General features: G+C 28.4%; 98 protein-coding genes, 9 tRNA genes and 3 pseudogenes (1 of these 110 running past the window's edge). 62 read left to right on the top strand and 48 right to left on the bottom strand.

The genetic code is table 11. From position 1 onward, the window contains the following. Positions 1–362 precede the first annotated feature (362 nt). Entirely contained in the window at positions 363–605 is a 243-nt protein-coding gene (locus AVBRAN12637_RS02950; protein WP_214120675.1) for a hypothetical protein, read from the top strand. Continuing rightward, positions 599–877, top strand: coding sequence for a type II toxin-antitoxin system RelE/ParE family toxin (locus tag AVBRAN12637_RS02945; RefSeq protein ID WP_250325694.1), 279 nt, complete (start codon positions 599–601; stop codon positions 875–877). The genes AVBRAN12637_RS02950 and AVBRAN12637_RS02945 overlap by 7 nt, the downstream gene beginning before the upstream one ends. A 674-nt stretch (positions 878–1,551) precedes the next feature. On the opposite strand, the gene AVBRAN12637_RS02940 is transcribed toward AVBRAN12637_RS02945, so the two are convergent. Next, a complete protein-coding gene (locus AVBRAN12637_RS02940; protein WP_336615285.1) occupies positions 1,552–5,523 on the bottom strand; it encodes an autotransporter outer membrane beta-barrel domain-containing protein in 3,972 nt (1,323 codons plus the stop codon). Between the two features lie 164 nt (positions 5,524–5,687). Between AVBRAN12637_RS02940 and AVBRAN12637_RS02935 the strand changes: the two genes are divergently transcribed. The 10 genes from AVBRAN12637_RS02935 to AVBRAN12637_RS02890 all read left to right on the top strand — a co-directional run bounded on the left by AVBRAN12637_RS02935 (position 5,688) and on the right by AVBRAN12637_RS02890 (position 14,691). Next, positions 5,688–6,167: a phosphatidylglycerophosphatase A family protein gene (locus AVBRAN12637_RS02935; protein ID WP_214119583.1), complete on the top strand. Its 480-nt coding sequence runs from the start codon at positions 5,688–5,690 to the stop codon at positions 6,165–6,167. Next, the gene (locus tag AVBRAN12637_RS02930) at positions 6,164–7,246 is read left to right on the top strand and encodes an ABC transporter substrate-binding protein (RefSeq protein WP_214149907.1); all 1,083 of its coding nucleotides are present in this window, start codon (positions 6,164–6,166) and stop codon (positions 7,244–7,246) included. Before AVBRAN12637_RS02935 ends, AVBRAN12637_RS02930 begins: the two co-directional genes overlap by 4 nt. A gap of 9 nt (positions 7,247–7,255) precedes the next feature. After that, entirely contained in the window at positions 7,256–7,975 is a 720-nt protein-coding gene (locus tag AVBRAN12637_RS02925) for a substrate-binding periplasmic protein (protein ID WP_336615284.1), read from the top strand. After that, positions 7,975–9,036: an epoxyqueuosine reductase QueH gene (locus tag AVBRAN12637_RS02920; protein WP_214116431.1), complete on the top strand. Its 1,062-nt coding sequence runs from the start codon at positions 7,975–7,977 to the stop codon at positions 9,034–9,036. Before AVBRAN12637_RS02925 ends, AVBRAN12637_RS02920 begins: the two co-directional genes overlap by 1 nt. After that, positions 9,036–10,205 carry a cation:proton antiporter gene (locus AVBRAN12637_RS02915; RefSeq protein ID WP_336615283.1) on the top strand — a complete coding sequence of 390 codons (1,170 nt, stop codon included), beginning with the start codon at positions 9,036–9,038 and terminating at the stop codon, positions 10,203–10,205. Before AVBRAN12637_RS02920 ends, AVBRAN12637_RS02915 begins: the two co-directional genes overlap by 1 nt. Positions 10,206–10,269: 64 nt before the next feature. Beyond that, entirely contained in the window at positions 10,270–11,514 is a 1,245-nt protein-coding gene (locus AVBRAN12637_RS02910) for a citrate synthase (protein ID WP_214116418.1), read from the top strand. Positions 11,515–11,682: 168 nt separating this feature from the next. Beyond that, positions 11,683–12,234 carry a DUF507 family protein gene (locus tag AVBRAN12637_RS02905; RefSeq protein ID WP_214116410.1) on the top strand — a complete coding sequence of 184 codons (552 nt, stop codon included), beginning with the start codon at positions 11,683–11,685 and terminating at the stop codon, positions 12,232–12,234. 20 nt (positions 12,235–12,254) lie between these two features. Continuing rightward, positions 12,255–12,857 (top strand): sulfite exporter TauE/SafE family protein, encoded by a 603-nt coding sequence (locus tag AVBRAN12637_RS02900; RefSeq protein ID WP_336609333.1) that lies wholly within the window; start codon positions 12,255–12,257, stop codon positions 12,855–12,857. 2 nt (positions 12,858–12,859) lie between these two features. Then, positions 12,860–14,053, top strand: a complete 1,194-nt coding sequence (locus AVBRAN12637_RS02895; RefSeq protein WP_336609332.1) for a PAS domain-containing sensor histidine kinase — start codon at positions 12,860–12,862, stop codon at positions 14,051–14,053. Continuing rightward, positions 14,047–14,691 carry a response regulator transcription factor gene (locus tag AVBRAN12637_RS02890; protein WP_336615282.1) on the top strand — a complete coding sequence of 215 codons (645 nt, stop codon included), beginning with the start codon at positions 14,047–14,049 and terminating at the stop codon, positions 14,689–14,691. Before AVBRAN12637_RS02895 ends, AVBRAN12637_RS02890 begins: the two co-directional genes overlap by 7 nt. Here the strand turns inward: AVBRAN12637_RS02890 and AVBRAN12637_RS02885 are convergent. The 4 genes from AVBRAN12637_RS02885 to AVBRAN12637_RS02870 are packed head-to-tail and all read right to left on the bottom strand — an operon-like array spanning position 14,686 to position 18,183. Further along, a complete protein-coding gene (locus AVBRAN12637_RS02885; RefSeq protein WP_336606942.1) occupies positions 14,686–15,150 on the bottom strand; it encodes a hypothetical protein in 465 nt (154 codons plus the stop codon). The genes AVBRAN12637_RS02890 and AVBRAN12637_RS02885 overlap by 6 nt on opposite strands. Positions 15,151–15,153: 3 nt before the next feature. Next, positions 15,154–15,609, bottom strand: coding sequence for a molybdopterin synthase catalytic subunit (locus tag AVBRAN12637_RS02880; RefSeq protein WP_336606943.1), 456 nt, complete (start codon positions 15,607–15,609; stop codon positions 15,154–15,156). 2 nt (positions 15,610–15,611) lie between these two features. Beyond that, positions 15,612–15,833 (bottom strand): MoaD/ThiS family protein, encoded by a 222-nt coding sequence (locus AVBRAN12637_RS02875; RefSeq protein ID WP_336615281.1) that lies wholly within the window; start codon positions 15,831–15,833, stop codon positions 15,612–15,614. Then, a complete protein-coding gene (locus tag AVBRAN12637_RS02870) occupies positions 15,820–18,183 on the bottom strand; it encodes a putative bifunctional diguanylate cyclase/phosphodiesterase (protein WP_336606945.1) in 2,364 nt (787 codons plus the stop codon). The genes AVBRAN12637_RS02875 and AVBRAN12637_RS02870 overlap by 14 nt, the downstream gene beginning before the upstream one ends. 70 nt (positions 18,184–18,253) lie before the next feature. On the opposite strand from AVBRAN12637_RS02870, the gene nspC reads away from it, so the two are divergent. From nspC to AVBRAN12637_RS02840, 6 genes and pseudogenes are all read left to right on the top strand, one after another. Next, positions 18,254–19,414: a carboxynorspermidine decarboxylase gene (nspC, locus tag AVBRAN12637_RS02865; protein WP_214149900.1), complete on the top strand. Its 1,161-nt coding sequence runs from the start codon at positions 18,254–18,256 to the stop codon at positions 19,412–19,414. Between the two features lie 117 nt (positions 19,415–19,531). Then, positions 19,532–20,350, top strand: a pseudogene (locus AVBRAN12637_RS02860) (formate dehydrogenase subunit gamma); the annotation flags it as partial. After that, positions 20,340–20,684 (top strand): winged helix-turn-helix domain-containing protein, encoded by a 345-nt coding sequence (locus tag AVBRAN12637_RS02855; RefSeq protein WP_214116391.1) that lies wholly within the window; start codon positions 20,340–20,342, stop codon positions 20,682–20,684. The pseudogene AVBRAN12637_RS02860 and the gene AVBRAN12637_RS02855, both read left to right, overlap by 11 nt. Further along, positions 20,684–21,229 (top strand): sulfurtransferase-like selenium metabolism protein YedF, encoded by a 546-nt coding sequence (gene yedF / locus AVBRAN12637_RS02850; RefSeq protein ID WP_214149899.1) that lies wholly within the window; start codon positions 20,684–20,686, stop codon positions 21,227–21,229. The genes AVBRAN12637_RS02855 and yedF overlap by 1 nt, the downstream gene beginning before the upstream one ends. Positions 21,230–21,273: 44 nt before the next feature. Further along, positions 21,274–22,245: pseudogene (gene selD, locus AVBRAN12637_RS02845) on the top strand (selenide, water dikinase SelD); the annotation flags it as partial. Positions 22,246–22,984: 739 nt separating this feature from the next. Further along, positions 22,985–23,467, top strand: coding sequence for a GNAT family N-acetyltransferase (locus AVBRAN12637_RS02840; protein WP_336615280.1), 483 nt, complete (start codon positions 22,985–22,987; stop codon positions 23,465–23,467). A 31-nt stretch (positions 23,468–23,498) separates the two neighbouring features. On the opposite strand, the gene AVBRAN12637_RS02835 is transcribed toward AVBRAN12637_RS02840, so the two are convergent. The 3 genes from AVBRAN12637_RS02835 to dcd all read right to left on the bottom strand — a co-directional run bounded on the left by AVBRAN12637_RS02835 (position 23,499) and on the right by dcd (position 27,445). Next, a complete protein-coding gene (locus AVBRAN12637_RS02835; RefSeq protein ID WP_336615279.1) occupies positions 23,499–26,087 on the bottom strand; it encodes a molybdopterin-dependent oxidoreductase in 2,589 nt (862 codons plus the stop codon). 10 nt (positions 26,088–26,097) lie between these two features. Beyond that, complete coding sequence (locus AVBRAN12637_RS02830) at positions 26,098–26,664, bottom strand: cytochrome C (protein WP_214116380.1); 567 nt, start codon at positions 26,662–26,664, stop codon at positions 26,098–26,100. Positions 26,665–26,884: 220 nt separating this feature from the next. Continuing rightward, on the bottom strand, positions 26,885–27,445 hold the full coding sequence (gene dcd / locus AVBRAN12637_RS02825) for a dCTP deaminase (protein ID WP_214116378.1): 561 nt from the start codon (positions 27,443–27,445) through the stop codon (positions 26,885–26,887). A gap of 97 nt (positions 27,446–27,542) precedes the next feature. Between dcd and AVBRAN12637_RS02820 the strand changes: the two genes are divergently transcribed. Then, positions 27,543–27,965, top strand: a complete 423-nt coding sequence (locus AVBRAN12637_RS02820) for a TOBE domain-containing protein (protein ID WP_336615278.1) — start codon at positions 27,543–27,545, stop codon at positions 27,963–27,965. Positions 27,966–27,968: 3 nt separating this feature from the next. Next, positions 27,969–28,754: a hypothetical protein gene (locus AVBRAN12637_RS02815; protein WP_336615277.1), complete on the top strand. Its 786-nt coding sequence runs from the start codon at positions 27,969–27,971 to the stop codon at positions 28,752–28,754. A 3-nt stretch (positions 28,755–28,757) separates the two neighbouring features. Here AVBRAN12637_RS02815 and rpsR read toward each other — a convergent pair whose 3' ends face one another. The 6 genes from rpsR to AVBRAN12637_RS02785 form a co-directional block, all read right to left on the bottom strand. Then, positions 28,758–29,018 (bottom strand): 30S ribosomal protein S18, encoded by a 261-nt coding sequence (rpsR, locus tag AVBRAN12637_RS02810; protein ID WP_214116366.1) that lies wholly within the window; start codon positions 29,016–29,018, stop codon positions 28,758–28,760. 10 nt (positions 29,019–29,028) lie between these two features. Further along, the gene (gene ssb, locus AVBRAN12637_RS02805; RefSeq protein ID WP_214116364.1) at positions 29,029–29,553 is read right to left on the bottom strand and encodes a single-stranded DNA-binding protein; all 525 of its coding nucleotides are present in this window, start codon (positions 29,551–29,553) and stop codon (positions 29,029–29,031) included. 10 nt (positions 29,554–29,563) lie between these two features. Then, positions 29,564–29,947 (bottom strand): 30S ribosomal protein S6, encoded by a 384-nt coding sequence (gene rpsF, locus AVBRAN12637_RS02800; RefSeq protein ID WP_214116362.1) that lies wholly within the window; start codon positions 29,945–29,947, stop codon positions 29,564–29,566. A 90-nt stretch (positions 29,948–30,037) separates the two neighbouring features. Next, positions 30,038–30,985, bottom strand: coding sequence for a hypothetical protein (locus AVBRAN12637_RS02795; RefSeq protein WP_336615276.1), 948 nt, complete (start codon positions 30,983–30,985; stop codon positions 30,038–30,040). Continuing rightward, complete coding sequence (locus AVBRAN12637_RS02790; protein WP_214119601.1) at positions 30,978–32,888, bottom strand: RNB domain-containing ribonuclease; 1,911 nt, start codon at positions 32,886–32,888, stop codon at positions 30,978–30,980. Before AVBRAN12637_RS02790 ends, AVBRAN12637_RS02795 begins: the two co-directional genes overlap by 8 nt. Further along, entirely contained in the window at positions 32,881–33,699 is an 819-nt protein-coding gene (locus AVBRAN12637_RS02785; RefSeq protein ID WP_336615275.1) for an HDOD domain-containing protein, read from the bottom strand. Before AVBRAN12637_RS02785 ends, AVBRAN12637_RS02790 begins: the two co-directional genes overlap by 8 nt. Before the next feature lie 99 nt (positions 33,700–33,798). Between AVBRAN12637_RS02785 and ilvC the strand changes: the two genes are divergently transcribed. From ilvC to AVBRAN12637_RS02725, 12 genes are read left to right on the top strand one after another with little or no spacing between them, the layout of a single operon-like run. Then, positions 33,799–34,818 (top strand): ketol-acid reductoisomerase, encoded by a 1,020-nt coding sequence (gene ilvC / locus AVBRAN12637_RS02780; protein ID WP_214150100.1) that lies wholly within the window; start codon positions 33,799–33,801, stop codon positions 34,816–34,818. Next, positions 34,818–35,861, top strand: coding sequence for a divergent polysaccharide deacetylase family protein (locus AVBRAN12637_RS02775; protein WP_336615274.1), 1,044 nt, complete (start codon positions 34,818–34,820; stop codon positions 35,859–35,861). The genes ilvC and AVBRAN12637_RS02775 overlap by 1 nt, the downstream gene beginning before the upstream one ends. Next, the gene (locus AVBRAN12637_RS02770; protein WP_336615273.1) at positions 35,836–36,615 is read left to right on the top strand and encodes a DNA-processing protein DprA; all 780 of its coding nucleotides are present in this window, start codon (positions 35,836–35,838) and stop codon (positions 36,613–36,615) included. Before AVBRAN12637_RS02775 ends, AVBRAN12637_RS02770 begins: the two co-directional genes overlap by 26 nt. Beyond that, positions 36,615–36,989 (top strand): Holliday junction resolvase RuvX, encoded by a 375-nt coding sequence (gene ruvX / locus AVBRAN12637_RS02765; RefSeq protein WP_214119608.1) that lies wholly within the window; start codon positions 36,615–36,617, stop codon positions 36,987–36,989. Before AVBRAN12637_RS02770 ends, ruvX begins: the two co-directional genes overlap by 1 nt. 1 nt (position 36,990) lies before the next feature. Further along, positions 36,991–37,497 carry a tetratricopeptide repeat protein gene (locus tag AVBRAN12637_RS02760; RefSeq protein ID WP_214116347.1) on the top strand — a complete coding sequence of 169 codons (507 nt, stop codon included), beginning with the start codon at positions 36,991–36,993 and terminating at the stop codon, positions 37,495–37,497. A 23-nt stretch (positions 37,498–37,520) separates the two neighbouring features. Next, on the top strand, positions 37,521–38,177 hold the full coding sequence (locus AVBRAN12637_RS02755; protein ID WP_336615272.1) for a tetratricopeptide repeat protein: 657 nt from the start codon (positions 37,521–37,523) through the stop codon (positions 38,175–38,177). Positions 38,178–38,193: 16 nt separating this feature from the next. Then, positions 38,194–38,961 (top strand): tetratricopeptide repeat protein, encoded by a 768-nt coding sequence (locus AVBRAN12637_RS02750; protein ID WP_336615271.1) that lies wholly within the window; start codon positions 38,194–38,196, stop codon positions 38,959–38,961. 32 nt (positions 38,962–38,993) lie between these two features. Further along, entirely contained in the window at positions 38,994–39,860 is an 867-nt protein-coding gene (locus AVBRAN12637_RS02745) for a tetratricopeptide repeat protein (protein ID WP_336615270.1), read from the top strand. Positions 39,861–39,885: 25 nt separating this feature from the next. Next, complete coding sequence (locus AVBRAN12637_RS02740; RefSeq protein WP_336615269.1) at positions 39,886–40,653, top strand: tetratricopeptide repeat protein; 768 nt, start codon at positions 39,886–39,888, stop codon at positions 40,651–40,653. A gap of 16 nt (positions 40,654–40,669) precedes the next feature. Next, on the top strand, positions 40,670–41,449 hold the full coding sequence (locus tag AVBRAN12637_RS02735) for a tetratricopeptide repeat protein (RefSeq protein WP_336615268.1): 780 nt from the start codon (positions 40,670–40,672) through the stop codon (positions 41,447–41,449). Continuing rightward, positions 41,446–41,997: a tetratricopeptide repeat protein gene (locus AVBRAN12637_RS02730; RefSeq protein ID WP_336615267.1), complete on the top strand. Its 552-nt coding sequence runs from the start codon at positions 41,446–41,448 to the stop codon at positions 41,995–41,997. The genes AVBRAN12637_RS02735 and AVBRAN12637_RS02730 overlap by 4 nt, the downstream gene beginning before the upstream one ends. Beyond that, positions 41,997–42,869: an RsmB/NOP family class I SAM-dependent RNA methyltransferase gene (locus tag AVBRAN12637_RS02725; RefSeq protein WP_336615266.1), complete on the top strand. Its 873-nt coding sequence runs from the start codon at positions 41,997–41,999 to the stop codon at positions 42,867–42,869. The genes AVBRAN12637_RS02730 and AVBRAN12637_RS02725 overlap by 1 nt, the downstream gene beginning before the upstream one ends. A gap of 298 nt (positions 42,870–43,167) precedes the next feature. On the opposite strand, the gene AVBRAN12637_RS02720 is transcribed toward AVBRAN12637_RS02725, so the two are convergent. Continuing rightward, positions 43,168–43,695, bottom strand: coding sequence for a hypothetical protein (locus AVBRAN12637_RS02720; RefSeq protein WP_214119628.1), 528 nt, complete (start codon positions 43,693–43,695; stop codon positions 43,168–43,170). 154 nt (positions 43,696–43,849) lie between these two features. Between AVBRAN12637_RS02720 and AVBRAN12637_RS02715 the strand changes: the two genes are divergently transcribed. Then, entirely contained in the window at positions 43,850–44,506 is a 657-nt protein-coding gene (locus AVBRAN12637_RS02715; protein ID WP_336615265.1) for a hypothetical protein, read from the top strand. A gap of 22 nt (positions 44,507–44,528) precedes the next feature. On the opposite strand, the gene nrfD is transcribed toward AVBRAN12637_RS02715, so the two are convergent. From nrfD to phsA, 3 genes are read right to left on the bottom strand one after another with little or no spacing between them, the layout of a single operon-like run. Beyond that, the gene (gene nrfD / locus AVBRAN12637_RS02710; RefSeq protein ID WP_336615264.1) at positions 44,529–45,491 is read right to left on the bottom strand and encodes an NrfD/PsrC family molybdoenzyme membrane anchor subunit; all 963 of its coding nucleotides are present in this window, start codon (positions 45,489–45,491) and stop codon (positions 44,529–44,531) included. Next, positions 45,484–46,050 (bottom strand): 4Fe-4S dicluster domain-containing protein, encoded by a 567-nt coding sequence (locus AVBRAN12637_RS02705; protein WP_336614057.1) that lies wholly within the window; start codon positions 46,048–46,050, stop codon positions 45,484–45,486. The genes nrfD and AVBRAN12637_RS02705 overlap by 8 nt, the downstream gene beginning before the upstream one ends. A gap of 2 nt (positions 46,051–46,052) precedes the next feature. Further along, on the bottom strand, positions 46,053–48,311 hold the full coding sequence (gene phsA, locus AVBRAN12637_RS02700; RefSeq protein ID WP_336615263.1) for a thiosulfate reductase PhsA: 2,259 nt from the start codon (positions 48,309–48,311) through the stop codon (positions 46,053–46,055). Positions 48,312–48,534: 223 nt separating this feature from the next. On the opposite strand from phsA, the gene AVBRAN12637_RS02695 reads away from it, so the two are divergent. The 6 genes from AVBRAN12637_RS02695 (at position 48,535) to AVBRAN12637_RS02670 (ending at position 51,379) form a co-directional block, all read left to right on the top strand. Further along, positions 48,535–48,610 (top strand) — tRNA-Lys (locus tag AVBRAN12637_RS02695). An 8-nt stretch (positions 48,611–48,618) separates the two neighbouring features. Further along, positions 48,619–48,694 (top strand) — tRNA-Val (locus AVBRAN12637_RS02690). Positions 48,695–48,710: 16 nt separating this feature from the next. Further along, positions 48,711–48,787, top strand: a tRNA-Asp gene (locus tag AVBRAN12637_RS02685). Between the two features lie 109 nt (positions 48,788–48,896). Then, a complete protein-coding gene (locus tag AVBRAN12637_RS02680; protein WP_336615262.1) occupies positions 48,897–50,285 on the top strand; it encodes a cation:dicarboxylate symporter family transporter in 1,389 nt (462 codons plus the stop codon). Next, positions 50,272–50,577 carry a thioredoxin family protein gene (locus tag AVBRAN12637_RS02675; protein WP_336615261.1) on the top strand — a complete coding sequence of 102 codons (306 nt, stop codon included), beginning with the start codon at positions 50,272–50,274 and terminating at the stop codon, positions 50,575–50,577. Before AVBRAN12637_RS02680 ends, AVBRAN12637_RS02675 begins: the two co-directional genes overlap by 14 nt. A gap of 1 nt (position 50,578) precedes the next feature. After that, positions 50,579–51,379 (top strand): hypothetical protein, encoded by an 801-nt coding sequence (locus AVBRAN12637_RS02670; protein ID WP_336615260.1) that lies wholly within the window; start codon positions 50,579–50,581, stop codon positions 51,377–51,379. Here the strand turns inward: AVBRAN12637_RS02670 and AVBRAN12637_RS02665 are convergent. The 8 genes from AVBRAN12637_RS02665 to AVBRAN12637_RS02630 form a co-directional block, all read right to left on the bottom strand. Continuing rightward, positions 51,374–51,970, bottom strand: a complete 597-nt coding sequence (locus tag AVBRAN12637_RS02665) for a peroxiredoxin (RefSeq protein ID WP_214116319.1) — start codon at positions 51,968–51,970, stop codon at positions 51,374–51,376. The two genes, AVBRAN12637_RS02670 and AVBRAN12637_RS02665, sit on opposite strands and share 6 nt — an antisense overlap. A gap of 430 nt (positions 51,971–52,400) precedes the next feature. Continuing rightward, entirely contained in the window at positions 52,401–53,219 is an 819-nt protein-coding gene (locus AVBRAN12637_RS02660; RefSeq protein WP_336615259.1) for a hypothetical protein, read from the bottom strand. 42 nt (positions 53,220–53,261) lie between these two features. Continuing rightward, complete coding sequence (locus tag AVBRAN12637_RS02655; RefSeq protein ID WP_336615258.1) at positions 53,262–53,732, bottom strand: hypothetical protein; 471 nt, start codon at positions 53,730–53,732, stop codon at positions 53,262–53,264. A 54-nt stretch (positions 53,733–53,786) separates the two neighbouring features. Then, positions 53,787–54,527 carry a hypothetical protein gene (locus tag AVBRAN12637_RS02650; protein ID WP_336615257.1) on the bottom strand — a complete coding sequence of 247 codons (741 nt, stop codon included), beginning with the start codon at positions 54,525–54,527 and terminating at the stop codon, positions 53,787–53,789. A gap of 158 nt (positions 54,528–54,685) precedes the next feature. Then, positions 54,686–56,389: a dihydroxy-acid dehydratase gene (ilvD, locus tag AVBRAN12637_RS02645; protein ID WP_214116313.1), complete on the bottom strand. Its 1,704-nt coding sequence runs from the start codon at positions 56,387–56,389 to the stop codon at positions 54,686–54,688. A gap of 50 nt (positions 56,390–56,439) precedes the next feature. Then, on the bottom strand, positions 56,440–59,103 hold the full coding sequence (locus tag AVBRAN12637_RS02640) for an EAL domain-containing protein (RefSeq protein WP_336615256.1): 2,664 nt from the start codon (positions 59,101–59,103) through the stop codon (positions 56,440–56,442). Further along, positions 59,100–59,963, bottom strand: a complete 864-nt coding sequence (locus tag AVBRAN12637_RS02635) for a cytochrome-c peroxidase (protein ID WP_336615255.1) — start codon at positions 59,961–59,963, stop codon at positions 59,100–59,102. The genes AVBRAN12637_RS02640 and AVBRAN12637_RS02635 overlap by 4 nt, the downstream gene beginning before the upstream one ends. Next, positions 59,956–60,312, bottom strand: a complete 357-nt coding sequence (locus tag AVBRAN12637_RS02630) for a transcriptional repressor (protein WP_214116307.1) — start codon at positions 60,310–60,312, stop codon at positions 59,956–59,958. The genes AVBRAN12637_RS02635 and AVBRAN12637_RS02630 overlap by 8 nt, the downstream gene beginning before the upstream one ends. A gap of 121 nt (positions 60,313–60,433) precedes the next feature. On the opposite strand from AVBRAN12637_RS02630, the gene AVBRAN12637_RS02625 reads away from it, so the two are divergent. Genes AVBRAN12637_RS02625 through AVBRAN12637_RS02610 form a run of 4 tightly spaced genes read left to right on the top strand, consistent with a single transcriptional unit; the run spans position 60,434 to position 64,622 of the window. Next, positions 60,434–61,867: a metal ABC transporter solute-binding protein, Zn/Mn family gene (locus tag AVBRAN12637_RS02625; protein WP_336615254.1), complete on the top strand. Its 1,434-nt coding sequence runs from the start codon at positions 60,434–60,436 to the stop codon at positions 61,865–61,867. Continuing rightward, positions 61,830–63,113: a hypothetical protein gene (locus tag AVBRAN12637_RS02620; RefSeq protein ID WP_336615253.1), complete on the top strand. Its 1,284-nt coding sequence runs from the start codon at positions 61,830–61,832 to the stop codon at positions 63,111–63,113. Before AVBRAN12637_RS02625 ends, AVBRAN12637_RS02620 begins: the two co-directional genes overlap by 38 nt. After that, on the top strand, positions 63,110–63,835 hold the full coding sequence (locus AVBRAN12637_RS02615; protein WP_214116301.1) for a metal ABC transporter ATP-binding protein: 726 nt from the start codon (positions 63,110–63,112) through the stop codon (positions 63,833–63,835). Before AVBRAN12637_RS02620 ends, AVBRAN12637_RS02615 begins: the two co-directional genes overlap by 4 nt. Beyond that, a complete protein-coding gene (locus tag AVBRAN12637_RS02610) occupies positions 63,816–64,622 on the top strand; it encodes a metal ABC transporter permease (protein WP_442862426.1) in 807 nt (268 codons plus the stop codon). The genes AVBRAN12637_RS02615 and AVBRAN12637_RS02610 overlap by 20 nt, the downstream gene beginning before the upstream one ends. A 33-nt stretch (positions 64,623–64,655) precedes the next feature. Here AVBRAN12637_RS02610 and AVBRAN12637_RS02605 read toward each other — a convergent pair whose 3' ends face one another. Beyond that, the gene (locus AVBRAN12637_RS02605; protein WP_336615252.1) at positions 64,656–65,471 is read right to left on the bottom strand and encodes a mechanosensitive ion channel family protein; all 816 of its coding nucleotides are present in this window, start codon (positions 65,469–65,471) and stop codon (positions 64,656–64,658) included. Positions 65,472–65,566: 95 nt separating this feature from the next. Between AVBRAN12637_RS02605 and AVBRAN12637_RS02600 the strand changes: the two genes are divergently transcribed. Further along, positions 65,567–66,142, top strand: a complete 576-nt coding sequence (locus AVBRAN12637_RS02600) for a DJ-1 family glyoxalase III (protein WP_214119649.1) — start codon at positions 65,567–65,569, stop codon at positions 66,140–66,142. A 126-nt stretch (positions 66,143–66,268) separates the two neighbouring features. Here AVBRAN12637_RS02600 and AVBRAN12637_RS02595 read toward each other — a convergent pair. From AVBRAN12637_RS02595 to AVBRAN12637_RS02575, 5 genes are all read right to left on the bottom strand, one after another. Then, a tRNA-Ser gene (locus AVBRAN12637_RS02595) sits at positions 66,269–66,356 on the bottom strand. A gap of 46 nt (positions 66,357–66,402) precedes the next feature. Then, positions 66,403–66,476 (bottom strand) — tRNA-Cys (locus tag AVBRAN12637_RS02590). A gap of 3 nt (positions 66,477–66,479) precedes the next feature. After that, positions 66,480–66,567, bottom strand: a tRNA-Leu gene (locus AVBRAN12637_RS02585). A 16-nt stretch (positions 66,568–66,583) separates the two neighbouring features. Further along, positions 66,584–66,658: transfer RNA gene (locus AVBRAN12637_RS02580), tRNA-Gly, on the bottom strand. 63 nt (positions 66,659–66,721) lie between these two features. Then, entirely contained in the window at positions 66,722–67,618 is an 897-nt protein-coding gene (locus tag AVBRAN12637_RS02575; protein ID WP_214116278.1) for a GGDEF domain-containing protein, read from the bottom strand. Positions 67,619–67,818: 200 nt separating this feature from the next. Here AVBRAN12637_RS02575 and fliQ point away from each other — a divergent pair, with 200 nt between their 5' ends. Together fliQ and AVBRAN12637_RS02565 are read left to right on the top strand one after the other, a co-directional pair. Continuing rightward, entirely contained in the window at positions 67,819–68,085 is a 267-nt protein-coding gene (gene fliQ / locus AVBRAN12637_RS02570) for a flagellar biosynthesis protein FliQ (protein WP_214116269.1), read from the top strand. Beyond that, complete coding sequence (locus tag AVBRAN12637_RS02565; RefSeq protein WP_214150053.1) at positions 68,082–68,504, top strand: Sua5 YciO YrdC YwlC family protein; 423 nt, start codon at positions 68,082–68,084, stop codon at positions 68,502–68,504. Before fliQ ends, AVBRAN12637_RS02565 begins: the two co-directional genes overlap by 4 nt. Position 68,505: 1 nt before the next feature. Here the strand turns inward: AVBRAN12637_RS02565 and AVBRAN12637_RS02560 are convergent, their stop codons facing one another. Genes AVBRAN12637_RS02560 through AVBRAN12637_RS02535 form a run of 6 tightly spaced genes read right to left on the bottom strand, consistent with a single transcriptional unit; the run spans position 68,506 to position 72,167 of the window. After that, a complete protein-coding gene (locus tag AVBRAN12637_RS02560) occupies positions 68,506–69,333 on the bottom strand; it encodes a GHMP family kinase ATP-binding protein (RefSeq protein WP_214116266.1) in 828 nt (275 codons plus the stop codon). Then, a complete protein-coding gene (csrA, locus tag AVBRAN12637_RS02555) occupies positions 69,333–69,575 on the bottom strand; it encodes a carbon storage regulator CsrA (RefSeq protein WP_214116264.1) in 243 nt (80 codons plus the stop codon). The genes AVBRAN12637_RS02560 and csrA overlap by 1 nt, the downstream gene beginning before the upstream one ends. Continuing rightward, positions 69,569–70,366, bottom strand: a complete 798-nt coding sequence (gene truB, locus AVBRAN12637_RS02550; protein ID WP_336615251.1) for a tRNA pseudouridine(55) synthase TruB — start codon at positions 70,364–70,366, stop codon at positions 69,569–69,571. The genes csrA and truB overlap by 7 nt, the downstream gene beginning before the upstream one ends. Further along, positions 70,366–70,764, bottom strand: a complete 399-nt coding sequence (locus AVBRAN12637_RS02545; RefSeq protein WP_336606976.1) for an META domain-containing protein — start codon at positions 70,762–70,764, stop codon at positions 70,366–70,368. The genes truB and AVBRAN12637_RS02545 overlap by 1 nt, the downstream gene beginning before the upstream one ends. Continuing rightward, positions 70,761–71,318, bottom strand: coding sequence for a TlpA family protein disulfide reductase (locus AVBRAN12637_RS02540; RefSeq protein ID WP_214119653.1), 558 nt, complete (start codon positions 71,316–71,318; stop codon positions 70,761–70,763). Before AVBRAN12637_RS02540 ends, AVBRAN12637_RS02545 begins: the two co-directional genes overlap by 4 nt. Positions 71,319–71,327: 9 nt before the next feature. Then, positions 71,328–72,167: a hypothetical protein gene (locus AVBRAN12637_RS02535; RefSeq protein ID WP_336606977.1), complete on the bottom strand. Its 840-nt coding sequence runs from the start codon at positions 72,165–72,167 to the stop codon at positions 71,328–71,330. A gap of 75 nt (positions 72,168–72,242) precedes the next feature. Here AVBRAN12637_RS02535 and AVBRAN12637_RS09785 point away from each other — a divergent pair. Then, positions 72,243–73,016 (top strand): annotated as a pseudogene (locus AVBRAN12637_RS09785) (nitrate- and nitrite sensing domain-containing protein); the annotation flags it as partial. Between the two features lie 99 nt (positions 73,017–73,115). Further along, a complete protein-coding gene (locus AVBRAN12637_RS09780; RefSeq protein WP_442862428.1) occupies positions 73,116–74,189 on the top strand; it encodes a methyl-accepting chemotaxis protein in 1,074 nt (357 codons plus the stop codon). Between the two features lie 39 nt (positions 74,190–74,228). On the opposite strand, the gene AVBRAN12637_RS02525 is transcribed toward AVBRAN12637_RS09780, so the two are convergent. After that, on the bottom strand, positions 74,229–76,418 hold the full coding sequence (locus AVBRAN12637_RS02525) for a molybdopterin-dependent oxidoreductase (protein WP_336615249.1): 2,190 nt from the start codon (positions 76,416–76,418) through the stop codon (positions 74,229–74,231). A 64-nt stretch (positions 76,419–76,482) separates the two neighbouring features. Here AVBRAN12637_RS02525 and AVBRAN12637_RS02520 point away from each other — a divergent pair, with 64 nt between their 5' ends. Further along, complete coding sequence (locus tag AVBRAN12637_RS02520) at positions 76,483–77,031, top strand: biotin transporter BioY (protein WP_336606980.1); 549 nt, start codon at positions 76,483–76,485, stop codon at positions 77,029–77,031. 148 nt (positions 77,032–77,179) lie between these two features. Beyond that, positions 77,180–77,254, top strand: a tRNA-Asn gene (locus AVBRAN12637_RS02515). A gap of 503 nt (positions 77,255–77,757) precedes the next feature. On the opposite strand, the gene AVBRAN12637_RS02510 is transcribed toward AVBRAN12637_RS02515, so the two are convergent. The 7 genes from AVBRAN12637_RS02510 to AVBRAN12637_RS02480 all read right to left on the bottom strand — a co-directional run bounded on the left by AVBRAN12637_RS02510 (position 77,758) and on the right by AVBRAN12637_RS02480 (position 85,104). After that, positions 77,758–78,519 (bottom strand): FAD:protein FMN transferase, encoded by a 762-nt coding sequence (locus AVBRAN12637_RS02510; protein ID WP_336615248.1) that lies wholly within the window; start codon positions 78,517–78,519, stop codon positions 77,758–77,760. Further along, positions 78,516–80,117, bottom strand: coding sequence for a hypothetical protein (locus AVBRAN12637_RS02505; protein WP_336615247.1), 1,602 nt, complete (start codon positions 80,115–80,117; stop codon positions 78,516–78,518). The genes AVBRAN12637_RS02510 and AVBRAN12637_RS02505 overlap by 4 nt, the downstream gene beginning before the upstream one ends. A gap of 121 nt (positions 80,118–80,238) precedes the next feature. Then, on the bottom strand, positions 80,239–81,678 hold the full coding sequence (pyk, locus tag AVBRAN12637_RS02500; RefSeq protein ID WP_214116229.1) for a pyruvate kinase: 1,440 nt from the start codon (positions 81,676–81,678) through the stop codon (positions 80,239–80,241). A 1-nt stretch (position 81,679) separates the two neighbouring features. Further along, positions 81,680–83,026, bottom strand: a complete 1,347-nt coding sequence (locus AVBRAN12637_RS02495; protein WP_214150335.1) for an FAD-dependent oxidoreductase — start codon at positions 83,024–83,026, stop codon at positions 81,680–81,682. Between the two features lie 43 nt (positions 83,027–83,069). After that, positions 83,070–83,681: a type III pantothenate kinase gene (locus AVBRAN12637_RS02490; protein WP_214116219.1), complete on the bottom strand. Its 612-nt coding sequence runs from the start codon at positions 83,679–83,681 to the stop codon at positions 83,070–83,072. Beyond that, complete coding sequence (locus tag AVBRAN12637_RS02485; protein WP_214116217.1) at positions 83,678–84,598, bottom strand: hypothetical protein; 921 nt, start codon at positions 84,596–84,598, stop codon at positions 83,678–83,680. The genes AVBRAN12637_RS02490 and AVBRAN12637_RS02485 overlap by 4 nt, the downstream gene beginning before the upstream one ends. Next, positions 84,595–85,104: a hypothetical protein gene (locus AVBRAN12637_RS02480; RefSeq protein WP_214116215.1), complete on the bottom strand. Its 510-nt coding sequence runs from the start codon at positions 85,102–85,104 to the stop codon at positions 84,595–84,597. The genes AVBRAN12637_RS02485 and AVBRAN12637_RS02480 overlap by 4 nt, the downstream gene beginning before the upstream one ends. Positions 85,105–85,236: 132 nt before the next feature. Between AVBRAN12637_RS02480 and gatC the strand changes: the two genes are divergently transcribed. Genes gatC through AVBRAN12637_RS02430 form a run of 10 tightly spaced genes read left to right on the top strand, consistent with a single transcriptional unit; the run spans position 85,237 to position 92,874 of the window. After that, the gene (gatC, locus tag AVBRAN12637_RS02475) at positions 85,237–85,515 is read left to right on the top strand and encodes an Asp-tRNA(Asn)/Glu-tRNA(Gln) amidotransferase subunit GatC (RefSeq protein ID WP_214116213.1); all 279 of its coding nucleotides are present in this window, start codon (positions 85,237–85,239) and stop codon (positions 85,513–85,515) included. Positions 85,516–85,569: 54 nt separating this feature from the next. After that, positions 85,570–86,616, top strand: coding sequence for a type IV pilus twitching motility protein PilT (locus AVBRAN12637_RS02470; RefSeq protein WP_275592004.1), 1,047 nt, complete (start codon positions 85,570–85,572; stop codon positions 86,614–86,616). Then, positions 86,613–87,170 carry a CvpA family protein gene (locus AVBRAN12637_RS02465; protein WP_214116211.1) on the top strand — a complete coding sequence of 186 codons (558 nt, stop codon included), beginning with the start codon at positions 86,613–86,615 and terminating at the stop codon, positions 87,168–87,170. Before AVBRAN12637_RS02470 ends, AVBRAN12637_RS02465 begins: the two co-directional genes overlap by 4 nt. Before the next feature lie 11 nt (positions 87,171–87,181). Further along, on the top strand, positions 87,182–87,631 hold the full coding sequence (locus AVBRAN12637_RS02460) for a Fur family transcriptional regulator (RefSeq protein WP_214116209.1): 450 nt from the start codon (positions 87,182–87,184) through the stop codon (positions 87,629–87,631). Positions 87,632–87,655: 24 nt separating this feature from the next. Then, positions 87,656–89,140 carry a lysine--tRNA ligase gene (gene lysS / locus AVBRAN12637_RS02455; RefSeq protein WP_267524735.1) on the top strand — a complete coding sequence of 495 codons (1,485 nt, stop codon included), beginning with the start codon at positions 87,656–87,658 and terminating at the stop codon, positions 89,138–89,140. A gap of 57 nt (positions 89,141–89,197) precedes the next feature. Then, positions 89,198–90,433: a serine hydroxymethyltransferase gene (glyA, locus tag AVBRAN12637_RS02450; RefSeq protein ID WP_336607011.1), complete on the top strand. Its 1,236-nt coding sequence runs from the start codon at positions 89,198–89,200 to the stop codon at positions 90,431–90,433. After that, entirely contained in the window at positions 90,427–90,972 is a 546-nt protein-coding gene (locus AVBRAN12637_RS02445) for a DUF1882 domain-containing protein (RefSeq protein ID WP_214116202.1), read from the top strand. Before glyA ends, AVBRAN12637_RS02445 begins: the two co-directional genes overlap by 7 nt. A gap of 10 nt (positions 90,973–90,982) precedes the next feature. Further along, on the top strand, positions 90,983–91,777 hold the full coding sequence (locus AVBRAN12637_RS02440; RefSeq protein ID WP_214116201.1) for an SPOR domain-containing protein: 795 nt from the start codon (positions 90,983–90,985) through the stop codon (positions 91,775–91,777). Then, positions 91,767–92,528 carry a shikimate dehydrogenase gene (locus tag AVBRAN12637_RS02435; protein ID WP_214119972.1) on the top strand — a complete coding sequence of 254 codons (762 nt, stop codon included), beginning with the start codon at positions 91,767–91,769 and terminating at the stop codon, positions 92,526–92,528. The genes AVBRAN12637_RS02440 and AVBRAN12637_RS02435 overlap by 11 nt, the downstream gene beginning before the upstream one ends. Next, positions 92,503–92,874 (top strand): YraN family protein, encoded by a 372-nt coding sequence (locus AVBRAN12637_RS02430; protein WP_336615246.1) that lies wholly within the window; start codon positions 92,503–92,505, stop codon positions 92,872–92,874. The genes AVBRAN12637_RS02435 and AVBRAN12637_RS02430 overlap by 26 nt, the downstream gene beginning before the upstream one ends. Before the next feature lie 28 nt (positions 92,875–92,902). Here AVBRAN12637_RS02430 and AVBRAN12637_RS02425 read toward each other — a convergent pair whose 3' ends face one another. Both AVBRAN12637_RS02425 and AVBRAN12637_RS02420 read right to left on the bottom strand, forming a co-directional pair. Next, positions 92,903–93,676 carry a 3'-5' exonuclease gene (locus AVBRAN12637_RS02425; RefSeq protein WP_336615288.1) on the bottom strand — a complete coding sequence of 258 codons (774 nt, stop codon included), beginning with the start codon at positions 93,674–93,676 and terminating at the stop codon, positions 92,903–92,905. 65 nt (positions 93,677–93,741) lie between these two features. Beyond that, positions 93,742–94,146 (bottom strand): acyl-CoA thioesterase, encoded by a 405-nt coding sequence (locus AVBRAN12637_RS02420; protein ID WP_214116195.1) that lies wholly within the window; start codon positions 94,144–94,146, stop codon positions 93,742–93,744. Positions 94,147–94,344: 198 nt separating this feature from the next. Here AVBRAN12637_RS02420 and AVBRAN12637_RS02415 point away from each other — a divergent pair. Together AVBRAN12637_RS02415 and AVBRAN12637_RS02410 are read left to right on the top strand one after the other, a co-directional pair. Further along, positions 94,345–94,419 (top strand) — tRNA-Glu (locus tag AVBRAN12637_RS02415). A 92-nt stretch (positions 94,420–94,511) separates the two neighbouring features. Further along, a protein-coding gene (locus AVBRAN12637_RS02410; protein ID WP_214116193.1) for a uracil-xanthine permease family protein crosses the window boundary here: on the top strand, positions 94,512–94,969 show its start. Its footprint extends 745 nt past the window's final position; the window shows 458 of its 1,203 coding nt (coding positions 1–458); the start codon lies at positions 94,512–94,514; its stop codon lies off the right edge, out of view.

The raw sequence follows: 94,969 nt of genomic DNA, 5'->3' as shown, positions 1-94,969 counted from the left end.
AATAATGAATGGAGTTTTTAAGGTGCTTGTCGCCTTAAAAACTACAAAGATTATTACAATAGTTTTAAAGATAGCTTCGGCTATCTTTAAAAACGCAATAAAGATTATTGCGTTAATGAATGGAGTTTTTAAGATAGCATTAGCTATCTTAAAAAACGACTAAGGTTATTACAATAGTTTTAAAGATTATTTGTAATAACAAAAAAGGTGCTATCCTTAGCACCTTTTTTACTTCTTTAACTTTTTAAAAAACATAATCAAAAAACATTTTAAACTTTTAAGAATTTAAAGCAAGAATTTTACTTAAAACTTTATAAATTAAACATATTTAGTATAAGATAACGATTATAAAAGGAGTAAATATGAATGTAATAGTAAAGATGAATGATAATCCGCACTTTTTAAAGGCTTTAAAAGAATTAGCAAAGGCATTTAACGAGCCGATAAAGATAAAGAAAGAAAAAAGCAAATTAGATGATTTTTATAATAGTAAAGAATTTTTAGATTCTATAAAAGAAGCAAAAGAATTAAAAGCTGCGTATTTGCGTGGGGAAGTTGAATATATGGACGCTGAAAAATTCGTAGAAGAAAGCATGAAATGGTGAAGTATCAAGTAAGGGAGACTAAAGCTTACAAAACAGCCTTTAAAAAACTAAGCAAAGCTGATAAAGAATTAACAAATAAAATTATTTTAAGATTGGCAAATGATGAAGTATTAGAACCGGTTTATAAAGACCACGCTTTGCAAGGTAAATTTAAGGGCTATAGAGATTGCCATGTGAAAAACGATTTGGTGCTAATTTACGAAAAAGATAAAAATATTCTAACGCTAACTTGCATTAATATTGCAAATCACAGCAATTCATTCAAAAAATAATCTTTTTAAAAAAATAATAGCTTAAATATAAATTTGAATTTATCATATTATTGATTTAATACTATTTAGGCTATCTCTAAATCAAAATATAAAGCTTTGGTAATAATAAAAATATTGCTTTATATTTTTTAGTTTTTATGTGTAAATTATTGTTTTAAATTCTTTATTTTTTAATACTTAAAAAAATCAATATCAGTGAGATTTCAAGTGATTTTATGAGTAAAAAATACAATTAAATGCGTAAAAGTAACATTAAAACAACTAAACTTTTAAGAAATTTATTGGTAAAAATTATAAATCTTAGCTATCTTTACCGCTTAGTAATTTGGCAAGATTTAAGAAGTAGTTTAATACAAACAATAACTTAGCAATTTAAATTTTCTTACTTTTAAAGAAAATTAAAATATTTTTATTTGAATTATTATTTTAAATTCTTTATTTTTTGTATTTAGTAATGCGAGTGAATGAATAAAGATTATTATTTAATAGTTATTTTTGCTTCTTTATATCAAAAATTAAGCTTTGCATCATAATTTGAGTATTTAGGCGATAGAATAAAAATGTATTTTGAAACTCCTTATGCTTAAACTCATTAAAAAACCCAATAAATAATATTTATTGACAAGATAAAAACATATAAAGATTTTGCACCTTTAAAATAGGTGCAAAATAAATTAAAAACTCTTTCTTAAAGTCATATTAAGCGAATAATCCACATTCAAATCACCAAAAAATGTCCTTTCAAACTCGGTCATTAGCCTTAAATTATTCGTGAAATTATAATTAAATGAAGCATTAGTTAGCATTCTTGTATCTTTTTTGCCTTCAATTTGTCTAATTACATTTAAATCTCTTATGGTTTTATCGCCGTTTTTAGCTAAATCAGCAGCAATTCCAACCCCAAATCTAAATCCAAATCTTGAATCTTCGCTACTTTGCTTACCAAAACTTAGCATTGTTTTTGTATTAAATGGAACGAATGATTTGCTTTCTAATTTTATATGCTCGGCTTTATTTTCAAGGCTAATCGCACTAACATAGCCACTAATTAACTCAACGCTAGGCTCTAAATAATAATTATTCATATAAAATCTATTGCCTAATTCTACGCTTGCTACTACGCTTTTAGAATGATTATTCGCGTTAATATAAATTGCTTTATTATTGCCATTATTTAGCGTTAGAGTGTAGTCATTTTTATAATCAACATATTTTGCAATCATATCAATATAAAAACCATTATTAAAAATAAAGCTTGAATAAAGTCCCCCGCCTATGCCTTTTACTTTACCTTCTAGCATATTTTTTGTATCTAGTTTATAAATTGAATTAGTAAAGATAATTCCCGCATAAGCATTGAAATCATCCATTTCGCTAATCTTATCAGCACCGATTTGTAATTCATAATATTTGGTCTTATTATCTTTTAGATACGAACTTGCTCCACCGAAATTCCTAATCCAAATTCCGCCATTTGCAACCTCATCTCTTAGCTCTCCCATACGCTTTTGCATATTGTTCCACTCTAAAACATAGTTAAAAAATGCTTGATTTAGCGTGTTTTTAGCTGTATTTATTGAACTTTCTTTCTCTCTTACGAAGAAGTATTCTTGATAATGGCCTTTTGTTTCTACATTGCTTGGATTGTTGCTAGGATTTGGGTCAAGCTCAACTATAACAGGCTCTTCTGGGTTATTTGGAGTGCTTGGCTCATCTGGTATTGTAGGCTCATTTGGAGTTGTTGGAGTGTCTGGCTTAGGCTCAACTGGTTTGGTATCAGGCTCGCTTGGTTTATTTGGAGTGCTAGGAATACTAGGTTCGCTTGGATTATTAACACTAGGCTCATTTGGATTAATAGGCTCACTTGGAGTTGTGTCTGTGTTAGTTGGTGGAGTTGGTTTAGTATCAGGCTCACTTGGAGTTGTTGGGGTACTTGGCTTATCTGGTGTTGGGCTTGGCTCTGGTGATGGAGTAGATGGTATTTTTTCAAGATACCATTTAGCTGTGCCGTTTTCATCATAGTATTTTACATTAGGTTTAAGGTCGGCAAATACTGAAGCTTCACCTTTAATATCAAAATAATTTTCAGCCACTAAAGTATCATTAGCCAAACTTGCTATTAGTATTTTATCATCTCCGTTTAAAAAGTCTTTTTGGATTAGCAAGGTATTTTTAGCTCCACTTGTGCTTTTGCTTATATTTAAAGCATTGTTTTTGCTTTCGTAAATATATGTTGTATTGGTTGAGTTTAGGCTACTTGCGTTTATATTTGCATTAATCATTGCACCATTAAACTCAAGGCTAGAACTATCATCAGCTGTGATTTTGCCTTTAAAATCTGTGCCATTTAAAAGGCTTAGTTTTGAATTGGTTTTCAAATCAAAATTTGAATTAATTTTGATATTTTTAGCAATGCTTTCGCCTTTTGTTACTTCTTCTTGATATTTTAGATTATTATAATAACTTTCATTAGTATCACTACCCATAGTATCATTTGCTTTTATATTTTCTCCATCAAACCTATCTATATAAGCTAAATTATCGCCAATTTTAATAGTTGAAGAAATAGAATTAATGTTTTTAATATCCACATTTGAATGTTTTAAAATATCAAGACTAGCTTTGTCTAAAGTTAGGCTAGCCATTTTATAATTTCTCTCTTCCCAATCTTCTTGGTCTAGCCTTGTAGGGGTAGTAAATATATCTTCTTTTAGCTTATCTTTTACATCTTTTGATACATAATTATGCACTATTGGATGACCTTGTAAAACTAAATTTCCATTTTTAAATTCCATATTTTGAATATCTAAACCACCATCATAAACAGCATATTTATCGGATTTATTATTGTGATTTTGAATTATATTGATATTTCCTTTAATATTTCCGTGATAAATAATATTTGTAGGTTCTGTTGTAGCAAATTTATTGATTTCCAGAGTGCTTAAGTTAGTGCTAGTATTTGTTATCACTGCATTATTATCACTTGCATAAAAATTATTAAAATATTTTAAACTAGCACCATTTAAATCAAGCTTGCCTGCATTCTCGCCAAAATATAAATAATTTGTATTTATTTGATTGGCGTTATTTATCTTTAAACTTGAATTATTAGTCATATAAATACTACCAAAAGTTGTGCCTGAAGAATTTTTAAACTCAACTTCGCCACCACCTATTCTAAGCCCTGCTTTGGGACTACTTGAATTAACTATCAATTTACCCGCACCAATTTTGTGTAAAAAATCAAATTCCGCAGTCTTTGCATAATAATTTACGACTGAATTAGCACCTATATCAAGACCGCCGTGTAAAAAGTCAAAATCACCTTTAATATCATAATTTAAATTATCTTTTATAATCAATGCGCTAGAACCTAAATCAGCATTAGCGCTAAGAGTTAAAGAACCACCATTTATATAAATATCCTTATCGTTAGCCATTAAATCTAATCTTTGCTTATAAGCATCGTAATTTTTATTTAAACTGCTTATATAACCAGAATAATGGTGTTTAAAAGATAAAGCCCCCATTGTTTGTTCTACAAGATGATTTTTATCATCTTTTAAACCATCATTATTAAGTGTTAAATTAGCAGATGTAATAACACTATGAGCCTTATTAAAAATATCTAAAGTATTATTATTTACTAAATGATAATTTGTATAAGTACAAGATGTGCTATTTTCATTACAATTTGCAACACTAGCTACTCCTATCATATACCATTTTTTATCTACATTATCCCATACATATAAAGCACTTCCACTATCGCCTTTTGCGCCTGTGCTTGAAAAATTCAATAATTTATTCTGATTAAAATTAATTGTATAGATTCCAAATTCTTGTCTGAAACTTTCATTTTTATCTATGTTGTTTATAATTCCACCTGTAAAATACTTATTTGCATCAGCCAATTTATCTGATTTTACACTAAAATAATCGTATCCGTTTTTATTTATTGTTTCTACTGTGTTAATTTTTTGAAGACCTGTTCCACTCCTTACAAAAAGTGTATATCTAGAATTATCATATAAAGCTGCCTTACCACTTTTATCTTCAAAATTTGCTAAATCATTATTAATATCTGATGAATATGTTTTAAAAGCTTCGTAATTTGTATCTTTTCCATTTTCATCATAATATTTTATCGGAGCAATATCCGCTTTTTTATTAATATTAACCTTACCCATTCTAAGAGCTAAAAAATCATCTTTTCCACAAGTTCCTTGAGTACAAGTCCATTTATCAAAATTATTTGATGCACTTACAACAGTATTTAATACTCCACCAAATTGTAAAGCTGAATATTTATGCAAAGAATTTGCTTGGTCTCCAAAAATCATATGAGCTGCACTTAAAACCCTATTGCCACCTATATTTGTAAATTCTCCCCTTAAAATACCCGTTTTATTACTAGCACTAAAATCAATCATAGGAGTATTTAATATAATATCAGTTGGCTTGTCTATAGTAAGGTTAGAATTATCTTGTGGATTAATTATTATATTTTCTAAACCTGCTTTAAATTTGCCTTTATTGGCACCAAAATCTAAATAATCTTGATAAAAATACCTACCATCTACAGCTCCAGCATTTAAACTAGAATATAAAATACTCATTAAAATTATTGATTTTTTCAACATTTTTTTGCCTTTTTTTATAAAAAATAATCGTTATTTTATAATGTTTTTCTTAAATTAAAAATCATAGAATTTAAAAACGATATTTAAATTCTTTAAATCAAATTCTAAAAACAAATTATTCCTTAACTAACTTAAGATATTTTTCTAAATTACAAAGGATTTTAATGAAAGAAAAATTAGCAAAACTATATTTAACATTTTTTTATTCAGGTCTTAGTCCGTTTGCAAGTGGCACAATGGGGACTATTGCGGCATTACCATTTGCTTATTTGTTACTAATTTACACAGATAAAAGCACTTTAATGCTATTAAGTATTGCAATTTTTATTGCAAGTATTAAAATCATTGACGATTATGAAAAAACTCACGAACACGATGCTAAAGAAATAGTAATTGATGAGGTTTGTGGGGTTTTTTTGGCGATTGGTATGAGTTTTAACAACTCTTGGTGGCATTTTGCTTTAGCTTTTATCTTATTTAGGCTTTTTGATATAACTAAGCCAAGTATTATTGGTAAAGTTGATAAAAAACTAAAAGGTGGCTTAGGCGTTATGCTTGATGATTTACTTGCAGGATTTTTTGCAGGTCTTTTATGCCTTGTAATTCAAGGAATTTATTTAAATTATTTAAAGGATTTATTATGAAAAAAAGTTTAATTTTATTAGCTTCTAGTGCGGCTTTTGCTTTAGATATTGGTGTAGTTTTACCACTTAGTGGTAGCGTTGCAGCGTATGGAAATGCGGCACTTAATGGAATAAAAGTAGCAAATGCAATGCAACCAACTTTAAAAAATGGAGAGCAAATCAATTTAAATATAGTTGATACAAAAGGCGATAAAATAGAAGCCATCACAGCAACTGAAAGAGTTTTACCAAAAGTTAGTGCAATAATTGGAGAAATGATTACTGCAAATACTATAGTGGTTATGAATACAGCTGAAGCGAAAAAAGTGCCTGTAATTGCACCAGCTGCTACAAATGATAAATTATTAAAAGGCAAAAATTACGCTGCTAGAGTGTGCTTTAATGATAGTTTTCAAGGCGAAGCTATGGCAAAATATTTATTAGCTCAAGGTAAAAAAACAGCAGTAATTGTAAAAGACCAAGCGACTGATTATTCACTAGGTTTATCAAAAGCTTACAAAAAAGAATTTATTCAAGGTGGTGGAGAAATATTAAAAGAATTAATCATTACAAGTGGAGATAAAGATTTTAACGCTATTTCAGCTCAAATTGCTAGTTTAAATCCTGATGTAGTGTATTTGCCACTTTATTATCAAGAAGCAGCACTTTTTGTAAGACAAGCAAAAATAGCAGGTGTTAAAAGTATAATCGCTAGTGCTGATGGGGTTGCTGATGAGCAATTTATCAAACTTGCAGCAGAGTATTCAAACAATCATTTATATACAGATAGCTTTGATGCAAATGTTCCACCAACAGAACTTAGTAAAAAATATTTAGCAGAATATGCAAAAGCTTATAATGGAAGTCTTCCATCAAATTTTGCTGCAATGGGTGCTGATGCTTATTTTGTATTAGTAGAAGCTGCAAATCGTTGCGAGCAAATCACTAGCGAATGTATAAATCAAGAGATTAAAAAAACTAAAGATTACGAAGGCGTTAGTGGGATTATTAGCATAGATAGCACAGGAGAGACAAAAAGGTCTTTAATTATTAAAGAAGTAGTAAATGAAAACGCAGTTTATAAAGATAGCGTAAAGTAAGGGAGCAAAATGAAAAAAATATTATTTTCTTTAGCATTATTAACAAGTATGAGTGCTGATATTTTAAGAGTAGCAACAGCACCTAATTATCCGCCTTATGAATATTTAGAAAACAACGAATTAAAAGGCTTTGATGTTGATATTATTAAAGAAATTGCTAAAAGAAATAATTTAGAATTAGAGTTTAAATATATGGATTTTGACGGATTAATCCCAAGTCTTAAGAGCAATAAAGTGGATTTAATCGGAGCAATTATGAAAAAAACTCCAGCAAGAGCTAAGGCAGTAGAATTTACAATTAATTTTAAAGATAGTTCTAATTATTTCATAAAAAGAATAGAAAATAATGAAAATCAAGAAATTAAAAATTGTAAAGATTTAGATTTTACTAATACGCTTTTTGGGGCTGAACTTGGCTCGGTGCAATATGATATAGCAAAAAAATCTAGCCAAAAAGAAGTAAAAGGCTTTGCAAATTCTAGCATTAGCATACTTTCATTACAAAGCAAAAAAATAGATGCTATAGTATTAGATAAGGTTGCTGCTGTTAATTTTTTAAATAAAAATCCTGATTTGCAAGTAGTTTGCGAGTATAAAGACGAAGATTCGCAAGGATTTGCCGTAAATAAAGGTAATACAAAATTACTTGAAATAATAAATAAAAGCCTACAAGAAATGCTAGATGATGGCACAATAAATGAAATTAGTAAAAAGTATAAAATAAATTAATGCTAGTTCATATTTGTTGTAGCGTTGATTCGCACTTTTTTTTGCAAGAATTAAGAAAATTAATGCCTGATGAAGAACTCATCGGGTATTTTTATGACCCAAATATTCATCCTTTTAGCGAATATGAATTAAGATATTTTGATGTAGCAAGGTCTTGTAAAAAGCTTGGTATTAAGCTAATTAAAGGTGAATATGATTATGCTGAATGGTTTAATTATGTAAAAGGCTATGAAAATGAGCCTGAGCGTGGGAAGAGATGTTCTAAATGTTTTGATTTTAGAATGCAAAGTTCTGTTGAAATGGCTTTAAAATTAGGGCAAAAAACATTTACAACCACACTTTTATGCTCTCCTAAAAAAGATTTAGAGCAATTAAGAGTATCTATGCAAGAAGCTTTAAAAGGGACTGATTTAGAGTTTTTTTGTGTTGATTTTAGAAAAGATGGTGGAACTCAAAGGCAATTAAAATTAGCAAAAGATGATTTATTGTATCATCAAAATTATTGTGGCTGTATTTACGGCTTAGCTCAACAAAAAAGCGAAGAGCATTTGATAAAAGAATTAAGCTCAAGTATATATAAAAATCAAATTCTACCTGGCTCAATAGAAGAAAAATTGCAATTTTTTAAAAAAGTCGTAAGATTAGAAAGCAAAAATCAACAATTTAGCATTATTAGAGAAAAGTTTTTAAATTATCGTTTGCTTTATGCAAGAATTAAAGCTAATAAAAATACTGCAAAAGCTTTTGTTTTGTTTTATTCGCATTTTAAATCACGCAAAATTAATCTAAGTCTTGACATAAGTAAAGAGCTAATAATGTGTAATAAAGATGAATTATGTGTAATATCATTTAAAAAAGCGAATGAATTTTTTAAATACGAAAATTATGAAGAATTTTTAAAAAATCCACCAAGTATTAAAAAGCAAATAAGCTTTAGAGCAAAATTATTTAATCACTATAACCTAAGTCCTATTATAATTATTGAAAATATCCCTGAAAAAATTGAAATAATTGCAAAAAGCATAATTTTTGAGGATACTAGATTTATACAAGGAAATTAATGGAACTTAGCTCAAATGATTTAAATATTTTATTATTTATATCTTTTGTTGTTTTTTCATCGCCTTATATAGCAAAGCTTACTAGCTTACCTATTTTAGCGGTTGAAATTATTTTAGGAAGTATTGCTGGTGCTATTGGAATAATCACAAAAACACCTGCTTTTACCCTAGCTTCTCATATTGGATTTTGCTATTTAATGTTTATAGCAGGGCTTGAAGTAAGCCTTAAAGAATTTATAAAATTAAATGCAAATGAGCTAAAAAAAATATCTTTATTTTATTTAATTCTTTACGCTTTAGCTATTAGTATTTCTTTGATACTAAAACTTAGCTTAGTAGTTGCAATAATAATTCCTGTTATGAGTATAGGGCTTATTAGTATTTTATATAAAGAATACGAAATTACTCCAAAATGGCTTAGTTTTACTATGGTTTTAGCAGCACTTGGCGAAGTAATAAGCATTGTTTTAATAACTCTTTTAAATAGCTTTTCAAACTCAAGTAGCACAATGCAAGTTGCCACTTCTGTATTGTCAATACTATTCTTTTTAGGGATTTTTGTTGTAATTTATTATATTTTCAATGCGATTTTTTGGTGGTTACCTTGGCTTAAAGAAATTTTAATGCCTGATTATGATAAAGCAGAGCGTAATGTAAGGCTTAGTCTTGCATTGTGGATGCTAGCAGTTGCTTTAATGCTTTATTTTGATTTTGAAATAGCTTTAGGAGCGTTTTTAGCTGGTATGTTTATATCTAGCTTTTTTGGGCATAAAAAGGATTTAGAGCATAAATTAAGCTCATTAGGACACCCTTTTTTAATACCTATATTTTTCGTATATGTTGGGCTAAGCCTTGATTTTAGCTTGGTTAATAAAGAGCTTATATTAATGTCATTTGCTATTATTCTTACTATGTTAGTTTGTAGAATAATTAGTTCTTTTGTATTTTATAAAGACTTTAAAATATCTTGCATTTTATTAGCTTTTACATCTTGTATGCCGCTTACTTTATTAATCGCAATTGCAACTTTAGGAATGAAATTAAACTTAATTGATAATTCTTTTTATTTAGCTTTGGTTTTATCATCTTTAATTGAAGCTGTCATATTTATGTGGGCTATTCCTAAAATTTCGTTACTTATTGAAACACATAAGCAAAAATCTAAGTAAGTTTTTTACAATATTTCACAAATTCCTTTTAAAATATACATAACTATTAAAAAAGGAGTTAAAAATGGAAAAAGCAAAATTAATTTACGATGGTAAAGAATTTGAATTTGATGTATTAAGTGGAACTAGAGGTGCAAAATCAATTGATTTTTCGTCTTTATATTCAAAAACAGGTGCATTTTCTTATGATGAAGGATTAACTAGCACTGCAACTTGTAAATCAAGTATTACTTATATTGATGGAGAAGCAGGAGAATTAAGGCATCGTGGTTATTCTATTGAATGGCTAGCAGAAAATAAAACTTTTTTAGATGTAGTGCATTTATTATTACATAAAGAATTACCAAGTCCTGAAAGATTAGAAGCGTTTAGATATGAGCTTAAAAAAAGAAGCTTTATTCACGAAGGTATGCATAAATTGTTTGACGCTTTCCCTGACAATGCTCATCCTATGGCAGTTATGCAAGCAGCAGTTGCAGCACTTTCAACATTTTATCCTGACCATTTAAATATGGATAAGCACGAAGATTATATGGAAATGGCAGCCAGAATCGTAGCAAAAATACCAACAATAGCCGCTAGTGCGTATCGCTATAAAAATGGCTTTCCTATGGCATATCCTAATCTTGATCGTGGATTTACCGAAAACTTTTTATATATGCTAAGAACCTATCCATACGAGCATGTAAATCTAAGACCTATTGAGGTAAAAGCACTAGATACGGTTTTAATGCTTCATGCTGATCACGAACAAAATGCAAGCACAAGTGTAGTGCGTTCAGTCGGTAGCACTCACGCTCACCCATATAGCTGTATTAGTTCAGCAATTGGTGCATTGTGGGGACACGCACACGGGGGTGCTAATGAAGGTGTGATTAGAATGCTTGAGACAATTGGCACACCTGATAGAGTTGATGAGTTTATTAAAAGAGCAAAAGATAAGAATGATCCATTTAGACTAATGGGCTTTGGGCATAGAGTTTATAAAAACTTTGACCCTAGAGCAAAAGTTCTTAAAAAACTAAGAGACCAATTAATTAGCGAAATTGGAATTGATGCAAACTTTGTAAAAGTTGCAACTAGAATTGAAGAAATCGCATTAAATGATGAGTATTTTGTAAGCCGTGGATTATATCCGAATGTTGATTTTCATAGCGGCTTAATCTTAAAAGCTCTAGGAATTCCTAATGAAATGTTTGCGGTATTATTCGTAGTAGGTAGAATTCCTGGCTGGATTTCACAACTAATTGAACAAAAAGAAAGCCCATTAAAAATAGTTCGCCCAAGACAAATTTATATAGGCGATTAAAAGAATTTGAATTCGGAAATTCCGAATTCAAATCAATGCTTCAAAACTCTTAAAAAGCTTAATATTAAGGCATTTTAAAAATTATCAAAAGTTAAAAATTAATTATTATTGTTATATTCATTTTTACTAATATATTTTATAATGAAGAAAAATAAAAAAGGATTAAAAATGCGTATTAGACAACCACATATTCCTTATGTTTCAAATAAAATTTCAATAGATTTATTAAACTCAAAATTTGTAAAATTAGTAAATGGTTTAGAGCCAGTTAAAGAAGTAGTTTCAAAAATTATTACAGCCTTAGTATTAAAAGAAAAATCACTTGATGAGAAGGTAAATGAGATTTTAGCAGAGCAAGAAAGCCAAATGGATTTAATGCAAGTTGATAGAAAAAATATGTTTTGGTTACTTAAGAAAAAACTAGCAGATGAATATAAAATCCAAATGAATTATGAAGATAGATATAATGCCTTATCTCACGCTATTTTGGACGCTTTGGTTGATGAAGATTTAATCAATTTTAATGTATCAGAAAATAGAGTAAAAAATGTGATTTATTCAAGTATGATTGAATACTTAAAAACTTACGAAGATATTGAAGACCTAGTATTTGATAAAATTAATAATTACAAAAGAAAAATCGTTCCTGGTAGCGAAGAATACGATTTAATTTACGAAAAGCTTTATGAAGAAGAGCTTAAAAAAAGGAAGATGTTATAAACAATCTTCTTAGCACTTTTGTGCTAGGACTAGGTCTTAGTCTTACTCATTGTTTTTTTATGTGTGGTGGGATAATTCTTTTATTCAACCACAAAAAGAGTAATTTTTTTGATATTTTTATATATCATTTTAGTAGAATTTGTGCTTATATTTTAATAGGTCTTATAGCTTATTTTTTAGGTTATTTTTTAAATTCTTTAAACTTACAAGTATTTTTATATTTTATCTTAGGTGCTTTTTGCGTTATTTTAGGATTTGCTTTAATTGTTAAAGGACAACTACTAGCTTTTATAGAAAATCAATTCATATATAAAAAAATAATGGTATTTTTAAACAATAAAAAAACTTCAAAATATAAAGGCTTTATATTTGGCTTTTTAAATGGATTTTTTCCTTGTGGTTTAGTATATTTTTTCGTAGCAAAATCAATGATTGCAAAAAGCGTTAATGAAGCTTGGCTTAATATGTTAATTTTTGGGCTTAGCACTCTTCCTGCTATGCTTTTAGGCTCTATATTTATAAATAAAATTAGAAAAATTAAAAATATTCAATATTTATTTTTTGCTTTAATTATTGTTTATGGATTTTATTTGTGCTTTTTAGCACTTAAATTAAGTAGGTAAAAATGTATAGATTAAATGAATATAAAAATGCAATTGAAAACACAAATATAGTTTCAAAAACAGATATAAATGGGATTATTACCTTTGTAAATGAAGAATTTTGCAATCTTTGTGGCTTTAGCGAAGATGAACTACTAGGACAAAATCACAATATTATCCGCCACCCTGATACGCCTAAGAGTGCTTTTAAAAAATTATGGGATACTATTTTAGCTGGGCGTGTTCATAAAGGAGTTGTTAAGAATAAAAAGAAAAATGGGGATTTTTTCTACGCACAAACAACGATAATTCCAATTTTTGATGAAGATGGAACAATATTTGAATTTATAGCTATTAGACACGATGTTACTAAGCTTTTTACCTTAAATGAAGAGCTTGTTGCAACTAAACAAAAGCTAATGCAATTAAATGAGAATTTAGAACAAGTCGTAGCTCAAAAGACAAATTCTTTAAAAATACTCAATGAGAATTTAGAAAAGAAAATAGAAGACGCAATAGCAATCAATAACGCTCAACAAAAAATAATATTTCAGCAAAATCGCCAAGTTATCTTAGGACAAATGCTAGAAAATATAGCTCATCAATGGAGACAACCTTTAAATGAATTATCTTTAGCTATTTATTTATTGCATAACGAAAAAAAAGATAAACATTATAAATTATGTCAAAAATTAATCCAAAATATGAGCCAAACTATTAATGATTTTAGGGACTTTATTAATCCTAATACGCCTTTAGAAAAGCATAATTTAATAAAAATAATTAAGCATAGTTTATACATAACATATCAAGCACTTAAAAAAAATAATATAAAAACTACATTTGATATTGATACTAAAAAATGCTGCTTATTTTGTAATTTTAATGAATTAGTGCAAGTTCTTGTAAATATTATAAATAATGCTAAAGATGCTTTTTTAGAACAAGAACTAGATGATAAAATACTACATTTTAAAGTATTTAAAGAAAAAAAGAATTTGATTTTGCAAATTAGCGATAATGCAGGGGCAATTCCTTCTAACATAATAGAGCATATATTTGACCCATATTTTACAACTAAACACAAAAAACAAGGCGTAGGACTTGGGCTTTACATTTGTAAGCAAATTTTAAATAAAATAAATGCAGATATAAGATGTTTTAACAAGGGCAATTGTGCATATTTTGAACTTATTTTTAAAGGAGAAGAATGTTAAGTTTATTAATTGTTGAAGATGAGAAAAATATAGCTCATCTAATGGGAGATATTTTAGCACCTTTGTTTTATGAAGTGCATTACGCTCAAGATGGCTTAAGTGGATTAAATAAATTTAAAAAACTTCGTCCTGATATTGTAATTTGTGATGTATTAATGCCGCTAAAAGATGGTTTAAGCCTTGCAAAAAGCATTAAAGACCTAAGCCCAAATACGCCTATTATAGTAATTTCAGCCCATAGTGATAAAGAAAAATTACTAAAAGCCATTGATGTTAATGTGAATAAGTATTTAATCAAACCTGTAATTCCAGAAGAATTAATCGCAAGTGTAAAAAGCCTGGTTTCAAATATGAGTAAAGTTACTAAAATAGGTGATTATACGATTGATTATATGAAATCAACTTTTAAAACATTAGAATTTGAAGTTGAACTTACAAAAAAAGAACTAGCTTTATTAAAAGCACTTAGTGAGCCAGTTGGTAGGGTTGTAAGCCTTGATGAGATAAAAGAGGTTTGCTGGGGTAAAAGTGATGTAAAAGATGGTTCGGTAAGAACATTTATAAAGCGTTTTAGAGATAAATTGGGTGTAAATATTATAAAAAATATTACTTCAACAGGTTATAAGATAGTTTTATAATATAGAATTATCATATTTAATACCCATTCTAATAAATATAGTATTAGAATTGCTTATATTAACGCTTACAGCTTCATCGCCTGGAGTGTCTTTGCCTATTAATAGCGATTTAACAGAATCATAATTTAATAAAGTAGAACATAATTTACCAGGTTTTTCTACTTTTTTAACTATTAAAAAATCCCTAAAAGTTCCAAAATGCAAACATTTTTCAGATTTGACAAAAAACCACATATCTTTATCAAGCCCTACTTTAGTCATTAGTGGAATATCTATGAAATTTTCATTATTAGAATAGTAAGTATCTACATCATTAATCAATGTAGCTAAGTTTCTGATTGATTTTGACATTTCTGCTTCATTTTTTGAATTATATATCTTAAGACCTAGTAAAATAAGTAACGCAAGTACCACAATAAATACAATAATAATTTCTATTACTAATGCTTTTTTATTCATTATTTATTTTTCCTTGTTGCTTAATATTCCCGCATTCGGTAATTTAAAACTTCTATCCTTTGCATAAATTCTTTGATTATCAATCAAATCATATTTCCAAATAGGCGCATTTTGCTTAAAATCTTCAATAAACTTAGCAAATATATCTAAGCCATTTTTCCTATGCGAACTTGCAATCCCTGCAAAATAAGAGCATTCTCCTACTAATACATCTCCTTTTGCGTGTGCAAAAAATAATCTAATATTTAAATTCCTAGTTTTTTCACACCAATCATCAAACCATTTTCTTAAAATTGGCTCATATATATCAAAACTAAGACCACTAATATTGCCTTCTGCTCTAATAATTCCACTAAAACTTAAAAATGCTCCATAGTTTAATTCTTTACAAATCCCGCAAAACTCATTATATAAAGCTTTTTCATCAAGAGCGTTATTAAATAATTGAAATTCTTTCACGCTCAACCACCACAAACAGGAGGCAGTATGCTTACTACATCGTTATCTTGTAATGAAATATCTAAACTATCTATAAAATTATCATTTATAGCAATAGCACTAATCTCTAACCACTCCTTTAAGTCTTCAAATTTCAATAATTCATTTTTTAATTCAAGAACATTTTTTACTTCTAATTCAATAGAATTTTTATTAATTGGCCCTAAAAAATTAACTTTTACCATTTTCATATACCTTTTCTAATAAAATATTTTCAGGAACAGGCCTACTAAAATAATATCCTTGATATTCATCGCAACCTAAGTGTTTTAAGAAATTTAAAATCTCAATATTTTCTACACCTTCAGCTACAGAGCGTTTATTTAAAGATTTAATAACATTTACAATAAACTCAACCAATCTTCTATTTTTTTCATTAGTGTCTATATTTTGTATAAAGCATTTATCAATCTTAACAACATCAAAATCTAAATCTTGGTCATTTAAATAAGATAAAGAACTATACCCTTTACCAAAATCGTCCATTGATAAACCTACATTAAGTTTTTTGATTTTATCAATAATAGCTTTACTTGTTGCGTTTTCTATTGAAAAGCTTTCTGTGATTTCAAATTCAATTAATCTTGGCGGTATGCCTTGAATGTTTTTTTCTATTGTATGAACTATTCCTTCGCTTAAAAGCTGCTTGGTGCTTAGATTTATACTAAGTTTTAATTCAAGACCTTTTTCTAACCATCTTCTTTGAGCTTCACAAGCCATTTTAATAATTTCATTACCTAAAGTAATAATTAAATTACTTCTTTCGCAAATTCCTATAAATTGGTCTGGAAATATTAATTTATCTCCTTTTTGCCATCTAACAAGAGCTTCTGCTCCTATAATTTTACCAGATTTTACATCTACTTTTGGCTGATAATATAATAAGAATTCTTTATTTACAATACCATTTCTTATATCTTGTTGTAATTTTAAATTAGCTTCATTTTGTTTGCCGATTTCTGCTGTATAACCAAATATCCAATTATCTCCACTAGCCTTATCATTTTCTATTGCTAAATCAGCATTTCCTATACATTCGTGTAAATTCTTGCTATCTTTTGGATATATGCTAAACCCAACTCTAGCATTAATTTTAAATGGCTCATATTCTATTAAATCATCATTTGAATTAATTTTAATACTTCTTGCAGTTAATTTTTGATGATACTTCTTAGCTATTGTAAAGCAATCTTCATTTTTATCTACTTCAATTACTAATAAAAACTCATCAGCACTAACCCTAGCAAGACATTCAAAAGTAGTTTTATTTTGTATAAATTTATATTTATCATATTTTATAAAGTCTAAGCTCTCAAAATGTTCATTATCTCCTGTTGCTATACCCTTTAATGTTGTATAAATTCTATAAGCTACGATTTTTAGAACTTCATCACCAAAACTTCTTCCATACATTGAGTTATAAATTCTAAAATTATCTATATTAAAAAATAAAAACAATAATACCTTATTATCTTTTTTTACATAATTATCAAGGCTTTCAGTAACACTTATCATATTCATAAGACCGGTAATATTGTCAATATATGCTTGTTTTTTGATATTCCCATCTTTTGCTTGAATTTGTCTTATAAATCTAAGTAAAGCATAACTTAAAGTTCTAAATTCTTTAAATGCAAAATCGCTATTTAATTGTTTATTCTTATTAAAATTAGATATATGTTTATTTAATGCTATATCAAAATGCTTTGTAGCTAGCTCTATTTGAGATCTTACTTCTTTTTTCTTTCTTATTATGTAAATTAAAATTCCTAAAAATCCAACTAATATAGAACAACCTAAAAATGCACCTTGTATTAATGCTGATTCAAATCTTTTGCTTTTTACTTCTTCTAAAGCTTCTTTTAATACATCACTTTTAACGGTAAATTCTAAAGCTAACCACCAATTTTTATCATAACAAGTATAAGCTTCGTTTTCATATACACAATACCATCTTTCATTACCTAAAAAATTAAAATTATCATCTAATCTTTTTGCGTTAAAATAAGAAAGTTGAGCATTGTGAAGATTTTTAATATTATTTAATGCTACTACCCTTTGAGTTTCTTCATATTTTTTAGGATTTAAAGTAACTCTTAATATTTTTTTATTATCTAATTCCACATACCTAGCGTAGTAATAATAAGTCGGGTCAATTCCATCAAAAACATCAATATCAATAGGATAACCCATATTTGCTTTTAAAAATTCTAAAGCTTTTTGTTTATCTTCGTGAGTGTTTAAATAATTTAATGCGAAATTATAAGCACTATCTACGAATTCTTTGGCACTATCGTCTAAATATGAAAATTCTGCATCTAAATATTTTTTAATATTTTTAAGTTCTTCTTTAATATATTTATTTGATGATAAATTGATTTGCTCGCTATATTCTTGTTCTAAATTTTTTACTTCTTCCGTATAACTTGATTTAATAACAAATATTCCAACACTAAAAATTAATGCGAAAAATATTATAGAATAAAGAGTTAAGCTCTTTATTGATTCTTCTAAAATTGACTTTCTTTCTTTCATAAAATACCTAATATATTATAAATTTAATATGATATTATAGCAAAATTATTAATACCGAAAGGAAATTGTAATGAAATATATTGAAAATAATATTAAAACACCAGCTTACATTTGCTACGAAAGCAAACTAAAAAATAACCTTGAAATCTTTAAAAAAATTCAAGAAGAAAGTGGAGTTAAAGTCTTATTAGCTTTAAAAGGATTTGCATTTAGTGCTGCTATGCCTTTAATTAAAAATTACTTAAAAGGCTGCACTTGCAGTGGGTTATGGGAAGCAAAATTTGCTAAAGAATTTGTAGATAAAGAAATCCACACTTACGCACCAGCATTTAGCAATGATGATTTAGAAGAAATATTAAACCTTAGTCATCATATAGTGATTAATTCATTGAATGAATATAAAAAAGTTATAAATCATAAAAATTATAAAAATCAATCTTTAGGAATTCGCTGTAATTTAGAGTTTTCAGTAGCTCCAAAAGAAATTTATAATCCTTGCGGCAAATTCTCAAGGCTTGGCATTAAAGCAAAGGATTTATTAGATAGCGAAATAATAGTTGATGGGCTACATTTTCACGCTTTATGCGAAGAGAGTTTTGAGAGTTTAGAAAAAGTCTTTAAAGTATTTGAAGATAATTTCTTAAAACCATATCTAGCAAAACACCCATTAAAATGGATTAATTTTGGTGGCGGTCATCATATCACAAAAAAAGGCTATAAAGTAGAAGAATTAATTCAATTCTTAAAAGCTATTAAATCAAAATATAATCTTGAAATATACCTTGAACCAGGAGAAGCTATTGGTTGGCAAACGGGGGATTTAATAGCTAGTGTTTTAGATATTGTTGAAAATGAGAAAAAAATAGCAATTTTAGATATTTGTGCTGAAGCTCATATGCCTGATACTATCATTATGCCTTACACTAGCGAAGTAAAAAATGCAAAAATCCTAGCAAGTCGTGATGAATTAGCAGAGACTAAAAGCACTAAAAATAGCTATCTTTTAACAGGTAATTCTTGCCTTGCAGGAGATATTATGGGAGAATATGAGTTTAATCAAGAACTAAATATAGGAGATAAGATAATATTTTGCGACCAAATACATTACACAATAGTAAAAAATACAACTTTTAACGGAGTAAAATTACCAAGTTTAATTTATGTTGGTGAAGATGGTAGCATTAAAAGTCAAAAAGAATTTAATTTTAATGACTATTCAAGGAGAAATTAAAAATATTTTGATATAAATTAAAGAATAAAATCATTTTAGGAAGATATTATGAAAAAGTTTTTTGTATTAGCATTTTTATTTACCTGTTTAAATGCTAGTGATTTAACAACTACAGGAAGAGTTACTAATATTACTAGCTATGAATTAGGAGAAATTTGGACAATATTAGCATCAAGTTATATTGCTTCACTTGCTTTAATTGTCTTAATTGCAGTGCTTTGTGCGTTTTCATTACATTATATGGTAATAGGACCTAAAACATTTAGTCACGAAGGCAAAAAAATATATGCCTTTTCATTATTTGAGCGTGGTTTTCATTTCATTGCTGCACTTGCTTGGATTATATTAATTCCAACAGGCTTAATCATTATGAATGGTCATTATTTTGGTGGTGGAGTATTTGTAAGACTTTGCAAAAACCTTCACGGAGTTGCTACTATTTTATTTTTTATCTCAATTATTCCTATGTTTTTTTGCTGGATTAAAAGAATGTTACCTGCTAGTTATGATATAAAATGGCTTATGATAGTAGGTGGATATTTAAGCAAGGTTAAAAGACCTGTTCCAGCGGGAAAATATAATTTCGGTCAAAAAATGTGGTATTACATAGCCGTTTTTGGTGGAGCTATTATGATAATTACTGGTGCGTTTATGTTCTTTTTAGATTTTCAAAGCGAATTTTTACAAAATATGTTAGGAATTAGCCATATTAATATTTTAAGACTTAGTGCAATAGTTCATAATATCTTAGGCATTGTTTGTGCTGCTATGTTTTTCGTGCATTTATATATGGCTGTATTTGCTATCAAAGGCTCAATTCACGCAATGATAACAGGATATAAAGAAGAAGAAGAAGTATATATTTTGCATTCTTATTGGTATAAAGAACTTACAAAAAATGGAAAAATAACACCGAGTTATAGCTATGAAAAATAAAACACCTAAAATCAAATTCTGGTTAGAAGAAGACGGCGAAATTTTTGGAAAAGGTAATTATGAGATATTAAAAGCCATAGAAAAATTTGGCTCAATTAATGAGAGCTCAAAACAACTTCATATGAGTTATAAAAAAGCTTGGACTAAGAAAACTAGCACAGAAAAATTTTTAGGCGGAGATATATTTATTAGCAAAAAAGGAGCTAGTAAAGATAGCGGAACTATTCTTAGCCCTAAGGCTTTAGAATTTATGAAAAATTATGAATTATTAGAAAAAGAATTAGAAGAATTTTTAGAAAAAAGATTTAATGAACTATTTAAAAAGGAAGAATAATGAAACTAGATTTTAGCGGCAAGGCTTGTCCGATACCTGTAATTGAAACAAAAAAAACATTAATTAATTTAGCAATTAATGATGAGTTAGAAATAATAGTTGATAATGAAGCGGCAAAAGAAAATATCCAAAGATTGCTTAAGAATTTAAATCAAGAATTTGAACTTAATGGATTTTGCTTTAAATTAAGAAAAAGCGAAATAAAAAGCTCAAAAGATGAAGCAAAACAACAAGAAGGAATATTTTTAAAATCTTTAAAAGTTGGCGAAGGCGAATTAGGAGCAATGCTTTTAATTGGATTTTTAACTGCTGTAAAAGAAAGAAAAATTCAAAAAGTTGTATTAATAAACGAAGCAGTTTTTATAGCTTGTGATGATACCCATCCAGCATTTAATGCTTTAAAAGCTTTAAGTGATGATGGAGTTGATATTTTATGTTGTGCGAATTGCTTAAATTATTTTCAAGTTAGTCCAAAAATTGGTAGAAGTTCAAACGCAGTTGAGATAATAGATACTTTATTTGAAACAAAAATGGTAAATCTATGAAACTTACTCAATTTAGCAAGCACGCAGGTTGAGGAGCTAAGCTAAGTCAGGCTGACTTACACAACGCATTAGCTAATATTAAACCTAGCGAATTTATATTAAGCTCAACTACTAGTAATGAAGATGCTTGTGTTATTGATTATCCTAAGGTAATTTCTACTAATTTAGAAGATTTTGCCTTAGTTCAAACACTTGATTTTATTACCCCAATCGTAAATAATGCTTATGATTACGCTGTAATTGCTGCAGCAAATTCATTAAGCGATATTTTTGCAATGGGTGCAAAAGTTATGAGTGCTATGAATATAGTTGCATTTAGCGAATGCTTATCTCAAGATATTTTAAAACAAATGATAGCAGGACTTAATGATACTATTAATTTAGCGGGTGGATTTTGTGCTGGCGGGCATACTTTAAATTCTAGTGAAGTATTTTTAGGGCTTAGCGTTACTGGTTATGTTAAAAAAAATAGTTTTTTAAGCAATAACAAATCCTTAGAAAATGATGTTTTAATAGCCACAAAACCACTAGGAACAAGTCTTAACGCTATGGCTATTAAAGCTAATTTAGACGATGATTTTAGCGAATGTATAAATGGTATGAAAAGCCTAAATAATAAAGCTTTAGAACTTTTAAATGGCATAAAAATCAATGCTTGCACTGATATTACAGGCTTTGGACTTATTGGGCATTTGAGCGAAATGCTAAATGATAAAATATCAATTGAAATCAATTCTGATGCGATAAAGTATTATAAAAACACTTTAAATTACGCTAATTTAGGGCTTTTTGGAGCAGCTAGTTATACAAACAAAAATAGTTTAAAAGGACTTGTAAAATCATTTATTGAAGATGATTTACTTTTGTATTCTCCAGAAACAAGTGGTGGATTAATCATTAGCATTAACGAAAAAGATACTCAAAAAGCTTTAAATATTTTACAAAATGCAAACATAAACGCCTACGCCTTTGCTAGAGTTGTAAAGAAAAACGATAATAGAATTTGTATTTTTTAATAAATCAGTTTTCTAAAAATATTTATGTGGGGGGGGGTATAATTATTATCTAATTACAAATAAGTAGATATAATGAAAAAACCCTTGCTATTTTAGTTGCATTAGTTTTTAGTGCTTGTAATGATTTTAAATTAAGTAATTTAAACCCTATAAAACTTTTATCAAACCCTGATTTAATAAGCAATCAAGCAAAATGTATAAAAGATAAAGATGCAAATTCTTGCATTAAAGTCGCTGATGAATTAGCTAAAAACTCAAATTCTAAAGAAAACTTAGACAAAATAAAACAACTATATAATCTTGCGTGTTCGTTCGGCTCAAAAGAGGGTTGTGTTAAATTAAATAATTATTAAAAAGGGGAAAATCCCCTTAACTATGCTTTCATAGGCTCATTAAATAATATGAGTTTTTAATATTCAAATTTAAATTTGTAATTATTAATTTTAAGGAATTTAAAGCGTAGTAATATAAAAAATTTATCTCATATTTATCGCAAAGACTTCTTTATAAAAAAATGCTAATCAACCCACTTGCTTAACAAAACCACTAAAAAGAATGACAAATCTTGAGTGAATTTTTTACTCTTTGATTGTTAGATTGAATACAACCATCAAGATAACAATTAAATACCAAGTGGTTAATCACTATAAAAACTTTTCAACAAGCTAATTAAAAAATTTTCATATAATTTTTATAAATTTATAAAATTAAAAATTTTAATCTAAATTAAGGGAAGATGATGGAATTAATAGAAATTTCTAGTGATGAGTTTTTTAATTTCGCAAAAGATGTGCAAAATACTTTTCAAATAAGTCTTAGAGATAAAACTGATGAAAATGTAATCACCATTGATGAGATTTTCAAATCTTTAGAAAATAAAAATGCTAAAAATTTTTATGTATATGACAATGGTGTAAAAATAGGTGGAATATGTCTTTTAATAGATGAAAATACACAACATAATAATCTTGATTTGTTTTATATACTTGAAGAATTTCATAATAAAGGCTATGGTTTTAAAACTTGGCAAATGGTAGAAAAAACCTTTCCTAAAACTAAAGTTTGGACTACAACCACACCTTATTTTGAAATAAGAAATATCCATTTTTATGTTAATAAATGTGGTTTTAAAATAGTTAAATTATCAAATTTATCCGATAAATTTAATAATATTGAAGAATTAGAATGGTTTTTTGATTTTGAAAAAATAATGAATAATTAAAATTAAATTCTAGGGGCAAATGCCCCTAATATTATGCTTTTACAGGTTCAGTGAATACTACGATTTCAGGTTTTTCGCCTTCAAATTTTTTGATATTTACTAAAGCTGTATGAGAGATATTTCCATTTGCAAGCTCACTTGTTGGAATATCTATTGTTAGCACATTCGCACATCCGTATTTGCAATCATTATTATCATCAGGGTCATACCAGCCACCTTCTTGTAACACTACTACGCCTTTTAATACATCATTGCTTACAACTGCTCCTGCAATAACTTTACCACGAGCATTGAAAACCTCAACTAAATCTCCATTTTTAATACCTTTAGCTTTAGCATCTTCGCTATTGATTAAAATAGGCTCGTGTCCATTTACAGCATAAGTTTCTCTTAAACTTGTGTGGCATAGTTGCGAATGTAAGCGGCTCGTTGGGTGTGGGCTAATCATATGAAATTCTGCGCTCTTTTCTTTCATACCAAGCCATTCAATTGGTTCAAACCACATAGGATGAGCTTTACAATCTTTATAGTTCATTTTTTCAATAGTTTCACTATAAATCTCAATTAAACCACTCGGAGTTCCTAATGGATTTAAGATAGGGTCTTCTACGAAGTCTTTAAATCTAACGAACTCATAAGCATCTTGAGAAGCTTCAAATTTCAATGCTTTATTATTTTCCCAAAACTCTTTAAATTCAGGCATTTCTACGCTTGTGCTTTTCTTAGCAGCGTTATAGTATTTTTCTATCATTTGCTCTGGAGTTTGATTTTCTGTATAAGCATTTACTAATTTTGTAGCTAACATTGCTGCATCTTTTTCACTTGCACCCTTGCTAATCGCACAAAGAGTTCCATAAACTTTAGCAAGTTCAATAAAGATTTGCATATCATCTTTACTCTCTTCAACTGGCATAACAGCAGCTTTCATAGGAACTATATGCATATTAGAATAATCCCCGCTCATAGAAATATCATTTCTTTCATATTGGCTAGTTGTAGGTAATAATATATCAGCCATTCTAGCAGTTGGAGTCCAGTAAATCTCATTTACTACAACGGTTTTTAGCTTTTGCCAAGCTTTTTTTAGAGTTTTTAAATCTTGATGATGAACAAATGGGTTACCACCTACCCAATAAACAAAATCTATATCACTATAAGTAATTTTTTTGCCATTGTGGTCTATTGTTTTACCTGGGTTTAATAGCATATCAGCAATTCTTGCCACAGGAATTTCATTATCACTTGTTTTTGATAACCACTCAGGTAGATTTTCGCCTGCACCACTATTTCCAGGTATAAATTTACCATTTTTATCAAATGTTCCTTGTTTAACGCCTTTAAACACGCCTTTATCCCAAAGACCATTCATACTAGCGTTAATTCCGCCTACTATTGGAGCATTAGTCGTAGCAACGCCACCATTTGAATAATGATAGCTTAAACCAAATCCGCCACCATCTTTACCAATATGACCTAGCATTGCACATAAAGTTACAAGCATCCAATGAGGTTGCTCTCCGTGATGAGCTCTTTGCATACCCCAACCACTCATTACTAAGCTTAGATTTTCTCTTAATTCCTTAGCTAAATTCTCAATTACACTTGCTTTAATTCCGCAAATATTTTCAGCCCATTTGCTATCTTTTTTAACGCCATCAGTTTTACCCATTAAATAATCACTAAATTTATCAAATCCTATTGTGTAATTCTCCATAAATTCAGCATCATAAAGCTTATTATCAATTAAATATGTAGCCATACCCATCATCATTGCCACATCAGTATTTGGGCGTGGAGCTAACCACTCGCCTTTACCTTCAAAGAATTTAACAGTTGAACTAGCTCTTGGGTCTATGCAAATTACTTTTATTTTGCTTTCTTTAATTTTTTCCATATATGCACGACCTTCGCCATCAGTTACAGTCCAAGCAATTTTTAAAGTATCAATAGGATTTGCACCCCAAATAACTATAACTTTTGTATTTTCTAATACTAAATCCAAGTTAGTTTGTTGCTCATAAACTTCAATAGAACCAACAACATGAGGCATAATAACTTGCGATGCACCAGTAGAATAATCTCCTAATGAGCCTACAAATCCACCCGTTAAGTTCATAAATCTATGAAGTAATATTCTTGAATTATGCACATTTCCGCTTGATTTCCAGCCATAGCTACCTGCAAAAATCCCATTAGCTCCTTTTTCATCATAAGTTCTTTTTAAACTTTCTGCAACTAATTTTAAAGCTTTATCCCAGCTTACCCTAACCCACTCATCTTTACCACGAAGTTCAGGTTTATTATCTAGTGGATTTTCTAAGAAACTTTTTCTAACATAAGGATATTTAACACGATTAGCATATACTAAATCAGGTGTGTAGTGTTGTAAATCATTTTTTAAATTCTTAGTTTGATTTGCATCAAATGGCTCACTTTTTACTACCTTACCATCTTTTATAGTAAGTTTTAAAATACCCCAATGTGCACCCGTTACAACTTCGCCATTTTTTACTAAACCACTAGCAACTGCTTTACTTTCAGCTCCTAATACATTTATAGGTGCAAAACTCATAGCACCAACTGCAGCTGAACCTTTTAAAAAACTTCTTCTATTTAGCATAATGTCTCCTTTATTTCATATCTTTTGCGTGTTTTTGTAGATATTGCACCACTAATTGTCTATCAGCTTTATCAATTCCTGTTCTTGTTTCCATTGCCTTAAATGTAGCTGGCCATTGATTTGCATTAAATTCACTAACAGGATGAAGTGGATGACAAATGCCACAATTTTCTTCAAACATAGCTTTACCTTTTTCAAAAAGTGGTTTTGCTGATTTTTCTAAATCCACTAGCTCATCTTTTTTAGCAAATACTTTAATACTAGCTAATTTAAAACCATTTTTTAATTCTTTTTCAACCTTAAAATCTACTTTAGCATTTTTACCAAATGCTGCTACTAAAATTCTATTTTTGTCATTAAAATATAAAATATTACCTTGATTAGGATTGTAATATCCTTTAATTTTAAGTTCAGCTAAATCGCCGTCTTTTACTATCTCAAAAGCATTAGTTGGAAGTAGTTTTCCTTCTGCTTTCTTCGCATCTACTGAAGTGTAAAGATTAATAATTTTACCGCTAAATTGCTCTGCAGCAAATACTGAAGCCGCTAAAGCACAGCTTAAAAAAATCTTTTTCATAAATCTCCTTAAATAAAAATTAATTTTTAAAACTTGTTAAAAATTATAAAATTATTGCACTAAATAGTAAATAATTTTTATTCATAAAATATTTTATTGAATATTTAATTTGCCTTAGATTAAGGTGCTTGCTAAGAATAATTTTAGAATACAAATATTATTTGGAATAATAATAAAACTTAAGAATTTGAAAAATCACTTTCAAATTCTTGAAGATAAATTACTTTAAAACTTTTGGAAGAGTTATGCCTGTTTGATTTTGATATTTACCTTTTTTATCAGCATAAGAAGTAATGCAAGGCTCATCACCTTGTAAAAATAACACTTGAGCTATACCTTCATTTGCATATATTTTTGCAGGTAGTGGAGTGGTGTTGCTAATTTCTATTGTAATATGACCGCAAAATCCAGGCTCAAAAGGTGTGACATTTACAATAATTCCACATCTTGCATATGTGCTTTTACCAAGACAAATTGCTAATACATCTCTTGGCATTTTAAAATATTCAACCGTTCTTGCAAGTGCAAATGAATTCGCAGGAACAATACACTCATCACCTACGAAATCAACTACATTTTTATCATTAAAATCCTTAGGGTCAATCATAGTGCTATTTACATTTGTAAATATTTTAAACTCACGCCCAACACGAATATCATACCCATAACTAGAAAGTCCATAGCTAACCACATTTTTACCTACATTCTCTTCACAAAATGGAGTTATCATTTCGTGTTTTAATGCCATTTCTTTTATCCAAGCATCACTTTTTAGTCCCATTCATATCCTTTTTATGATTTTTAACTATTATACATTTAATTTTTAATATAGGTTTTATTTTATTATTAGATGAAATTTATGAATTTAAAGGAAGATTATGTTAAGTGCAAGAAATATATTAAAAATACAAATAACTAAAGTTGAGAGTTCGCCTATTATTTCATTAGTTACTGCAAAATTAGAAAACAATAAAACAATCAAATCTTTAACAACTACAGAAAGTGTAGATGATTTAAATCTAAAAATAAATGATAATGCTATAGCAGTATTTAAAGCAAATTCTGTAATTGTTAGCAAAAACGAATGTGCTACTCGTTTAAGTAGTGCAAATGAACTAAATGGCAAAATCGTAAGTATAAAAAATGGTTCGGTATATAGCATAATAGAAATTAATTGTAATGGAATTTTAATTACAGCTAGCATAACCAATGATAGTGCAAATAAGATGGATTTAAATATAAGTGATAATGTAAATGTTTTAATAAAAGCGAGTGATATTTTAATAGGAATTAAAGAATAAAATATGAAAATATTTTTAAACTGGCTAATAAGTGAGATTAAATCAAATGAAAAATCTTTCATAGCTTTTTCTTTTTCTACTAAAAAATTAAATATTTATTATTATTTATTTTTTGCTTTATACTTGCTTATAAAACCTGATAATATCACTAAAATATTTCGTGTATTTATAGATGAAAAAGCAGTATATAATGATATATTTTTATTAATTCCTTTTGCAGGACTTCAGATTATTTCTTTTGTGATATTTATCCCATCTTTTATAGTGGTTTTATTTAGCTTATTAATTGATAAAGATAAAATCAATCTTGCTTGTGAATTAGAAGATTTTTTCAAGGCTTTATTTTATGCGTTTATATTTGTATTTTGCATATTTTTTGCCTTAAGTTTTATTAGCCAATCTAATGAACTTTTCTTTATTTGTTTAATGGCATTTGTGTTTATATCTATATTATTATTTATAATTGCTAAAGATAATTTATATTATATTTTTAGCATTATTTTATATCTTACTTGCTCGTTACTTCTTTATGAGCTCATAGATATTTTTTATATTTTAGTTTCTTTTTTGATTTTACTTATAATTTCAATTTATATAAGGCTTAGAAGTATTTATTTATTTTTATTATCAATGCCTTTGATAATTCATTGTTTTATAGAGTTTGCACATAGTTATTTTGCAAGCAGTGAAGGTATGACAAATGCTTTAAGTGAGTTGTTTATTACTTTGGCTATATTTATTTTGATTTTTGTATATGATAAAAGAATTAGGCTAGAAAATCTAGCCTAAGAATTATAGACCTTCAAACGGATTTGTAACTACGTTTTTGCGGTCGCATACATAAGGAATTAAAGCAACTGCTCTTGCTCTTTTAATAGCTAGTTCAACCATTTCTTGGTGTTTTTTGCTTGTTCCTGTTAATCTTCTTGGCATTATTTTAAAACGCTCTGATAATGCGTGTTTTAATAATGCTGTATCTTTATAATCAATAAAATCAACTTTTGCTTCTGTAAATTTGCAATATTTTCTTGAATACTTTCTTTTTTCTGCCATAATTTATCCTTTAAAATGGTATCTCTGCATCATCTGCCGAGTTATAATTATAATTATTTCTTTCTTCAGCAAAATTATTTTGTCTTTGATAATTCTGCTCTTCTCTTGCATAATTATTTTGTTGATAATTATTTTGAGTAGGTCTATTGTAGTTATTATTTGCTTGATAATTGTTTCTAGGAGCATTATTATTTTGCATTTCATCAGGTTTGTTGTCTAACATTTCCATATTTTCAACTACAAGTTGAATTTTTGAACGATTTTGATTGGTTGCTGTATCTACCCAAGTTTGTTGTTGCAAATAGCCTTCAACCATTAGTTTTGAACCTTTTCTTAAATATTGCCCTACAATTTCTGCTAATCTAGCATAAAACACTACATCTATAAATAAAGTTTCTTCTATTCTTTCGCCTGTGTTTGAGCTTCTATATCTACTAACAGCCATTGCATTATTTACTACCGCACTACCTGTTGTACTAATAGTTTTTATTTCTACATCTCTTACCAAACGACCTATTAGAATAACCTTATTCATATCTTATCCTTTATTCTGCTGGAGTTTCAGCCTTAGTTTCTTTTTTGCTTTCTTTTTTACCTAATCTTTTGCCTTGAGAAAGTATTTCCCACGCAGCGATTTCGCGTCTGTTTTCGTATTTAACTATTAAAAATCTAATTACATCTTCAGTGATTTTTAAAACACGCTCAAGTTCTTTAATTAATGAACCTGGAGCTTTAAAATATATTACATAATATACGCCACGCTCATATTTATCAATTTGGTAAGCTAATTTTCTAGTACCCATTTCAATAGTATTTGCAATTTCAGCACCATTTTTTACTAGAGTTTCTTTAACAAACTCAACTCTTGCTTTTAATTCTTCATCAGTTAGCGTTGGCTTTGCGATGAATAAAACCTCATAATGTCTCATGATTCTCCTTTTGGATATTAAGCCTAGATTTACTAAGCAAGGAATTTTGCATAAAGCAAGGCTTGATTTTAGCAGTTTAATCTTAATATTTTATGAGTTTATTAAAAAATATATTTTTAAAAGATTTGAATATGCTATTTCTTTTGAAGAATTATTGTTATTTAGTTTTAATTCATATTCAGCGTTTAATAAAATTGCGAAAATTTCTTCGTAAAAATTAGATAATTTTCTCGCTTGATTTTCTAATTCTACGCAAACTTGTCTTGGTGGAGTATAACCAAAGGCTATTTTATAATCAATTCTACCATTTGTTTTTAGATTTGCACTTATTGTAAAAAGTCTTATTAAACTTGAATAAAGTTTATTAATTAAAGCGATTTCATCTTCATTTTCTAATATTTTATAAATATATTCATTTGGCTCTTTTGTCTTTAAAAAATTACTCAAAAAATCATCAAACCCTAAAGCATTATCGCTTTCTAAATGCTCTTTAATAGTGCTTAAATCTAGTGTTTGATTTTTATATTTTAAAAGCTCACAACCTGCTTTAAATATATCAAATTCATAATTTTTTTGAAGATATTGCAAGGCTTCTTCACTAGCATTTATTTTATAAAAATTAGTAATTTCTTTTAATAAAGCAATTTGCTCAAAGCTAGTCTTTTTCTCAAAAAATCTAACAAAATTATTATTAATACTTAATTCTAAATCTTTTAAAGCTTTTCCATCATAAATAGCTAATATCAATTGATTTTCACTATTAATATGTTTTAGAATTTCTTTTAAATCCTTACTTGAAATTCCTTTTTCAAATTCCAAAATCAATTGCTTAGAACTAGCAAATAACGAACTCTCACTTAAAAAATCAACAGCTTTATTTAATTTATAATCGCTATCTCTTAAAATCAGCCTTTCATCGTATTTTTTCAGACTTTTTATAATTTCTAAGTTTATAAATATGCTTAATCTACACGCCCCATAAAGCATAAAAGCATTAGGGAGATTGTTTTTTATTTTGCTAAATTCTGCTTCATACATCTTTAACTATCCTAGCAAAAACCTTAGCGCTTATTAAATCTACTTCATAAATCTCAACTAAAACCCTAGAAAATAAAGTTACATTAGGATTTGCAATAAATATCCTTGCACCTTTAAACTCATCATCTAAAACACCTATTGTAATATCTTCGTTTTTAGTGATTTTTACATAAAATCTTTTGCCAATATTTTTGTGAAAATACCTTGCATAAACCCTATCACAAAAATCCATTGCCACCTTATCAGCTTCTCTTTCAAGATTACTAACTTCAAAACATTTATTCTCAAGGTTCGTGCTAAGGTATGTAAATAGCTTATCTTGATTTTTCATAAGGGCTTTTAATAATCTATGCAAAATCAAATCCGAATATCTTCTAATAGGACTTGTAAAATGCGAATACCTTTCAAATCCTAATGCAAAATGCCCTTTATTTTCGTGTCCATATTCAGCTTTTTTAAATGAACGAATGATGATTTTATCTACTTCAGCACGGATATTTAATTCATCTGCTAAGCTCTGAATATTTTTGATATTTTCATAGATATTTTCTCCACCACTAAAATCAAGTCCTAATAATTGCAATTCTTCATACATAGCAGCGATTTTATTGTAATTTGGGCTTTGATGATTTCTAAAAATAGCTAAATCAGGGCACATTTTAGCCGCTGCTTTATTAGCAAGTAGCATACAATCCTCAATCAATTGATGAGACCTTGTTGATTGCTCGTAATATGTCTTGGTAATTTGCCAGTCGCTATCAATCTCCATTCTTAGCTCTTCTGTTAAAAAATTAAAACCTTTATTTAATCTAGCATTTCTTATCTTTTTTGTAAGCTCATTTAAAGAATATAAATAATTGCATTCTTTTAAATCAGTTTTTTTGTCTAAATACTCATCTACTTCATCATAATTAAATCTTCTTTTTGAATTAATTATGCCTTCATAGATTTCTTCTTTTATTACTTTTGCACCTTCAAAATATATTTTAAAACCAAAGCAAAGCCTGTCTTCATTTGGGTTTAAAGAACAAATTCCCTCACTTAAAACTCTTGGCAACATAGGAATGCTTTTATGTGGAAAATATATACTAAATCCACGCTTTAAAGCTTCGTTATCTAAAGCACTAAAAGCCCTTACATATTCGCTTACATCAGCAATTGCTACATATAAAATCTGATTTTTTTCATCAAAATAAATAGCATCATCAAAATCTTTTGCGTGAATTGGGTCTATCGTGCAAAATGGCAAATGCCTTAAATCAAGTCTATCAGGATAAAAACTAGCATCAACACTGCCACTATAAGCATTTGCTTCATCTAAACACGCTTTATCAAATTCTTCAGTTTTATTAAATAAAGCCATAGAGATTTTTTCATCTACTTTTTCATCACTAATATGCCCTAGCACTTCTACTACATTTGAACTTGCATTATCAATCTTTAAAATAGTGCCAACAGGTAAGGCTTTTAATGATTTTTGAGACACACTAAGTTGTCTTAAAAGTCCTGTTTTAAAGCATTTTCCAAATACTACATTTTTTAGCATTTGAGTAATAACTAAAGAAAATTCTTCTTCTCTTTTTAAGACAAGTATTACAGCAGCACTTGGGCGACCTTTTTGCTTTTTAATCTTTTTTGCAATTACAATATCGCCGTATCTTGCTGAATGTAAGTCTTTTGATTTTATGAGTAAATCTCGCTCTAAAAACGACGCTTGTAAAAATCCATCGCCTTTAGAATTTATATCCATTTTGCCATAATAAAATCCATTATTAAAATAGATTTTATTATTGTATTCGCTTACTATTTTTTCTGTTAATAAGACTTTAATTATTTCTTTTTGTTTTGAATTAGCATTAAGCTTATTAAAACCTTGCCTAATGTTTTCTAAAAACTCAAGCATCTTGTTCTACTACTTTAATAGCGTCTATTAATTTATCTCCTAATAAGCCATTATTTTTAGCGTCTAATACACATTGAACCATCATTTCTTCATTAAAAAATCCAAAAATATTAATAAGATTTGAAACTATATTTAATGCAATCGCATTCTTTTTTATATCATTACTTGCATTTTCTGGATTTACACTATAAAAAATCGCATCAATCATATCAACTTCAAGATTCCATTTATCAAATATCATAGAAGTTACTTCTTCGCTACTCATTCCTAAAAATTGCTTTTCATAATCACTTAATTCTTTAATATTTTTTAAATCACTTAATCCATTTCTAAATTCTTCTGCTTTATTTGTTTCAACTAATTCAGAAGATATAATTATCTTGCCAATTTCTAGCAAAAACGATGCTGGAATTACGACTTTTTTAGTATTGTCTGCACTTCTATTAAGCCAATTAATTGCTAATGAATTTTGCATAGTTGAGATTTTTGCAAACATTGCTTCATTCATATTGTAAGCACTTAAATTAATTTTAAAAGAGTTTTTAACAGCTGCATTTAAAGCAAATCCTTTAATAGTTGTCATTCCAAACAAATTAACAGCCCTATCAACACTACTAATTTCTCTTGAAAATCCGTATAAAGGCGAATTTGCTGATTTTAAAATATTTGCAGTTAGCATTGGGTCTTTTTCAACTATTTTCGCTAAATCTTTTAAAGATGAGTTTTCGTCATTACAAATTCTTTGAATTTCTAAAGTGCTTTCATTAAGCGGAGGTAGGCTTTTTATTCTTTTACTAATAAAATCTTGCATAATAAACCTTTTAAGTAAATAAAATTTGATATTTTTTTATTAGATTGTAACTAAAATAGTTATAATTTGCTTAATTAAATCAAAAGAAAAAGGAAAAATATGGCAGTAAATGTTTATTATGATCGTGATTGCGATTTAGGTTTAATTAAAAGCAAAATAGTTGCGATTATTGGTTTTGGCTCACAAGGACACGCTCACGCTGAAAACTTAAGAGATAGTGGTGTAAAAGTTGTAATTGGTCTAAGAGAAGGAAGCTCGGCTAATAAAGCTCGCGCTAAAGGTTTTGAAGTTTTAAGCGTAGCTGATGCGACTAAAAAAGCTGATGTTATTATGATTTTAACTCCTGATGAGTTTCAAGCTCAAATTTTTAATAGCGAAATTAAACCAAACTTAAGCGAAGGAAAAGCTATAGCATTTGCTCACGGATTTAATGTTCATTACGGACAAATTGTAGCTCCAAAAGGAGTAGATATTATAATGATAGCACCTAAAGCACCAGGTCATACGGTAAGAAATGAATTCGTAATTGGTGGCGGTGTTCCTGATTTAATAGCAGTTGCTCAAGATGAAAGCGGTAATGCAAAAGCTCTAGCATTAAGCTATGCAAGTGCAATTGGTGGCGGACGCACAGCTATAATTGAAACTACATTTAAAGACGAAACAGAAACAGACCTATTCGGCGAACAAGCAGTGCTTTGTGGAGGTTTAACTGCACTTATTGAAGCAGGATTTAATACACTTGTAGAAGCTGGATATGAGCCTGAAATGGCATATTTTGAGTGCTTACACGAAATGAAATTAATCGTTGATTTAATGTATCAAGGCGGAATTGCTGATATGAGATATTCTATTTCAAATACAGCTGAATACGGCGATTATATTACAGGCGAAAAAGTTATAAACGAAGATAGCAAAAAAGCTATGAAAAAAGTATTAAAAGATATTCAAGATGGCACATTTGCAAAAGATTTCATCTTAGAAAGCCGTGCAAATTATCCAAAAATGAATGCAAGACGCAATATTACTAAAAACAGCCTTTTAGAACAAACTGGCGTTAAATTACGCAAAATGATGCCTTGGATTGAAAAAAGCAAATTAGTTCAACAAGATAAAAATTAATGGCTAAAAAAAAGCAAAAAAGCAAAGCTAATTCTAGCTTTGCTACAACTCTTAAAATAATTTTTTTATTTTTATTATTATTTGGCATAGGGCTTTTGGTATATTTAAATATATACGAAAGCAAAGAGCAAATTAGCGAAACTAAAGAGATAAAAACTCAAAAAGAAATTCAAAAACCAAAACCGCAAACAATAGTAAATGCTATAAATAATTATAAAAATGAAAAAAGCATTGATAAAGAAAAGAATTTAAATCAAAATTTTAGTGATATATTTGCTAATATGGATTTAGAAAAAAATGATGATAATTGTAAGGTAACTAGCGTAACTTGTTTTGATACTAAAGAAACTTCAGCCTTTGGTGCTTTAGCAAGCGCTACTAATATTAAGGCAAAATTAGCAATTATTATTGATGATGTTGCGACAAAAGAACAAAGCGAAGAAATCAAAAAAATTATTAAAAATGGTAAAAAAATCACTCCGAGCTTTTTTCCTAACACAAACAATCACCCAGATACTAATAAATATTCAAAAGAATTTAAATCTTTTATGATACACCTTCCTTTAAGGGCTTTAAAGTTTAATAAAGAAGAGCCACTAACCCTTACTCCTAGTGATAGTTATCAAGTGATTGAAAATAGGATTAAAAATATCAAAATCGCTTTTCCAAATCTAAAATATCTAAACAATCATACAGGCTCATTATTTAGCGAAGATGAAAACGCTATGAGAAATTTATTTAAAGCATTGAAAAAATATGATTTGATTTTCGTTGATTCAAGGACTAGTGCCAACACAAAAGCACCTACAATTGCAAAAGAATTTAATCAATTTTATATCCACAGAAATGTATTTTTAGATAATTCACAAGATTTAAATGATATTCGCAAAAAGCTAGATGAAGCAGTGGAATTTGCCCTAAAACACAAAAGAGCAATAGCCATAGCACACCCACACAAAAATAGCCTAAAAGCAATTAGCGAATATGACTTTTCTAAAGTTGAGCTAGTTTATATAGATGATATATACAACGATTATAAATGAGTTTAATACTCTTAAAAACCCGCCTGATAAGATTTATTATAAAGGTAATTTAGAGCTTTTAAAAATGCCTAAAATAAGTATAGTAGGCTCTAGAAAAATGAGCGTTTATACAAAAAATCTAACCTTTAAACTAGCACAAAAACTAAGCCAAATAGGTATTTGCATAGTAAGTGGTGGAGCAATTGGAGTAGATATTGAAAGTGCAAAAGCAAGTCTGCCTTATCATATAGGAATTTTTGCAAACGGGCTTAATAAAATCTATCCAAAAAGCAATGAATTAATCATAAAACAAATATATGAAAACGCCCTAGCACTAAGCGAAAACGAACCAAATCATATCCCATTAAAACACGATTTTTTAGCTAGAAATCGCCTTGTAGTAGCTCTTGGAGATATTTTAATCATCACCCAAGCAGACCTTAAAAGCGGTTCATTAAACTCAGCAAAACACGCCCTAGAATATGGAAAAGATATTTATGTATTAGCCCAAAGAATAGGAGAAAGTGATGGCACAAACGAGCTAATCGCAAACTATAAGGCAAAAATAATTTATGATATTGATATTTTCGTAGCACAAATGCAAGAATACTTCAGCGTTCAAAAATGCTACACTCAAAACTACGATGAGTTTTTAGAATTTTGTAAAAACGGAGCAAATCTTGATGAAGCCTTAGAGCGATACGGCGAATTAGTATATGATTATGAACTTGATGGAAAAATAATAATTGATGGAGTTTTAGTTAGGAGTGTTTAATGGAAAATATACTTGCACTTGATTTAGGACTTAAACGAATTGGCGTTGCAATTAGCATAATGAAAATTCCTATGCCACAACCTGCAATAATTAGAATAAATCGCAATCAAGCAGCCACAGAAGTAAAAGAACTAATCAAAAAGCACAAAATCACTAAAATTGTAATAGGAATTCCAATGGGCGGTAGTGCTGAAGATGAGATGAGAAGAAGAGTGGAGCATTTTTCAAAACTAATTGAATTTAGCAATATAGTCTATCACGATGAAAGTTTTACAAGCAAACAAGCAGCAAAAATTATTAGTAGCAAAAAAAAAGATGGCAAACAAGATAGCATTGCAGCATTTTTATTGCTTAAGGATTATTTAGGAATTTAAATTGAAAAAGCTCGTTTGTTTGCTTATATTTAAAGTTTTGTTAGCAAATGATTATGACTTAGGATTTGAGATTTTTAAAAATATTGATTTTACAAAAGAGCCAATTGAATACGAAAATGATTTAAAACAAGTTTATAATTTATGGTCTAAAGCTTGTAAGAATAAAAATATGCAAGCTTGTTATGATTTAGGATTTTTATATGAGAGCGGAATAGGAACTAAGCAAAATTATACTAAAGCCATAAATCTTTATACTAAAGCTTGTGAAAATAACTTATATGAAGCTTGTTATGCAGTAGGTTTTATGAATGCTTATGGGATTGGAACGCAACAAAACAAGAAAAAAGCTATTAAATTCTATACCAAATCTTGTAATCATAATTATGCTGTTGGGTGTTATTTTTTATCATTTTTATATAAGGATAAAAAAGCTAAAGAATATTTAAAAAAAGCTTGTGATTTAGGTGATGAAAGAGCTTGTAAAAGTATTGAGAATTTAAAAAATTAAATTAGAAATTTAAAGGAAGTAAGGTGAAAAAATTATTATGTTTAGCACTTTTAGGTGCAAGTGTTTTAGGTGCAGTTGATATTAAGGAATTAGAAAAAGCTTGCAATAAAAACGATTATAAAGCTTGTGATGCTCTTGGATATTTATATGCAAGTGGCGAAGATGTAGAGCAGGATTTTAAAAAAGCAAATAAATTATGGATTAAGGCTTGTAAAGGTAAAGATGCTTCTTCTTGTTTTAATATAGGATTATCTTACGAACAAGGAAATGGAGTAAAACAAGATTTAAAAAAAGCAAGTGAGTTTTACACAAAAGCTTGTGATGGTGAACATACTTTTGCTTGCACAAATTTAGGTTCTATGTATTTTGAAGGAGATGGCATAAAACAAGATTTAAATAAGGCGAGAGAATTTTATACTAAAAGTTGCGAACTACAAGATTTTGGTGCTTGTGGATTTTTAGGCTTTATGTATTATTCTGGAATTGGCGTTGCAAAAGATATTGAAAAAACAAAAGAATTATGGACTAAAGCTTGTGATAATAAAGACGGAGAAAGCTGTTTAGCTTTATCAAGTTTATATGAAAATGATATTAAAAAGTCTATTGAATTAATTAAAAAAGCTTGTGATTATGGAGAACATACTAGTTGTTTGCTGTATAAAAAAATAAACAAGCAATGACATTAAAGGAAGTAAAATGAAAAAATTATTATGTTTAGCACTTTTAGGTGCTGGTATTTTAAGTGCAAATGAGCTTGAGAGTCAGTGTAATAAGGGCGATTTTGAAGCTTGTTCAGATTTAGGAGTAGAATATGCTAAAAATCAAGATTATACTAAAGCAAAAGAATATTTTACTAAGGCTTGTGATAACGGAAATGCTACGGGTTGCAATAATTTAGGGGTTGTTTATGCGAATGAATTTGGAGTAAAACAAGACTATACAAAAGCAAGAGAGTTTTATACTAAAGCTTGTGATAATGGGGATACTATGGGTTGCTCTAATTTAGGGTTTTTATACGAAAAAGGACTTGGAATAAAGCAAGATTATTTTAAAGCAAGAGAGTTTTATGCCAAAGCTTGCAATAACGGAAATGCTACGGGTTGCTTTAATTTAGGAATTTTATATGCAAATGGATTTGGAGTAAAAAAAGATTACATAAAAGCAAAAGAATATTTTACTAAAGCTTGCGATGGTGAAAACGCTAGTGGTTGCTCTAATTTAGGGGTTGTGTATGCAAATGGATTTGGAGCAAAACAAGATTATGCAAAAGCAATAGAACTTTATGCTAAAGGTTGTGATGGTAACGATGCTATGGGTTGTTATAATTTGGGAGCTTTATATAATAACGGGCAAGGCGTTAGAGAAAATAAAATAAAAGCTAAAGAATACTTAAGAAAAGCTTGTAATTTAGGCGAACACAACGGCTGTAGTCATTATGAAATATTAGATGAGCAAGGGTTTTGATAAATAACAATGATAAATTTAAAGGAAGTAAAGTGAAAAAATTATTATGTTTAGCACTTTTAAGTGCTGGTATTTTAAGTGCAAATGAACTTGAAAGTCAGTGCAATCAAGGGGATTTTGAAGCTTGTTTTAATTTAGGAGTAGAATATGCTAAAAATCAAGATTATACTAAATCAAAAGAATATTTTACCAAGGCTTGTGATAACGGACAAATTCTTAGTTGCCTTAGCTTGGGTGAATTTTACTTTTTTATAAATCAAGATTATGCTAAAGCAAAAGAATATTTTATTAAGGCTTGTGATGAAGATGCTACGACTTGCTCTGATCTAGGGTTGTTATATAGTGAAGGGTTTGGAATAAGACAAGATTATATAAAAGCAAAAGAGTTATTTACCAAAGCTTGTGATGCGGGAAGTGTTGTTGGCTGTGTTAATTTAGGAAATTTATATGCTAACGGAAATGGTGTAAAGCAAGATAATGATAAAGCAAAAGAGCTTTATACTAAAGCTTGTAATGATGAATTTACTGAAGGCTGTTATGGTTTAGGATTATTATATAGCAAAGGGGTGATTAGAACAAGCGAAGATTATTTAAAGGCAAGCGAATTTTATACTAAATCTTGTGATGGTGGAGAAAGTGTTGGTTGTTATAATTTAGGTGTTTTATATAGCAGTGGGTATGGAGTAAAACAAGATCCTATTAAGGCAAAAGAGCTTTTTACTAAAGCCTGTGAAGATGGGTTACCTAATGGTTGTTTTAATTTAGGCAGTTTGTATTATAAAGGCAAAGGTGTAAAACAAGATAAAACAAAGGCTAAGGAATATTTTGGCAAAGCTTGTGATTTAGGCGGTCAAGATGGTTGCGATGGGTATAGAAAATTCAACGAGCAAGGATATTAATAATAAGAAATTTTAAGGAAATAAAATGAAAAAATTATTATTTTTGATGCTTGTAGGTATGAGTTTATTTGCAAATAAAACCAATAAAGAATGTTTAAATATGAATTATAAAACTTGCTACGAGATAAATGATAAGAATTTAGAAAGTAAATGTGACAATAAAGATTATCATGCTTGTTTTTTATTAACACTAATTGAGTTAGATAACAATTGCAACAAAAACGATTATGAATCTTGTCATAAACTAGCTAACGAATATGAGAGTGATTGGAAATTTAAAAAAGCTATAGAATTGCATACAAAGGCGTGTAATGGTGGATATTTTCAAAGTTGTGATTTTTTAGGCTTTTTTTATGAACATGCTCGTGGGGTAAAGCGAGATATTGCTAAGGCGATACATTTTTATAAAATAGCTTGTGATAACAAGGAATATTTAGCATGTGAAAGCATAGGTTATATATATTCTGAAGGTTTTTGGCTTATGCAAAATCATAAAAAAGCGATTGAATATTATAAAAAAGCTTGCGAGTATAATAAAGGAAGATGTGAAAAATTAGCTTGGCAATATGAAAAAATAGATGATTTTAACAATGCTATTAAGGCTTATGAAATTTCTTGTGATGCTAAAAATAATAATGCCTGCTTACGCTTAGGAATAATGTATGAAAACGGCGAAAATATAGAGCAGGATATAAATATGGCAAAAAAATATTATAGTCTTACATGCCGATATAAAGGCGGCGTAACTTGTGATAAACTAGAAATGTTAAACCAACAAGAAATTATAAAATAAATATGTAGGATAAAATATGAAAAAATTATTATCTTTGGTATTTTTTAGTATAAGTATTTTAGTTGCAAATGAAAACAATAACGAATGCTTAAATATAGATTATAAAACCTGCTTTAAACTTAATGAAGCCGAACTAAAAAGCAAATGTGATGAAAAAGATCACCCATCTTGCTATCTTTTAGATACGCTAAAATATGAAAAATTATGCGCTCAAAATGATTTAGAAAGTTGCTACGAACTAGCTGGGCAGTATGAAGATCATAAAAAATATAAAAAAGCCTTTAAACTACACACAAAAGCATGCGATGGTGGGTATTTTTCAAGTTGTGATTATTTAGGTTTTTTTTATGAACAAGCTCGTGGTATAAAGCGAGATATTAAAAAAGCTATGCAGTTTTATGAAATAGCTTGTGACAATAGAGTAGCGAATGCTTGCAAAAGTTTAGGCAATAAGTATTCTACAGGTTTTTGGGTTAAGCAAGATCATAAAAAAGCGATTGAATATTATAAAAAAGCTTGTGAATATGACCGACCATATCAATGTGAGGAATTAATATACGAATATGAAAAAATAAAAGATTATAAAGAAGCGATTAAGATTTATAAAAAAACCTGTGATAACGGATATTTCCCAAGCTGTGAGCGTTTGTTTTTGATGTATAAAAATGGCGATAGGGTAAAGCAAGATTTAAATTTAGCAAAAAAATATTTAGCCGATGTTTGTCGTTATAGTCCTGAGTACTGCGAAGAATTAGAAATAAATGAAGAAGAAATCTTTAATCAGGAAGTAAAATGAAAAAATTATTATGTTTAGTGCTTTTAGGTGCTGGTATTTTAGGTGCAAATGAGCTTGAGAGTAAGTGTAATAAAGGTGATTTGGTAGCTTGTGTAAAATTAGGTGAAATATATTTTAACGAACAAAACTATCAAAAATCTATTGAATTTTTTAAAAAAGCTTGCGATGGTGGTTATGCTTTGGGATGTACCGGTCTAGGAAAATTTTATGCAGATGGAAGAGGTGTTAAACAAGACTTGGTAAAAGCAAGCGAACTTTACACTAAAGCTTGTGATGGTGGAGATGCCTTAGGTTGCTTTGTTTTAGGATTTTTATATGAACAAGGATTTGGAGTTACGCAAAATTATACAAAAGCTATCAATCTATATATCAAATCTTGTAATAATAAATTCGGTGTAAGCTGTTCTATGGTAGGGGCTTTATATAGTAATGGCAAAGGTGTGAAAAAAGACAAAATAAAAGCTCAAGAATACTTTAACAAAGCTTGTGATTTAGGTTATCAGGGCGGTTGCGATGAGTATAGAAAACTAAATGAACAAGGATATTAATGATATTTAATCATACCGAGCATTTTAACGAGATTTATGGCTTTAAAAAGCCAATTGATTTGGAGTATTTCGGAGTATTTATAAACTCTATTAAATGTGGTGAAGAAGAGTTTTTAAGTGTATTTAACACTTACGAACCTACAAAAATAGATAATAATTTTTATATTTTTAATCAAGAATTTAAAATAAGAATTTCAACTCACGATTTAGCAATAAATGGCGGTATTTATATACAAGATTATTCAAGCTATTTATGCGCTAAGGCTTTAAATGTTAGCTCAAGCGATATTATTTTGGATATGTGTGCTGCTCCAGGGGGTAAGAGTATAAATCTAGCTAATTTTAGCAGCAATTGTGAAAATCTAAGCTCAAATGAGCTAAATAGCAAAAGATTTTTTAATCTTAAAAAAATCCTAGCAAACTACGGCGTAAAGGCAAAAACCTATAATCACGATGGCGTTTTGATAGGTCGTAAAACGCCTGAGCGATTTAGCAAAATATTGCTTGATGCTCCTTGTAGCACATTTATGCACGATTTTTCTATCACAAAAAGCCAAAAAGAAATAAAGCAAATCGCCACTACTCAAAAAAAGCTTTTAAACTCTGCCCTAACAGCTTTACAGGTTGGTGGGGAGCTAGTTTATAGCACTTGCACGCATAATTTTTATGAAAACGAAGCAGTGATTTATAATGCACTTAATTCTAAATTTAATATAGAACTTTTAGAAATTGATTTGCCTTGCGAATATTTACAAGGATTAAGTAATTACGATGAAAAATATAGTGATGATAGACTTGATAAAACTTATCGCATAAAGCCAACAAATACTCATTCAGGCTTTTTCATAGCAAAATTAAGGAAATTAGGCTAAATTATTTTGCTAATAAATTTGCAATATTCTAAGAAATATTGAGCTAATTAGTGAGTTTAAATTATAAAAACTACATAGATAGATTTAATAGTATTAAAAAGACTTGAAAGCAAGAAAACGATAAGATATTTAATCAATACATAGCAAAATCTTATAAAAAATAAATTATTTTAATAATCTGCCTTGCCTAATCAACTGCAAAATATTCTAATTAGCTATTTTAATTGTTTAGCTTGGCAATTAGTGTTTTTACAATAATTAGTTAAACCTAAATACTTAATAGTATTTAGGGAAAGTTTTAATTATTTGTTTGTTCTTTTAGTTTTTCTTCAAGTTTTTTAAGCTTTTTTTCTGATTTTTTATGCTCTTTTTCAACTTTTTCTACTTTATCATCAACTTTATTTTCTAATTCTTTAGCTTCTTTTTTAGCTTTATTTTTTAATTCTTTTTCTTCTTTATCAGCTAATTTTTTAGCTTCTTTATCTTTTTTAGCTTTGATTTTTTCTAAATCATCTTTGTATTTATCTTCAACTTTTTCTTTTTTAGCATTTAGTTTTGCTTGGCTTTTTTCTAATTTTTTACTCTCGTAATCATATTTAGTTTCAGCTTTGATGGTTTTTAATTTTTCATTATCTATTTTACCATCTACACAATTTTTGCTGATTTCTTGTTTTTGTGTTTTTAAATATTCTAACCTTTCTGGATTTGCCTTTTTTTGATTTTGAACTTTTGTGATTTGCTCATCAAGTTTATTTAAAACCTTATCACACGATGTAGCAGCAAAAAGCGATGAAGCTAAAGCAACACTTAAAATTAACTTATTCATAAATTCTCCTTAAAAAATATTCAGCAAATAGTATAAAAACACTCATTAAACAATTAGCTTAGCTAAATAAATTATATGTAGCTAATACAAATTAAGTAAAACTTAAGAATGGGGGGGGGTATTATACTGATTTTTAAAATATTTAAGGAGAAATATGAAAAAATTATTAACAGCTAGTTTGTTTTGTAGCGTGGCATTATTTATGAGTGCTTGTTCTGATGAAAAAAAAGAATTAAGTCAAGATGCGTTTAAGTTTGATATTGAAACTGAAACAAAAGGATTCGGTAAATATATTACGATAAGACACATTTTAAGTCTAACAGCTAAAGATGATATTGAAATTAAAAAAATTACAGCAAATCGTGGTGCTTGTGAAGTAAGAGATTGGAATAAAGAACATGATGGATACAATTTAAGCGATAACTTAATATCTGATGAAACTCCACCAAAAGTATGTAATACTGGAATACTAAATAAAAATTGGATTGATTATTGCGAAAAATTAATTAAATGGGCAGAATTAAGTAAAGAAGATTGCAGTTATGAGTACGAATACGATTTAGATGATAAAAGCAAAGGTTTTAAACACATAAACGAAAGAGTAGAAAAAACAGAAAATAAAAAATATATTGAAAATTGTGAAAAAGCAAAACAAGTTGCTAAAGAAAAATACAATGGAAAATATTATTATGATTATAAAGTGCCAATGAAATTTGGTGAAACTAAACAATTTGGCATATTTGATTGTTCTGATGTTGTGGAATTTAGCGTATATACAAATAAAGGCTTTGTAACTTATAGCGTTAAATAATAGCTTAGCTAAAGGAAAACCTTTAGCTAATGCAAACTTGCCCTGCATAAACGATAAAAAATCTTAACATTATTACTCCAACTAGCACAGCAAGAGAGTTTATTATTATGAATGCAGGTTTATAGGCGTGGTTTTTAAGTGCGGTTAGGGCTATTAAAATTGGTAAAACAAGCCCTGTTCCTAGCACTCCAAACCAAAATAATTTTGAATAAAACTCATGAGAAAAAATAGCCTTAAGCGATATTAAACTCTCGCCCCCACTATAATACATTCCTACAAAAAGCAAAAGTAAGATAGGGATTTCAAGCATTATTGCTCTTAAATCTAAAACTAATAAATACTTTATGTTTTCTTTATTTAAATGAGCTTTAAAAAATAAAATTCCCACAAGTATATTTGCAGCTATTCCACAAGAAAACGCAGAAACCACAAAAAGCAATGGTAAAATAGGAGTATTCCATAAAGGGATTTTAGAAATCGCACTTAATAAAAATCCCGTATAAGCACCAACACATAAAGCTAAGAAAAACAATACATATTCAATCATCTTTGCAAAATTAGCCATTTTTCTTATGGAATTTGTAATAGGAATTAAGAACCTAAAATAAAGCCCTATTTCACGCTCAAAAATGATTAATGCGTATAAAAATGCTAAAGGTGTATAAACTAATAAAAACAAAACACCTAAAGTCATAACCGAAGTAAAATTGTATTTTATTAGCAATAAATAAAATGTAAGTGGTTTGCCTAAATCAATTATCAAAAGCAAAAGCCCCAAGCTAATAGCAAGTGGAGAAATTAACGCTCCTGCTTTAATCGTAGCGTCCCAAATACTATTAGTATTATGTGTAAATCTATTAAATTTTACTATTAATGAAACCATCAAACACCCAGCACTAAGCCCTGCTAAAAACAAATATAGTGCAATAGGCCAAGGCCAATAAATCTCATTATATTGCATTAAGCTTCCTGCCATATTATTCATAGCGTCCTCCTTTTGTGTTTTTTATAAAACCTAGTTTTGGTTTAGTGCCTAAATGAGCTTTAGGATATTCAACGCTTTTACTTGCTAAGACTTTATTGATTTCTGAATTGTTATCATTTATATCCCCAAAAATTAGTGCATCAGTAGGACATACGCTAACACAAGCAGGGGTTAAACCATCGCTTACTCTATTTGGATAACAAAAAGTGCATTTATCAATTGCTTTTGTGATAGGATTAAGAAATCTTGCATTATAAGGACAGGCTAATATGCAGTATTTGCAAGATACGCATAAATTTTCATCAATTAATGTTATTCCATTTGCTAGTTTAAAACTAGCTCCAGTAGGACATACGCTTACACACGGGCTATCTTCGCACATTACACAACTTGCCCTTGTAAAATCTGTTTGAAGATTTGGAAAAACTCCCTTCATTTTCGCATGAACTTGCACTCTAAAAACCCCACTTGGAATTTGATTTTCGTTTTTACAAGCTACGCTACAAGCCTCGCAACCTATACATAAATTTTCATCGTGAATCATTACAAACTTTTTCATCTTTAAGCCCTTTTAATATCTACGCCTATATTTGTAACCATTGTGCTACAAACATAACCACTTCTTGAACCTAGCACTATGCTATCATTTGCACCTATTTCGTGAATGTTTTTAAGTGCTGGAGTATTACGACCAAATCCGTGATAAATAAACAATGTATCAGGACGAATTCCTTGAGTTAGCATAAGTTTTACTTGGATTTTGCCAAATTCATTTTCTAAATATACTAAATCGCCATCTTTAAAGCCTAATTCTTTAGCCTTAGTTTCATTTATCCACACAGGACTTTCACTCATTAATTCATTTAAAATTGGGATATTTTGAGTATGAGCGTTTGTATGAATTGGAGTTTTGCCACTTGTTAGACAAAATTCATGATTTTTAAACACATCATAATCAGTTGTATTTAAACAGCCGTGAGTTGGGAATAAGTTTTCAACTTTTTCTATGAAAAGCTCTATTTTTTTACTAGGTGTCTTAAAGTTAATTAGTGAACTTAATTCGCCGTTACTATCAATTTTATCTTTAATTTGCAGATAAGTTTTAGCAAATTCTTTTATGGTTTTTGGCTCTCTTAAATAAAGACTAGGGACTTTATAAGTTACTATGCCATCTTTTTTAAGATTTGCTAGTAAATCTACATTGCCTTTAGCTTGTTGCATTCTATACTCATCTATTGTTGTATAAGTATAAAGCTCATCAATTTTCATCATACTTGCTAGTTTTCTAAATATATCAAAACCACTTTTTGTATCGCCTATAACTTCTACGGCTTTATTTCTCATATAATAGCCATTTCCTATAGTTGCAATGCTCTCATCTCGCTCTAAATATGAGCTTTCTGGTAATACCACATCAGCTAAATTGCTAAAATCATTTAAATATATATCAATACTTACTATAAAATCTAGCTCGTTTATAGCCTTTAAACTCTCATTTACATTTGCTACATTTACTAAGTGATTAAACCTAGTATTTACCCAAGCTTTAATAGGATATGGCTTTTTGCTAAGTATTGTAGGGGCAATATCCATTAAAACTCCGTGTTTTCTGGATACAAAATAATTTTTATTTCCAACTTCACCTGCACCATCAATTCTAGGAGTGTTAGGAACCTTAAAAACATTGCTAGGATTATCAAGAGTAGGGAAAATATCTTCGCCTATGATTTTATTTAAAGTATTTGTATTTTTGCTAGTGTGAATGCCACCTTTTTTCTCATAATTTCCCATTAAAGCGTTTGCTATTGCAATAGCTCTTGTGCGTTGATATTCTGCATAAGTAGTAGTGGTTTTATGTCCCCAATCAATTACTACTTTAGGAGCAGCTTTATAGATTTCATCGGCAATTCGCTCAATAGTATCAGCACTAATTCCAGTGATACTTTCTTGCCATTTAGGGCTTGTATCTTTTACACTAGCTTTAAGCTCATCAAGTCCTATGCAATATTCATTTACAAATTCTTTATCGTATTTTTCATCTCTTAGCCAAATATGAATTAATGCCATCAAAAACGCCACATCAGTTCCTGGCTTAATAGGTAGCCACTCATCAGCCTTAGCAGCAACTACGCTAAATCTAGGCTCAAGGACAAGTAGTTTTGTATCACTTGCAGCTGCAAATTTAGCTAGTTTTTTAGCATCACTTATCACTATACCTTCAAATAAATTATGTCCGAAATTTACAATATATTTTGCATTAGCAAAATCTCTTGATAAGCCGCCGCCATAAGTATGCTCTAAAACCATATTATAAGTAATCGGACAGCTTGAATAATGTGAAAATATATTAGGACTGCCGTAAGCACAGGCAAAATTACTCATATGAGTGTGAGATTCTCCGGCTTTGCTTGTAAATATTACGCTACTAGCTCCGTGCTTTTCTTTTATTTCGTTTAACTTTGTTGCAACTAGGTTTAAAGCTTCGTCCCAACTAGCTTCACGCCATTTGTTTTCCCCACGCTTACCTACACGAATTAAAGGCTTAATAAGGCGGTTTTTATCATATAATTGATTAATTCCTGCTCCACCCCTTGCACATACGCTTGTTTTATTTGCACTAAATTTTGGATTACCATTAATAAATACACCTTTATTATCTTTAACGCTTATTTCAATAGGACAGCGAGTAGAACACATCTCGCAAACCGAAAAAACACTTTTTTTATCCCCGTTTGTAAAGGCATTAGCACTCAAAACTGGATTAATACAGGCTAATGAACCTAAAAATGCAGAGCCTTTTAAAAATTCCCTTCTTTGCATTAATACTCCTTAAAATACAAATACTTTCAAAGTATTTAATTAAATTATACTTAAAAATTTTAATTAAATTATAAAATTATAATATTTTTTATTTTATATTATCGGAATTTAAATTCTTTTTATTTTTTATGCCAAATTCTTGAATTAAAATATAATTTTTTAGATTTTTCTTGACAATTAAAAATTTTTTTTGTATCATTCAACCTTTCACAAATATTTTAATGTCTTGTTAGCTCAGCAGGTAGAGCATCTCACTTTTAATGAGGGGGCCGCTGGTTCGAATCCAGCACAGGACACCATCAATCTTGGTCGCTTAGCTCAGTTGGTAGAGCGCCACCCTTACAAGGTGGATGTCATAAGTTCGAGTCTTATAGCGACCACCATTTCTTAAACTAGGTTGCGGCGGTAGTTCAGCTGGTTAGAATATCGGCCTGTCACGCCGGAGGTCGCGGGTTCGAGCCCCGTCCGCCGCGCCATTTCCCTTTCTTTTAAAAATTTAAACAATAGTTCTCTCCTTTAATATTTTTATTTCTTAATTTATTTAGGATAAAATCTATCTCTTAAAAAAAATATTAAAGGAGAATTATGAAAGATTTTTTCATTAACTTTTTTACACTTTCAGAGCCTTTATCAATTACTTTTGTATTAGTTTATCTAATATTATGCTTTTGGCTAAATCGTTTAGCATATACTATAAGTTTTGCAAAAAGAATGACATTGGCACTATTTTTAGGTGTTATTTTGGGTGTATTAGCTCAATATTTGGCAAATTTTCCTGCAAATTCTAAAGAAGTTTTATGGCTTGAGCAAACTAGAATTTGGTATTCTTTCGTTGTAAGTATTTTTATTAGCTTATTAAAACTTATGATAGTTCCTATTGTGTTTTTTGGAATTTCATCATCTTTATTAAAGCTTGAAGGTGGAGTAAAGATTTCATCAATTCTTAGTAGAAGTATTTTTTGGCTTTTAATAACTACTGCAATTGCAAGTGCTATAGGTCTTAGTTTAGGTGTAATATTTAATCTAGGAAGTGATGTTGTAGTGCAAACTTCAAAAACTATAAAAGAAGCTAGAACTCTAAGCTCAATTTTATTAGGTTTAATGCCAAATAATATCATAGATTCTTTTGCAAATAATAATATTTTAGGAGTAATTTTAGTAGCATTTTTATTCACTCTTGGTGCAAGAAAAATAGGCACAAAAGAAGAAAATAAAGAAATATTTAGCACCTATAAAAACCTAGTAATTTTTATAAACAAAATTATTATGAATGTAATTACAAATATAATCCAACTAATGCCTTATGCTGTTGTTGCGATGATTGCAAATGTGCTAATAGCAAATGGAGTTGCAGCTATGAAAGAAGCTGGATTATTTATAATACTAACTTATGCAAGTGGAATTTTAATGATTATTGTATTTTCTATCATTTTAGCATTTCACGGCTTATCTCCTATGGTGTATTATAAAAAAGCGTTTGAAGTGCTATTATTGGCTTTTACTTCAAGAAGTTCAGCGGGTGTTTTACCGATTACCATTCGCACACTTCATACTAAATTAGGCGTTAGTGAAAACAATGCAAACTTTGTAGCAGGGCTGGGTGCTACTATAGGAATGAGTGGCTGTGCTGGGTATTATGTAGGGCTTGTGGCTGCATTTATTATGCATAGTGCAGGGCTTAGCATTGATTTATCTAGTGCAGTTTTAATTATTATAATTACTCTTGTTGGGTCTTTAAGTATCGCAGGAATTCCTGGAATTTCAATTGTAGCAGCTTCTATTATGATTACAGGGCTTGGACTTGGGGATAAGTTTTATTTACTAGGTGTGATTTTTGCAATTGACCCTATTATAGATATGGTAAGAACTATGAGCAATGTAAATGGTGCTATGATTGCAGCGATTGCGACTGATAGCGAGTTAAAAACATTAAATAAAAATGAATATAAGGATTTAAACAATGAAAGAGATTAATTATCAAGAATATTTAGATATTAAAGATAATGCAACTTGTGTTATAGCTTTTGGAGCACCTTGGTGTAGGGATTGTAAGATTGCTGAGCCGTTTTTGGTAGAACTTAGTCAAAAATATACTAATATAAATTTTTACCATGTAAATGTTGATAAAGATGAAAATATAAGAGCTGATTTGGGTATTCGCCATATTCCTACGATACTTTTTTTAAAAAATGGAGAAGAAGTGCATACAAGAGTGATTGAGCCACACTCAATTTCTTTGATTGAAGAAGGCGTTTTAAAGCTTTAAAATGTTTAAAAATCCATCACTTAACAATGTGTTTTTACAGAGTTTTGATGGATTTTATATATATTCTAAAAATAGCGAAATTGAAATTCTTTTAAAAGAATTAGCAAATAATCTAAGCAAAAATCATCTAGTTTTATATATTTGTAATACTGATACAAAGGGCTTAAATAAAAATATTTACCACATAGATATTTTTAATGATTTAGCAATTTTACAAGTTAAAAAATTGAAATATTTTGACTATATTTTCATTGAAAATTTATCATTTTTAGAAAATATAAATTTTCCAAAAAATACAACAATTATTGCAAACGGATTTTTAAAATCTGATTTAAGACATTTTAAGGGCAAAAAAACTAGATTTTTAAGATTTATATACACTCAAGATTTTATAAAAATATTTAATCAAAATTGTGAGTTTTTGTATAATTTCAAACCCAAAAATCATAGTATTTTTAGCCCAAATGAGATAGATTTTGATATAGATAAAGAAGTGGAATTTTATTTAAACTGCATTAAGCAAGGCTTTAGGTTTTATGATTTTAGAAAAAGTAGAAAAGATGAGATTTTTAAAGCACTTGGAAATGGCAATGTATCTTTTAATGAAATTCCATTCGCAAATAATATTAGCAAAAAATATTTTTATATAAATAATCACAAAATTAACAAAGACTTTATACCAAATAATATAAATAATATAAAAGTAAATTTTATAAGCAAGAAAACAGAAGTGAAAAAATCAATATTTAAAAAATTATTTAATTTTAAGTGGGCTAGGAAAATCCTAGCCTTTAAATTATAGTTTTTCGCTATTGTTAGCTAGGTAATCAGCAACACCTTTTGGATCAGCTTTCATACCTTTTTCGCCTTTATGCCAGCCAGCTGGACATACTTCACCATGCTCATTTGTAAATAGCATTGTATCTACCATTCTAATCATTTCATCAATATTTCTTCCTAGTGGTAGGTCATTAATTACCGCGTGGCGAACTGTTCCATCAGCGTCTAATAAGAATGAACCTCTTAAAGCTACTGCTTCATCAAATAATACATCAAAACCACGAGCGATTTCTTTTGTAAGGTCTGCTACTAAAGGAAATTGTACATTGCCAATACCACCTTGATTCACTGGAGTATTTTTCCAAGCAAAATGGCAGAATTCATTATCGCCACTAATTCCGATTACATTAATTCCTCTATCTTGAAAATCTTTAAATCTTTTATCAAATGCGATAATTTCACTTGGACATACGAATGTAAAATCTTTTGGATAAAAGAATACTACTGTTCCTTTTTTACCCATATTTTTGTATAGATTAAAATTGTTATCTATTGTATTGTTTCCTAATACAGCTGGAGCTGTAAAATCTGGTGCTTTTTTTGTAACTAACATAATTTGTCTCCTTATTAATAATTTTTATTTGTTGAAAAATTATAAATGTTAAAAGTTAATAGAGATGTTAATCATACAAAAATTATCCTAAAATAATTTAAATCAAGATTTTAAGTAATTTTATAAAAATAATAAATCAGTATTAGTTTTAAAAATTATTTATTTTAAATAACTATTTAAAATATTTTTAATAAAAATTAATTTATAATATGATTTGCTTTTTGCCTTAGGCTTGTTAGGGTGGAAAGGTGGTAATATGGGAGAAACTATTATTTTAATCGTTTTAATCATAGCTTTACTAAGAACTTTAAAAAAGTTCTAGTAAAACCATTTATTTTTTCAAACTAACTAAATTATAGTGAAGCACGGCTTAGCCTAAGCTTAAAGCAATTCACCTAACCCTAGCAAATTAGCCGTGTTTTGCTAGGGTTTACACATATTTAAGTAATTTTATTCCGATTACAAAATAATCAATCACTAAACCTAAAGCTAATAATACAAACGAACTTATATATACTAATGTCTTATCCTTATATTTTATGCATAGAATTATACCTGTGATTAATCCTAAAAAACTTACTAGATAGTTTAAGATAAATGCCTTTAAGGTATAGTAATTAAAGCTTTCTATATCGCCTACATTTGCACTAAGCCCTAAGGCTTTGTCCGTTGCTATTATTTCATTTTTTGTATTTTTACTTAATTCATATTCGTTAAAATGAGATTTTATAAAGATATTAAATACTATTTCATCATAGCTTGAGTTCATTTTTAAAGCCTTATTATAATCCCTTGCATATTCATTTAGCCAAGAGTTTTTTGTATTACTAGCATTTAATACTGCATAATAGCTTTGTAATTCTGATTTTAAATCGTTTTCTAATCTACTAATTTTGTTAAATACAAAAGCGTTAAAATCTAGGGCGTTTTCTTTTTTTAGTGTTTTGTCGTTTAAATAATTTATATATGAATTAATCACTCTATGCTTATCATTTAGCTCATAATGAGCATAAAGATTATCATCGTTAATTAAATATTCTGATTGTTTATAAAGCTTAGAGAAATTATTTCTAGTATCATTTGCATAATCATTTATGTTATTATAATTTTTACCATATTCTTTATAATATTTAACTATTTCTTTCTTTTGTTCATCATCCCAATTTTTAGGTAATTGATTAAATAATTCATCATCGCTAAAAGCAAATAAGCTACTACATATTAATAATAAATAAACTATATATTTCATTAAAACTCCTTTTATTTATATTAACATAAAAGGAGTTAAAACTTATATAGTTGCACCTGCATAAGGATTGTTATAACCAAGTCCTTTATTAGAATAATTAGTTTTTATACCTTGATAATTTGCTTTTTTAGGTTTGTTTTTGAAATAATATTCTACAGGCTTAAGGTCGTATTTTACCCCTTGTTTTATCATATTTTTTTGTCTATCATTAAACGCTGTTAATACACTATCTACTTGAGTAGTTAAGAAATTGTCAAATATCTTAGCGTTTTGCATAAGTCTTTCATCGTTTTGTCCGAATAAGCTATCATCATCAACTAAAGAAGCAAATATTTCATATTGTTGTTTTAGCTTCATACTTTTTGTCTGTGCTAATACTTTTATTTGTTTTGCTACTTCTCTTAAGTTGTCTTTAACTGTTCCATATCCTAAAATATTAAGCGTTTTATTTAATACATTTCCATCCCATCCGTGTAGGTTAGACTCTTCAATTAATCCTGCATAAGTATTCAATAGTTTCTTTTGTGCCGCTAGATTTTCTAGTTCGTTTTGTCTATTAAGTCCTTCTTATTTACCATAAATTTGTTGCAATGCTCCTAAAGTATGTATTACTCCTACATTAGGGATATTAATATTTCCATATTGTTTTAAATTGTTTTTTAATTCATCTTTTCTTTGCTCTAATTTTATTATATTTTCTTTTTCTCCATCTTTTTTAGCTAACAATATTTTACTATCAATATCTTTTAATTCTTTTTCTAGGTTTTCTTTTGTATCGCTTATTTGTGAAACTTTGTCTAAAACTCCAAAATAATCATTCATACTATTTGCACTATTGCCACTATTTTTAACATACGGATTAGCTCCATCAAATTGCACTTTATACATTTGCATAATGCTAGGTTTGTGTTTATTTAATAAGCTTATTTCTCTTTCGTATGCACTAGTATCAAATCCTTGTTGTTTAGCGTCTAAATATTTTAAATAAAGACCATTATAATATCCATCAAAAGCATCTTCTCCTTGTTTGCCACTATTTTGTGAGTATTCATTCACATTTGAATATAAGCTTTTTATAGTTTCTTCTTCGTTAAATCTACTTTTTGCTACATTTGTATTAAAATTTGTAGCTCTTGCATTCGCCCATAAATTACTAGCACTTGCATTGCTATGATTAATATCTGCTTGATATTTTTTAGGCATAAAATAAGAAGTTATTTGATTTTGCTTTAGAGTTTCCATATCTTTTGCAGTTTTTATTTGCTCTTGTGCGATTTTTTCATCTTTAGTTTGTCTAGCTATATCCAAATCAATTGCACCTTTTTGCACTTGATTTTTTAGGTTCTTTGTTCCTAGCTTAATAAAATAAGAGATTTTTATTAATTTATTTAAAGTAAAAAAGTAATTTCAAATTCTACAAAAATTTCAAATACAAAACTAGGAATTTCCTTAAGAAATCCCTAAAATTATTTCATTTCATTCAAACCATCAAGGTCTAAAACACCGCCGCTACTAGCATTACTAACTAGCTTTTGATACATTCTAAGCCATCTTGAATTAAGCTCTTTTTTAATAGGCTTAAATTCCGCTCTTCTTCTAGCCATTTCTTCATCATCAATTAATAGATTTATAGTGCATTTAATAGTGTCAATTTCTATTAAATCTCCATCTTTAATAAGCCCTATTTCACCACCTTCAGCAGCTTCAGGCGAGCAATGCCCTACACTAAAACCACGAGTTGCTCCACTAAATCTACCATCAGTAAGCAATGCAACCGACGCACCTAAGCCCCTACCCATAATAAGACTTGTTGGGCTTAACATTTCTTGCATTCCAGGACCACCTTTTGGACCTTCATAGCGAATTACTACACAATCTCCAGCAACCACTTTTCCACTGCTAATCCCTGCTATTGCTTCATCTTGAGAATTAAAGCAAACACATTTACCACGGAAAACCTTATCACCAACGATACCGGCTACCTTTATTACCGCACCTTCTCTTGCGATATTGCCAAATAATACGCATAATCCACCACGCTCAGAGTATGGATTATTTAAAGTTTTTATAGCCTTTCCATCAGGGTTACTATCTTTAATCAGTTCTCCTATGCTATCTCCACTAATAGTAAGTGCATCTTTGCTAAAGAATTTACTTTTTTTGCTAACTTCATTCATTATTGCATATATTCCACCACTACTTCCTACATCTTGCATATGAGTTCCTGGCAGACTTGGGCTAACCTTAGCTATATGTGGTGTATCTTGAGCGATTTCGTGCATTAATTTTAAATCAATCTCATCAGCATAAGCTTCTTTTGCAATTGCTAAAGTGTGTAAAATTGTATTTGTGCTACCGCCCATTGCCATATCACAAACAAGAGCATTTTTTAAACTCTTATTATTTAAAATATTTCTAATTTTGTATTTTTCGCTTAGCTCTTCGCTCTTTGCAATCTCACAAATTCTTCTTGCAGCACTTCTTAATAATTCTTCTCTTTCAGAAGTTAAAGCTAAAATAGTTCCATTTCCCTTAAGTGCAATACCAAGGCTTTCCATTAAAGAATTCATTGAATTTGCCGTAAACATTCCACTGCAACTTCCAGCTCCAGGACATGCAGCACATTCAATTTCTTTTAATTTTGCTTCATCAATTTTACCAACTTCGTATTCGCCAACTGCTTCAAACGCTGTATTTAAATCAATTTGAGAACCATCTTTAAGCTTACCTGCAGCCATCGCTCCACCACTTACAAAAATAGTAGGCACATTCACTCTTAAAGCCCCCATAATCATACCTGGAGTAATTTTATCGCAGTTTGGAATAGCTATCATTGCATCTAGGCTATGTGCGTTCATAACCGTCTCAACACTACTTGCTATTAATTCACGACTTGGCAACGAATAAAGCATTCCACTATGTCCCATAGCAATACCATCATCAACACCAATGCAGTTAAACTCAAATGGCACACAGCCGTTTTTGCGTATTTCATCTTTGATAATTTCAGCATATTTATTTAGATAAAAATGCCCTGGAATAATCTCTATAAAACTATTACAAACCCCAATAAATGGCTTTGCAAAATCTTCATCTTTTAGCCCAACGGCTCTTAATAATGACCTACTTGGTGCTTTTGTATAACCTTTTTTAATAGTATCACTTCTCATTATTGCTCCTTTTTATATATTAATAGATTTTCAAATTCCTATTTTAAATTCTAAATAAAAATATTATGTGGTTCTTCAGGTTTGCTTAGCTCATACCCTTGAGCTTTTTCTATTCCATAATCTTGAACTATTTTTAAAATTTCTTGATTTTTTACAAACTCAGCCACAACTTCATAACCTTGCTTATGAGCAAATCCTACTAGAGTTTCAAGAACGGTTCTAGCATTATTATCAATTACTAAACTTTCAATGATTGAGCCATCAATTTTTAAATAATCAAACTTAATTTTTAATAATCTATAAAAGTTTGAATATCCACTACCAAAATCATCTATTGCTATCTTACAACCCCTAAACGAAATTGATTTTAAGAAATTTGATAAATCATCGTATTTATCAATACTTTCGCTTTCTAATATCTCAACACATAAAGCTTCTGGGCGAGAGCATTTTTCTAATCTACCTTCAAACACATCTCTAGTTTCTTTATTGATAATATCAGAGTTAGCTAGGTTTATACTAAAATTCGCATTAGGATATTGCTCTATCAAATCAAAAACCTTATTAATTACTACTTCTTGAATATCTTTATAAAGACCCACTTTTCTTGCTACATCTAAGAAAAGTCCCGGTGATACTATATTATTATGTTCATCTCTTAACCTAACTAACACTTCATAATAAGAAACTTCTTTTGTGATAGAATTATGCACACCCTGACAAACCACAAATATTTTATCATTTTCTAAAGCATATCTTATCTGACCTACTACTCTTTGTTGCTCTGCGTGTTGTTTTTCTATACTTAAACCTTCTTTATAAACACAATAAGGCTCTTTTGTTTTAATAGTCTCATAACTTGCAAGGATTGCTTGTGCAAGTCTATTAATAATCTCTTGATTTGACTTTCTAATATCACGCTCACTTGAAATTCCAATATTTAATTCTAAGTCTTTAAGTTCCATACCAGAATTTATTTTTAACTCAAATTTATTTTTTTTACCCCTTGTAGAGTTGATTGTTTGAGTTTTAAAATGATTTTGTATCAAATCAGCTGCTGCCATAGCTTCTTCGTGGTTTTTATAAACTATACAAAACTCGTCTAGTTGCAAATGATAAATACTGGTGCTTTTTAATACCTCATCGTTATTTTTCACATTTAAAGCATTTTTTAAAGAATTTGCAAAAATCTTTATAATTTCATCAATCATAATAGTTGAATAATTCAGCCTTAAATCATTGAAATTATCAATTTTTAAATATAAGAAAATATTATTTTTATTAGCTTTATCGTCTTTTAATTCCCTATCTTGTAAAGCTTGTAAAGATAATAAACCTGTTAAGCTATCTGTATCTAATTTCTTTTGCATATTATCAAGCTTAGTTTTATAATCTTTAATTTGTAAGATTTTTTTAGTTACATCAACTTTATTAATCAGCTCAATATTATCACCTAAATTTTTTCTAAACACAGAGAAAAATCTAGTTTCTTTTCTACTTGTAATATCATTTTCATTATAAGCTTGGATTTTACTATGACTTTCTTGAATTAAAGTTCCATAATCAAACCCCTTAGCACTATCACTTAAATCAATAATCCCATCTAACGAATCATAAAAATTCACAGCTTGTGCTTTTCTTATGCTTTCACTTTGTTCGGTTGGTGCATGGACATTAAATGTAAAAGTATCATTTACATATTCAGCATATAAATTCTTTTTATTTTTTGTATTAATTAAAACTTGTTGAATTGGAGAATTTAAAAATGCTTTATATAAAATATTTAAAGCATTTGTTAAATCAGAGCTATATTTAAAAATAATAAAAGTAGTAAATATTAATAAAACTGCAAAAATTGCACCAACTAATACTAATTGGTCATTTGTTTTTTCTAAGTGTTCAATTTTCGTTAGAATTTGTAATTTTAATTGAGTTAAAATATTTTCAAAATCTGTAAAATTCTTAATCTCATTCTTTTCTTCGTGCAATTGCTTCACATCACTTAATAATTTTCTACTTAAAATTAAATATGTTTTTTCATCATCAATAGTTGCAACTTTATCTTCTAAAAGATCTATATATTCTTTATCTTTATCTAATTTGGTTTTTGCATAATTTTGTTTTAGTTCAATTAATTGTGTTTTATAATCAATAATTTGTTTTGTATTATTTTCTATTAATGAGTCTAAAAACTCAATATATCCTTTTATTGAACTCACGCTAATTTTAGTAGCAAATATATACTCTAAAACATTTTGTTTTACATCAACCAATTTTGACTGAGAGTAAAGCACATTAAAGCTTTTAAAATCACTTCCACTAGTTCCTAATAAACTATTAAAATCTTTTATATATTGCTTTAATTGTTCTATACTTTTTTTAATTTTTTCTTCTTCAGCCATACTCAACTGATTATTGTTTTTAAGAATTTGAATTAATTCACTAGTTTTAATATCAATTTCGCTTAATTTTTTACCACTACTTTCAAAATTTGCATAAATACTTGGTCTTTCTATATTTAGCATTAATTCTTGATTATCTAACATAATTTCGTGTATATGATTGTTTATATCGTAATTAATATCTATTTGATGAAGTTTGGTAAAAAATATACCAGTACAAACAAATATACCAATCATCATAGCAGCAATAAATATTTGTAAAATTTTTTGAACGAATGTTTTTATTTCTATGTTTTTATATTCTCTATTCATCTTTCTTCCAAAATCTTAGGTCTTTTTCCTTCAAGGGTTTTTAAAAATTCTATTATATCATCAACATCTTTATCTGGCATAACTATTCCTAGCTGACAAGCAGCCATAGACCTAACAATATCTTCTAAATTTTTAAAAGCTCCTTTATAAGTATATGGTTGAGTTATTGTAATATTTCTTAAAGTAGGCACTTTTACTTTACCATCTTCTAATTTACAGCCTTCTGAAAAGCTAGTATTTATATCAGCAATTATATTACTTCCAAAATTACTACCATTATGACACGACGAGCAGCCATAAAAATTAAATAATTTAAGTCCTCTTTTAGCATTATCACTTATAGCATTTTTATCTCCTTTTAAATACAAATCAAAAGGAGCATCAAGAGTTATTAAGGCTTTTTCAAATTCTACCAAAACACTTACTAAATTATCATAATTAGCGGCTAATCCTATTTCATTAAACCATCTTTGATATGTTACATTTAACTTAACCCAATCATCAAACTCATCAGGAGTAATATTCATATCATCTCTTAATGTTCTTTTAATTTGTTCTTTTAAATCGGTAATATTTGCGTCTTTAAAAAATAAATTAGAATATACAATATTTAAAATTGTTGGTGGATTTGTCAAATTATCAGAATTTATACCAGAATTATTTGTCCCACTACCAGTAAGATTTAAATTATGACAGGTATTGCAAGATACTTTATTAGGACTTAAATTTACATCAAAATATAATCTTTTACCAACGGCAGCTAATTTTTTATCATAAGGTATGCTAGTTAAAGGTTTATATATATTCTCATCTGCAAAAGCAAAAACAATAAATACAATTAAAAATATAATCTTATTCATCATTGTCCTTGCATTCCTCACAAACTCCTTTTACCAAGACAGAATTAACTTTTAAATTATTAATTGTTGGAAACTCCAAATCTTTAGTATGATGACAAATATCACACACAAAAAGTGCATTATTACCTTTATTTATTTGATAATAACCCTTGCCATCTAAATCAATTTTATTTACCAATTTAGACTTTTGAAACTGCTCCATCGTCCTATAAAATGTAGTTTTATTTGCCTTAGTTTTAAATTCATCAAAACTCATAGGCTCTTTAGCAGCTAAAAGCTCATCTAATAATAAAATTCTAAGTTCTGTAATACCGATATCGTGCTTTTTTAATAATTTTACTGAATTCATCTCGTAAATAATAGCAAAAAAAATTAAAATTTAAACCTAATTTATTTTTTGCAACTAAGTTGCATTTAAGCAACAATTTACTACACTTGCAACTTTAAAACATTTATGAAAAGGAATTGCAATGAAAAAGATATTATTAAGTTCATTAGCTAGCGTGTATTTATTAGCTAATAATGTAGGAGTTAGCATATTACCACAAGTTGAAATTGTTAAAAAACTATTACCAAATGCAAATATTACAACTCTTATGCCAGCAGGAGCTGACCCGCATACTTACGAGCCAAAACCAAAGCAAATGATGGAGCTTAGTAAGGCTAAAGTATTTTTAGGTATCGGGGTTGAAATTGAAGATATATGGCTTAAAAGACTTGCCGAAAATACCAATATAAAAATAATTCACACTGATGAAAATATTCAAAAAAATAATTATTCTCATAAAGAATTAAACGAGCACCATCACGAACATAATGATGATGTATATAATGGGATTTTTAATGATAATGATGTAAAAAATAGAGATTTAAGTGATTGGATTGGTAATTGGAAATCAATTTATCCTTACGCTAAAAATGGGGATTTAGATGAATATTACAAATTAAAATCAAATGCAAAAAAAGATAAAACTGAGCAAGAATATAAAGAATATTATCTAAATGGCTATAAAACCGATGTAGAAAACATAATCATTACAAAAGATAGTATGGAATTTATACAAAATGGTATAAGTAAAAAATCAAATTATAAATATATTGGATACAAAATATTAACCTATGAATCAGGTAAAAAAGGTGTTAGATATTTATTTGAAGCTACCAATAAAGATGCAGAATTTAAATATGTGCAATTTAGCGACCACAATATCGCTCCTACAGAAGATTTAGAACATTTTCATATATTTTTTGGCAACTCTAGTCAAGAAGAATTGCTAAAAGAAATGGATAATTGGCCAACTTATTATCCTAAAAATATGAGCGTAAAAGATATTAAAAAAGACTTAATTCACCACATAGGCTCAAATCATAAAGAAGAGCACCATCACCACGAGCATCAACACGAGCATTCAGGCTTAGATGTGCATATTTGGACTGACCCTATTTTATTAAAACAAATTGCACAAAATTCAGCTAATGCTTTAAAAGAAGCTTTTCCTAATGAAAGCAAAACAATTGATGAAAATCTAAAAAATTATGAAAAAGAATTAGATGAATTAAACTTAAAAATATATGATTTAACGAAAAATGTGAATGTAAAAGGTTTTATAAGTGCTCATCCATCGTGGGGATATTTTGCTAAAAGATATAATCTTGTTGAATATACTTTAGAATTTGAAGGTAAAGAAATAAAACCTAGTGAATTAGCAAAAATCATAGAAATTGCAAAAGATAAAAAAGCTTGCCTTGTTTTAAAAGCACCGCAATTTAATGATAAATTGGCAAAAACCATTCACAAGGAAAGTGGATTAAAATTAGTAGAAATTAATCAACTTTCTAATGAATTATCTAAGGAGCTTTTAAACTTTGCGAAAATTATTAACGATAATTGTTCTAAACATTAATATATACGCTTGTGCTTTATGTGCTTTATATACGCCAACTGCTCATGTTAGCTTTAAAGGAAATTCCATTTCATGGGAATTTTCTTCTAATTTTTCACAAACACTATTAGACGGCTATGATTTAAATAATGACAAGAATTTAGATGAAAAAGAATTAGTAGCCGTTCGTGCTGCTTTGCTTGATTATTTACTACCTAGAGATTTTTTAACTACTTTAAAATATTATGATTTGCCATTCGGAGAAAGCAAAAAAATCAAATTTATTGTTAAAGATATTAAAGTAAGTTTTGATAAGGAGCTTTTTTTAGAATACTTTATAGATTATGATTTTATCCCTAAAATTGATAGAGTTTTAATGTTTTCGGTAGAGGATTTAGATGGGTTTTTTAATTTTAAAATAAAAGAAAATACCTATAAAATAGATGGTTTTAGCATTAATGAAAACATTAATCTAAATGCAGTTTATTATGAATTTCAAAAAGCAAATGTAATAGAAAAAATAGCTCAAAAAGTAGATGAAAAAGTAGAAAAATCAAAAGAATTTGAAACCAACACTTCAAAATCATTTTATGATATTTTATTAGAAAAATTAGCAAAATTACAGAGCAAAATGCTTGAATTATTAAAAGACAATAGCATATATTTATATCCTATCGCACTAATTTATGGCTTTTTTCACGCTTTATTACCAAGTCACGGAAAAAGCATAACCGCAGCTTATTTTATGAACTCTAAGAAAAAAATATTATTTTTTAGTCTAAAAGTAGGTTTTATTCACTTAGTAAATGCCTTTATAATTGCTAGTTTTTTCTCTTTATTTAATCTTTTAAATCTTAATAAAATTTCAGGATTTTTAATAAGTTTCTTAGCACTTATTTTGCTTTATTTAAAGCTAAAAAAACCACAAATTTCACAAATTACAAAAACACCAAATAATATAAAAAGCTTTAGTGTGGCTAATGAGAATAGAATTTTAAATGTAGTAAATAAAGAAAAAGTTCTTGATAATTTTTTAGCATTTAGCATAGGTTTATTACCTTGTCCTGGACTTATTTTAGTAATTGGCTTTATAAGTAGCTTAGGTGCTAGAGCTTTTATAGCGGCTTTATTAATCGCATTAGGTATGAGTTTGGCTATATTTTTAAGCGCATTTATAATAACAAGATTTAAATTTAACTCAAAAATAGAGATTTTAAGCCTTGTATTTGTAATATGCATTGGATTATTTATAGGATTTTTTGGATGATTGAAGTAAAAAATGTAAGCTTTTCTTACGATACGGAAGAGATTTTAAGCAATATTAGTTTTAATGTAGAAAAAAATGAATTCGTAGGAATTATAGGAGCAAACGGCGGTGGCAAAAGCACAACTTTAAAGCTTTTATTGGGTTTGTTAAAACCAAGTAAAGGCGAAATTATTATAAACACAAATAAATTAAGTTATGTCCCGCAAGTTGCTAATATAAATCCTAGTTTTCCTATCAATGTTTTAGATGTAGTTTTGATGGGAACTTTAAAAAGAAATTCATTCTTTTTTAATTCAAAACAAGATAAATTAAATGCACTTTTAGCACTTGAAAAATTGGGCTTAAAAGATTATGCAAATAAAAGATTTGCAAGTTTAAGTGGCGGGCAAAAGCAAAGAGTTTTAATAGCTAGAGCAATACTTAGTGGCTGTGAATTATTATTACTTGATGAGCCTACTGCTAGTATTGATGCAAAAGGACAAATAGAAGTGTTTGAATTATTAAAAAGCCTTAATAATCAAGGAATTAGCATAATTTGTGTTTGCCACGATATAGCTTTAATTTCTTCGTATGCAAATAAATTAATTCATATTAGCAAGACCGCACATTTACACAAAATCACAAAAGGTCTTGATAGCAACAAATTATTACACTTAGCAACGCATAAAAATAATTTATGCGAAGTTGATATATGGGAAAATTATGGAATATCTAAATTATAATTTTATTCAAAATGCAATTTTAGCAGCGGTTTTAGTAAGCATTGCTTGTGGGATTATAGGAGCGCTTGTTCTTACAAATCGCCTTGTAGCAATGGTAGGTGGTATTTCTCACGCAGCTTATGGTGGGCTTGGGATTTCGCTTTATTTTGGAGTTAGCACTATGCTTAGCACTTTAGCCTTTGTTATTGCTTGTGCTGTTTTGATTGCATATTTATCAAGAAATTACAAAAATCAAGATGCTGTAATTGGTGTAGTATGGGCTTTTGGAATGAGTGTTGGGATATTGCTTAGCGATTTAAGTCCTAATTCAAATTCCATAGTTTTTAGCTATTTATTTGGAGCTATTTTGGCAGTTGAATTAAGTGATATTTATATTATGTTAAGTGCTGATATAGCTTTTATCATAATGGCTTTTGTGTTTTATAGACAATTAATAGGAGTTAGCGTTGATAGTGAGTTTTGCAAGGCAAATGGTGTTAATGCAAATCTAATTTATTATATGCTAATAATTGCATCTGCTGTTTGTATAGTGATTAGTTTAAGAGTAGTTGGAATGGTTTTAATACTAGCTTTGCTTTGTATTCCTAGCTATATTTCTTCTATGTTTTGCACCAAGCTCTCATCTATGATGATTATTTCTGTATTATTATCACTATTTTTTTGCTTAGGTGGATTAATTTTAAGTATTGCTTATGAATTAAGTAGTGGAGCTTGTATAATTTTACTTGCTTGTTTTTGCTTTATGATTGCTTATGTTTTAAGTTTTATTGTAAAAAAAAGAATTTGAAATAAGATAAAAATCTCATTTCAAATTCTAAAATTATTTTATAAATATCTTTGCAAGTGCTTCATTTACCTGCATTGAAGCTTTTTCGTAATTTTCATTTTTTACCCATAGTTGAATTGCTATTTCTATATTAGCATCATTTACATTTTTAACCCCTACATAAATTGCTGGATTTTTTAAAATTAATTCATTTTGACCCAATGCTGTTTCAACTTCTTTTCTAACATCACATAAGGTTGATGGGTCAATTACTTTAGAATAATCAATTCTTCTTGTTTTTTCACGAGAATAATTATAAATATTATCGCTTATAACTTTTGAGTTTGGAACTATTATATTTGTATTATCGTATGTTCTAAGCGTAACTGAAAACAAACATATATCAGATACAAATCCTTCTCCTGCACCAAATTTTACATAATCACCTATTTTAAAAGGTCTAAACACTACAACCAAAACACCCGCAGCTATATTTGATAAAGTTTCTTTAAACGCAAAAGATATAGCAAAAGATGTAGCTGTAAATAAAGCAACGAATGAAGTCGTATCAACACCAACATTATTAAGTGCTGCTAGAATTCCAACAACTAAAATTATAATTTTTACAAGCTTAACTAAGAAATTGGTTAAAGTCTCATCTGTGCTAATTTTAATTAAAGTAACTCTTAAAATTTTTCCTACAACTTTCATTAAAAATAATGCTAAAACAATAATAAGAATTGAACCTAAAATCTTAAAACCATATTTTAAGAAAAATCCTTCAAAATCAAAACCTGCACTTTGCAAATCAATTAGTTTATTCAGAGTTTCTGTGGTTGTGACTTTTACATCTTGAATTGTTGTATCCATCAATATCCTTTTTAAAAAATTTGAAAATGAATATTAACAATTAATTACTTAATTTTAATTAATATTATTCTCTAATCTAATTAAAAGGAGTAAAAATGAAAAATATTTTAGTGCCTATGGCAAATGGAGCTGAAGATATTGAATTAATTAGCATTATTGATATTCTTCTAAGAGCGAAAAATTATGGAGCTAATATAAATGTAATTTGTGCTAGTTTAGATGATAATTTAGAAGTTACACTAGATACTGGTATGGTTTTAAAAGCTAAGGTAAAACTAAGCGAAGTTGATACTAAAAACATTGATGCAATTGCATTAGCAGGTGGTTTTGGTGGTATGACAAACCTTAAAAATAGTGAAAAAATCAAATCAATTTTGCAAGATTTAAATTCTCAAAACAAATTAATAGCAGCAATTTGTGCTTCTCCAATAGTTTTAGCAAATGCTGGGGTTTTAAGTGATGAATTTACTTGCTATCCAGGTTGTGAAGAAGGAATTAAAGGAACAAGATTAAATGAGCCTGTAGTAGTTCGTAAAAATATAATCACAAGTGCTGGACCTATCACTTCATCTTATTTTGCACTTACAATAGTAAAAGAAATGGGATTTTTAGACCAATTTAATGGAATGCTTGATGGTTTGTTAATAAATCAATTCGGAATTAAATTCTAATTAAAATATATTGAGTGTTTTTCAACACTCAATTAAAATATTTTCTTCTAACAAAGGAGCTAAAAAAGCTAGAACAAAATACTTTTTTAAAAAAATATAAAATGAAAAAGATTGTTAAAAATGAAGTGGCCGGGAGAAAGGGATTCGAACCCCTGGAGGCTTGCACCTCAACGGTTTTCAAGACCGCCGCTTTCGACCACTCAGCCATCTCCCGAAAAATTATCAAACAAGCGATAAAAGATTTTTTGCAAAAGCCTTATTGGAGGTGATACTCGGATTTGAACCGAGGATCAAGGCTTTGCAGGCCCATGCCTTACCGCTTGGCTATATCACCTTATGGTGCCCAGAGCCGGACTTGAACCGGCACGGTAAAAACTACCGAGGGATTTTAAGTCCCTTGCGTCTACCATTTCCGCCATCTGGGCAAAATATGTAAAATAATGGAGCGGGAAACGAGGTTCGAACTCGCGACCCCAACCTTGGCAAGGTTGTGCTCTACCACTGAGCTATTCCCGCACTTATGAAATAAAGACAGAATTATATATTTTTTTTCTTAAATTAAACTTAATTATAAAAAAATTATGAAACTTGTATATTTACACAATTTTTGCCGCTTTTTTTACCAAAATATAATTCTTGATCGGCAATTTTAAAATAATGCTCAAAACTATCTTTACAAGGATTTTTAATAAAAATACCACCAATTGTTATAGTTGGTTTTATGTTATATTTTTTCAATTCTTGTTTTGAAACTGAATTTTTTACTACATTCATATAGTATTCTGCTTCTTGATTGTTTTTTACATTTAATTTCACTACAAATTCTTCGCCACCCCATCTAGAAACAACGCCTTTAAGCCCTAACATTTCATACTGAATTGCTGATGCTACACTTTTTAAAACTATATCGCCTATATCATGACCATAAGTATCATTAATTCTTTTGAAATTATCTATATCACAAATTGCTATTAAAAGTGATTCATCTTTATTGAAGTTAGGAATTATCTTTTCTTCAAAGTATTTTCTATTAAAAAGACCTGTTAGAAAATCTCTATAAACCAAATAAGTTAAGTCGGATAATTTTTTATTTGAAGTAACCGTTGCAAGACCACCATAAATTAACATAAAAACAGAGCTTGAAAATGTATTGATATAGAAAAACAAATCTTGACTATTACTATATTCACCTACTAAATAATGTCTAAAATAATATAAACCATATATGCTAAAAAGCAAAAATAAACTTACTGATATTCTATAAAGCCACTTGCTAAAAAATGTAAATTGCAAGAAAAATAAGCACATCATAATAGTGCTAAATCCACTTTCAAACCCCAAATAATAAGAACCCATAATTTGGTGTAAAAATATTTCGGCAAATGCTACAAAAAACGCTGCTGTTATTTTGTCTTTTAAATAAAAGCAAATTGCTACAAAATAACTCGTTATTGAGTAAATATTAAAAATAGCCATAGGAAAAATACCATTAATTAAAAACAAAAAACAATAAACACAATGTGTAATAAATATAGAAACAAGTAGCCAAAGGTTTATGTCTATTTCTTTTAATAATTTAATAAAATCGTTTCTAATGGGTATTCCTTGTTTTTTAATAATAAATAGTTAAGTAATTTTGCCTAAAATTGTTTAACACTTTGATGATAAGGATTAATATGGAAAGCACTTTAGTTGCACTTGGGGTATCAACTTTTAAAATAGCACTTTTATTATCACTTCCGATGCTCTTAGCTGGACTTATTGCAGGACTTTTAATAAGTATATTTCAAGCAACAACCCAAATTAACGAAATGACTTTAAGTTTTGTGCCAAAAATCATTTTAGTCGTAGTAATTATTATATTTTTAATGCCTTGGATGATGAATCAAATGATAGATTTTACAACTATGATATTAAATAAAATTCCAAGTTTTGTTAAATGATTTATCTAGCACAAACCGATACTACAGCTGGATTTTTAAGTAAAGATTATAAAGAAATTAATTTAGCTAAAAAAAGAGAAATCAATAAACCTTGCATAATCACAAGCACATATCTAACTAGCCTTAAAAACATTGCAAGAGTTCCAAATAAATTTAAAAATCAAGTAAGAAAGGCTAAAAAAACAACCTTTATATATAAAAACCAAATATCATTTAGGCTAGTAAATGATAATAAACATAGTTTATTTTTAAAGAATTTTAAATATTTATACTCAAGTAGTGCAAATTTGCACGGGTATGAATTTGATATAAATTATGCAAAAAATATAGCTAATGTAATTGTGGATTTGGATTTAGCTCAAAAAAGTTCATCAAAAATGTTTAAAATAAACAATTCTAAGCTAAAACAAATTAGATAAATTATGATTTAAGTTTAAAAAAACTACCCCCACTACCACTTAAAAATAAGCCCTTATTAGCATAGTCTAAAGTGATAGAATATAAAGCATTGCAAGGTTTTAGCAAATCATTTAATTCATAATTTGTAAAATTATTTAAAAGCTCTTTTGTCTTTAATTTACTCAATTCGTCATTTTCATAATATTTTGGCTCTTTTGCAAATTCGCTAAAAACATCTTTTGTGCTACAAGGTGTGCTAAATTCTAATGAAAAATCGCATAAATCATCGCTAAAATCATCAATTATCTCACCATATCCACTAACATTAGCACTCTTTAGCCCACTTTCAAAAAAGCTCACATCAGCCCCACTAAGCCTAGCAATTGCTTTAGTATCAAAAGGCTTTATATCATTTAATAGTTTTATAAAACAAGCAGCATTAGAACTAGCACCGCCAAGTCCTGCAAAAGTAGGGATATTTTTGTGTAAAACTAAAGCGAAATTATTTTGAAATTCTTGTTTTAAATTCTCATCAATCAAACTTAAAACTTTTGAAAAAATATCGCTTTTAGAATAAAAATTACTTACTAAATTATCATTTATCAAATAAAACTTATCCATCAATTCATCTTGTTTAAACTCATTTTCGTAAGTAATTCCATTGATTTTTAATAAAGAATTTGAATTAGGAATTAAAGTTTTATCTAAATTCCTAGCTTCGCTTTTAGGTATAAAATAAAGCTCATCATATAAATTATCAATCCTATAAAATCTTGAAATTAATTGATGATAATTATCCTTTTTGCCTGTGATTTTTAAAAAGATATTAATCTTTGCAAAAGCTTTCATTATTTATCTTTTTTATACATTGAAAGTGAGCTTACTAAACTATCTAACAATTCACTTGAAGATGCAGCTGATTGGATATTTTCATCTTTTATAGAATCTACTAATTCATCTCTTAAAATTAAAGTTTGTTTAGGAGCTTCTATACCGATTTTTACCGAATCGCCCTTTATTTCAAAAATCTTAATTTTAATCCCACCATCAATAACTATTCCTTCACCTGCATTTCTTGATACTACTAACATTTTTCCACCTTATTTAAAATATATTCTATTTTTTCATCTAATCTAATAATGCTAAAACAATCTCCTAAATCTATTTTATAAATTTTGTAATCTTGTTTTTTAAAATCATTTAAGCTTAATTTTTTGCCTAATAGCAAGTCGTTTATATCGCCTAAATAAAAATTTTCTTCTAAATCAACACTTCCAAAAGCATCATAATTTTTAAATTCTTTAAAGCCGCCTTCACTAAGTCTTCTTAAAGCACTTAAAGTCCCTTTTACACCTAATTCATCGCAAATTAGCTTGGCGTATGAACGAACATAAGTGCCTTTGCTAGCACTTAATCTAAAACTAATAAAAGGGAAATTATAATGCAAAAACTCAGCTCTCACACTCATTACACACTCATTTAGCTCAACCTTTTCGCCATTTCTAGCTAACTCATATGCTCTTTTGCCATTGATTTTTTTAGCACAAAATATAGGCGGAGTGTAAGTTATATCTCCTTGATACTTAGCAAAAGCTTGCATAATTTGCTCTAAACTAGGCTCTTTAACACTACAAAAGCTTATGTTTTCATTATCTAAGCTAGGACTAATTGCACCAAGCCAAATCGTTGCTTCATAGACTTTTGGCTCAAGATTTAAAAAGCGAAATAATTTTGCGTGTTTTTTATCAGCACAGAGTAATGCCCCACTAGCAAATGGGTCAAGTGTGCCTGAATATCCTAGTTTTAGCCCTAATTTTTTACCTAATTTTAAAGAGTAAGAATTAGAGCTAATATTAATTGGTTTGTTTGCTAGAAAAATCATTATTCAAAAATAATTTTTACTTTATCGTTTTCTAAGCCATTTTCTATTATTTGCATACTTGTAAGACTACTAGCAACTGCGTTTTCTACTTCCATTACTTGATTAGGACACATCATTTTTGTGCTTGCTGGATTTTCATAATAAATATTATTATTTTCTTGTTTTATAGCACTAAAAATTCTATTGCAACCTACAAACATTCCTAATTTATTATCTTCAATTATTAAAGACCAATTACTAGAATTGCTATATTCTTTATTTGTGTCTTTAACTATAATTTTTGATATTTTATATTCTTTATTTTCTAATTTTTTCACTTCTTTTGCTACCTCAACATTGTTAGTATTCGCACAGCCAAAAAAAGCTAATACGCTTAATAATATTAAAGATTTTTTCATTTATTTTCCTTTGCTTTATTTATACTTTCTCTTAATAATCCTTCATCAGCTTTACCTAAAATAAAATACTCATTGCCTAGTTTTTGATACTTACCATCTTTTAACATTACTTTAAAAGGTAATTGAACCTGAGTGTTATATTTTATATCATCGGTTATTGCTTCTACTATCAAATCTGCTCTTTTATCATTTGTTAAAAAATAATACGCATTATAGTTCTTTGCAAATTCTTTTAATTTTTCATTATCAGCTTCTTCTGCATAAGATAATCCAACAAACACTAAATCATCTAAATGCTTTGATTGTATATCAAAAAGCATTGGAGCTTCGGCTCTACAAGGCTGACAAAAAGTCCCAAATATATCAATAATTAAAATTTTATTGCTATCAACCAAACTAAAGCCATTTTCTTCTCTTTTGATTTTTATTTCTTGATTATCCCAACTTTTTAAAGTTAATATATCTCCAGTTTTAATACTTGTAGTTTTAGCTTCATCGTTGCAAGCACTAAAAAATAAAGCAATAAAACTAGCAACAAATAATAATTTTTTCATACCCACTCCTTAAAAACTTCTAATAAATACACTATGCATAGGTTTTCCATCTTTATCAAGTTTGTAATACTTAAATGCAATCTTGGTTCCTATGTTTAATGGTTTATTTATTTCGTTAATATTAAAACCACTGCCTATAGTAATAGTTGTAAGTTCGTTATTATTTAATTTTTCATCAGTAAATTTAGTAAGGGCTCTTAAAGCGTTAATCTTTTTCCATTGGCATTCATAATTAATTAGCTTACCTTCATTGTTTAAATTAGTTTTTGATATAACGCAATTATCTTTATAAAACTTTCTAATTTGCACTATTTTATCTTGTCTTGGAACATCATAATCAGTATTCTTTTTGTGTAAATACACACCTTCTGATTCTTTTAAAATAACTTCGTTAAAAAAATCTATAAACTCATCTTCGCTATTAAATTCATTTTGAACTACAAATGTAATATTTTTATTAGGATGCTCTTTTAAATAATCTCTTAAATAATTTAACCTATCTTTTAAATCTCCCTTTTGATTAGGGACATCAACCACATAAAACTTAGCACATTTAAGCTTATTTAACATAACATCATTAAAGGTATCATAATAATCAGTCCCACAAAATAAAAGACCTTTTATCTCAAAAGGTGGGAAATCCTTTGTAAATTCTTTACTAATTTCATAAGTTTGATTGTGATTATTATATAACTTTTTACCATCCCAATTAGCACCCATACCATCAAGATATTCACTCACATAATAATCTCTTACATCAATACTTTTTAATTCATCAAAATCACTACCCTTAAATGAATTACCAAGTAAAGTTGAAAAAAACATACAAAAAATTAAAAAAAATTTCATCCGTTCTCCTAAAATTTATATAATTCTTTAAAAAACTTTAAAATAAAAATCTAAATCTATTAATTAAGGGGACTTATGATTTCTAAAATATCTATTTCTAAAAAACTTTTATTGCTTACAAGCACATTTTTAATTATATTATTAATTTATAATATTTTGCTAATTAAAAAGAGTTATGAAACATATAATTCTTCAATAATTGCTCAAGATAGCGTAAAAATCATATCAACAAATAGTGAAATAATTCATTTATTACAAGTAGAGCGTGGTCTTAGCGTAGGATTTTTAGCTGGTGCTAATAAGCAAGCACTAATAGAACATAGAAATAAATTTGTTTTAAATAATGAATTAAAAAATGAAGTTGATAATCTAAGAAATATGGTTGATAATAAGGCCAATAGAGCTATAGTGTTACAAAATTATACCAATTTAATAAATCAACAAATCAAAAAAGTAAAAGATATTTCTCAAAGTCTTGATGAAAGCTATGCTAGTTTAAGCGATGCTCTTAATTTAGTATCTACTACTAAAGAAAGATATGGATTATTAAGAGGGACTTTAAACGGAGTATTTAATGCAAATACTATGGATATTAATACTTTTTCAAACATTAGTTACCTAAATACAAGTATTTCTGGAAAATTAAAAGAATTAAAAGAATTAAAAATTAATTTTATAGATGAATATTTAAAAAATCTTTCAAATCTTGAAAGTTATAAAAAACTTCAAGAATTTATATCAACTACTATGAATAATAATATAAATGGTAATTTTAATATAAATGCAAATGAATTTTTCCAAGTAGCTACTAATGTGATAGAAGATTATAAAAAATTAGAAAACGAAATAACAAATCAAATTCTAAATAAAGCAAATATAAATAAGTCTGAAGCTCAACAAGAAATAATTATTCAAATAATAATAGCCTTATTAGCACAAATTTTAAATATGTTTTTAGCTTATGTAATATCTAAAAATATCATTAAAAACCTTACTTTAATCAATACTGGTCTTAATAGTTTTTTTGATTTTTTAAGATATAAAAGCAATGATGTAGATAAAATAATCACAAACAACAAAGACGAATTTGGCAAAATGGCTATGCAAATAAATGCAACCGTATTAGAACTAAAGCAAAATTATGAAAAAGACCAAACCTGTATAAATGAAATTACAAATATTACAAATTCTATTAAACAAGGTAGTTTAAACAATGAAATAACCAGCGAACCTTACAATCCAAAAATAAAAGAATTAAAAGAAATTCTAAAAGAAATGTTGCAAACTCTAAAACTAAAAATAGGAAAAGATATTAACCAAATTGATGAGCTATTAAAAGAATACTCAAATATGAATTTCAAAAATAATATAAAAAACCCAATAGGAGAAATAGAAAATAGCCTAAATACCTTGCAACAAGAAATTAAAAATATGCTTTATTCTCAAGAAAATATAAGCAATACTTTAAAATCAAATTCTAATAATTTAAAAGAAAATATGAAGCTTTTATTAAATGGTAGCAAAAAGGCTAAAAACAACCTTGAAGAAAGTGCAGTAGCAATCAATCAAATGTCAAGCTCAATGACTGCAGTAGCTCAAAAAAGCCAAGAAATCATTCAACAAAGCGATAGCATAAAAAGCGTTATTGATGTTATTAGAGGCATTGCAGAAGATACAAATTTATTAGCCTTAAATGCTGCTATTGAAGCAGCGCGTGCAGGTGAGCATGGGCGTGGATTTAGCGTGGTTGCAAGTGAAGTTGGCAAATTAGCTAATAACACTAGCTCATCATTAAATCAAGTAGAAGCTAATGTAAAATTATTAGTCCAACAAATTCACGATATTGGTATGAGTATAGATGAGCAAACTCAAGCAATTAATCTAATCAATACAACCATAAGCGAAATTGATGAGCTAAGTAAAGAAAATGATAATATTGCAAATGATACAAATAAAGCTGCAAATAGCGTAGATAGTCTAGCTAGCAATATTTTAGATGATTTAAACAAAAAAGAATTTTAATTATCCTAGTTTTTAGGATAATTAAAATAAGAATTTAAATTATGAATTCTTAATAATTTTCGGAGCTTTAAAGCAGTCTTTCTCCCAGTTTTTAATGCCATTAAATTTTTCTATATCTACTTTACAAGTGTGAGCTGTGTTGCTATTTGATACCGCTGAACTTGGGCTTGAACTTGTTAGCACATTTACATTTCCATTTAGGCACCTTTTACCATCAATTTGCCACCAAGCACCTTGAAAAATCAAAATATTGTTAGGATTAATATCACAAATTATTCTAGCCCCCACTAAAATCTCACCCCTATCATTAAAAACTCTTACAATATCTCCTTGCTTAATGCCCTTTTTAATAGCTAAATCTTTATGCAAATAAACAGGCTCTAAATCATTTTCACTATCTCTTATATCGCTATTATGTAGTTGTGAATGAAGTCTATAAGGACTATGTGCAGAAGTTAAAAATAAAGGATATTCGCTTAAAAGCTCATCTTTTTGCTCGTATTTTGCGATATTATTTTTTATACTTAAATTAATATTTTTTATGTTTTTAAATCTTGTAAAAGGCTCTAATTCGCTTAAGCCCTGCACTTTTTCATAAGATTTTTCTAAAAACTCATCAAACTCACTTAAAATTATTCCTTTTTTAAAATATCTTTCTTTAATATCTAAATAAGCCAATTTTACTAGGTCTAATTCATCTAAATCACGGCAAAATTCATAAGATTTATTAAATCTTTTTGCTATTTCTTTACATATTTCAAAATCACTTTTTGAGTTATAAAAAGGCTCTTTTATAGGTTTTAGTGCAAAAATTATTTCTTTATTCGTGCTTTGCTCTATATCATAACGCTCCCCTTCAATAGCAATAGGCAAAACAATATCGCTCATCTTAGCTTGAGCCGTCCAAAAAGGCTCAAGTGTGATAATGCACTCAAGATTATTTAAAGCCTTTAAACTCTCATTGCTATTTGGCTGATGGGTAAGATATGAGCCACAAGCATTTATCATTAATTTTATATCAGGATAGATGATTTCTTCATCTTTATAAGTGCTTTTTGTATTAGGCTTTAATAAGCACTCACTAAGCCTTGAGCTTGGGATATAATGATTTTTGCCTTTTATTTCGCCTAAAAGTGCATTTATATCGCTTAATTTTTCTGTATTTTTTGCACTCTCACCCTTGCAACCACTGCTTAAATTAAACTCAATCCCTAAACCATCTTTGCCTATATGTCCGCACATAGCAGCTAAGCAAATTATTGCTAAGTAGTTAAATTCTCCGTTTAATTGTCTTTGAATTGACCTACCTAATAAAATATTACTAGGATTATTTTTAAGCTTTAAGGCTAGATTTTCTAAATCAGTTTTGCTAATACCACAAATCTTACTAGCCCATTCTAAGTCCTTATTTACCCCGTCGTTTATGCCTAGAAAATAGTCTTTAAATGTATCAAATCCTGTGGTTTTACTCTCTATAAATTCTTTATCATAAAGCTTGTTAGTATAAAGATAATTGCACATTCCAATAGCCATTGCCATATCAGAATTTGAATTAGGAGTTAGAGTTGTTGCATTCATCATTTTTGCACTCTCATTAGCTCTAATATCTATAAAAATTACTTCAATATCTTTATTTTCAGCCATTTGTTTTAGATATTTTTCGTGTTCGTGCATAGGAATATCGTGAGCAATTTTACTTGTAATAATAGGATTAGCTCCCCAAAACACCACTACTTTAGCGTGTTTGATTATTTCTTTATAATCAGTTGCTCTTTCATAAACACAAGATGAGCCAAAAACATAAGGCATACTAGCTATTGCAGAGCCGGTTGAATAATCTCCTAACTCAAAGACCCCGCCACCAAGAGCATTGATAAGTCTATGAATTAGCATTCTACCCCAGCCGATTTTACCTACCCCACCCCATTCGTAACTTTCAGCATAAATACTGCTAGAGCCGTATTTTTCATAATATTTTTTAAGATTATTTGCAATTAATTCAAAGGCTTTATCCCAAGAAATCTCTATAAACTCATCATTTAATCTATCCTTAGAACCATCTAAAAATCCACGTCTAACGCAAGGATTTTTAATTCTTGAACTATGATTTATTCTGCTTGTGTAATGATTAATCAAATCAGTCGGGGCTTCATCGTAAATAAAAGGCGTTATTTTATTATCTTCTAAATAAAACGCCCCTACTCTAGTGGCTATTAAATGTTTTTTCATAATTCTTCCTTTATAAATATTGTTTTAGTATATAATCATTTTTTAATTTTACAAAGGAGGGATTATGTTAGCAGCTTTAAAAAGTTTTTACTTAAAGAAAAATACTGCAAGCAATACAGCTAAAGTATTACTAGCAAGTATTTTAATAGCATTTGCTGCTAATTTAAAAATAAGCATAGACATCATACCCTTTACCATGCAAACTATGGTGGTTTTAACTATATCTTATGCTTTAGGCTCAAGACTAGCTTTATTTAGTTTGATTTTATGGTTTTTAGAAGGTTTGTGTGGCTTTCCTGTATTTGCTAGCGGTGGTGGTTTGCACGCAATTTTAAGCCCTAGTGGTGGGTATATTTTTGGTTTGATTGCTATGGGTTATATTATGGGAAAAGCTAAAGACCATGATATAAACAATGTCTTTGCGTTAAGTTTATATGCTCTAGTAGCTACTGCAGTGCTTTATATTTGTGGCTTATTTATTTTAAGCTTTTATGTTCCTAAGGATAAAATACTTAGTATAGGGTTATATCCTTTCATAGTAACTGATATTGCAAAAGCATTTTGTGCTGCATTGCTTATAAATCCTGCTTATAAACTATTTAAAAACTTATAATTTATAAGTGCTTTTAAGTCAATAAATCATTTTGACTAAAAGCATTTTTTATTAAATTTCACATTTTTTTATATTTTTTTCAAAAAACTCTTGACAAACAAAATTTTCTTGGCTATTATTACACTTTTACTTAACGATTACTACTTATTCCGGATTAGCTCAGCGGTAGAGTAGGCGGCTGTTAACCGCTTGGTCGTAGGTTCGAATCCTACATCCGGAGCCACTTTTTTATTTCCTTTAATTTTATTTTTAGCTCGTATCTAAAATCAAACAAATATTTTAAACATTAAATTCACAATATAATTATTTGCAAAAAAATAGAATTTAAAACTGATAGCACAATATAAAAATCATAGACAAAAACTATATTAAATATTAAGTATAAAACTTAGTGAAACTTCTAAATATTTTAACAAAACAAACATATAAAGCAAATAGTTAGAATATAACAAGCAATATTTTCAACTCACGCTACTATTCATAAAAATATATTTAAGTTTTTAAAAATTCTTAAATTATGATTTTGATAAAAATTATGTTGCAATGAGCAAAACAAGCAGTGGTATTTGTAATTTTATATATTTTATGAAAGTAATACAAAAATTATTGCTATTTTTCTTTAAATATCTAAAAAACAAGCATTTGTAACAATATTTTTAATCAAGATTGTTCTAAAGTAATATAATAAAACTCTCTTTATTTTAACTTCAATTAAAATATATTAAATTACCTGTCGCGATTAGATTGGTATTTTATTTCGTTATTAAAATCAATGCAAATTGCTAAATACTCTTTAGGCAAAATAAATTCTTCAAAGCACAAAGCAGTTGAAAATACCCCACAACTAAGCGTGTTTTCTCCTATTACACTAACTTGAGAGTATTTAAAATCTTTTGTATTTATTATGTGATTTGCCCTTTCATATTGTGCTGAAGTTGTTAGCGATTGATTTAAGATTTGCCATTTTTTAATAGCTTCTTGTGGATTTTTAGGATTTTTAATATTTACAAATATTTCTTTATTAGTCTTTAAATCCCCTCCAAAATTAATCACATATTTGTATTTTTCACAAATTTTAGCACATTCATCAACTGCAAATTCTTTAATCACACCACCTAAGTCAATTTTTGTATTTATATCTTCAAATTCTATAAATTTTTTAGATAAAAAATATGAATTTTTACCATATTTTGCATTGTTTTTTAATTTTTTATTGATTAATGTAATATCAAAAGCATAATTAGTAATTTCACTAAGACTTGAGAGTTTTTGCAAAATCATCATAGTTTGTTGGTCTAATTTTATCCGATTTTTGCTTTTATTATTAATTTTGGATACCAGCGAAGAATTATCAAAATAATTATATTTTAAATGTAGATTTTTACAAAGCTCAAAACATTTAATAGCCAAATTAGAAGCTTCATATTCGCTAGCTTCTAATTTAACAACACATTTTGTACTAAAGCAAGAAAAAATAAATTCTTTCACTTACTAACTTTTATATTAAATGGAGTTGTTAAGGCTTCTTCACGAATTATTTTGCCGTTTTCACATAGCTTTAATATAACACTAAATTCCCCACTTAAATCATTTTTTGGTAAAGCAAAAATTTTACCTTTTTCATCAACAAAATCTGCAAACTCATCAGGTAAAAGATACACAATATTTATCCCATCAATATGTTGTGGAAAAATAATATCTGATTTTATTTTTTCTTTTCCACCACTATTTTTCATCTTAATTTTAATATTTTCCATATTTGGTGCAATAAAACTAAAAATATTTGCTTTTAAATTCTCAAATTTATCATCTATGCTAATGCTTTTGCCTTTTGATAAATCATAAATATCAATATTTCTACGATTATTAGAAACAATTAATGTATTATTGTCTTTAAATGTAGCGGCATAACTTACATTCCCACCCTTAATACTTCCTGCTAAATACGGCTTATTTTCAATATTAAAAATGCTAGTTTGCCCTAATCTATCTCCAAAAGTATAAGCCAAAGTTTTACCATCTGGACTAATAGCATAAGAGCCAGAATATAAAGCAAAACCTGTATTTGAACACTCTGTTGTGTGATTTAATACACTTACTTTACATAGCTTAGAATTATAATTATGTGGTGTTGTATAATAAATATTTTTTGCATCAGGACTTACTAAAAAAGGGCTTGTAGTAGCTTTTATAGGACGACCAAAATATTGTGCGTTAAAATCTGCGATTTTATTTAGTTTAGATTTTTTAATATCGTATTCATAAATGCCTTTATTTTCGCCTTTTAAAAGTACAAATAATCTATCAAGACTAACATCAGCCTTTACTACATCTTTAATCTTAAAGCTTTTTATCAATTTTAAATTCTTATCAAAAATACTAAAAGTTTCTTTATCATCTAAAGCAATTACACCATCTTTGTATTTTCTAAACAAAAAATATTCACCCTTTAAAAAAGCTAATTCCTTTAAATCACCGCTATTATCTAATTTTATTTTATGTAGTCCTGAATGGTGCAAATATGGTCTAGCATTTTTATTATCTCTTCCTAAATATTTTGGCATAGTATTTACAAAAGCAGTTTTATCATCTATAAATTCTACTTGCTCTACGAAAAGCTCACTTGCCCCACTCCACTCATCATCATCGTTATTATCTGTTTTGCTATCTTCTTTAACTTTTTCTTGTTTTTTTGCATCGTCGGTAGCTTCTGGATATTTCTTACCTAATTCAGAATGATCAGCATCCTTTATCGCATAAAAATCATTATAAACAATATTGTCATTTTTTAAGTCAAATAACACTATTGATGAATGATAGCTCCCTGCTGCTAGTAATTTATCATCTCTTACACTAATATCTCTAAAATATAAATCAGTTTTTGATTTTCCTTCAAAGTATCTTGCATAATGCCATTTAAAACTATCATCTGGATTTAAAGACTTAATAAGATTTGCTTGAATGCTAGTTTTATTAATACTATCATCATAAATATCAATCATTTCATTTGGTTTTATTACATAACTAGCATTTAAAGAACTTGCTAAAACACAAGCTAAAGTTGAGCTTAAGAATATTCTCTTCATTTAAACTTCCTTTCATAATTATTGATAAGTATTATAATAATTATTATTTAATATAAGTTTAAATATCATTCATTTTTTAGAATTTAAAATAAGCAAAAGCCTATTTTAAATTCCTTTTTTTCTACAAGTTTAAATAATACTCTATTTGTTCTTTTCCAAGAACTCTGATTAAATTCGTGCTACCTGTTTCTCCTACAGGATAACCTGCTGTAATAACATAATTTTTACTCTTATCCATAATGCCTTTTTTTACCCCTACTCTTACACAATTTTGTAAAAGTTCGTGCAAACTACCTGCCTTATCAACCACATAAGCTTCACTAAGACCCCAACAAATACTAAGGCTTTTTAGTGTTTTATCACAATGGCTCATTGTTATTATCTTTGTATCAGGTCTATATCTTGCCATTTTTTTAACACTCGCACCACTACTTGTAAGACAAATCAATGCGTCTGCATTAATATCTTTTGCAAGTTGCACAGCTGATGCTGCGATGGTATCAGTCATATCTCTTTTATCGTGATTAAAATTGCAATATGGATAGATTTTCTCTACTTCGCTAATCGTTGCAGCCATAATGCTAACAGCATTTACAGGGTCAATTCCAACTGCACTTTCTTCGCTAAGCATAACTGCATCAGTTCCATCTAACACAGCATTTGCAACATCGCTTATCTCTGCTCTAGTTGCACTTTTGTTATTTGCTAAAGAAAATAGCATTTGAGTTGCAGTAATTACTGGCTTACCTATTTCATTAGCTTTTTTAATTATTGATTTTTGTATGCTTGGAACCTTATAAAAAGGAACTTCTATTCCTAAATCCCCACGAGCAACCATTATCCCATCGCTTACATTAAGAATTTCATCTATATTCTCAACAGCGTCAAATTTTTCAATCTTTGCAAAAACAGCAGTTTTATTTCCGTTTTCGGCTAATATTTGCTTAGCATTTTTGATATCATAAGCGTTTTGAACAAAAGATATTGCCATATAATCAACATCATTTTTAACACCCCACAATAAATCATCTTTATCTTTTTTAGTAATTACTTCTATATTGATTTTTGTATTAGGAAAATTTATACCTTTATTTGACGCCAATTTTCCATCGTTTTGAACTTGGCATTTTAAATAATCTTGATTTATATCTTCAACTATTACTTTAATAGAACCATCGCATAAATATATAGCTTCGCTAACTCTTACTGCACCTAGAATTTCATTATAATTTGTGCTTACTTCATAGTGATTTTGTGCTTTTTGATTAGCCTTTATTGTATGTCTATAAATATCTAATCTATCGCCTTTTTTTAATAAAAATGGCTCAGGTAATTCTAATACCCTAATCTTTGGCCCTGAAATATCTTGTAATACTCCGATATTTTCGCCTAATTCTTCAGCTATTTTTCTTACCTTATCTAAATTCGCTTTATGATATTCGTGAGAGCCGTGAGAAAAATTTAAACGAAATACATTAACACCTGCTTTTATCATTTCTCTTATACATTCTTCGCTATCGCTTGCAGGCCCTAAAGTTGCTATTATTTTTGTTTTTTTCATTTTATCCCCTTAGTTCTTTATTGAATAATTCTTCGTTAAATTCAAGTTTTAAATAATCAACCACCATTCTTAAATCTCTTAAAGCATTTCCCATACAACTAGTCGCACCTGGACTTGGGGTCATATTAAAGATTATTCCTTGATTTTGTGGCACTATACTAGCTTCGCCTAGCATTAATTTCTTTTCAGTTTTGTTTAGCACTTGTGGGCGAACTCCACCAAAACCTTTTGCGTAAGTTATATCATCAGTTGTAAGACTTGGGACGATTTTTCTAGCGTCTTTTACAAAAAGATTTTTATTAAGGTATGGCACTTCAAATAAGAAATTTCTTAAAATATAATTTCTAATAGTGCTATCTTTCATTAAATCAAGTAAGATTTTAATAGTAGTTCCATCAAGGCGTAAAGTTGTAAAAAATTCAGGCAAACTCTTAAGCCCGTGATAACGCTCAAGCTTAGGTAATACTAAAGCAGTCGGACCAAAACGAGTATTCATATCACATAAAATATCAGGGTCGCCGTGTAATGCTGCAAAAGGTAATTTTGGATTTTGAACCATATAAACTTTACCATTTAATAAATGCTTTTTAGTTAGATAAAAACTACCTGCAACAGGCAAACAGGCATAATCAAGACCATAACCCATCTTATGTGCTAAAAATAATGAATGAGCACCTGCATTTACCACTACGAAATTCGCACTAAATTCAGTCTTGTTAGCACTAATTAGATAAAAAACATCGCCTTTTTTATAAATATTTACAATTTCTTCATTAAAAAACATTTGATTTTCTTGATTAGCTTTCATTGCTTCTTCAGCTAAACTCTCGCTCATTTTGCCAAAATCAACCGTTGTATAACAATCCCCTGCTAATGCACCCATTGCAAATATTTCTTCAGGTCTATCACCACCACCTAAAGCTTCTACTACTTTTGGCTCTATTCTTTTTATTTCTGCTTTGTCAAACTTTCTAATATAAGGATAAATATCTTTAAATTCTTCATATCTTTTTTGCATAAAAGCACATTCTTCTTCACCAACAGCTAAAGCCATTTTTTGATGAGAAAACATAAACTTCTCTTCTGCTTTTACTAATTTTGCGTAATTTACAATCATATCAGCGTTAGGTTTTACTTTTGAAGCTTTTTCATAAGTATAATTTGTCTCTATATCTCCGCTATGAATTGTTTGAGAATTGCTAGTGCCTTTAGAATTGAGAGTGCTTAATGCGTGATATTTTTCTATTAATGCCACTTTTTTTACATTTGTATATTTGCTAAGCTCATAAAACAAAGCCGCTCCACTAATTCCACCACCAACTACTATAACATCAAAATGTTGTGCCATACTCCATCCTTTTTGTAATTTTTTTAATGATAATTTTATTTATTTATAAATTCAAGTCTTTAATTAATTTTTGCATTCCTTGGAATACTAAATTTTTTTCATTTATTGCATTTTTAAAAAACTGACTTAAAAAGCTTGCATCTCCACCAGTTAGATAAATTATCTCATCATTAGCAAAATCATTAATACTATTTACAACACTTGAAATTATCCCGTAGCTAATAGCGTCTTTTGTGGAATTTGGTAACGAATTTAAATCAATAGATGTATTTAATTCATAATCTAATCTACAAGAAATATTCTTATAAGCATTAAGATATGATTGAATACCTGGCAAAATAAATCCGCCTAAATGTTTACCACCACTCATTTTATCAATTGTAATTGCACTACCAGCATCTACAATAATGCCAGAATCAATGCAATAACAAGAAGCAATTCTATCAACACCCAGACCAACATAAGAAGTGTTAAGACTAAAATAAGGTTCAAGATTAATATAGTTATTAGGTAGTGTAGAAAAATTAGAATTTACACTTATATAAAATACTTTTTCTTTAAAAGAGTTTGGGATAAAGTCTTTTAACTCTATCCTTTTTGCATGTTCTTCTTTATAAACACAAGCTGTTGTGTTTCCAATATCAATTAAAGTCATTTCAATTCATAGCTTTTGTTATTATAAAATAAAATATTATCCTTAAAATAAGCACCTGAATCTATTTTAGAATCTAAATTATAAACAGCTAATTCATTTAATTTATCATCTAATTTTATCAAGTATCCATTATGCTCTAAAGCATAAATAAAGTTATTATAAACATAAACATCACTATAGTTTGCATATTTAAATTTAATTTTTGTAATTTCATTTAATAAATAATCAAATTTATAAATTACGCCTTCGTTTGATAAAATATAAATATAATTATCTTTTTCTAAAGCCTTTTTAATATTGATTAGTTTAGTATATGTTTTATTATCAATTATTGTAAATACCTTACTAGAACTTGCTGCGATTAATTTTTCACTATCAGCTTTTAAAAATACAACATTATTAAAAAATTCTTGAGTTCCTACATTTATACTTCTTATAAAAGTATTGGTATTGTTATTGATAACGATTAATTTGCCATCTAAGCTAGGAATTATTATCACATTGTTATTAAAACTAGGATTTGCTAATTTTTTCACCACCCCATTTGCTTGTCCGTAGTTTTCACTAAATAAATATTTTTGTTCTAACAAATCAAATATTATTATATTATTCAAAGCATCAACCATTACAGCTTTATTGCCTTCTGTTGCGATACTTACAATTTTTGCATCAAATTTCTTATCAAAAATTACTTCTTTATCTTTTAAGATTTTTAAAAATCCTAAATCATTAGATAAATACAAGATATTATCTTGTTTGTTAATGATTTCATAGCCTTTAAAATTCTTCAAGATATTCTCATTTTTCGTTTTAATTGTTGTAAGCTTTTGAGTATTTTCTGGCTTATAGTATTGTTTTGAACCTGAACAAGCCGCTAAAAATACTAAAGATAAAGCTATTAAAGAATATTTTTTCATTGGTTACCTTGATAATGTTTTAAATTATTAGCAATTCTTAAAAATACAGAATTTGCACTTATTGAATTAAGTTTTACTTCAGCTTCTTTAATTTTATTATCTTTTAACAACGCATAAGCTTCTTGTATTGTTTTTAAATCTGTTAAGAAAAAATCTGATTTAAATTCTCTAGCTTTATAAATTTCTAATAATAATTTATCCTCATTACTAGGATTAAATTGTAATAATTCATCTAAATATTTTTCATCTAAAAGCACTGCTAAATATAAATTAGGATTTAAAGATTTTAATTGATTTAATTTATCATTATTTTTAGTAATTAATAGCTCATTATATAAAGCATTTGCTTCTTCTTTTGTTTTTTGTTTTATAGAATCATTAATAGATGTTATGACAAAATAAGCAACAATTACGATTATCAAAAATATAAAAAGAAATTTGTATTTTCTAATAAATCTTTCAACTTTAATGCCAAATTCTTCTACGCTATATGAATTTTCTTTCAAATTAAATTCCTTAAAAATTAATAAAATTAAAGCTGAAATTGTAACAATTTTTCGTAAATCTTGATAAATTTAGTGCTATATTAAATTTTTATTATATAATCAGATGAAATTTTATTAAAGCAAGGTGAACTTATGGTAGTCAATGAAAAGCTATTAGAAAGATTAGAAAAATTATCATCAATTAGGTTAAATGATAATGTAAGAAAAGAACTAATTGCTGATTTTGATGATATTTTAAAATTCGTAGATAATTTAAATGAAATTGATACTAATAATTTAAAAATCAATAATTTAAATTATACTCCACTAAGAGAAGATATACCACAAAAATCAGAAGTTATTGAAGATATTTTAAAAAATGCACCATCTACAAATGGACATTTTTTCTCTGTACCTAAAATCATAGAATAAGGAAAATAAATGGAAGAAAATATTCAAACTCAAGATAGCGTTAATACCATTCAAATGAATGGAATTTTAACATTTATGAAAGAAAATGATGCGAGTGATTTGCACTTTATTCCTGGTAGAAAACCACTTTTAAGAATTCACGGAACTTTGAATGATTTGGAATTTGCTGTTTTAAATTCTGAAATTATTAAAGCTTCTTGTTATAGTATTTTATCAGACGCACAAAAAGCAACCTTAGAAGAAGAAAGAGAACTAGACTTCGCTTATGCAGTTGAAGGAGTAGGGCGTTTTAGGGCAAACTATTACTATGTTGAAGAAGGAAAACTTGCAGCTGCATTTCGTCTAATTCCTGAAAATATCCCTAGTTTAGATGATTTAAAAGCACCACCAATTTTTAAAGAATTAATCAAAAAAGAAAAAGGACTAATTCTTGTAACAGGTCCAACAGGTTCTGGTAAGTCAACAACTCTAGCAGCAATGTTAAATGAAATCAACGCAACAGAAAGTAAGCATATTTTAACCATAGAACACCCAGTTGAATTTATGCATAAAAACAAAAAATCAGTATTTTCTTACAGAAACGTTGATATAGATACTAAAAGCTTTCAAACAGCTTTAAAATATGCTTTAAGACAAGACCCTGATATTATCTTAATCGGTGAGATGAGAGATAGAGAAACAATAGCAGCAGCAATTACAGCAGCTGAAACAGGTCACTTAGTATTTGGAACCCTACATACAAACTCAGCTATGCAAACAATCAACCGTATCGTAGATAGCTTTAGTGGTGGAGAGCAAGACCAAATTAGAAATATGTTATCGTTTTCATTACAAGCAGTTATAGCACAAAGCTTAATACCTAAAAAAGGTGGTGGTCGTTTAGCAATTCACGAAATTATGATTAATAATATGGCTATTGCAAACCTTATTCGTGAAAACAAAAACCATCAAATATATTCACAAATGCAGTTAAATCAACAAGGCACAGGTATGAAAACCCAAACACAAAGCTTAGTTGAAGCGGTTCGCTCTGGTTTAATCACTCGTGAGCTTGCTTTAAGATATAGCACTCAATATAATGAGCTAGTGAATTTGATATGAATAGCGGCTTAATACTAGATTGTGTAATAATTGGCGTAACGCTAATTTTAGGTATTGGTGGAATTATTTCAGGACTTATTAAAGAAGGTTTTGGATTAGCTGGTATTTTAGTAGGCGTATATGTAAGCACTAGCAATTCAGAAAAAGTAGGGGCATTAATTAATCAATATGTTTATAAAAGCGATAATGAGCTTTTATTAAACCTATGTGGTTTTGTTATAACTTTAGTTATAGTTTGGGGAATTTTTCTTATTTTAGGAAGAATAATATCAAAACTAGTAGCCTTAAGCGGACTTGGAATAATTGATAAAATTATGGGATTTATATTTTGCGCTGGAAAAATATTTATAATTTTTTCTATAATTGCATCTTGTATAAATGCCTTACCTATAATAAATAGTAAAGTAAACCAATTTTTTGCAAATAGTATGATGTATCCTGTTTTAATTCAAACAGGTGGAGCAATTGCTAATATACAAGCGATTCAAAATACTATAAATACAAAAAAAGAAAATTTATTAAATAATGAATTAAAAGAAGAAAATTCAAAATAAAAGGAGAAAACATGGAAAATATGGAATACGATGTATTATTAGAAGAATTTAAAAAAATTCTAAAAACAAGTGGATTAAAATACACAAAACAAAGAGAAAGTTTATTAAAATTACTTTATAACAATGACGAACACTGCACTCCAGATGAACTTTATGAAGCATTAAAAGAAATGGATCCTAATCAAAACATAGGTATCGCAACAATTTATAGAACTTTAAATCTTTTAGAAGAATCAGGAATGGTAACTTCAATTTCTTTTGGAACTGCAGGTAAAAAATTTGAGCTTGCAAACAAGCCACACCACGACCATATGATTTGTAAATCTTGTAATAAAATTATAGAATTTCAAGATGATATAGTAGAGCAAAGACAATTAAAAATTGCAAAAGAACATGGTTTTAAACTATCAAGCCATTTAATGCAATTATATGGAACTTGCAAAGAATGTCAAAAAAAATAATTTAATATAAAGAAAGGTAAAAATATGTTTGAAAACCCACTAGAACAGCAAAAAATTAGTAAAGCTAACGAACTAAGGTCTTTAGGTATTAATCCTTATTCTCATTTTGTAACAAAACCGATGAGTATAAAAGAATTTAAAGATAAATATGATTTCATAAATGAACTTGAAGAAAAAAAAGCAGAAGAAATCTGTGAATTAATCGGTAGAATTAAATTTATGCGTGATGGTGGGAAAGCCGTTTTTGCGAACATTGAAGACTTTAGTGGCTCAATTCAGATTTATTTTAATAAAAGCACAATTGATGAAACTTGGTTTGATAATATTAAAAAACTCATAGAAGTAGGCGATATTATTAAAGTTCGTGGTTATGCTTTCGTAACAAAAAAAGGCGAATTTAGTATTCATGTAGATAAATTAGATTTAGTTACTAAAAGTATTTGCGTATTACCTGAAAAATTTCACGGCTTAGTGGATATGGAAAGCCGCTATAGACAAAGATATCTTGATATGATTATGAATGCTGAAATTAGACAAGATTTTGTTAATAGAAGTAAGATTGTTTCATTTGTTAGAAGATATTTTGAAAATCTAGGATTTTTAGAAGTTGAAACTCCTATGATGCACGAAATTGCAGGCGGAGCTAACGCAAGACCATTCATTACTCATCATAATACTTTAGGTGTTGATAGATTTTTAAGAATTGCACCTGAACTTTACTTAAAACGCTTAATAGTTGGTGGTTTTGAAGCTGTATTTGAATTAAATCGTTGCTTTAGAAACGAAGGAATGGATCTTACTCACAATCCTGAGTTTAGCACGATTGAGTTTTATTGGGCTTATCATAATTATAAGGATTTAATGAATTTAACTGAAGATTTATTAAGCAAATTAATAGCTCACTTAGGACTTAGCACTACTATTACATACGATGATAAGCAAATAGATTTTAGCACTCCATTTGCAAAAATTCCATATAAAGATGCCTTAGTTCAAATAGGTGGTATTGATGCTACTATAGTAAATGATAAAGCTGCAATTTTAAAGAAATTAAAGGCTGATGGATTTGAAGCAAATGAAAAATTAGATTTAGGACATTTACAAGCAGAATTATTTGATAATTATGTAGAAGACAAGCTTATAAATCCTACATTTATTACGGATTTTCCAGTATCAATTAGTCCATTAAGTAGAAGAAGTGATGAAAATCCTGAAATAGCTGAGAGATTTGAATTATTTATAGCTGGAAAAGAACTTGCAAATGGATTTAACGAATTAAATGACCCACTTGATCAATACGAAAGATTTTTGGCTCAAGTAGAAGCTAAAAAAGCTGGAAATGATGAAGCATGCGAAATGGATGAAGATTTCGTAAATGCGTTAGGGTTTGGTATGGCACCAACTGCAGGTGAGGGCATAGGAATTGATAGACTTGTTATGATGCTAACTAACAAAAAATCAATCAAAGATGTAATATTATTCCCTGCTATGCGTCCTAAAAAGGATTGATAATTTCAATTTGTGAATGATTACTAGCGAGAATTTATATATAAAAAAGGGGTTAAGATGATATTTGATACAGAAATTAATGAAATTATAAAAGAAGAATTTAAAAGACAAAATGAGAATTTAGAAATGATTGCTAGTGAGAATTTCACTTTTCCTGAAGTTATGATGGCTACAGGTAGTATTCTTACAAATAAATACGCAGAAGGCTATCCATCAAAAAGATATTATGGTGGTTGTGAAATCGTTGATAAAGCGGAAGTTTTAGCAATTGAGCGTTGTAAAAAATTATTTAATTGCAATTACGCAAATGTTCAACCCCATTCAGGCTCACAAGCAAATCAAGGTGCATACGCAGCATTATTAAATCCAGGAGATATTATTTTAGGAATGGATTTAAGTGCAGGTGGGCATTTAACTCACGGCTCAAAGGTAAATGCAAGTGGCAAAGTATATACTAGCTATAGCTACGGAGTAGATGAAAATGGTTATTTAAATTATGATGAAATTGAAAAAATTGCCCTAGAAGTAAAACCAAAATTAATAGTTTGTGGTGCTAGTGCTTATGCTAGAATAATTGATTTTGAAAGATTTCGTAAAATTGCTGATAAAGTAGGAGCATTTTTATTAGCTGATATTGCACATATTGCCGGTCTTGTAGTAGCCAATCTTCACCCAAGTCCATTTCCACACGCTCACATAGTAACTTCAACAACTCATAAAACTCTAAGAGGGCCAAGAGGTGGGATAATAATGACTAATGATGAAGAACTTGCAAAAAAAATAAATTCAGCAATCTTTCCTAACCTTCAAGGTGGTCCATTAATGCATATTATTGCAGCAAAAGCAGTTGGATTTAAATATAATCTTGATGAAAGTTGGAAAACATACGCTAATCAAGTTATAAAAAATTGCAAGGTATTAGCCGATGAATTGCTAAAAGAAGGATTTAAATTAGTAAGCGGTGGAACTGACAATCACTTATTGTTAATGGATTTTAGTGATTGTGAATTTAGTGGAAAAGATGCTCAAATAGCATTGGAAAAAGCAGGTATTACAGCTAATAAAAATAGCGTTCCTAACGAAAAGCGTTCTCCTTTTATTACAAGTGGATTAAGACTTGGCACTGCTGCACTTAGTGCTCGTGGTATGAAAGAAGAAGAAATGAAAGTAATAGCACAGACAATAAGCTTAGTGCTAAAGAATTTAAATAACGATGAAATTATAAAAAAAGCAAAAGAAACTACGCTAAAATTAAGCGAAAATTTCCCATTATATAAGGACTTAAAATGTTAACAAGCAATGAATTAGCCTTAATTAAAATGATTAATTCACATTATTTTATAAAAAGAGATACTATAGTAAGCAAAATTGAGCATAAAGGTAGAACTTTTTTTAATAAGTATGAAAGAGTTAATGAGTTTTTATCTCCAAGCTTAATAAGAGAACATTCAGAAGGTAAAATAACAATAGCTCACAATTTAATAAACGCACAAGATAAAGTAGAAAATATAGTATTTGACTACAATGGTTTTAATACTGAAAAATTTTGGCATAGAGCTCAATTATTATTAAGAGAAGAAGGTTTTATTAATTTCACAGCTTATAAAAGCAAAACGCCAGGTCATCTTCATTTATATATTCACAAAGGTCATACTGCATTTGCCGAAGGTTGTGGATTAGCTAATAAACTAAGTGCAATGTTGGCTCAAAAAATGCCCGTTGAATGGAGAGTATTTCCAACACTTGATATGCCTAAGGAATACAATATTTTAGCATTACCTTATGAAATTTATCAAAAAGAGCGTGGGGCATCTTGGTCAAAACATATGTAAAGGATTGAAAATGCAAGAACACAATAAATTTGAAGATTTAGTTTTAGAAAGTAACAACAAAAAGAATAAACAAAAACAAATGTTATTTAAGATAATTATAGGCATAATAGTTTTTCTAATTGCCTTAATTATATATAAATTAATAAGCAATGGAGATAGTCAAAAAAGCCCATTACCACCGATAGAACCTAATGCTACATTTGAACAAAAAGCTCAAGATAATGAAGTTTTTGAGAATTTAAAAAGTGAAAATGATGGTTTTAGTGATGATTTTACATCTTTAGAAGAAAGATTAAAAAAAGAAAATAATATAGTAGAACCAGAACCTAAAAAATCTCAAGAAGTTCAAAATGTTGTAAAAGAATTAGCAAAAGCAAATCAACAACCTACGCCAGCACTTGAAACTCCTAAAGAAGAAGTAAAACCTACTGTAGTTGAAGAGAAAAAGCCTGTGGTTGTAGAAGAGAAAAAACAAGCTACTCAAACAACAAAACAAGAAAACTCAGTATTTGATACATTAAATGTTAAAAAACCAGTTGCTCAACAAGAAAAACCAGCAAATAAAGCACCTACTACAAGTGATAATGGAAGCTATATTCAAGTATATGCAGGTAAAAATATTGACCTAAAATCACACGAAATTAAAAAACTAGATACGCTAGGATTACAATATAAAGTAGTTACTGATAATAAAGGTATGAGTAGAGTAATTGTAGGACCTTATTCAAATTCTGATAAAGCAAATGCCTTAAAATTTGTAAGAGATAATGTGAAAAAAGACGCATTTTATTATCATGCAAAATAATATTTACGGAGTGATAGGAAATCCTATCGCTCACTCAAAATCTCCTATAATTCATAACCTATGGTATGAAAGATTAAATATAAATGCTAATTATGAGAAAATTTTAGTAGAAAATCCAAATGATTTAAAAAACACAATTTTAAAATATAAAGGTGTTAATGTAACTTTACCTTATAAAGAAGAAGTTGCAATACTAGCAAATTATAAAGATGAAGGCGTTATAAACACAAAAGCAGCAAATACTATAATAAATGATAATGGAACTTTAAAAGCTTATAATACTGATATATTTGGGTTTTATGAACCTATAAAAAATTACAAAATAAACAATGCCTTAATAATAGGGGCAGGTGGGGCTGCTAGGGCTGTTTATTATTCTTTAGCAAAAAATAATATAAAAACCAAAGTAATTAATAGAAGTAAAAAAGATGATTTTTTATGCGAAGTTCATACGACATTAGATGAATTTGAATTTGATTTAATTATAAACTCAACAAGCGCAAGTTTAAAAAATCTACTACCTTTAGAAGAAAATCTTTTAGAAAAACTAGCAAAAAATACAAAAATTGCTTATGATTTAGCATATAATCACGATATATTTTTAGATTTTTGTAAGTTAAAAAATCCAAATATTATTACTCAAGATGGACTTGATATGCTTATTTTTCAAGCAGCCCTTGCTTTTGAGTATTTTTGCGGAATTTATCCTAACGAAGATTTAATAAATGAAGCAAGAGAACTTATTAAATAAGAGTATAAAAGGACTAAAGTCATATATTTTTGGCTATGAAAACGAACAAAAAGCTAAAAAATACTTAGAAAAAAATAATTTTAAAATAATTAAAACAAATTATAAAACCAAATTTGGAGAAATTGACATAATCGCTTTAAAGGATAAAACCTTGCATTTTATTGAAGTAAAATCAAGCAAAAATTATGAAAGCGAATATTATTTAACACCAAAAAAATTAGAAAGAATTATAAAATCTATTTATATTTTTAATCAATATTATGAAGATTACAATAATTTAAATTATTGCATAGATTTAATAGCAATAAACGATAATAACATTAATTATATAGAAAATATAACATAGAAAAAATGATAATTTGAGATTTAAATTCTCAAATTAATCCTAAAAATTTTTTGATAGAATATTTTAAATCTTCATCATCTAAATTATTCATAGCCCACAACAAATATCCATTATCAACAGCTCTAACCTCATCAAAACTTTTGCCTTTATATTTGCCAAAGCTAAATTTAGTGCTAATTAATGGAGCTTTTGTAATTTCGTGTAATTCTTCATAATTTTTATGCTTTAATAATTCATCTAATAATAATTTCATAACCAAAACATCACCTATTGCATCGTGGGCTTTTATAATTATTCCTAATTTTTGTGCTTCTTCTTGCTCAATTTTATAAAGCCCTAAAAAATATCTTAAATATTGCAATCTGTGATGATTAAAGTCAGGAAAAATAGCCTTAGCACACTTATAAGTATCAATTAATTTAAAATTATTTTGAAAGCCTTCTTTTTCTAACATTCCTAAATCAAACTTAATATTATGAGCTATTAAGTAATTTTCGTTTGAATTAAGTTTATTTAACATTTTTGAAAATTTCGTTTCACTAAATTTTGGCTTATTAATAAGCATTTCAGGGGTTATATTATGAACTTCCATAGCTTCAAAAGAAATATTTACTTCGCTACTGCATAATTCATCAAATACTAAAACTTTTCTTTCTTGTATATTGTCAAAAATATTTTCAGCATATTCTATTTCATTAAATTCATATTTTTCGCTATCAATTACCAAAGCACCTACTTGAATAATCCTATCTAATTCTGTATTTCCTGTAGTTTCTGTATCAAATAAAACATATTTCATAATTATCCTTAAAAGTTTTTTTAATTCTAACAAGTAAGTTTAAAAAGTAGGTTGAATAAAAGGGATTATTAAAATCCCTTGTAGCGTTTTAAATTCTCATCAATTTTGATTTTTTCTCCGTTTTCATCAACATTTACATAAGTTAAAAGCGCACTTGTAACAGGCACACAAACTCCATATAATTTAGGAGTGCAGCGTTCAGCGATAACTTCTACTTGAACTTGTATTGATGTGCTTCCAACTTTTACAATATCAGCATAAAAGCTCACAATATCTCCAACATAAACAGGTTTTTTAAAGGTCATTTGTTCAACTGCAATAGTAACTACTCTACCATTTGCTATTTCTTTAGCTGCAACTGCACCAGCTAAATCTATTTGACTCATTATCCAACCACCAAAAATATTGCCTGCAGGATTTGTATCTTTTGGCATAGCAACTAATCTAAGCCTTGCTTCTTTTAATTCTTTCATATATTCTCCTTATAAAAAAATGTAAATATTAAACATAAAAGATTAAAATTGTCGTTTTTAAATTGAAAATTTTCATCAAAATTACAATTTTTTACAAAAATTTTAAAAAAATTGAAAAAATTTTTATAATTTAAGAAAACTTTAAGAATTTTCACATATAATAACGGCTTTTACATCACAAGAAAAAACTTCTTGAAAGGCCCATTCGTCTAGCGGTTAGGACATCGCCCTTTCACGGCGGTAACACGAGTTCGAGTCTCGTATGGGTCACCAATCCTCCTTTATGTTTATTTAATTTAATGAAAAAAATCCTTTTTTACCTTACCCCTGTGAGATAATAACTCAAAATAAAAAAGGATTTTTTTATGATTAAAGACGCGATATCTGGACTTCAGATTTTATTCGTAGCCTTTGGTGCAATGGTATTAGTTCCTTTACTTACCGGACTAAATCCTGCAATGGCTCTTTTAGGTGCTGGGTGCGGAACGATTATTTTTCAAATCATTACGAAATTTAAAGTTCCTATATATCTTGGCTCATCATTTGCATTCATAACCCCTATAATTTATTCTATGAAAGAATGGGGAATTAATTCAACTATGTTTGCCTTATTTTGCACAGGATTTGTTTATTTTATCTTTGCTGCAATTATCAAAACAAAAGGCGAGAGTTTTATTAGCAAACTTTTTCCCGCAGTTGTAATTGGCCCTGTAATCATCGTAATAGGTCTTAGCGTTGCTGTAAGTGCGGCTGGAATGGCTATGGGTATGAGTGGCTCAACTCAAGTAATTGATAAAGATATAGCTTTAATGCTTTCTACTTT

The sequence above is a fragment of the Campylobacter sp. RM12637 genome, from assembly GCF_020137645.1.
In the GTDB taxonomy this organism is placed as follows: Bacteria; Campylobacterota; Campylobacteria; order Campylobacterales; family Campylobacteraceae; genus Campylobacter_E.
The sequence above is the reverse complement of the archived record's forward strand: the minus strand, read 5'-3'. Positions and strand labels throughout refer to the sequence as shown.

What these genes read in the sequence shown, in the direction of transcription:
- AVBRAN12637_RS02435 (WP_214119972.1), top strand. Translation starts at nt 91,767, where the DNA reads ATGCAAAATAATATTTACGGAGTGATAGGAAATCCTATCGCTCACTCA.
- AVBRAN12637_RS09780 (WP_442862428.1), top strand. Translation starts at nt 73,116, where the DNA reads ATGTTTTTAGCTTATGTAATATCTAAAAATATCATTAAAAACCTTACT.
- AVBRAN12637_RS02440 (WP_214116201.1), top strand. Translation starts at nt 90,983, where the DNA reads ATGCAAGAACACAATAAATTTGAAGATTTAGTTTTAGAAAGTAACAAC.
- AVBRAN12637_RS02950 (WP_214120675.1), top strand. Translation starts at nt 363, where the DNA reads ATGAATGTAATAGTAAAGATGAATGATAATCCGCACTTTTTAAAGGCT.
- ruvX (WP_214119608.1), top strand. Translation starts at nt 36,615, where the DNA reads ATGGAAAATATACTTGCACTTGATTTAGGACTTAAACGAATTGGCGTT.
- nrfD (WP_336615264.1), bottom strand. Translation starts at nt 45,491, where the DNA reads ATGAATAATATGGCAGGAAGCTTAATGCAATATAATGAGATTTATTGG.
- AVBRAN12637_RS02675 (WP_336615261.1), top strand. Translation starts at nt 50,272, where the DNA reads ATGAAAGAGATTAATTATCAAGAATATTTAGATATTAAAGATAATGCA.
- AVBRAN12637_RS02820 (WP_336615278.1), top strand. Translation starts at nt 27,543, where the DNA reads ATGTTAAGTGCAAGAAATATATTAAAAATACAAATAACTAAAGTTGAG.
- fliQ (WP_214116269.1), top strand. Translation starts at nt 67,819, where the DNA reads ATGGAAAGCACTTTAGTTGCACTTGGGGTATCAACTTTTAAAATAGCA.
- yedF (WP_214149899.1), top strand. Translation starts at nt 20,684, where the DNA reads ATGAAACTAGATTTTAGCGGCAAGGCTTGTCCGATACCTGTAATTGAA.
- AVBRAN12637_RS02640 (WP_336615256.1), bottom strand. Translation starts at nt 59,103, where the DNA reads ATGAATAGAGAATATAAAAACATAGAAATAAAAACATTCGTTCAAAAA.
- AVBRAN12637_RS02535 (WP_336606977.1), bottom strand. Translation starts at nt 72,167, where the DNA reads ATGAAATTTTTTTTAATTTTTTGTATGTTTTTTTCAACTTTACTTGGT.
- AVBRAN12637_RS02885 (WP_336606942.1), bottom strand. Translation starts at nt 15,150, where the DNA reads ATGAATAAAAAAGCATTAGTAATAGAAATTATTATTGTATTTATTGTG.
- lysS (WP_267524735.1), top strand. Translation starts at nt 87,656, where the DNA reads ATGTTTGAAAACCCACTAGAACAGCAAAAAATTAGTAAAGCTAACGAA.
- AVBRAN12637_RS02495 (WP_214150335.1), bottom strand. Translation starts at nt 83,026, where the DNA reads ATGGCACAACATTTTGATGTTATAGTAGTTGGTGGTGGAATTAGTGGA.
- AVBRAN12637_RS02730 (WP_336615267.1), top strand. Translation starts at nt 41,446, where the DNA reads ATGAAAAAATTATTATGTTTAGTGCTTTTAGGTGCTGGTATTTTAGGT.
- AVBRAN12637_RS02815 (WP_336615277.1), top strand. Translation starts at nt 27,969, where the DNA reads ATGAAAATATTTTTAAACTGGCTAATAAGTGAGATTAAATCAAATGAA.
- AVBRAN12637_RS02945 (WP_250325694.1), top strand. Translation starts at nt 599, where the DNA reads ATGGTGAAGTATCAAGTAAGGGAGACTAAAGCTTACAAAACAGCCTTT.
- rpsF (WP_214116362.1), bottom strand. Translation starts at nt 29,947, where the DNA reads ATGAGACATTATGAGGTTTTATTCATCGCAAAGCCAACGCTAACTGAT.
- csrA (WP_214116264.1), bottom strand. Translation starts at nt 69,575, where the DNA reads ATGTTAGTAGTATCAAGAAATGCAGGTGAAGGAATAGTTATTGATGGT.
- AVBRAN12637_RS02470 (WP_275592004.1), top strand. Translation starts at nt 85,570, where the DNA reads ATGAATGGAATTTTAACATTTATGAAAGAAAATGATGCGAGTGATTTG.
- AVBRAN12637_RS02785 (WP_336615275.1), bottom strand. Translation starts at nt 33,699, where the DNA reads ATGCAAGATTTTATTAGTAAAAGAATAAAAAGCCTACCTCCGCTTAAT.
- AVBRAN12637_RS02465 (WP_214116211.1), top strand. Translation starts at nt 86,613, where the DNA reads ATGAATAGCGGCTTAATACTAGATTGTGTAATAATTGGCGTAACGCTA.
- AVBRAN12637_RS02835 (WP_336615279.1), bottom strand. Translation starts at nt 26,087, where the DNA reads ATGCTAAATAGAAGAAGTTTTTTAAAAGGTTCAGCTGCAGTTGGTGCT.
- AVBRAN12637_RS02575 (WP_214116278.1), bottom strand. Translation starts at nt 67,618, where the DNA reads ATGGCTATTTTTAATATTTACTCAATAACGAGTTATTTTGTAGCAATT.
- AVBRAN12637_RS02740 (WP_336615269.1), top strand. Translation starts at nt 39,886, where the DNA reads ATGAAAAAATTATTATTTTTGATGCTTGTAGGTATGAGTTTATTTGCA.
- AVBRAN12637_RS02890 (WP_336615282.1), top strand. Translation starts at nt 14,047, where the DNA reads ATGTTAAGTTTATTAATTGTTGAAGATGAGAAAAATATAGCTCATCTA.
- truB (WP_336615251.1), bottom strand. Translation starts at nt 70,366, where the DNA reads ATGATTTTTCTAGCAAACAAACCAATTAATATTAGCTCTAATTCTTAC.
- AVBRAN12637_RS02630 (WP_214116307.1), bottom strand. Translation starts at nt 60,312, where the DNA reads ATGAATTCAGTAAAATTATTAAAAAAGCACGATATCGGTATTACAGAA.
- AVBRAN12637_RS02540 (WP_214119653.1), bottom strand. Translation starts at nt 71,318, where the DNA reads ATGAAAAAATTATTATTTGTTGCTAGTTTTATTGCTTTATTTTTTAGT.
- AVBRAN12637_RS02855 (WP_214116391.1), top strand. Translation starts at nt 20,340, where the DNA reads ATGAAAAATAAAACACCTAAAATCAAATTCTGGTTAGAAGAAGACGGC.
- dcd (WP_214116378.1), bottom strand. Translation starts at nt 27,445, where the DNA reads ATGGGACTAAAAAGTGATGCTTGGATAAAAGAAATGGCATTAAAACAC.
- AVBRAN12637_RS02420 (WP_214116195.1), bottom strand. Translation starts at nt 94,146, where the DNA reads ATGAAAGAATTAAAAGAAGCAAGGCTTAGATTAGTTGCTATGCCAAAA.
- AVBRAN12637_RS02925 (WP_336615284.1), top strand. Translation starts at nt 7,256, where the DNA reads ATGAAAAAAATATTATTTTCTTTAGCATTATTAACAAGTATGAGTGCT.
- AVBRAN12637_RS02600 (WP_214119649.1), top strand. Translation starts at nt 65,567, where the DNA reads ATGAAAAATATTTTAGTGCCTATGGCAAATGGAGCTGAAGATATTGAA.
- AVBRAN12637_RS02830 (WP_214116380.1), bottom strand. Translation starts at nt 26,664, where the DNA reads ATGAAAAAGATTTTTTTAAGCTGTGCTTTAGCGGCTTCAGTATTTGCT.
- AVBRAN12637_RS02920 (WP_214116431.1), top strand. Translation starts at nt 7,975, where the DNA reads ATGCTAGTTCATATTTGTTGTAGCGTTGATTCGCACTTTTTTTTGCAA.
- AVBRAN12637_RS02445 (WP_214116202.1), top strand. Translation starts at nt 90,427, where the DNA reads ATGTTAACAAGCAATGAATTAGCCTTAATTAAAATGATTAATTCACAT.
- AVBRAN12637_RS02605 (WP_336615252.1), bottom strand. Translation starts at nt 65,471, where the DNA reads ATGGATACAACAATTCAAGATGTAAAAGTCACAACCACAGAAACTCTG.
- rpsR (WP_214116366.1), bottom strand. Translation starts at nt 29,018, where the DNA reads ATGGCAGAAAAAAGAAAGTATTCAAGAAAATATTGCAAATTTACAGAA.
- AVBRAN12637_RS02485 (WP_214116217.1), bottom strand. Translation starts at nt 84,598, where the DNA reads ATGAAAAAATATTCTTTAATAGCTTTATCTTTAGTATTTTTAGCGGCT.
- AVBRAN12637_RS02910 (WP_214116418.1), top strand. Translation starts at nt 10,270, where the DNA reads ATGGAAAAAGCAAAATTAATTTACGATGGTAAAGAATTTGAATTTGAT.
- AVBRAN12637_RS02520 (WP_336606980.1), top strand. Translation starts at nt 76,483, where the DNA reads ATGTTAGCAGCTTTAAAAAGTTTTTACTTAAAGAAAAATACTGCAAGC.
- glyA (WP_336607011.1), top strand. Translation starts at nt 89,198, where the DNA reads ATGATATTTGATACAGAAATTAATGAAATTATAAAAGAAGAATTTAAA.
- AVBRAN12637_RS02680 (WP_336615262.1), top strand. Translation starts at nt 48,897, where the DNA reads ATGAAAGATTTTTTCATTAACTTTTTTACACTTTCAGAGCCTTTATCA.
- AVBRAN12637_RS02490 (WP_214116219.1), bottom strand. Translation starts at nt 83,681, where the DNA reads ATGACTTTAATTGATATTGGAAACACAACAGCTTGTGTTTATAAAGAA.
- AVBRAN12637_RS02460 (WP_214116209.1), top strand. Translation starts at nt 87,182, where the DNA reads ATGGAAAATATGGAATACGATGTATTATTAGAAGAATTTAAAAAAATT.
- AVBRAN12637_RS02705 (WP_336614057.1), bottom strand. Translation starts at nt 46,050, where the DNA reads ATGAAAAAGTTTGTAATGATTCACGATGAAAATTTATGTATAGGTTGC.
- ilvD (WP_214116313.1), bottom strand. Translation starts at nt 56,389, where the DNA reads ATGAGAAGTGATACTATTAAAAAAGGTTATACAAAAGCACCAAGTAGG.
- AVBRAN12637_RS02635 (WP_336615255.1), bottom strand. Translation starts at nt 59,963, where the DNA reads ATGAATAAGATTATATTTTTAATTGTATTTATTGTTTTTGCTTTTGCA.
- AVBRAN12637_RS02790 (WP_214119601.1), bottom strand. Translation starts at nt 32,888, where the DNA reads ATGCTTGAGTTTTTAGAAAACATTAGGCAAGGTTTTAATAAGCTTAAT.
- AVBRAN12637_RS02940 (WP_336615285.1), bottom strand. Translation starts at nt 5,523, where the DNA reads ATGTTGAAAAAATCAATAATTTTAATGAGTATTTTATATTCTAGTTTA.
- AVBRAN12637_RS02505 (WP_336615247.1), bottom strand. Translation starts at nt 80,117, where the DNA reads ATGAAGAGAATATTCTTAAGCTCAACTTTAGCTTGTGTTTTAGCAAGT.
- AVBRAN12637_RS02770 (WP_336615273.1), top strand. Translation starts at nt 35,836, where the DNA reads ATGATATATACAACGATTATAAATGAGTTTAATACTCTTAAAAACCCG.
- AVBRAN12637_RS02615 (WP_214116301.1), top strand. Translation starts at nt 63,110, where the DNA reads ATGATTGAAGTAAAAAATGTAAGCTTTTCTTACGATACGGAAGAGATT.
- AVBRAN12637_RS02625 (WP_336615254.1), top strand. Translation starts at nt 60,434, where the DNA reads ATGAAAAAGATATTATTAAGTTCATTAGCTAGCGTGTATTTATTAGCT.
- AVBRAN12637_RS02720 (WP_214119628.1), bottom strand. Translation starts at nt 43,695, where the DNA reads ATGAATAAGTTAATTTTAAGTGTTGCTTTAGCTTCATCGCTTTTTGCT.
- AVBRAN12637_RS02665 (WP_214116319.1), bottom strand. Translation starts at nt 51,970, where the DNA reads ATGTTAGTTACAAAAAAAGCACCAGATTTTACAGCTCCAGCTGTATTA.
- AVBRAN12637_RS02560 (WP_214116266.1), bottom strand. Translation starts at nt 69,333, where the DNA reads ATGAAAGCTTTTGCAAAGATTAATATCTTTTTAAAAATCACAGGCAAA.
- AVBRAN12637_RS02545 (WP_336606976.1), bottom strand. Translation starts at nt 70,764, where the DNA reads ATGAAAAAATCTTTAATATTATTAAGCGTATTAGCTTTTTTTGGCTGT.
- ilvC (WP_214150100.1), top strand. Translation starts at nt 33,799, where the DNA reads ATGGCAGTAAATGTTTATTATGATCGTGATTGCGATTTAGGTTTAATT.
- AVBRAN12637_RS02840 (WP_336615280.1), top strand. Translation starts at nt 22,985, where the DNA reads ATGGAATTAATAGAAATTTCTAGTGATGAGTTTTTTAATTTCGCAAAA.
- AVBRAN12637_RS02715 (WP_336615265.1), top strand. Translation starts at nt 43,850, where the DNA reads ATGAAAAAATTATTAACAGCTAGTTTGTTTTGTAGCGTGGCATTATTT.
- AVBRAN12637_RS02795 (WP_336615276.1), bottom strand. Translation starts at nt 30,985, where the DNA reads ATGTATGAAGCAGAATTTAGCAAAATAAAAAACAATCTCCCTAATGCT.
- AVBRAN12637_RS02915 (WP_336615283.1), top strand. Translation starts at nt 9,036, where the DNA reads ATGGAACTTAGCTCAAATGATTTAAATATTTTATTATTTATATCTTTT.
- AVBRAN12637_RS02905 (WP_214116410.1), top strand. Translation starts at nt 11,683, where the DNA reads ATGCGTATTAGACAACCACATATTCCTTATGTTTCAAATAAAATTTCA.
- AVBRAN12637_RS02430 (WP_336615246.1), top strand. Translation starts at nt 92,503, where the DNA reads ATGAAGCAAGAGAACTTATTAAATAAGAGTATAAAAGGACTAAAGTCA.
- AVBRAN12637_RS02565 (WP_214150053.1), top strand. Translation starts at nt 68,082, where the DNA reads ATGATTTATCTAGCACAAACCGATACTACAGCTGGATTTTTAAGTAAA.
- AVBRAN12637_RS02875 (WP_336615281.1), bottom strand. Translation starts at nt 15,833, where the DNA reads ATGGTAAAAGTTAATTTTTTAGGGCCAATTAATAAAAATTCTATTGAA.
- AVBRAN12637_RS02670 (WP_336615260.1), top strand. Translation starts at nt 50,579, where the DNA reads ATGTTTAAAAATCCATCACTTAACAATGTGTTTTTACAGAGTTTTGAT.
- gatC (WP_214116213.1), top strand. Translation starts at nt 85,237, where the DNA reads ATGGTAGTCAATGAAAAGCTATTAGAAAGATTAGAAAAATTATCATCA.
- AVBRAN12637_RS02935 (WP_214119583.1), top strand. Translation starts at nt 5,688, where the DNA reads ATGAAAGAAAAATTAGCAAAACTATATTTAACATTTTTTTATTCAGGT.
- phsA (WP_336615263.1), bottom strand. Translation starts at nt 48,311, where the DNA reads ATGCAAAGAAGGGAATTTTTAAAAGGCTCTGCATTTTTAGGTTCATTA.
- pyk (WP_214116229.1), bottom strand. Translation starts at nt 81,678, where the DNA reads ATGAAAAAAACAAAAATAATAGCAACTTTAGGGCCTGCAAGCGATAGC.
- ssb (WP_214116364.1), bottom strand. Translation starts at nt 29,553, where the DNA reads ATGAATAAGGTTATTCTAATAGGTCGTTTGGTAAGAGATGTAGAAATA.
- nspC (WP_214149900.1), top strand. Translation starts at nt 18,254, where the DNA reads ATGAAATATATTGAAAATAATATTAAAACACCAGCTTACATTTGCTAC.
- AVBRAN12637_RS02930 (WP_214149907.1), top strand. Translation starts at nt 6,164, where the DNA reads ATGAAAAAAAGTTTAATTTTATTAGCTTCTAGTGCGGCTTTTGCTTTA.
- AVBRAN12637_RS02660 (WP_336615259.1), bottom strand. Translation starts at nt 53,219, where the DNA reads ATGAAATATATAGTTTATTTATTATTAATATGTAGTAGCTTATTTGCT.
- AVBRAN12637_RS02750 (WP_336615271.1), top strand. Translation starts at nt 38,194, where the DNA reads ATGAAAAAATTATTATGTTTAGCACTTTTAGGTGCTGGTATTTTAAGT.
- AVBRAN12637_RS02870 (WP_336606945.1), bottom strand. Translation starts at nt 18,183, where the DNA reads ATGAAAGAAAGAAAGTCAATTTTAGAAGAATCAATAAAGAGCTTAACT.
- AVBRAN12637_RS02725 (WP_336615266.1), top strand. Translation starts at nt 41,997, where the DNA reads ATGATATTTAATCATACCGAGCATTTTAACGAGATTTATGGCTTTAAA.
- AVBRAN12637_RS02610 (WP_442862426.1), top strand. Translation starts at nt 63,816, where the DNA reads ATGGAATATCTAAATTATAATTTTATTCAAAATGCAATTTTAGCAGCG.
- AVBRAN12637_RS02775 (WP_336615274.1), top strand. Translation starts at nt 34,818, where the DNA reads ATGGCTAAAAAAAAGCAAAAAAGCAAAGCTAATTCTAGCTTTGCTACA.
- AVBRAN12637_RS02735 (WP_336615268.1), top strand. Translation starts at nt 40,670, where the DNA reads ATGAAAAAATTATTATCTTTGGTATTTTTTAGTATAAGTATTTTAGTT.
- AVBRAN12637_RS02895 (WP_336609332.1), top strand. Translation starts at nt 12,860, where the DNA reads ATGTATAGATTAAATGAATATAAAAATGCAATTGAAAACACAAATATA.
- AVBRAN12637_RS02525 (WP_336615249.1), bottom strand. Translation starts at nt 76,418, where the DNA reads ATGAAAAAACATTTAATAGCCACTAGAGTAGGGGCGTTTTATTTAGAA.